The 114839-nt window shown below is 72.7% G+C and carries 99 protein-coding genes and 1 pseudogene (2 of these 100 only partly in view); 40 read left to right on the forward strand and 60 right to left on the reverse strand.

Going from position 1 to position 114839, the window contains the following annotated elements; genetic code table 11:
* The 8 genes from ACF06X_RS08335 to ACF06X_RS08370 all read right to left on the reverse strand — a co-directional run.
* Positions 1–838: the 5' portion of a Gfo/Idh/MocA family protein gene (locus ACF06X_RS08335; protein ID WP_392286890.1), read on the reverse strand. Its footprint begins 401 nt before the window's first position; 838 of the gene's 1239 nt are visible here — the first part of the coding sequence; it begins with the start codon at positions 836–838; its stop codon lies beyond the left edge, outside the window.
* 149 nt (positions 839–987) lie between these two features.
* Positions 988–2025 (reverse strand): substrate-binding domain-containing protein, encoded by a 1038-nt coding sequence (locus tag ACF06X_RS08340; RefSeq protein ID WP_392286422.1) that lies wholly within the window; start codon positions 2023–2025, stop codon positions 988–990.
* 82 nt (positions 2026–2107) lie between these two features.
* A complete protein-coding gene (locus tag ACF06X_RS08345) occupies positions 2108–3115 on the reverse strand; it encodes an ABC transporter permease (protein ID WP_392286423.1) in 1008 nt (335 codons plus the stop codon).
* The gene (locus ACF06X_RS08350; protein WP_392286891.1) at positions 3112–4602 is read right to left on the reverse strand and encodes a sugar ABC transporter ATP-binding protein; all 1491 of its coding nucleotides are present in this window, start codon (positions 4600–4602) and stop codon (positions 3112–3114) included. Before ACF06X_RS08350 ends, ACF06X_RS08345 begins: the two co-directional genes overlap by 4 nt.
* Positions 4603–4911: 309 nt before the next feature.
* Entirely contained in the window at positions 4912–6093 is a 1182-nt protein-coding gene (locus ACF06X_RS08355; protein ID WP_392286424.1) for an ROK family protein, read from the reverse strand.
* Positions 6094–6203: 110 nt separating this feature from the next.
* On the reverse strand, positions 6204–6944 hold the full coding sequence (locus ACF06X_RS08360) for a class F sortase (RefSeq protein WP_392286425.1): 741 nt from the start codon (positions 6942–6944) through the stop codon (positions 6204–6206).
* 108 nt (positions 6945–7052) lie between these two features.
* Positions 7053–7706 (reverse strand): hypothetical protein, encoded by a 654-nt coding sequence (locus ACF06X_RS08365; RefSeq protein ID WP_392286426.1) that lies wholly within the window; start codon positions 7704–7706, stop codon positions 7053–7055.
* Positions 7707–8039: 333 nt separating this feature from the next.
* Positions 8040–8987 carry a beta-ketoacyl-ACP synthase III gene (locus ACF06X_RS08370; RefSeq protein ID WP_392286427.1) on the reverse strand — a complete coding sequence of 316 codons (948 nt, stop codon included), beginning with the start codon at positions 8985–8987 and terminating at the stop codon, positions 8040–8042.
* Positions 8988–9152: 165 nt separating this feature from the next.
* Between ACF06X_RS08370 and ACF06X_RS08375 the strand changes: the two are divergent.
* Together ACF06X_RS08375 and fdhD are read left to right on the forward strand one after the other, a co-directional pair.
* A pseudogene (locus ACF06X_RS08375) lies at positions 9153–9290 on the forward strand (Fe-S-binding domain-containing protein); the annotation flags it as partial.
* Positions 9291–9295: 5 nt separating this feature from the next.
* A complete protein-coding gene (fdhD, locus tag ACF06X_RS08380) occupies positions 9296–10144 on the forward strand; it encodes a formate dehydrogenase accessory sulfurtransferase FdhD (RefSeq protein WP_392286428.1) in 849 nt (282 codons plus the stop codon).
* Between the two features lie 126 nt (positions 10145–10270).
* Here fdhD and ACF06X_RS08385 read toward each other — a convergent pair whose 3' ends face one another.
* The 3 genes from ACF06X_RS08385 to ACF06X_RS08395 all read right to left on the reverse strand — a co-directional run bounded on the left by ACF06X_RS08385 (position 10271) and on the right by ACF06X_RS08395 (position 12618).
* Positions 10271–10678 carry a (2Fe-2S) ferredoxin domain-containing protein gene (locus ACF06X_RS08385; RefSeq protein WP_392286429.1) on the reverse strand — a complete coding sequence of 136 codons (408 nt, stop codon included), beginning with the start codon at positions 10676–10678 and terminating at the stop codon, positions 10271–10273.
* On the reverse strand, positions 10675–11196 hold the full coding sequence (locus ACF06X_RS08390) for an isochorismatase family protein (protein WP_392286430.1): 522 nt from the start codon (positions 11194–11196) through the stop codon (positions 10675–10677). The genes ACF06X_RS08385 and ACF06X_RS08390 overlap by 4 nt, the downstream gene beginning before the upstream one ends.
* 258 nt (positions 11197–11454) lie before the next feature.
* The gene (locus ACF06X_RS08395) at positions 11455–12618 is read right to left on the reverse strand and encodes a bile acid:sodium symporter (protein ID WP_392286431.1); all 1164 of its coding nucleotides are present in this window, start codon (positions 12616–12618) and stop codon (positions 11455–11457) included.
* Between the two features lie 138 nt (positions 12619–12756).
* On the opposite strand from ACF06X_RS08395, the gene ACF06X_RS08400 reads away from it, so the two are divergent.
* The 6 genes from ACF06X_RS08400 (at position 12757) to ACF06X_RS08425 (ending at position 21640) form a co-directional block, all read left to right on the forward strand.
* Entirely contained in the window at positions 12757–13623 is an 867-nt protein-coding gene (locus tag ACF06X_RS08400) for a LysR substrate-binding domain-containing protein (protein WP_392286432.1), read from the forward strand.
* A 367-nt stretch (positions 13624–13990) separates the two neighbouring features.
* Positions 13991–15820: an AMP-dependent synthetase/ligase gene (locus tag ACF06X_RS08405; RefSeq protein ID WP_392286433.1), complete on the forward strand. Its 1830-nt coding sequence runs from the start codon at positions 13991–13993 to the stop codon at positions 15818–15820.
* Positions 15821–15943: 123 nt separating this feature from the next.
* Complete coding sequence (locus tag ACF06X_RS08410) at positions 15944–17215, forward strand: ABC transporter substrate-binding protein (RefSeq protein WP_392286434.1); 1272 nt, start codon at positions 15944–15946, stop codon at positions 17213–17215.
* A 12-nt stretch (positions 17216–17227) separates the two neighbouring features.
* Positions 17228–19963, forward strand: a complete 2736-nt coding sequence (locus ACF06X_RS08415) for an ATP-binding cassette domain-containing protein (RefSeq protein ID WP_392286435.1) — start codon at positions 17228–17230, stop codon at positions 19961–19963.
* Positions 19960–20760 carry an ABC transporter ATP-binding protein gene (locus ACF06X_RS08420; protein ID WP_392286436.1) on the forward strand — a complete coding sequence of 267 codons (801 nt, stop codon included), beginning with the start codon at positions 19960–19962 and terminating at the stop codon, positions 20758–20760. The genes ACF06X_RS08415 and ACF06X_RS08420 overlap by 4 nt, the downstream gene beginning before the upstream one ends.
* 91 nt (positions 20761–20851) lie before the next feature.
* Positions 20852–21640: an aldo/keto reductase gene (locus ACF06X_RS08425; RefSeq protein ID WP_392286892.1), complete on the forward strand. Its 789-nt coding sequence runs from the start codon at positions 20852–20854 to the stop codon at positions 21638–21640.
* Positions 21641–21737: 97 nt separating this feature from the next.
* Here ACF06X_RS08425 and ACF06X_RS08430 read toward each other — a convergent pair whose 3' ends face one another.
* A complete protein-coding gene (locus tag ACF06X_RS08430; protein ID WP_392286437.1) occupies positions 21738–22703 on the reverse strand; it encodes an NADP-dependent oxidoreductase in 966 nt (321 codons plus the stop codon).
* 168 nt (positions 22704–22871) lie between these two features.
* Between ACF06X_RS08430 and ACF06X_RS08435 the strand changes: the two genes are divergently transcribed.
* Positions 22872–23918 (forward strand): GlxA family transcriptional regulator, encoded by a 1047-nt coding sequence (locus tag ACF06X_RS08435; protein WP_392286438.1) that lies wholly within the window; start codon positions 22872–22874, stop codon positions 23916–23918.
* 29 nt (positions 23919–23947) lie between these two features.
* Here the strand turns inward: ACF06X_RS08435 and ACF06X_RS08440 are convergent, their stop codons facing one another.
* A complete protein-coding gene (locus tag ACF06X_RS08440; RefSeq protein ID WP_392286439.1) occupies positions 23948–24835 on the reverse strand; it encodes a class I SAM-dependent methyltransferase in 888 nt (295 codons plus the stop codon).
* Positions 24836–24929: 94 nt separating this feature from the next.
* Entirely contained in the window at positions 24930–25862 is a 933-nt protein-coding gene (locus ACF06X_RS08445; protein WP_392286440.1) for an AraC family transcriptional regulator, read from the reverse strand.
* A gap of 82 nt (positions 25863–25944) precedes the next feature.
* Between ACF06X_RS08445 and ACF06X_RS08450 the strand changes: the two genes are divergently transcribed.
* Both ACF06X_RS08450 and ACF06X_RS08455 read left to right on the forward strand, forming a co-directional pair.
* Complete coding sequence (locus ACF06X_RS08450) at positions 25945–26817, forward strand: NmrA family transcriptional regulator (protein ID WP_392286441.1); 873 nt, start codon at positions 25945–25947, stop codon at positions 26815–26817.
* Between the two features lie 28 nt (positions 26818–26845).
* A complete protein-coding gene (locus tag ACF06X_RS08455; RefSeq protein WP_392286442.1) occupies positions 26846–27373 on the forward strand; it encodes a hypothetical protein in 528 nt (175 codons plus the stop codon).
* Here the strand turns inward: ACF06X_RS08455 and ACF06X_RS08460 are convergent.
* Entirely contained in the window at positions 27360–28094 is a 735-nt protein-coding gene (locus tag ACF06X_RS08460; RefSeq protein WP_392286893.1) for a class I SAM-dependent methyltransferase, read from the reverse strand. The genes ACF06X_RS08455 and ACF06X_RS08460 overlap by 14 nt on opposite strands.
* Before the next feature lie 40 nt (positions 28095–28134).
* A complete protein-coding gene (locus ACF06X_RS08465; protein WP_392286443.1) occupies positions 28135–28440 on the reverse strand; it encodes a 4a-hydroxytetrahydrobiopterin dehydratase in 306 nt (101 codons plus the stop codon).
* A gap of 92 nt (positions 28441–28532) precedes the next feature.
* On the opposite strand from ACF06X_RS08465, the gene ACF06X_RS08470 reads away from it, so the two are divergent.
* A complete protein-coding gene (locus ACF06X_RS08470) occupies positions 28533–29342 on the forward strand; it encodes a helix-turn-helix domain-containing protein (RefSeq protein ID WP_392286444.1) in 810 nt (269 codons plus the stop codon).
* On the opposite strand, the gene ACF06X_RS08475 is transcribed toward ACF06X_RS08470, so the two are convergent.
* From ACF06X_RS08475 to ACF06X_RS08505, 7 genes are all read right to left on the reverse strand, one after another.
* Complete coding sequence (locus ACF06X_RS08475) at positions 29332–29748, reverse strand: hypothetical protein (protein WP_392286445.1); 417 nt, start codon at positions 29746–29748, stop codon at positions 29332–29334. The genes ACF06X_RS08470 and ACF06X_RS08475 overlap by 11 nt on opposite strands.
* 178 nt (positions 29749–29926) lie before the next feature.
* The gene (locus ACF06X_RS08480; RefSeq protein WP_392286446.1) at positions 29927–31204 is read right to left on the reverse strand and encodes a hypothetical protein; all 1278 of its coding nucleotides are present in this window, start codon (positions 31202–31204) and stop codon (positions 29927–29929) included.
* A gap of 97 nt (positions 31205–31301) precedes the next feature.
* Positions 31302–31463 (reverse strand): hypothetical protein, encoded by a 162-nt coding sequence (locus ACF06X_RS08485; protein WP_392286447.1) that lies wholly within the window; start codon positions 31461–31463, stop codon positions 31302–31304.
* A 54-nt stretch (positions 31464–31517) separates the two neighbouring features.
* Entirely contained in the window at positions 31518–31931 is a 414-nt protein-coding gene (locus tag ACF06X_RS08490; protein ID WP_392286448.1) for a hypothetical protein, read from the reverse strand.
* Between the two features lie 66 nt (positions 31932–31997).
* Positions 31998–33455, reverse strand: coding sequence for an amino acid permease (locus ACF06X_RS08495; RefSeq protein ID WP_392286449.1), 1458 nt, complete (start codon positions 33453–33455; stop codon positions 31998–32000).
* A gap of 66 nt (positions 33456–33521) precedes the next feature.
* Positions 33522–35681: a phage holin family protein gene (locus ACF06X_RS08500; RefSeq protein ID WP_392286450.1), complete on the reverse strand. Its 2160-nt coding sequence runs from the start codon at positions 35679–35681 to the stop codon at positions 33522–33524.
* Positions 35682–35777: 96 nt separating this feature from the next.
* Positions 35778–36182: a hypothetical protein gene (locus tag ACF06X_RS08505; protein ID WP_392286451.1), complete on the reverse strand. Its 405-nt coding sequence runs from the start codon at positions 36180–36182 to the stop codon at positions 35778–35780.
* A gap of 357 nt (positions 36183–36539) precedes the next feature.
* Between ACF06X_RS08505 and ACF06X_RS08510 the strand changes: the two genes are divergently transcribed.
* Both ACF06X_RS08510 and ACF06X_RS08515 read left to right on the forward strand, forming a co-directional pair.
* On the forward strand, positions 36540–37313 hold the full coding sequence (locus ACF06X_RS08510) for an MBL fold metallo-hydrolase (protein WP_392286452.1): 774 nt from the start codon (positions 36540–36542) through the stop codon (positions 37311–37313).
* Complete coding sequence (locus ACF06X_RS08515) at positions 37310–38029, forward strand: DedA family protein (protein ID WP_392286453.1); 720 nt, start codon at positions 37310–37312, stop codon at positions 38027–38029. Before ACF06X_RS08510 ends, ACF06X_RS08515 begins: the two co-directional genes overlap by 4 nt.
* On the opposite strand, the gene ACF06X_RS08520 is transcribed toward ACF06X_RS08515, so the two are convergent.
* The 5 genes from ACF06X_RS08520 to ACF06X_RS08540 form a co-directional block, all read right to left on the reverse strand.
* Complete coding sequence (locus ACF06X_RS08520) at positions 38009–39106, reverse strand: MBL fold metallo-hydrolase (RefSeq protein WP_392286454.1); 1098 nt, start codon at positions 39104–39106, stop codon at positions 38009–38011. The genes ACF06X_RS08515 and ACF06X_RS08520 overlap by 21 nt on opposite strands.
* Before the next feature lie 58 nt (positions 39107–39164).
* Positions 39165–40433: an aminotransferase class I/II-fold pyridoxal phosphate-dependent enzyme gene (locus ACF06X_RS08525; RefSeq protein ID WP_392286455.1), complete on the reverse strand. Its 1269-nt coding sequence runs from the start codon at positions 40431–40433 to the stop codon at positions 39165–39167.
* Between the two features lie 270 nt (positions 40434–40703).
* Positions 40704–41027: a hypothetical protein gene (locus ACF06X_RS08530; protein WP_392286456.1), complete on the reverse strand. Its 324-nt coding sequence runs from the start codon at positions 41025–41027 to the stop codon at positions 40704–40706.
* A 117-nt stretch (positions 41028–41144) separates the two neighbouring features.
* The gene (locus tag ACF06X_RS08535; RefSeq protein ID WP_392286457.1) at positions 41145–47264 is read right to left on the reverse strand and encodes a DNRLRE domain-containing protein; all 6120 of its coding nucleotides are present in this window, start codon (positions 47262–47264) and stop codon (positions 41145–41147) included.
* A gap of 292 nt (positions 47265–47556) precedes the next feature.
* Entirely contained in the window at positions 47557–49407 is a 1851-nt protein-coding gene (locus tag ACF06X_RS08540) for a transketolase (RefSeq protein ID WP_392286458.1), read from the reverse strand.
* A gap of 271 nt (positions 49408–49678) precedes the next feature.
* On the opposite strand from ACF06X_RS08540, the gene ACF06X_RS08545 reads away from it, so the two are divergent.
* Positions 49679–50515, forward strand: coding sequence for a methyltransferase domain-containing protein (locus tag ACF06X_RS08545; protein WP_392286459.1), 837 nt, complete (start codon positions 49679–49681; stop codon positions 50513–50515).
* Positions 50516–50557: 42 nt separating this feature from the next.
* A complete protein-coding gene (locus ACF06X_RS08550; protein WP_392286460.1) occupies positions 50558–50905 on the forward strand; it encodes a VOC family protein in 348 nt (115 codons plus the stop codon).
* A 17-nt stretch (positions 50906–50922) separates the two neighbouring features.
* On the opposite strand, the gene ACF06X_RS08555 is transcribed toward ACF06X_RS08550, so the two are convergent.
* Positions 50923–51828 (reverse strand): arginase family protein, encoded by a 906-nt coding sequence (locus ACF06X_RS08555; RefSeq protein WP_392286461.1) that lies wholly within the window; start codon positions 51826–51828, stop codon positions 50923–50925.
* A gap of 181 nt (positions 51829–52009) precedes the next feature.
* Entirely contained in the window at positions 52010–53452 is a 1443-nt protein-coding gene (locus ACF06X_RS08560; protein ID WP_392286462.1) for an MFS transporter, read from the reverse strand.
* 181 nt (positions 53453–53633) lie between these two features.
* Between ACF06X_RS08560 and ACF06X_RS08565 the strand changes: the two genes are divergently transcribed.
* Both ACF06X_RS08565 and ACF06X_RS08570 read left to right on the forward strand, forming a co-directional pair.
* Positions 53634–54383 (forward strand): GntR family transcriptional regulator, encoded by a 750-nt coding sequence (locus tag ACF06X_RS08565; protein ID WP_392286463.1) that lies wholly within the window; start codon positions 53634–53636, stop codon positions 54381–54383.
* Between the two features lie 102 nt (positions 54384–54485).
* Entirely contained in the window at positions 54486–55592 is a 1107-nt protein-coding gene (locus ACF06X_RS08570) for an adenosine deaminase (protein WP_392286464.1), read from the forward strand.
* A gap of 103 nt (positions 55593–55695) precedes the next feature.
* Here the strand turns inward: ACF06X_RS08570 and ACF06X_RS08575 are convergent, their stop codons facing one another.
* The 8 genes from ACF06X_RS08575 to ACF06X_RS08610 all read right to left on the reverse strand — a co-directional run bounded on the left by ACF06X_RS08575 (position 55696) and on the right by ACF06X_RS08610 (position 67129).
* Positions 55696–56424 (reverse strand): GNAT family N-acetyltransferase, encoded by a 729-nt coding sequence (locus tag ACF06X_RS08575; RefSeq protein ID WP_392286465.1) that lies wholly within the window; start codon positions 56422–56424, stop codon positions 55696–55698.
* 234 nt (positions 56425–56658) lie between these two features.
* Complete coding sequence (locus ACF06X_RS08580; RefSeq protein WP_392286894.1) at positions 56659–58437, reverse strand: CocE/NonD family hydrolase; 1779 nt, start codon at positions 58435–58437, stop codon at positions 56659–56661.
* Positions 58438–58649: 212 nt separating this feature from the next.
* A complete protein-coding gene (locus ACF06X_RS08585) occupies positions 58650–59648 on the reverse strand; it encodes an LD-carboxypeptidase (RefSeq protein ID WP_392286466.1) in 999 nt (332 codons plus the stop codon).
* A complete protein-coding gene (locus tag ACF06X_RS08590; RefSeq protein WP_392286467.1) occupies positions 59645–61693 on the reverse strand; it encodes a prolyl oligopeptidase family serine peptidase in 2049 nt (682 codons plus the stop codon). The genes ACF06X_RS08585 and ACF06X_RS08590 overlap by 4 nt, the downstream gene beginning before the upstream one ends.
* Before the next feature lie 10 nt (positions 61694–61703).
* The gene (locus tag ACF06X_RS08595) at positions 61704–63038 is read right to left on the reverse strand and encodes a M20/M25/M40 family metallo-hydrolase (RefSeq protein WP_392286468.1); all 1335 of its coding nucleotides are present in this window, start codon (positions 63036–63038) and stop codon (positions 61704–61706) included.
* The gene (locus ACF06X_RS08600) at positions 63031–63864 is read right to left on the reverse strand and encodes a M55 family metallopeptidase (protein ID WP_392286469.1); all 834 of its coding nucleotides are present in this window, start codon (positions 63862–63864) and stop codon (positions 63031–63033) included. Before ACF06X_RS08600 ends, ACF06X_RS08595 begins: the two co-directional genes overlap by 8 nt.
* 155 nt (positions 63865–64019) lie before the next feature.
* The gene (locus ACF06X_RS08605) at positions 64020–66440 is read right to left on the reverse strand and encodes an MFS transporter (RefSeq protein WP_392286470.1); all 2421 of its coding nucleotides are present in this window, start codon (positions 66438–66440) and stop codon (positions 64020–64022) included.
* Between the two features lie 245 nt (positions 66441–66685).
* On the reverse strand, positions 66686–67129 hold the full coding sequence (locus ACF06X_RS08610) for an SRPBCC family protein (RefSeq protein WP_392286471.1): 444 nt from the start codon (positions 67127–67129) through the stop codon (positions 66686–66688).
* A gap of 152 nt (positions 67130–67281) precedes the next feature.
* On the opposite strand from ACF06X_RS08610, the gene ACF06X_RS08615 reads away from it, so the two are divergent.
* The 3 genes from ACF06X_RS08615 to ACF06X_RS08625 all read left to right on the forward strand — a co-directional run bounded on the left by ACF06X_RS08615 (position 67282) and on the right by ACF06X_RS08625 (position 70476).
* Complete coding sequence (locus ACF06X_RS08615) at positions 67282–68310, forward strand: Rv2578c family radical SAM protein (RefSeq protein ID WP_392286895.1); 1029 nt, start codon at positions 67282–67284, stop codon at positions 68308–68310.
* A 59-nt stretch (positions 68311–68369) separates the two neighbouring features.
* Positions 68370–69953: an alpha/beta hydrolase gene (locus ACF06X_RS08620; protein ID WP_392286472.1), complete on the forward strand. Its 1584-nt coding sequence runs from the start codon at positions 68370–68372 to the stop codon at positions 69951–69953.
* Positions 69954–70044: 91 nt separating this feature from the next.
* Positions 70045–70476: a RidA family protein gene (locus ACF06X_RS08625; RefSeq protein ID WP_392286473.1), complete on the forward strand. Its 432-nt coding sequence runs from the start codon at positions 70045–70047 to the stop codon at positions 70474–70476.
* On the opposite strand, the gene ACF06X_RS08630 is transcribed toward ACF06X_RS08625, so the two are convergent.
* Positions 70473–71126, reverse strand: a complete 654-nt coding sequence (locus ACF06X_RS08630; RefSeq protein ID WP_392286474.1) for a HEAT repeat domain-containing protein — start codon at positions 71124–71126, stop codon at positions 70473–70475. The two genes, ACF06X_RS08625 and ACF06X_RS08630, sit on opposite strands and share 4 nt — an antisense overlap.
* Before the next feature lie 289 nt (positions 71127–71415).
* On the opposite strand from ACF06X_RS08630, the gene ACF06X_RS08635 reads away from it, so the two are divergent.
* The 9 genes from ACF06X_RS08635 (at position 71416) to pssA (ending at position 82395) form a co-directional block, all read left to right on the forward strand.
* A complete protein-coding gene (locus ACF06X_RS08635; RefSeq protein WP_392286475.1) occupies positions 71416–73197 on the forward strand; it encodes a 3-hydroxyacyl-CoA dehydrogenase family protein in 1782 nt (593 codons plus the stop codon).
* Positions 73198–73318: 121 nt separating this feature from the next.
* Complete coding sequence (locus ACF06X_RS08640; RefSeq protein WP_392286476.1) at positions 73319–74185, forward strand: TetR family transcriptional regulator; 867 nt, start codon at positions 73319–73321, stop codon at positions 74183–74185.
* Between the two features lie 418 nt (positions 74186–74603).
* Positions 74604–75941, forward strand: coding sequence for a crotonyl-CoA carboxylase/reductase (gene ccrA / locus ACF06X_RS08645; protein ID WP_392286477.1), 1338 nt, complete (start codon positions 74604–74606; stop codon positions 75939–75941).
* Positions 75942–75950: 9 nt separating this feature from the next.
* Entirely contained in the window at positions 75951–77966 is a 2016-nt protein-coding gene (locus ACF06X_RS08650) for a protein meaA (protein WP_392286478.1), read from the forward strand.
* On the forward strand, positions 77963–78976 hold the full coding sequence (locus ACF06X_RS08655) for an HpcH/HpaI aldolase/citrate lyase family protein (protein WP_392286479.1): 1014 nt from the start codon (positions 77963–77965) through the stop codon (positions 78974–78976). Before ACF06X_RS08650 ends, ACF06X_RS08655 begins: the two co-directional genes overlap by 4 nt.
* Before the next feature lie 4 nt (positions 78977–78980).
* A complete protein-coding gene (locus tag ACF06X_RS08660; protein WP_355115695.1) occupies positions 78981–79505 on the forward strand; it encodes a MaoC family dehydratase in 525 nt (174 codons plus the stop codon).
* A gap of 2 nt (positions 79506–79507) precedes the next feature.
* Complete coding sequence (locus ACF06X_RS08665; protein WP_392286480.1) at positions 79508–80713, forward strand: acyl-CoA dehydrogenase family protein; 1206 nt, start codon at positions 79508–79510, stop codon at positions 80711–80713.
* 166 nt (positions 80714–80879) lie between these two features.
* A complete protein-coding gene (locus ACF06X_RS08670; RefSeq protein WP_158992049.1) occupies positions 80880–81536 on the forward strand; it encodes a phosphatidylserine decarboxylase in 657 nt (218 codons plus the stop codon).
* On the forward strand, positions 81529–82395 hold the full coding sequence (pssA, locus tag ACF06X_RS08675; RefSeq protein ID WP_392286896.1) for a CDP-diacylglycerol--serine O-phosphatidyltransferase: 867 nt from the start codon (positions 81529–81531) through the stop codon (positions 82393–82395). The genes ACF06X_RS08670 and pssA overlap by 8 nt, the downstream gene beginning before the upstream one ends.
* Before the next feature lie 186 nt (positions 82396–82581).
* On the opposite strand, the gene ACF06X_RS08680 is transcribed toward pssA, so the two are convergent.
* Entirely contained in the window at positions 82582–83139 is a 558-nt protein-coding gene (locus ACF06X_RS08680; protein ID WP_392286481.1) for a GNAT family N-acetyltransferase, read from the reverse strand.
* Between the two features lie 64 nt (positions 83140–83203).
* On the opposite strand from ACF06X_RS08680, the gene ACF06X_RS08685 reads away from it, so the two are divergent.
* Complete coding sequence (locus tag ACF06X_RS08685) at positions 83204–84076, forward strand: NAD-dependent epimerase/dehydratase family protein (RefSeq protein ID WP_392286482.1); 873 nt, start codon at positions 83204–83206, stop codon at positions 84074–84076.
* A gap of 79 nt (positions 84077–84155) precedes the next feature.
* Here ACF06X_RS08685 and ACF06X_RS08690 read toward each other — a convergent pair whose 3' ends face one another.
* The 5 genes from ACF06X_RS08690 to ACF06X_RS08710 are packed head-to-tail and all read right to left on the reverse strand — an operon-like array spanning position 84156 to position 89010.
* Positions 84156–85430 carry an ABC transporter substrate-binding protein gene (locus ACF06X_RS08690; protein WP_392286483.1) on the reverse strand — a complete coding sequence of 425 codons (1275 nt, stop codon included), beginning with the start codon at positions 85428–85430 and terminating at the stop codon, positions 84156–84158.
* The gene (locus tag ACF06X_RS08695; protein WP_392286484.1) at positions 85427–86530 is read right to left on the reverse strand and encodes a branched-chain amino acid ABC transporter permease; all 1104 of its coding nucleotides are present in this window, start codon (positions 86528–86530) and stop codon (positions 85427–85429) included. Before ACF06X_RS08695 ends, ACF06X_RS08690 begins: the two co-directional genes overlap by 4 nt.
* Positions 86523–87413, reverse strand: a complete 891-nt coding sequence (locus ACF06X_RS08700; protein ID WP_392286485.1) for a branched-chain amino acid ABC transporter permease — start codon at positions 87411–87413, stop codon at positions 86523–86525. Before ACF06X_RS08700 ends, ACF06X_RS08695 begins: the two co-directional genes overlap by 8 nt.
* Positions 87410–88195, reverse strand: coding sequence for an ABC transporter ATP-binding protein (locus ACF06X_RS08705; protein ID WP_392286486.1), 786 nt, complete (start codon positions 88193–88195; stop codon positions 87410–87412). Before ACF06X_RS08705 ends, ACF06X_RS08700 begins: the two co-directional genes overlap by 4 nt.
* Entirely contained in the window at positions 88192–89010 is an 819-nt protein-coding gene (locus tag ACF06X_RS08710; protein ID WP_392286487.1) for an ABC transporter ATP-binding protein, read from the reverse strand. The genes ACF06X_RS08705 and ACF06X_RS08710 overlap by 4 nt, the downstream gene beginning before the upstream one ends.
* 184 nt (positions 89011–89194) lie before the next feature.
* Between ACF06X_RS08710 and ACF06X_RS08715 the strand changes: the two genes are divergently transcribed.
* Entirely contained in the window at positions 89195–90397 is a 1203-nt protein-coding gene (locus ACF06X_RS08715) for a PucR family transcriptional regulator (RefSeq protein ID WP_392286488.1), read from the forward strand.
* A gap of 69 nt (positions 90398–90466) precedes the next feature.
* Here ACF06X_RS08715 and ACF06X_RS08720 read toward each other — a convergent pair whose 3' ends face one another.
* The gene (locus ACF06X_RS08720) at positions 90467–91633 is read right to left on the reverse strand and encodes a glycerate kinase (RefSeq protein WP_392286489.1); all 1167 of its coding nucleotides are present in this window, start codon (positions 91631–91633) and stop codon (positions 90467–90469) included.
* Between the two features lie 233 nt (positions 91634–91866).
* Between ACF06X_RS08720 and ACF06X_RS08725 the strand changes: the two genes are divergently transcribed.
* The gene (locus ACF06X_RS08725; RefSeq protein WP_392286490.1) at positions 91867–92940 is read left to right on the forward strand and encodes an ADP-ribosylglycohydrolase family protein; all 1074 of its coding nucleotides are present in this window, start codon (positions 91867–91869) and stop codon (positions 92938–92940) included.
* Positions 92937–93431, forward strand: a complete 495-nt coding sequence (locus ACF06X_RS08730) for an NUDIX domain-containing protein (RefSeq protein WP_392286491.1) — start codon at positions 92937–92939, stop codon at positions 93429–93431. Before ACF06X_RS08725 ends, ACF06X_RS08730 begins: the two co-directional genes overlap by 4 nt.
* Before the next feature lie 89 nt (positions 93432–93520).
* Here ACF06X_RS08730 and ACF06X_RS08735 read toward each other — a convergent pair whose 3' ends face one another.
* Entirely contained in the window at positions 93521–93727 is a 207-nt protein-coding gene (locus ACF06X_RS08735; RefSeq protein WP_392286492.1) for a type II toxin-antitoxin system VapB family antitoxin, read from the reverse strand.
* A gap of 65 nt (positions 93728–93792) precedes the next feature.
* Between ACF06X_RS08735 and ACF06X_RS08740 the strand changes: the two genes are divergently transcribed.
* Positions 93793–94533, forward strand: a complete 741-nt coding sequence (locus tag ACF06X_RS08740; RefSeq protein ID WP_392286493.1) for an NAD-dependent deacetylase — start codon at positions 93793–93795, stop codon at positions 94531–94533.
* Here ACF06X_RS08740 and ACF06X_RS08745 read toward each other — a convergent pair.
* Both ACF06X_RS08745 and ACF06X_RS08750 read right to left on the reverse strand, forming a co-directional pair.
* Entirely contained in the window at positions 94530–95039 is a 510-nt protein-coding gene (locus ACF06X_RS08745) for a methylated-DNA--[protein]-cysteine S-methyltransferase (protein ID WP_392286494.1), read from the reverse strand. The genes ACF06X_RS08740 and ACF06X_RS08745 overlap by 4 nt on opposite strands.
* Entirely contained in the window at positions 95036–96646 is a 1611-nt protein-coding gene (locus ACF06X_RS08750) for an AlkA N-terminal domain-containing protein (RefSeq protein WP_392286495.1), read from the reverse strand. Before ACF06X_RS08750 ends, ACF06X_RS08745 begins: the two co-directional genes overlap by 4 nt.
* Positions 96647–96892: 246 nt before the next feature.
* Between ACF06X_RS08750 and ACF06X_RS08755 the strand changes: the two genes are divergently transcribed.
* Complete coding sequence (locus ACF06X_RS08755; protein ID WP_392286496.1) at positions 96893–99688, forward strand: SpoIIE family protein phosphatase; 2796 nt, start codon at positions 96893–96895, stop codon at positions 99686–99688.
* Between the two features lie 22 nt (positions 99689–99710).
* On the opposite strand, the gene ACF06X_RS08760 is transcribed toward ACF06X_RS08755, so the two are convergent.
* The 4 genes from ACF06X_RS08760 to ACF06X_RS08775 all read right to left on the reverse strand — a co-directional run bounded on the left by ACF06X_RS08760 (position 99711) and on the right by ACF06X_RS08775 (position 106162).
* Positions 99711–101771, reverse strand: a complete 2061-nt coding sequence (locus ACF06X_RS08760) for a SpoIIE family protein phosphatase (protein ID WP_392286497.1) — start codon at positions 101769–101771, stop codon at positions 99711–99713.
* Between the two features lie 175 nt (positions 101772–101946).
* Positions 101947–102489 carry a hypothetical protein gene (locus tag ACF06X_RS08765; protein WP_392286498.1) on the reverse strand — a complete coding sequence of 181 codons (543 nt, stop codon included), beginning with the start codon at positions 102487–102489 and terminating at the stop codon, positions 101947–101949.
* A 34-nt stretch (positions 102490–102523) separates the two neighbouring features.
* On the reverse strand, positions 102524–105391 hold the full coding sequence (locus ACF06X_RS08770; protein WP_392286499.1) for a DNRLRE domain-containing protein: 2868 nt from the start codon (positions 105389–105391) through the stop codon (positions 102524–102526).
* Between the two features lie 210 nt (positions 105392–105601).
* Complete coding sequence (locus tag ACF06X_RS08775; protein ID WP_392286500.1) at positions 105602–106162, reverse strand: DM13 domain-containing protein; 561 nt, start codon at positions 106160–106162, stop codon at positions 105602–105604.
* Between the two features lie 200 nt (positions 106163–106362).
* Between ACF06X_RS08775 and ACF06X_RS08780 the strand changes: the two genes are divergently transcribed.
* Positions 106363–106962, forward strand: a complete 600-nt coding sequence (locus tag ACF06X_RS08780) for an isochorismatase family protein (protein ID WP_392286501.1) — start codon at positions 106363–106365, stop codon at positions 106960–106962.
* A gap of 10 nt (positions 106963–106972) precedes the next feature.
* On the forward strand, positions 106973–107881 hold the full coding sequence (locus tag ACF06X_RS08785; protein WP_392286502.1) for a GlxA family transcriptional regulator: 909 nt from the start codon (positions 106973–106975) through the stop codon (positions 107879–107881).
* A gap of 91 nt (positions 107882–107972) precedes the next feature.
* On the opposite strand, the gene ACF06X_RS08790 is transcribed toward ACF06X_RS08785, so the two are convergent.
* From ACF06X_RS08790 to ACF06X_RS08800, 3 genes are all read right to left on the reverse strand, one after another.
* The gene (locus ACF06X_RS08790) at positions 107973–108209 is read right to left on the reverse strand and encodes a hypothetical protein (RefSeq protein ID WP_392286503.1); all 237 of its coding nucleotides are present in this window, start codon (positions 108207–108209) and stop codon (positions 107973–107975) included.
* A gap of 91 nt (positions 108210–108300) precedes the next feature.
* The gene (locus ACF06X_RS08795; RefSeq protein WP_392286504.1) at positions 108301–108510 is read right to left on the reverse strand and encodes a hypothetical protein; all 210 of its coding nucleotides are present in this window, start codon (positions 108508–108510) and stop codon (positions 108301–108303) included.
* A gap of 573 nt (positions 108511–109083) precedes the next feature.
* A complete protein-coding gene (locus ACF06X_RS08800; protein WP_392286505.1) occupies positions 109084–109974 on the reverse strand; it encodes a LysR family transcriptional regulator in 891 nt (296 codons plus the stop codon).
* Positions 109975–110050: 76 nt separating this feature from the next.
* Here ACF06X_RS08800 and ACF06X_RS08805 point away from each other — a divergent pair, with 76 nt between their 5' ends.
* Positions 110051–110794: a hypothetical protein gene (locus ACF06X_RS08805; protein WP_392286506.1), complete on the forward strand. Its 744-nt coding sequence runs from the start codon at positions 110051–110053 to the stop codon at positions 110792–110794.
* Positions 110795–110882: 88 nt separating this feature from the next.
* Here ACF06X_RS08805 and ACF06X_RS08810 read toward each other — a convergent pair whose 3' ends face one another.
* The 4 genes from ACF06X_RS08810 to ACF06X_RS08825 all read right to left on the reverse strand — a co-directional run bounded on the left by ACF06X_RS08810 (position 110883) and on the right by ACF06X_RS08825 (position 114341).
* Positions 110883–111296 carry a hypothetical protein gene (locus ACF06X_RS08810; RefSeq protein WP_392286507.1) on the reverse strand — a complete coding sequence of 138 codons (414 nt, stop codon included), beginning with the start codon at positions 111294–111296 and terminating at the stop codon, positions 110883–110885.
* A 142-nt stretch (positions 111297–111438) separates the two neighbouring features.
* The gene (locus ACF06X_RS08815; protein ID WP_392286508.1) at positions 111439–111957 is read right to left on the reverse strand and encodes an O-acetyl-ADP-ribose deacetylase; all 519 of its coding nucleotides are present in this window, start codon (positions 111955–111957) and stop codon (positions 111439–111441) included.
* A 63-nt stretch (positions 111958–112020) separates the two neighbouring features.
* Entirely contained in the window at positions 112021–113442 is a 1422-nt protein-coding gene (locus tag ACF06X_RS08820; RefSeq protein ID WP_392286509.1) for a phytoene desaturase family protein, read from the reverse strand.
* Between the two features lie 62 nt (positions 113443–113504).
* Entirely contained in the window at positions 113505–114341 is an 837-nt protein-coding gene (locus ACF06X_RS08825; RefSeq protein ID WP_392286510.1) for an inositol monophosphatase family protein, read from the reverse strand.
* Positions 114342–114453: 112 nt separating this feature from the next.
* Between ACF06X_RS08825 and ACF06X_RS08830 the strand changes: the two genes are divergently transcribed.
* Positions 114454–114839, forward strand: partial view of a biotin/lipoate A/B protein ligase family protein gene (locus ACF06X_RS08830; RefSeq protein WP_392286511.1) — the 5' end (the start) only. It continues 688 nt past the right edge of the window; 386 of the gene's 1074 nt are visible here — the first part of the coding sequence; it begins with the start codon at positions 114454–114456; its stop codon lies off the right edge, out of view.

The following is a 114839-nucleotide window of genomic DNA, read 5'->3' on the forward strand; positions in this document are numbered from 1 at the left end:
CTCCGGAGGCGAGCCGTCCGGTGAACAGGGCCGCGTCGTCCACCGTCACCTCCCCGTACGTCCGCCCCGCCCCGCCCGTGGCTGCCGCGCCACCCGGCCCGCTCGGCCCGCCCACGCCGCCCACGCCGCCCACGCCGCCCGCGCCGTCCGCGGCGGTTCCGGACAGGCCCGACGAGACGCCGGCGAGCAGGGGCCGTTCCCGTACGAACGTCTCGGTGAGCGCCGAGACGCCGACCAGCGGCTCCCCCGCGAGGTACTGCGCGAGGTCGACGGCGTGCGCCCCGAGGTCTCCCAGCGCGCCCGAGCCGGCGTGCTCGCGTTCCAGGCGCCAGGTCAGCGGGAAGCCGGGGTCGACGAGCCAGTCCTGCAGATAGGTGACCCGCACGTGCCGCAGGGCGCCGAGCCGGCCGTCGGCGACGAGCCGGCGTGCGTACGCGAGGGCCGGCACGCGCCGGTAGTTGAAGCCGACCATGGCGATCTGGCCGCGGGCGGCGGCCGCTTCGGCGGCGGTGACCATGGCCTCCGCCTCGGCGACCGAGTTGGCGAGCGGCTTCTCGCACAGGACGTGCTTGCCCGCCTCCAGGGCGGCGACGGCGATCTCCGCATGGCTGTCACCCGGGGTGCAGACGTCCACGAGGTGGACGTCGTCGCGGGCGACGAGGGCGCGCCAGTCGGTCTCGGCGGCCGCCCAGCCGTGCCGGTCGGCGGCCGCGCGGACGGCGGCTGCCGACCGGCCCGCGACGGCGGCCAGGACCGGTCGCATCGGCAGGTCGAAGACGCGTCCGGCCGTGCGCCACCCCTGGGAGTGGGCGGCGCCCATGAACGCGTACCCGACCATGCCGACGCCGAGTGCTGGCCGGCTCGGCGGCCGGCTCGGCGAGTGGCTCGGCCGGCGGCTCGGCGGCGTGGCCTCGTCGGCCTCGCTGTCCCTCAGTTCCATACGGATTCCTCCTCGTCGGTTGCGCGGTGGGGGCGGCCGGAGGCCGGTCAGCTGAAGCCGGTGGGCAGGTACTGGTCGACGTTGTCCTTGGTCACGACGGCCGAGTAGAGGGTGATGGAGGCCGGGATCTCCAGCTCGGACATCCCTCCGACACCCTTCTTCTGGCCGAGCGCGCGGGCCAGGTCGATGGCGGAGGCGGCCATGGTCGGCGGATAGAGGACGGTCGCCTTGAGGACGCTGTCGTCGGCCTTGATGGCGTCCATGGCGGACTTGGCGCCGGCGCCGCCGACCATCAGGAAGTCCTTGCGGCCGGCCTGGGCGATGGCGCGCAGGGCGCCCACGCCCTGGTCGTCGTCGTGGTTCCACAGGGCGTCGAACTGGCCCTGCGCCTGGAGGAGTTGGGCCATCTTGGCCTGCCCGGACTCGACGGTGAAGTCGGCGGCCTGGCGGGCGACCTTGGTGATGTTGGGGTAGTTCTTGAGGGCGTCGTCGAAGCCCTGGGTGCGCTGCTTGGTGAGTTCCAGGCTGTCCATGCCCGCCAGCTCGATCACCTTGGCGTTCGGCTTGTCCTTGAGCTGTTCGCCGATGTAGCGGCCGGCGTTGAGGCCCATGCCGTAGTTGTCGCCGCCGATCCAGCAGCGGTAGGCCTGCGGGGAGGCGAAGATCCGGTCGAGGTTGATGACGGGGATGCCGGCCTTCATGGCCTGGAGGCCGACCTGGGTGAGGGCCTTGCCGTCGGCGGGGAGGATGACCAGGACGTCGACCTTCTTGTTGATGAGGGTCTGGATCTGGCCGATCTGGGCGGCGGTGTCGTTGGATCCCTCGGTGATCTCCAGGGTCACCTCGGAGTACTTCTTCGCCCGGTCCTTGGCGTTCTGGTTGATGGCGTTGAGCCAGCCGTGGTCGGCCTGGGGGCCGGCGAAGCCGATGGTGACGGGGGTGCCGGGCTTGTCGTCGGCGGCCGGGACGTTGTTCGCGGCCGGTGCCTGGTTCTTGGGTTCGTTGCTGGTGCAGGCGGTGAGAACCGCGCCGGCGGAGACGGCGGCGGTGCCGAACAGCAGTCCTCTGCGGCTGGTTTGCGGCATGGCGGTGGGTCCCTTCGACAAGAGGGGGCGGGGGTGAGGGGTGAGCGGCGGGGCGGGGGGTTGGGGGGTGGGGTGGGTGGGGTCAGGCTTCGCCGTTGCGCAGGGTGCGGCGCTGGATCAGGACGGCGGCGACGATGATCGCGCCCTTGGCGATCTGCTGGACGTCGCTCTGCAGGTTGTTGAGCGCGAAGATGTTGGTGATCGTGGTGAAGACCAGGACACCGAGGACGGAGCCGACGATGGTTCCTCGGCCGCCGGTGAGCAGGGTGCCGCCGATGATGGCGGCGGCGATGGCGTCGAGTTCGTACAGGTTGCCGTTGGTGTTCTGGCCGGACCCGGAGAGGATGATCAGCAGGAAGGCGGCGATGCCGCAGCACATTCCGGACAGCAGGTAGAGGTAGAGGCGCTGGCGGCGGACGTCGATGCCGGCGAGGCGGGCGGCTTCCGCGTTGCCACCGACGGCGACCGTGCGGCGGCCGAAGGTGGTCCGGTTGAGGATGAGCCAGCCCGCGACGGTGACGGCGGCGAAGACGAGGACCAGCGGCGGGACGCCGAGCAGGTAGGCGTCGGGGACGCCGAGGTCGAGGACGGAGTCGACGGTGACGATCTGGGTGCGGCCGTCGGTGATCTGCAGGGCGAGGCCGCGGGCCGAGGCGAGCATGGCCAGGGTCGCGATGAACGGCACCATCCCGCCGTACGCGATGAGCAGACCGTTCACGAGTCCGCAGGCGACGCCGACCACGACGGCGGTGAAGAGGATGCCGGCGAATCCGTACTCCTGAGTGGCCAGCGTGGTCGCCCAGACGGAGGCGAGGGCGACGATCGCGCCGACGGAGAGGTCGATGCCGCCGCTGGTGATGACGAAGGTCATGCCGACGGTGACGACACCGATCACCGAGGCCTGGGTGAGGACCAGTTGGAGGTTGGAGGTGGCCAGGAACTCGTCCGGCCTGGTGAAGCCGCCGACGGCGATCAGGATCGTCAGCACACCCAGCAGGGAGAGGTTGCGGACGTCGGCCTTGAGACCGAGCGCGCGTCGGCCGCTCCGCTGCGCGGGCGCCTCGGTGCTCTTCGCGGTGGACAGCGTCATGACGTCGGGCTCCCTTCCATCACGAGGTCGAGTACGCGGTGTTCGTCGAGGTCACGGGCGGGCGCCGTGTGGACGACCCGGCCCTCCCTGAGCACCACGACGCGGTCGGCGAGGCCGAGCACCTCGGGCACTTCGCTCGACACGAGGAGGACGGCGAGCCCGTCGTCGGCGAGGCGGCGGATGACGGCGTAGAGCTCGGCGCGGGCGCCGACGTCGACGCCGCGGGTCGGCTCGTCGAGCAGCAGGACGCGGCAGCCGCGCAGCAGCCAGCGGGCGAGGACGGCCTTCTGCTGGTTTCCGCCGGAGAGGGTACGGATCGGGGCGTCGGGGTTGTCGGGCCGCAGCGAGAGTTCCCGGGTGGCCGCGCGGGAGGACGCCCGTTCGGCGGTACGGTCGATCCAGCCGGCGCGGGAGAAGCGGGCGAGCGTGGACACCGAGACGTTCCGGGTCACGGACTCCAGCATCAGCAGGCCCTGGGCCTTGCGCTCCTCGGGGGCGAGGCCGAGACCGGCACGGACCGCGTCCCGGACACTGCCGGGGCGCAGGGCGCGGCCGTCGACGAGGACACGTCCGGCGGTGGGCTTCCGGGCGCCGAAGACCGTCTCCAGGATCTCGGAGCGGCCCGAACCGACGAGTCCGGCGAGGCCGACGATCTCGCCGGGCCGCAGGTCGAGGTCGACCGGCTCGAACTCCCCCTCCCGGGCCAGGCCTTGGATCCGCAGCACGGGTGGGGCGGCCGGAGGAGCGGCCGGACGTTCGGGGAAGACGTAGGCGACGTCGCGGCCGGTCATCAGGGCGACGATGTCCCGGGTGGGCGTGGAGGCCGCGGGCAGTCCCCCGGCGACGGCCCGGCCGTCCTTGAGGACGGTGACCCGGTCGCCGATGCGGCGGATCTCCTCGAGGCGGTGGGAGATGTGGACGACGGCGACGCCGTTCGCGGTGAGGTCGGCGACGATACGGAAGAGGTTGTCGACCTCGTCAGGGTCGAGGGCCGCGGACGGTTCGTCCATCACGATGAGGCGGACGTCGTGGGAGAGCGCGCGGGCCATCGAGACGATCTGCCGGTGTGCGGCGGAGAGTTCGCCGACGCGCCGGGCCGGGTCGATCTCGGGGTGGCCGAGCCGTTCGAGGAGCGCCGCGGTCGCGGCGCGGGCGGCGCGGCCGCGGACGACGAATCCGGCGGTGGTGGGTTCGTGGCCGAGGTGGACGTTCTCGGCGACGGACAGCCCCTCCACCAGGTCGAGTTCCTGGTAGATGGTGGCGATCCCGAGGCGCATGGCGGCGATCGGCGAGCGCAGCTGGACGGGGCTGCCGCGCCAGCTGATGCGACCGCCGTCGGGCTGGTGGGCGCCGGCGAGGATCTTGATGAGGGTGGACTTGCCGGCGCCGTTCTGTCCGAGGAGGCAGTGGACCTCGCCGGGCGCGACCTCCAGGTCGACGCCGTCGAGGGCGCGGACGCCGGGAAAGGACTTGGTGATGCCGGACATGGTGAGCAGCGGCGGTACGGAGGCGGGCGTGGCGCTGCTGACGGGCGGGGGCGGGGCTGGGAAGGGGGGTGGGGGCGGCGGCGGTTCCGGTGCCATGACGAAGCTCCCCTCGGCGGGTGCGGCCGTGAGTGGGCAGGGTGGGACCAGGAGGGTGACCAGAAGGTGGTGAACCAGAGGGTGGTGACCAGGGTGGTGAGGGTGGTGACCAGAGGGTGGTGAAGGGGGCGGGGCAGGGTGTGGCGGTGCGGCCGGGCGAGGTGAGGACGGTGCCGCCCGGTGGGGTCGTCGGTCGGGAGCTCCCCCGACGCGTCAGGCCGGGGAGAAGAGGTGATCGCTGATGAGACGGGCCGCGCCGATGACCCCGGCCGCCGGGCCCAACTCGCCGAGCACGATGGGGAGATTGCCGGTGGCCAGCGGCAGGGACTGCCGGTAGACCTGGGTGCGGACACTGGCGAGGAGGTTGTGACCGAGGCCGGTGACCCCGCCGCCGATCACCACCAGACCGGGATTGAAGAAGCTCACGAGTCCGGCGATGACCTGCCCGACCCGGTTGCCGCCCTCACGGATGAGTCCGAGGGCGGTGGCGTCCCCGGCGGCGGCCGCCGCGGCGACGTCGACCGCCGTGAGCCGGCCGGCCGCCGCCAGGCGCCCGGCGAGCTCGTCCGACCTGCCGCCGCGCGCCGCGTCCTCGGCGTCGCGGGCCAGAGCGGCGCCGCTGAAGTGGGCTTCCAGGCAGCCCTTGTTCCCACACGCGCAGGCGCGGCCGTCCGGTTCGACCTGGATGTGCCCGATGTCGCCGGCGCTGCCCGTCGTACCGCGGTAGACCTCGCCGCCCACGACGATGCCGCACCCGATGCCCGTACCGATCTTGACGCAGAGGAAGTCCCCGACCGAGCGGGCGACGCCGGCGTGCTGCTCCCCCATGGCCATGAGGTTCACGTCGTTGTCGACCATGACCGGGCAGCCGAGTTCCTGGCTGAGCGCCTCCCGTACGGGGAAGCCGTCCCAGCCGGGCATGATCGGTGGTGCGACCGGGATGCCCTCGGGGAAGCGGACCGGTCCGGGGACGCCGATGCCGGCGCCGTCGAAGCCTTCGGCGAGGCCCGAGGCGCGCAGTTTGGCCGCCATGGACAGGGCCTGCTCGAAGACGGCGACGGGGCCCTCGCGGACGTCCATCGGGTGGTTGATGTGCCCGAGCACCTCCAACTCGGCGTTGGTGACGGCCACATCGATGGAGGTGGCGCCGATGTCGATGCCGAGGAAGCGGAGTTCGGGGGCGAGCCGGATGTTGTGCGATCGGCGTCCGCCGCGCGAGGCGGCGAAGCCGTCCGCGACGACGAGGCCGGTGTCGAGCAGCCGGTCGACCTCGACGGCGAGCTTGGAGCGGGAGAGATCGATGTGATCACCCAGCTGGGCGCGGGAGTTGGGTCCTCCGTCGCGCAGCAGCCGGAGCAGTCGCGCCTGGTGCGCGTTGGCAGGTCGTGCCGTCATGCGTCTCACGCGCCCCTCCCCTTGGTGACGTGTCGCGGGCTCTCCGTCGGGCTTTGGAGGGGAACGTAGCAGTGGTGTCCCGGAGTGGGAAGAAGTCGTGCGTGAATCCGCTAGGACTTTTTCCCTAGTGAGGACAAAGCCGGGGCCGGGGTGGTGGCCGGCGGGCGGACCTCGGCCAGGCGGGCGGAGACGACGACGTTCCCGTCGTACCCCTTCTCCTTCGTGAAGCCTCCGCCGCAGGTCAGCAGGCGCAGCTCGGGCAGTGCGCCGTATTTGTAGATCCGCTCGGCCGGGAAGCGGTCCTTTGGGACGACCTCGACGCCGTACACGGTGAAGACGGCCGTCGTGCCGTCGCGGCGGGCGATCTCGACACGATGGCCCTTGCGCAGGGCGCCGAGGTCGAAGAAGACGGCGCGCCCCTCGGGTGTGTCGACATGGCCGACGACGACGGCGGTCCCCTGCTCCCCCGGGGTGACGGCGCCGGTGAACCAGCCGGCGAGGTTCTTCTCGTACGGGGGTGGGGCGTCGATCCACCCTTCGGGGTCGAGGCCGACGTCCATGACGGGTGCGTCGACGCGGAGGGCCGGGACGCGGACTCGTTCGGGGCGCGAGGCGGGCAGCGGAGCGGGGACGGCCTCGGGGGAGACCGCGTCAGGGGTGGTGGCGGCGCCGGCCCGGCCGGGGGCGGCGGCGGCGAGCGGCTGCGGTGGTCCCGCGGCCCGCCATTCCTCCGTACCGCCTCGCACCAGGTGGATGCCCACGAGGAGGACGACGGCGAGGACACCCCAGGCGCCGCGCCCGCCCGAAACATTCGACCCCTGCACGATCCGATCCGCTCTCTCCGTCGACACATGTGCGCGTGTACACCGGGTGCACCGGGTGCGCGTGGTGACCCTTCCGCCCCGGGCCTCGTCACCCCGGGGCGGAAGGGCGGTCTCTGGGCCCTCGCGTCCCGGCCGTCAGGCGCGGCCGTGGGCGCCGCGGCGGCGGATCAGGACGACGGCGCCGCCGAGCGCGCCCGCGATCAGCACCGAACCGGTGACCGTGGCGGCGGTGCCGAACTCACCGAAGCCGCCGCCGAAACCGGCCCGGACACCCTTGTGGGCTCCGGTGTCGGTGCCGCCTGCGGTATGACCGCCGGTGGAATCACCGCCGGTGGAGTGGCCGCCGGTGGAGTGGCCGCCGGTGGAGTGGCCGGATCCGCCGGCGATGGTGAGCATGGTGGTGCCCTTCTCGCCCTTGCAGTCGAAGGTCACCACGTACTCGGCGCCGACCTTGGCGTCGAGGTCGACGGTGGCGCTGCCCGCGTGACCCTCATTCAGCGTGACGGTGTCGAAGACGCCGGAGGAGACGGTGACGGACGGCACCTCGCACCCGTCGGACTTCAGCGTGACCGTGCCGCCGGGGGCGACCGTCTCGGGCGAGACGGAGAAGCCGAAGGAGGTGATGTCACTTCCGGTACCGGCCCCGGTCCCGATCCCGGTCCCCGATTCGGCCCCGAGTTCGGCGCCGATCCCGGTGCCGTCGTCGGCCGCGGCGGTCGGTGCGGAGAAGGTGACTGCGGCGGTGGCGGTGGCGAGCAGGGCGGCGGAAGCGACACCTATCGCGCGCATGGCGACCTCCAGATCACGGGAGGGGCGTGGCGGACGTCTTCCACTTCTCGGCGTACGGCGGGAAACGCCCCTCGACGCGATCGAAGCTAGGCCGCGCCCGGACACCTCGCCACCGGGCTCCGCCGAACGGCCGAAGCGGGGGAAACGCCCCGCCCGGGAGGACTGCGCGCTTCTCAGCCCTGGGTGTGATCGCGGTAGGTCGTGCGGGTGTGTTCCGTGTGGGCGCGCATGATCGCCGTCGCCCGTGCCTCGTCACGCGCCGGGCTTCGTAGACCCGGTCGCGAAGCGGTCGTGCCGCATGTTCTACGGGACCCGGCTCCACGGGACCCGGTTCTACGGGACCCTGATCACCTGGCCCGCGTACGAGAGGTTCCCGCCGAAGCCGAAGAGCAGCGTGGGCGCTCCGGACGGGAGCTCGCCGCGCTCGACGAGCTTGGCGAGGGCCAGGGGGATCGAGGCCGCCGAGGTGTTCCCGGACTCGATCACGTCCCGGGCGACGATCGCGTTGACGGCGCCGATCTTCGCGGCGAGGGGCTCGATGATCCGCAGGTTGGCCTGGTGGAGGACCACCCCTGCCAGTTCCTCGGGCCTGACGCCCGAGCGCTCGCAGACCTGGCGGGCGAGGGCCGGGAGCTGCTGGGTGGCCCAGCGGTAGACGGACTGGCCCTCCTGCGCGAAGCGCGGCGGGGTGCCCTCGATGCGGACGGCGTGGCCCATCTCGGGGACCGAGCCCCACAGGACGGGGCCGATGCCGGGCTCCTGGCCGTCCTCCACCGCCTCGACGATCGCCGCGCCGGCGCCGTCGCCGACGAGGACGCAGGTGGTGCGGTCGGACCAGTCGGTGACCTCGGTCATCTTGTCGGCGCCGACGACGAGGGCCCGGCGGGCCGCTCCGGCGCGCACCGCGTGGTCGGCGGTGGCCAGGGCGTGCGTGAAGCCGGCGCACACCACGTTGAGGTCCATGGTGGCAGGCGAGGTCATGCCGAGGCGGGCGGCGACGCGGGCGGCGGTGTTCGGCGAACGGTCGATCGCGGTGGAGGTGGCCACGAGGACGAGGTCGATGTCGTCGGGGCCGAGTCCGGCGGCGGCGAGCGCCTTTCCGGCGGCGTGGGCGGCGAGCTCGTCGACGGGCTCGTCGGGGCCCGCCATGTGCCGGGTCCTGATTCCCACCCTGCTGCTGATCCATTCGTCGCTGGTGTCGACGAGTGCGGCCAGGTCGTCGTTGGTCAGGACCTTCGCGGGCTGGTAGTGCCCGAGCGCGGCGATACGAGTGCCCGTCATGCCCGGGACCCCCTTGGGTTCATGTGGCGCGTGGTGCGTGGTTGACGCGTGGTGCGTGTTTGACGCAGGAACTCCCCAGTCTCGCCAGCAACTGATGAGTAACAGGACACCTAAACCACCAACATTCACCGGGACCTGTTGGGAGACCGCGACAAGCGGACGGCAGTGGGCTGCAACCTGACCCTGCACGTGCAGGACAATGAGATCGTCAAGGTCACCTCTCCGCACGACAACCCGGTGACCCACGGCAACCTCCGCATCAAGGGCCGTTTCGGCTTCCAACACGTACAGAATCGGGTGTAGCCACGATGGGACGGGTCACCGAGCGACGGCGCGTCATCCGGATCCGTGCCGGTGCCGTGAACGAGCGGCCCGACACCCTGGTGGCGGAGGAGCCGCTGGAGATCCGGCTGAACGGCAGGCCGCTCGCGATCACCATGCGCACGCCGGGCGACGACTTCGCGCTCGCGGCCGGGTTCCTGGTGAGCGAGGGGGTGCTGGCCGCCGCCTCGGACGTACGGAACATCGTGTACTGCGCGGGTGCCAAGGACGACGGCACGAACACGTACAACGTGGTGGACGTGCGGTTGGCGGCGGGCGTTCCGGTCCCGGACATCACGCTGGAGCGGAACGTGTACACGACGTCGTCGTGCGGGCTGTGCGGCAAGGCCAGTCTGGACGCCGTCCGCACCACCGCGCGGTTCCCGATCGCCGACACTCCCCCGCTCCGGATCACGCCCGGGCTGCTCGCCGGCCTCCCCGACCGGCTGCGGGCGGCCCAGCGGGTCTTCGACCGGACCGGGGGCCTGCACGCGGCGGCGCTGTTCTCGGAGGACGGGGAGCTGCTCGACGTACGGGAGGACGTGGGCCGGCACAACGCGGTGGACAAGCTGGTGGGCCGCGCGCTGCGCGAGGACCGGCTGCCGCTGGACCGGGCGATCCTCCTCGTCTCGGGGCGGGCCTCGTTCGAGCTGGCGCAGAAGGCGGTGATGGCGGGCATCCCGGTCCTCGCGGCCGTCTCGGCGCCCTCGTCGCTCGCCGTCGACCTGGCCGCCGAGACGGGGCTGACGCTGGTCGGCTTCCTGCGCGGCCCGGACATGAACGTGTACGCGGGCGAGCACCGGATCGCTCTCGGGGCCGCGGCCTCCCGGGACTGACCGGCCGCTCCCCGCTGCACGGGGCGGGCCACCGGCCGGCGGGGAGCGCCCCCTGCGCCGACCAGCCCCGTACCCCGTACCCCGTCGCCGAGACCCTGTCCGTCACCTGGCCGGTAAGGGCGCCCCTTATCGGCGGGCGCGGCCGGCGCCGGGCTCCTTCGGGGGGTCGATCATCTGGAGGGTGAGGGTGGCCGGGGGGTCGGCGAGGCCGGGGCCTCCCGCCGCCGTCCAGGCGAGGATGTCGTCGAGGCAGTCGTCGTCCGCGGTCCAGCCGATCCACGCGGCCCGGCCGCCTCGGCGGCGGCCCTCGGTGGAGGGCTGGACCACGACGACGTTGGCCTGGGCGCACGGGCCGAGGCAGTCGCTGGTACGGACGGACAGCCGGCCGGCCGAGGCCGCGGCGGCGCGGCGGAGCCGGTCGAGCTGGCCGGCGTGGTCGATGCCGGGGTTCTTGCGGGCGTCGCCGCAGCAGCAGCCTCGGCAGACGACGAGGGAGCAGGGGCGAGCGCCGTAGCGTATCGGCGCGCGGGTCACCGGGGGCCGTCCAGGGTGATCTCGCAGACGGTGGCGACCGTGCCGAGGCGGGGGAAGTCGAGGCTCACCGAGGCGTGGTGCTCGTCGGCGGTGAAGGCGGTCATGGCGTCCTCGGCGAAGACCGGTGCGTAGCCGAGGTCGCAGGCGGCGCGGGCGGTGGACTCGACACCGAGGTTGGTGGCGATGCCGCCGAGGACCACGGTGGAGACGGAGCGTTCGGCGAGCAGTTCGTGGAGTCCGGTGGCGTGGAATCCGCCGATCGTGCGCTTGACGACGATCAGGTCGCCGTCGTGGACGAGGGAGGGGACGAGTGCGCTGCCGGGCGGCTGGGCGTCGACGTTCGGCCGCTCGACCCTGATGTGGACGACGGGCGCGCCGGCGGCCCGGAAGGTCTCGGCGAGCCGGGTCGCGGCGGCGACGACGTCCGTTCCGGAGCGGGGGGCGAGGGGCAGCGCGACGATGCGTTCCATCAGGTCGACGAGGACGAGCGCGGTGCGGCCGGGATCGAGTGCGGGCATGGGAGCACGGTATCGGCACGGTTGATCTTCGCGGCGGCGGTGGGTGGTGATCCCGCCAAGGAGGGGCCGGGCGGCACGGTCGCCCCTCGGGGGCGGGGCCCGCCTCTCGGGCCCCACCCGCCCCGGGGGGGTCGCGTCCACCCCGGGGCCCCCGCCCGCGCCGGGGCCCCCGCCCGCGCGGGGGGCCACGTCCGCCCCGGGGGGGCCGGGTCCGCGTCTCGGGCCGCGCGACCCCGGGGGAGCCGGGGCCCCCGCGTCTCAGGGGTGAGTACTCGTCGTCCCGACGGACGGCTGCCGGTCCGGCGCGGGCGGCGAGCCGACAGGGGCGGCCGGGGCCTCGGCCCGGGTCCCGGCCCGGGCCTCGGCCCGGGTCCCGGCCGGGGGCTCGGTCGAGGTCTCGGCCCGGGGCTCGGCCCGGGTCTCGGCCCGGGTCTCGGGCGGCGTCGGCTCCGGGTCCCGTGCCCGGCGCTTGGCGATCACGGCGCAGACGATCAGCTGCATCTGGTGGAAGAGCATCAGCGGCAGGACCGCGAGCGAGGCCTGCGCCCCGAAGAGCACGCCGGCCATCGGGAGCCCCGCCGCCAGGCTCTTCTTCGAGCCCGCGAACTGGATCGCGATGCGGTCCGCCCGGCCGAAGCCGAGCCTTTTCGCCCCGTACCAGCTCAGCGTCAGCATCAGCGCGAGCAGCACGGCCTCGACGACGAGCAGCAGTCCGAGCCGCGCCGGAGTCACCTGGTGCCAGATGCCGGCGACCATGCCCTGGCTGAAGGCGGCGTACACGACGAGCAGGATCGAGCCCCGGTCGACGTACCCGAGCACCTTCTTCCTCCGTACCAGGAACGCCCCCACCCATGGGCGCAGCAGCTGTCCGGCCACGAAGGGCAGGAGCAGCTGAAGCACGATCTTGAGCAGCGAGTCGGCGGAGAATCCGCCCGCGCCGCCCCCGAGCAGGGCCGCGGCGAGCAGCGGGGTGAGGAGGATTCCGGCGAGGGAGGAGAAGGAGCCGGCGCAGATCGCCGCGGGCACGTTGCCGCGGGCGATCGAGGTGAAGGCGATGGAGGACTGGACGGTGGAGGGGACCAGGCACAGGAAGAGGAGGCCGCTGTAGAGCGGTGGGGTGAGAACGGCCGGTACGAGACCCTTCGCCGCGAGTCCGAGGAGCGGGAAGACGAGGAAGGTGCAGGAGAGGACGGTGAGGTGGAGCCGCCAGTGCTGGAGTCCGTCGAGCGCCTCGCGGGTGGAGAGCCGGGCGCCGTAGAGGAAGAACAGCAGGGCGATGGCCGCGGTCGAGGCTCCGCCGGCGACCGTGGCGGCGGTGCCGGAGGCGGGCAGGAGCGCCGCGAGGCCGACGGTGCCGAGCAGCGCCAGGATGTACGGGTCGATCGGAAGCCGGGACGGCAGAAGGGTCGTACGGCGGCTCATGTGCTCCACTGCTCTGCTGGATGGCGGTCGGGTCCCGGGGGCGGAATCGTGCCCTCCCCATCCTGCTCCCTCAGCCGGCGATCGGGAATCCCGCACAGCGCTCTTACTGTCATCACGATCCGCGATAAGCTCGATCACGTGTACGACACCTCCCAGCTGCGTACCTTTCTCGCGGTCGCCCAGACGCTGAGTTTCACGCAGGCCGCGCGCCGGCTCGGGCTGCGCCAGTCGACCGTGAGCCAGCACGTGCGGCGTCTGGAGGCCGCCACCGGGCGGCCGCTGTTCACCCGGGACACCCACAGCGTGGAGTTGACGGAGGACGGTGAGGCGATGCTCGGCTTCGCCCGGACGATCCTGCGGGCGCACGAGCGGGCCGCGGCGTTCTTCACGGGGACGCGGCTGCGCGGGCGGCTGCGGTTCGGCGCGTCGGAGGACTTCGTGGTGACGCGGCTCCCCGAGATCCTGGAGTCGTTCCGGCGCGAGCACCCCGAGGTGGATCTGGAGCTGACGGTCGAGCTGTCCGGGACGCTGAACGCCCGACTGGAGGCGGGCCGGCTGGATCTGATCCTCGCCAAGCGGCGCGCCGAGGAGAGCGGGGGCGAGCTGGTGTGGCAGGACTCGCTGATCTGGATCGGCTCCCCGCGGCTGCGCCTCGACGCGGACCGGCCCGTTCCGCTGATCGTCTTCCCGCCGCCGGGGATCACGCGCGCCCGGGCGCTCGAAGCGCTGGAGGCGCAGGGGCGCGCCTGGCGGATCGCCTGTACGAGCAGCAGTCTGAGCGGGAACATCGCGGCGGCCCGGGCCGGGCTCGGTGTCATGGCGCACACGCGGGGTCTGGTCCCGCCGGGTCTCGTCCAGGTGCCGGCCAGGGCCGGGCTGCCTGACCTCGGCGATGTGGACTTCGTCCTGCGCAAGGGGCGGCGGCGGGGGGCGGCGCAGGTGGTGGCGGACGCTCTGGCCTCGGCGATCCTGGCGGGCGGCGACCGGCTGCAGCGCCCACGCTGACGGGGTCGCGAGGGACGTGGCGGGAGCTTCGGCGCGCCACCGAACACCCGCGCCGACGCGCGGCGGAGGGCGGGCCGATGGGCGTGTCGACCCGCCTGTCGACGGGCCCGTCGACACGCCCACCGACAGGCCAGTCGGCCCGGATATGACGGGTGCGTACAGATTCAGTGGAGATTCCGGCCGAGCCTACTTACCCGCGAGTCAGCAACGCGCCGCGGCCCGCCGCCACTTGCCCGCTCCCCGCCCCCTGACCTGTGCGAACGCCGAATGTCCCGGCTTGGTGAAGGCCCTGCAACCCGCTGGTCGGGTGGGGTACCGTCACCCGCGCCGTACGGAGCGCGACAACGAGCGGTCGAGGAGCAGGTCATTGCGCGAGTTCACCGTGCCGCCCGTCGAGGCGGCGCCTCAGGTCGGCGGTCTGGCGGACGCCGTGTTCGATCATGCGGAGAACACGCCCGACCGGGTCGTGTTCGCTCGTAAGGACGCCGGGGGCCGGTGGCGGGACGTGACATCGGCCCAGTTCCGCGACGAGGTGCTGGCGCTGGCGAAAGGCCTGATAGCGCACGGCGTACGGTTCGGCGACCGGGTCGCCATCATGGCGAGGACCCGCTACGAATGGACGCTGTTCGACTTCGCGCTGTGGACGCTGGGCGCGCAGCCCGTGCCGGTCTACGCCACCTCCTCCGCCGAGCAGGTCTACTGGATGCTGCACGACGCCGAGGTGACGGCGTGCGTGGTGGAGCACGAGGACCACGCCATGACGATCGGCTCGGTGATCGACCGGCTGCCGTTGCTGCGGCGCCTGTGGCAGCTGGACGCGGGTGAGGGCGCGGTCGCGGAGCTGACGGCGGCGGGCGCGGAGATCGACGAGGACGTGGTGCACCGGCACCGGCGGGCGGTGACGCCGGAGTCCGTGGCCACGATCATCTACACCTCGGGCACCACGGGCCGCCCCAAGGGCTGCGTCATCACGCACTCCAACTTCATGTTCGAGTCGGACATGCTGGTGGGCCGCTGGGAGCCGGTCTTCCACTCCAGGCCGGGCGACGAGGCCTCCACGCTGCTCTTCCTTCCGCTCGCGCACGTCTTCGGACGGATGGTGGAGGTGGCGGCGGTCCGCTCGGGGGTGAAGCTCGCCCACCAGCCAGCCCTCGCGGCGTCCGCGCTGCTGCCCGACCTCGCGACCTTCCGTCCGACGTTCGTCCTCGCCGTCCCCTACGTCTTCGAGAAGGTCTTCCACGCGGCCCGCCGCAAGGCGGAGAGCGAGGGGAGACTCGGGCCGTTCGACAAGGCGGTCGAGGTGGCGGTCCGGTACGCCGAGGCGATGGAGCAGAAGGCCTTCGGGCTCGGCCCCGGGCCGTCGGCGGCGCTGCGGGTGCAGCACCAGTTCTTCGAGAAGGTCGTGTACGGCAAGGTCCGCGAGGCCATGGGCGGGCGGCTCCGGCACGCGATGTCGGGCGGCTCGGGGATGGACCGGCGGCTGGGGCTGTTCTTCGAGGGCGCCGGGGTGACGATCTTCGAGGGGTACGGCCTGACCGAGTCCTCGGCCGCCGCCACGGCGAACCCGCCCGAGCGCACCAGGTACGGCACGGTCGGGCAGCCGATCCCCGGCACGACGGTGCACATCGCGGAGGACGGGGAGGTGTGGCTGCACGGCCGACACATCTTCTCCGGGTACCTGAACAATCCGGGGGCCACCGGCGCCGTGCTGAACGACGGCTGGCTCGCCACGGGCGATCTGGGGATGCTCGACGAGGACGGCTATCTGACGATCACCGGGCGGAAGAAGGAGATCCTGGTGACCTCGAGCGGCAAGAGCGTGTCGCCGGCCGCCCTCGAGGAGCGGGTGCGGTCGCATCCCCTGATCGCGCAGTGCATCGTGGTGGGCAACGACCGGCCGTACATCGCCGCGCTGGTGACGGTGGACCAGGAGGCGGTGGAGCACTGGCTGGCGATGCAGGGCCGGGCGCCGCTGCCGCCGGCCGAACTGGTCCGCGACCCGAGCCTGGAGACGGAGATCCGCCGGGCGGTGGTGGCGGCCAACACGATGGTGTCGCAGGCGGAGTCGATCCGTACGTTCCGGATACTGGCACACCCGTTCAGCGAGGAGCACGGGCTGCTCACTCCCTCGCTGAAGCTGAAGCGGAAGGCGATCGAGAGGGCCTACGCGGTGGAGGTCGAGGCGCTTTACCGCTGATCGCGGCACGGTACGCCCCGTACGCGCAATGCACCTGACGCTTCATCAATTGACGGCGCATCAGTTATTGACGGTTCATCAGCTCGGTCACAGAATGCGGGTCACCCGACGGAGGGATCGCCCGTGCCTCGACCGTTGCGCACCATCGCCGCCGCCATCACCCTGCTCCTCGTCACCGCCTGCAACTCCGCCTCGAGCGGGGGGAGCGGCAAAGGCGGCGGGAGCGGCGGGAGCACCTCCTCCGCACGCGGAGTCACCGCCGACGCGATCAAGGTGGGCGGCATCGTCTCCATGACCACCGCCAGCGGGTACTCCAAGAAGGACACCGATCTCGGCGCCCGGGCACGCTACGACCGGGCCAACGCGGAGGGCGGCGTCAACGGGCGCAGGATCGACTATCTGGGCGCCGAGGACGACGGCCAGGACCCGGCGAGGAACCTGGCCGCGGCTCGTAAACTCGTCCAGCGGGAGCGGGTGTTCGCGGTCTCCCCCATGAGCTCGGTCACCTTCTCCGGCGCCGACTTCCTCAACGGGCAGCAGGTGCCGACCGTCGGCTGGGGGACACTGCCCTCCTTCTGCGGGCCCGAGTACCTCTACGGCTTCAACGGCTGCCTCGTCCCCACTCCCGGCGGCACGCTCAACCAGACCTGGCCCGAGGGGCTCGCCACCGTCCTCGGTGGCGCCCGGGGCAGGTCGGTCGCGCTGATCGCCGGCGACAACGACGCCGGGAAGTTCGGCATCCGCACCTTCACCCAGGGCTTCAAGGCGGCCGGTTTCCAGGTCTCGTACGCCAAGGCGGTCGTGCCGGCGACCTCCGTCCCCAGCGACTGGTCCGCCTACACCAAGGAGATCCTCCGCTCCGGCGCCGGCGGCCGGGCGCCCGACGCCGTGGTGTCGGTGATGCAGACGCCGTACAACATCGGCCTGTTCACCGCCCTCAAGCGCGCGGGCTACCGGGGGGTGATCTCGGATCCCACGGACTACGACCCAGGGCTGCTCGCCAAGGACGCGACACGCCAGGCGCTCGACGGGGTGCACGTGCTGCTGCAGTTCCAGCCCTTCGAGTCGGACAGTCCGGCGATGCGGCAGTTCAAGGCGGACATCAGGAAGGCGGCGGGCGGCAAGAACCCCCCGCTGAACATGCACATGCTGACCGGCTACATGTCGGCCGACCTCTTCCTGGCCATCGCCACGAAGGCGGGCAGGGACCTGACCGCCGAGTCCTTCCAGAAGGCGGCGAAGGGCTTCTCCGACACCGGGACGCTCGTCGGCGACCGGGCGGAGCCCAAGGGGCAGAAGGAGAGCTTCGGCTGCGGTGCGCTCGTCCGGCTGAAGAACGGCCGGTACGAGGTGGCCGTCCCGTTCAAGTGCTATCCGCCGATCCCCTTCGGCTAGGAACGGGGTGTCGTGGGTGGTGACCTGCTGGGGTTCGTCCTGAGCGGTCTGGTGTCGGGCGCGCTGTACGCGCTGCTCGCGACCGGGCTCGTCCTGTCGTACTCCGCCTCCGGGCTCTTCAACTTCGCGCACGGGGCCACCGCCTATCTGTGCGCCCTCGCCTTCTACGAGCTGCACTCCGGCTTCGGCTGGCCGGCCGTGCCCACGGCGCTGCTGCTCGTCCTCGTCGTCGCGCCCGGCCTCGGCTGGGGCCTGGACCGGCTGATGTTCCGGAAGCTGGCCCGGGTCGGCGAGACGGCGCAGATCGTGGCGACGATCGGTCTCCTCGTCGCCCTGCCCGCGGCCGGGCTGTGGGTGGTCGAGCTCCTGGAGCGGGCCGGAGCTCCGGTCCAGCCGGCCGAGAACCAGTTCGGGCTGCCGGGTGTCGGGCCGAGCCCGGCGGTGTCCTGGCAGCCGGTGGACGGGGTGGGCGTCGACTCCGACCAGTTGATCACCTGGGTCGTGACGGCGCTGGTGGCGGCCGGGCTGTGGGTCCTGATGCGGCACACGCGGCTCGGGCTGCTCCTGCGGGCGGCCGTCGACAACCGCTCGCTCGTGGAGCTGCGGGGCATCAGCGCGGACCGGTTGTCCTCGATCGCGTGGATGCTGTCCTCGGGTCTCGCGGGGCTCGCCGGCGTCCTCGCGACCCCGCTCCTCGGCCTGTCCGCCCACGACTACACCCTCTTCCTCTTCGTCTCCGCGACGGCCGCGGTGCTCGGGCGCTTCGCCTCGGTGCCGCTGGCGTTCGCGGGCGGCCTCGGGCTCGGGGTGCTGCAGAACCTGGTGGCGGGGTACGCCTCGTTCGCTGAGGGCGTCACCGGCTTCCGTACGGCGGTGCCGTTCCTCATCCTCTTCGCCGGTCTCGTCGTCCTGGCGCGGCGCCGCCGGGCGGCGGGGACGGCGGCGGCGGACCCGCCGCCGGCCGACTACCTGGCCGGGAAGGGGTGGGGGCGCCGGTGGGGCGCGTGGGCGGCGGCCGGCGTGCTGCTCGGTACGGCGTTCTACACCGTCACCACGCCGTTCTGGAGCGGGATCCTGGCCCAGGGGCTCGCGCTCGGGCTCGTGCTCATGTCGTTCACGGTGGTCACGGGAATCGGTGCGATGGTGTCGCTCGCCCAGGCGACGTTCGTGACCTGCGCGGCCCTCGTGGCCGGCCTGCTGATGAGCCGCGGCTGGCCGTTCGCCGCCGCGGCGGTGGCCGGCACGGCCGCGGCGGCGCTGCTCGGGGCGGTGGTGGCACTGCCCGCGCTGCGGCTGGGGGGCAGGTCGCTGGCCCTGGCCACGCTCGCCCTCGCCTTCCTCGCCGACCAGGTGCTCTTCCAGATGGGGTGGCTGCGCAACGGGGACACCGGATGGGAGATCCCGCGCCCGGTCCTCGGTCCGCTGGACCTGGGCGACGACCGGGCGTTGGGGGTGGCGCTGGTAGTGCTCTGCGGGGCGGTGGTGTGGCTCCTCACCTGGCTGCGCGGCTCCCGGTGGGGCCGGGCGGTGCTGGCGGTCCGCTCGGCGCCGGAGGCCGCGGCCGCGTCGGGGGTGTCGGTGGTACGGACGAAGCTGCTGGTCTTCACGGTCTCGGCGGGGCTCGCGGGGTTCGGGGGCGTGCTCCTCGCCTCGTACAACACCCGGATCACGGCGACGGACTTCACGGCGATGACGGGTCTCGTGTGGCTGGCGGTCGTGGTGGCGGCGGGGGTGCGCAGGCCCCAGTTCGCGGTGGTGGCGGGGCTGGTCTTCGCGGTGGTCCCGCATCTGATGGCGCAGTACGTCACGGATTCCGCGCACCTGCCGGTGATCCTCTTCGGCCTGGCCGGTCTGGCGCTCGCGAACGACCCGGACGGGTACTGCGCGGCGTGGCCGTCCCGCCGGGCGGCACGCCGGGCGGCGGCGGGCGGGGGCGGGACGGGCGGGGCTTCGGCCGCGGGGCCTTCGGCGCCCGGGGGCGCGACGGACGCCGCCGTCGTCCCGGCCCCGGCGGCCGCGCCACCGCCCCCGTCCTTGGAGGCACGTCCGACCGCCGCGCTGGAGTTGCAGGGCGTCCGGGCCGGGTACGGCGGCGCGCCGGTGCTGAACGGCGTGGATCTCGTCCTGCGGGCCGGGGAGGTGCTGGTGCTGCTCGGGCCCAACGGGGCCGGGAAGTCGACGCTGTGCCAGGTGGCCGCCGGGCTGCTGCGGCCCACGGCCGGCGGAGTGCGCGTCCTCGGGCGGGAGGCCGGCCGGGACACGGCCGTGGCGCGGGCGCGCCGGGGCGTGCGGCTGGCTCCCGAGGGCCGGGGTGTCTTCGCGGGGCTCACCATCGAGGAGAACCTGTCCCTCCAGCTGCCGGCGGCCGCCGACCGGGACGCCGTCTACACCCGCTTCCCCGCGCTCGCCGCCCGCCGTACCGTCCCCGCCGGCTCCCTCTCCGGCGGCGAGCAGCAGCTGCTCGCCCTCGCCCCGCTCCTCCAGCGGCCGCCCACCGTCCTCGTCGCCGACGAGCCGTCCCTGGGGCTCGCGCCGCGCGTGGCGGAGGACGTCTTCCGCCTCCTCGCCGAGCTGCGGGCGCGCGGGGCCGCGCTGCTCCTGGTCGAGGAGAAGGCGGCCGAGGTGCTCGGCACCGCCGACACCGTCGCGTACCTCTCGCAGGGCCGGATCACATGGTGCGGCCCGCGCTCCGAGGTGGACACGGACCGGCTGACCGAGGCCTATCTGGGAAGGGGGGCCGGACGATGACGAGTGGGGTGCTCCGCGCGGCCGGGATCGGCGTCCGCTTCGGCGGCGTCCAGGCACTGCGGGACGTGACGATCGAGGTCAGGCCCGGTGAGATCTGCGGGCTCATCGGCCCGAACGGCGCCGGCAAGACCACCCTCTTCGACGTCCTGTCCGGGATCCGCCGGCCGGACGCGGGCGTCGTCACACTCGCCGGTACGGACATCACACGCCGCTCCCCCGTATGGCGGGCCCGCCACGGCATCCGCCGCACCTTCCAACGCCAGCAGCCCTTCGGGCAGTTGACGGTGACCGACAATCTGGTCGTCGCCCAGGACTGGCGGCCGGGCGCGCCCCGCCACCGGGAGCGGGCCGCCGCCGTGCTCCGCGAGTGCGGGCTCGACGGGCTCGCGCGCTCCTACGCCGGCGCGCTCCCCGTCGGGCAGGCCCGCATGGTCGAGCTGGCCCGCGCCCTCGCCGATCCGCCGCGCGTGCTCCTCCTCGACGAGCCGGCCTCCGGCATGACCGCCGAGGAGCGTCGCCAACTCGCCGCCGTGGTACGGCACACGGCCGACGAGGAGGAGTGCGCGGTGCTGCTCGTCGAGCACAATGTGGCGTTCGTCATGGAGCTGTGCTCGCGCGTCGTGGTCCTGGACCTCGGCCGGGTCCTGGCCGAGGGGACGGCCGCCGAGGTCCGCGCCGACCCCGCCGTGCGCGCGGCGTATCTCGGCACGGCGCATCTCGGCACGGCGGAATCACACGGCGTATCTCGGCACGGCGGAACCGGCACGGCGGAATGCGATCCCCCCTCCGATCGTTGACCCTGGGAGTACCACCCGACGACGTTAGGATCGACCGCACGTGAGCACGGACAACAAGGTCCCTTCCCTCACCCTGAACAACGGCGTGGCGATGCCGCAGCTCGGCTTCGGTGTCTGGCAGGTGCCGGACGACGAGGCGACGGAGGCGGTGACCACGGCTCTGGAGGCGGGCTACCGCTCCATCGACACCGCCGCGATCTACGAGAACGAGACGGGCACCGGCCGGGCGGTCACCGCCTCCGGCATCCCCCGCGACGAGCTCTTCGTCACCACCAAGCTCTGGAACAGCGAGCAGGGTTACGACTCGACCCTGCGCGCCTTCGACGCCTCCCTCGCCAAGCTGGGCCTGGACTACGTCGATCTGTACCTGATCCACTGGCCGGTGCCGGCCAAGGACGCCTACGTCGACACCTACCGGGCGTTCGAGAAGATCTACGCCGACGGCCGCGCCAAGGCCATCGGTGTCTCCAACTTCCTTCCGGAGCACCTGGACCGGCTGATCGAGGAGACCTCGATCGTGCCCGCCGTCAACCAGATCGAGCTCCACCCCCACCTCCAGCAGCAGGCCTCGCGCGAGGCCCACGCCCGGCACGGCATCGCGACGGAGGCCTGGTCGCCGCTGGGGCAGGGCAAGGGGCTCCTGGAGGTCCCGGCGGTCGTCGCCATCGCCCAGAAGCACGGACGGACCCCGGCCCAGGTGGTGCTGCGCTGGCACCTGCAGATCGGGAACGTGGTCATCCCGAAGTCGGTGACTCCCTCCCGTATCCGGGAGAACATCGACGTCTTCGGCTTCGAGCTCGACGACGAGGACATGGCGGGCATCGCCGCCCTCGACGAGAACCGGCGCCTCGGCCCGAACCCGGCCGAGTTCGGCGCCTGAGCGCGAGCCGGAGCCCGGCCCACACAGAAGCGCCCCGGCGGAAAGGGCGCCGGCCCCCGCTCGGAGCGGGGGCCGGCGCCCTTCTTCGCGCGCTCGGTCAGGCGTCCCCGACCGTCAGGACGATCTTTCCGCGCGTCCGGCCCGACTCGCCGAGCCGGTGCGCCTTCGCCGCCTCCGCCAGCGGCAGGACGGTCTCCACCTCCGGCCGCAGCCGTCCCGTCTCCACCAACTCCGCCAGGGCGAGCAGCCCTGCGTAGTCCGGCTCGACGAGGGTGAAGCCGGTACGGATCCCGCGCTCCGTCGCCGGCACGGCGTCCGGCGACGGCAGGGTCACCAGCGTGCCGCCCTCGCGCAGCACCGCCAGCGAGCGCGTCCCGTAGTCGTCGCCGCCGTAGCAGTCCAGGACGACGTCCACGTCCCGTACGGTCTCGGCGAAGTCCACCGCCGTGTAGTCGATCGGCTCGTCGACGCCGAGCGTGCGCAGGAAGTCGTGCTTGGCGGCGCTCGCGGTGCCCAGCACGTAGGCCCCCCTGGCCTTGGCGATCTGGACGGCGAGGTGCCCGACGCCGCCGGCCGCCGCGTGGACCAGGACCCGTTGGCCGGGGCGCAGGCCCGCGGTGCCGACGAGGGACTGCCAGGCGGTGAGGCCGGCCAGCGGGAGGGCCGCGGCCCGGACGTGGTCGAGGGCGGCGGGCTTGCGGGCGAAGTGACGGGCCGGTCCTGTGACGTACTCGGCGTATCCGCCCGCCGGGGCGGGGAACCTCGGCATGCCGAAGACCTCGTCGCCGGGCGCGTAGAGCGTGACGCCGAGTCCGACTGCCTCGACGACTCCGGAGACGTCCCAGCCGAGGACCGGCTGCCCGGCCCAGCCGCCGAAGCCGCCGGTGGCGCGGGACTTCCAGTCGACCGGGTTCAGGCCGGCCGCGTGGACCCGGACGAGGATCTCGGTCGGGCCGGGTTCGGGGCGCGCCACCCGGGTCTCGGTGAGGACCTCGGGTCCGCCCCACTCGGCGGCGGTGATCGCGCGCATGGTGGCGGGGGCGGCGGTGGGCGTGTCGTTCATGAGGGTGCGCTCCTGTGCGAGGGGTGCTGTGGCGGTTGCCGGTGGGTCCTGCCGAATGGGTGCCGGGGAGTGCCGGTGAGTGCCGGTGGTTCCGGGTCCCACCCACCCTCCGGGAGAGGCAGGACCGCCGGTACTGGCCAGATGGCCATGGTGTGACAGAATCCGGCCATGTCCTCTTCCGCGCCTCCCGTCCACCGGGTCGCCGTCCTCGCGCTGGACGGTGTGATCCCCTTCGAGCTGGGCATTCCGTCGCGGATCTTCGGCTCCGCGCTCACCGAGGACGGCTCGCCCCTCTACGAGGTGCGCGTCTGCACCCTCGACGGCGGGCCGGTCCGCACCTCCGACGGGTTCTCCCTGGTGGCCGCGCACGGCCCGGAGATCCTCGGCGAGGCCGACACCGTCGTCGTACCCCCGACGCATGAGCTGCGGGCGCTCGCGGAGGACGGCTCGCTGGCCACCGGGCCGACGGCGGCGGCGCTGAGGCTCGTCCGGCCCGGCACGCGGACGGTCTCCATCTGCACCGGCGCGTACGCCCTCGCGGCGGCCGGTCTGCTGGACGGGCGCCGCGCCACCACCCACTGGTGGGAGGCCGCGCACTTCCGGTCGCTCTTCCCGCGCGTCCGGCTCGACGAGGACGTGCTCTTCGTGGACGACGGCGACGTGCTGACCTCGGCGGGGGCGGCCGCCGGAGTCGATCTCTGTCTGCACCTGGTACGGAAGGACCACGGCAGCGCCACGGCCAACCAGGTCGCCCGGCGCTGTGTCGTGCCGCCGTGGCGGGACGGCGGCCAGGCGCAGTACATCGAGCGTCCGGTCCCGGCGCCGTCCTCGGCCACGACGGCGCCGACCCGCGCGTGGGCGCTGGGGCGGCTGGAGCGGCCCCTGACCCTGGCCGAGCTCGCGGGACACGCCGGGATGAGCGTACGGACCTTCACGCGCCGTTTCCGCGACGAGGCCGGTACGACTCCGGGACAGTGGCTGACCGCCCAACGGGTGGAGCTGGCGAAGCAGTTGCTGGAGACCAGTGACCTGACGGTAGATCACATCGCGGACCGTACCGGTTTCGGCAGCGGCAATTCGCTGCGCCAGCACATGCGGGCGCTGGTCGGCGTCTCCCCGGCCGCCTATCGCCGCACCTTCCACCGGACGACGGACGGCCCCGCGAAGGCCGGCCGGACGACGGCCGCCACAACGGCCGCCACGGCGGCGCGCTGACGGAGGGGCCGACCGGCCGGCGTCGGGTGCTATCCCTTGCGCGCGGTGTGGACCGTGCGGGCGACGAGCCGGAAGAGGTCGTCCCGCCGGTGCACCGAGAGCGGCTCGGCCGGGTCGAGGAGCCGGTCAAGGGCAGCGCGGTCGTCGTCCGCGAGCTGGTCGTCGCAGACGGCGCGGTGCCGCTCGAAGTGGGCGACGACCTGCTCCCGCACGACCGGCGACACGGGCGCGGGGGCGTCGGCCAGGAAGGTGCGGGTGCCGGCCGGGGTGAGTCCGGCGGCCCGGAGCAGCGCGCGCCAGTCGTCGACCTCCTCCTTGGCGTCGGGCAGACCCGCCCGCATCCGCCCGAACCGCTCCGAGTTGAGCACGTCGAGCCGGGCCTCCAGGCCGGGGCGGCCGATGCCCTGGTTCCACGGCAGGTGGCGGCCGGGCAGTCCGCCCTCGATCAGGACCATCAGTCCGCCGGGCCGCAGCCGCTCGGCGAAGGCGGCGAGCGCGGCCCGCTGGTCGCCGATGTGGTGCAGGGAGTTGCCGGCCCAGATGAGGTCCGCCTCGCCCAGATCGCCGATGGCGTCGGGGAGTTCGGCGTGCAGGGTGGAGACGCGGTCGCCGAGCCCGCGGGCCTCGGCCCGGGCGCGGGCGCGTTCCAGGAGCGGCGCGGTGCCGTCGACGGCGACGGCCTCGGCGGCCGGGAAGGCCTCCGCGAGGAGGGAGGTCAGGACGCCGGGCCCGCTGCCGACGTCCAGGATCCGGCGGACGCCGACGGCCGGGACGAGGGTGGCCAGCCAGTCGGCCGCCTCGGCGTAGAGGGGGCTCTCGACCTCGGCCTGGCTCTCCAGGAGTGTGGCCATCTGGGCCCAGTCCATGTGGGCGCCGTCGTCGTCGTGGTCGTGGTGGTGACGGTGGTGTTGGCTCATGGGGACAGCGTGCGGCAGAACGGGCCGGAACGGCGAACACTCTTGCCGTTCCGGCAAATTTTCGGCCGGTCGGATCCGGGGTGGCCTTCCGCGTTCAGAGGCGGGTGCGGTGCTCCTGCGGGCTGATGCCCCGTACCCGCTTGAAGGAGGCGCTGAGCGCGAAGGCGCTGCTGTAGCCGACCCGGCGGGCCACGGACTCGACGGTGGCGTCGGTCTCCCGCAGCAGGTCCGCGGCGAGCGCCAGCCGCCGGCCGGTGAGATACGTCATCGGGGGCTCCCCCACGAGTTCGGTGAACCGCCGGGCGAGCCCGGCCCGCGACGCGCCCGCGGCCGCGGCGAGCGAGGCGACCGTCCAGGGGTGGGCGGGGTCGTTCTGGAGGAGGCGCAGGGCGCGGCCGACGACGGGGTCGGCCAGGGCGCGGTACCAGGCGGGGGCCCGCGCGCCCGGCCGGGAGAACCAGGCGCGGACCGCGGCGATCAGGAGCAGGTCGAGGACCCGGTCGAGGACGACGCTCTGCCCGGGTTCGTCGCGGGATATCTCCTCGCCGAGGAAGGGCATGAGGGGGCAGTTCCACACCTCGGCGGGCAGGTGCAGCAGGGGCGGCAGGGCGTCGAGCAGACGCCGGCCGACCTCGCCGTCCATCGGGTAGGTGCCGACGAGCACGGTGGTGGATCCGTCGACGGCGTTGCCCCAGGTCCGCACGCCCAGGTGCATGGACTCGGCGAGCGGTTCGCCGCTGAGGGTGGTGCAGACGCCGCCGGGGCCGATCACGGCGTGCGGCGGGGCGTCGGCACGGTGGGCGACGGTGTACGGCTCCGGGCCGCGGGATATCGCGATGTCGCCGGGGCGCAGCGGGACGGCGGCGCCCCGGTCGGGGACGATCCAGGCCTCGCCCTCGGTGACGCACATCAGGCAGAGGGGCGCCCGGTCCTCGATCCGGACGGACCACGGCGGCTCCATGACCATCCGGAGGAGGAAGGCCCCTTTGGCCCGCGGTCCGTCGAGGAGTCCGGCGAGAGCGTCCATGGGTGGGAAGCGTAGACGCAGGCGTATGGGAGTGAGCCTGTGGAGCATGGGAAGCGGGCCCGCCGCCCGCGAGTCTGAGGGCATGACGACGAACACGAACACGAAGACCGGCACGCTCACGCACACGAAGGCCGACACGCTCACGGTCCTGGTGACGGGCGCCACCGGCAAGACCGGGCGGCGCGTGGCCGGGCGGCTCGCAGAGCGCGGCGCGACGGTCCGGGCCGGGTCCCGTACCGGCACGACCCGGTTCGACTGGGAGGACGGCGGGACCTGGGCGCCCGCGCTGCGGGGTGCGGACGCCGCATATGTGAATTACTACCCGGACCTCGCCGCGCCGGGCGCGGCCGAGACCATGCGGACCTTCGGTGAGCTGGCGGCCGCGAACGGCGTGCGGCGGCTGACGCTGCTGTCCGGGCGCGGCGAGCCGGAGGCGGTCCGGGCGGAGGAGGCGCTGCGTGGATCGGGCGCCGAACTGGCCGTCGTACGGGCCGCGTTCTTCACGCAGAACTTCACGGAGGGCGCGATGGCGGAGGGCGTCGCGGCGGGCACGATCGCGTTTCCGGCGGGCGGGACGGCCGAGCCGTTCGTCGACGCCGACGACCTGGCGGACGTGATCGTCGAGACGCTGACGGCGGACGGGCACGCGGGCCTGGTGCACGAGCTGACCGGACCGCGACTGCTGACCTTCGCGGAGGTGGCGGCGGAGATCTCCCGCGCGTCCGGCCGCGAGGTGGCGTACGTGCCGATGAGCGAGAGCGAATACGCCGCCCTGCTGGGGCGGTTCGGGCTTCCGGATCCTGAGGCCCGCTGGCTCTCGGCGCTGTTCGCCATGTTGCTCGACGGCCACAACGCGTCGGTGACGGACGGGGTGAGGCGCGTACTGGGCCGCGAGCCGCGGGACTTCACGGCCTTCGCCGCCGAGGCATGGGGCCGGGTGGTGACGGACGCGTGATGTCAGTGGGCGCTCCTACAATCCGGCCATGACTCACGCAGAGAAGTCCCCCACGGCCGACGACTCCGACTCCGACTCCGGCTACAGCTCCGGCTCCGGTTCGGACTTCGGTTTCGGCTTCCTCGACGGACAGTGGACCGTCCGCAACCGCAGACTCACCGACCACCTCGACCCGGACAGCGGCTGGGAGGAGTTCGACGGGCACACCACGGGCCGGCTCTTCTGGGACGGCCGTGCCCATGTCGACGAGATCGTCTTCCCGTCGAAGGGGTTCCGGGGGCTGACCCTGCGGCTGTACGAGCCGGAGACCGGCGAGTGGACGCTCAACTGGTCCAACAGCCGTACGGGACGGCTCGACCCGCCGGTCCGCGGTCGGTTCGCCGAGGACGGTACGGGCGAGTTCCAGGGGGTCGACACCTACGAGGGGAAGGATGTCCGGGTCCGCTTCCGCTGGTCGGACATCTCGTCCACCACGGCCCGCTGGGAGCAGGCGTTCGCGCCCGCCGCCGGTGGCGACTGGGTGACGAACTGGGTGATGGAGTTCAGCCGCGCCTGACGTAGGACACCAGCCGGTACCGGGGGTCGTCACGGCGGCGATCCTGGTCCGGCAGGGCGGCGAGCTCAGCGGCGAGCGTGTCGATCGTGTCCGGTCCGCCGTGGAACCAGGAGGCGAAGTAGCCGCTGCGCAGCTTCTGGGCCGTGCGGCGCGGTGTGCCGCCCTGGCCGTGGCCGGTGAAGTGGGCGCCGGCGGCGGGCTCCAGGCCGTGGGCGGCCGCGTACGCCGCCACCCGGTCGGCCCGGTCGGAGGCGCGTGCGTGCGAGCGGTGGGGGGCGAGGACACGGTCGATGTCGCTGCCGACGTCGTGGGCCGCGTCCTTGTCGACGGTCACGACGAGGGTGCCTCCGGGGCGCAGGACGCGGGCCGCCTCGGCGACGATCTCGTCCACGAACGGGACGAGATGGAGCAGCCAGACCGCGCTCACCGCGTCGACGGCGGCGTCCGGCAGGGGCAGCCGGCGGGCGTCGGCAAGGGCGACCCGGCCGGGGATCCGCTCCCCGGCCCTGCGGGCCATGCCGTACGACGCGTCGGCGCCGTACACCCGCAGTCCGTCGCGGGTGAGCCGCTCGGTGACCAGGCCCGTGCCGCAGGCCAGGTCGAGGAGGGTGCGGGCGCCGGGCGGGACCAGGCGCAGCACGGCCTCGGCCGCGGCGGCCGCCCGGGGCACGCCGCCACGGGTCTCGTCGTAGCGGTCCGCCTCGGCGTCGTAGTCCAGCAGGGTCTCCGTCACCCGGCAGATGGTACGGGCCCCACGGGGATCAACTGGCGCCGTGGGCCGGGGCGATGGCCTCCACGCGTTCGGCGAGCTCGAAGTCCTTCTCGGTGACCGCGTCTCCGGCGGAGTGGGTGTTCACGGCGAGCGAGACGGTGTTGTAACCGAGCGTCAGGTCCGAGTGGTGGTCCAGCTCCTGCTGGATCCCGGCCACGTGGACGACGAGCGCGGTGGCGGCGAAGTGGTCGCCGAGCCGGTAGGTGCGGGCGATCCGGTCGCCCGTGAGGGACCAGCCGGGGAGCTCCCTCAGCCGGTCCTCGATCTCCTTCTGCGACAGCGGCTCCGTGGGCACGTCCGTACTCCCTCCGGTCGGGGTTGCTGACGGTGACGATACGGCGCTCCACAGCTCGATACCCGGCTCGACACCTGGGATACCGTCTGACCATGACAACTGTGGCGACCGGTACGGGGGTGGGGCCGCTGCTGCGCGGCTGGCGCGAGCGGCGGCGGCTGAGCCAGTTGGAGCTGGCGCTGCGCGCCGATTCCTCCGCCCGGCACATCTCGTTCGTGGAGACGGGCCGCTCACGGCCCAGCGAGGACATGGTCCTGCGCCTCGCCGAGCAGCTGGACGTACCGGTACGGGAGCGGAACGCGCTGCTGCTGGCGGCCGGATACGCCCCTCGGTTCACGGAGTCGACGCTCGACGACCCCCGCCTCGACACCCTGCGGGAGGGGATCGAGCAGCTGCTCGCCGGATACGACCCGTATCCGGCGCTCGTCGTGGACGGTTCGTACACGGTGGTGGCGGCCAACGAGAGCATCGGCATGCTGCTCACGGGGGTTCCGGACCATCTGCTCACCCCTCCGATGAACGCGATGCGGATCACGCTGCACCCGGAGGGTCTGGCGCCGAGGATCCGGAACCTGCGCGAGTGGCGCGGGCACCTGCTGGCCCAGATGGAGCGTCAGATCGCGCTGGCCCGCTCGGAGGCGCTGCGCGAGCTGTACGAGGAGGTCGCCGCGTACCCGCTGCCGGAGGCGACCGGGGAGCCGGGCGACCGGGAGGACCCGGAGCCGTATCCGTACTTCGCGCTGCCGATGCGGATCGAGCACGACGGGCGGGTGCTGTCGTTCGTGTCGTCGATCTCGACGTTCAACACGCCGATGGACGTGACGGTCGCCGAGCTGGCCATCGAGACGTTCCTCCCGGCCGACCCGGCGACGGTCGCGTATCTGCGGTCCCTCAAGGGGTAGCGGCCCGCAGCGCCGCCCACTGCAGTCCGGCGAAGCCGGCGACGGTGGCGGCCTGCATCGGGGTCCACAGCAGTCCGGCGGTGGTGGGCTCCAGCCAGGCGACGAGGGCGACGACGCTGAGCACGGCCCAGAGGATGTTGGCGTCGACGACGAGCTTCACCCCGAGGGCGGAGGGGCGCGGGCGGCTCGCGAGCCGGCCGACTCCGGCGGCGAACGCGGTGAGGAAGAGGCCGAGTCCGAACAGCAGCCCGGAGTCGACGCCGAGCAGCTCGCCGAGGGGGCCGGAGGCGGCGACGTAGGCAAGCCCGTTGCCGCCGGTCACGACGGCGTCGAGGGCGAGGAACCGGCGCACCATCGACTGCGGCTGGGTGGTGCGGGAGAGACCGGCGAGCAGGGCCTGGGACATGACGGATCACCCTCCATGGGGGACGTTCGCGCTGGTGGTGGGGCCGGAGCTCGGCCGGAGTGCGCCGGCCGAGTTCCGGTGGACACCACGATGCCGCCGCGCGTGCGGCGGGTCGATTACGTCCGAGGTCATGCGGGTGAGCGGTCGTGCGGGACAGCGGGCGCCGCCGGGGTGGCGGTCAGCGCCAGACGCTGCTGAAACTGTCCAGCTGGGCCCAGGTGATGACGTTGGTGTCACGTCCGCCGAAGAGCCGCAGCTGCCGGTCGGTGCCGGCCTCCAGGCGGGCGACGCACTGGCCGCCGGTGTTGTTCCGGGGCACGTTCGCGCGGGCGGGCATGCTCGGGGTCAGGGAGTCCGGCAGGGTGGCGATGGCGGCGTCGGCGGCGAAGGTGCCCTTGACGCCGCCGCTGAGCTGGAGCGTCGTGGTGCCGGCGATGCTGACGAGCCGTCCCCTGGGGGCGTTCTGGTCGGCGGTGACACCGGCCGCGAGGGTGAGGGGCTGCCAGTCGGTGAGGACCTTCACGCCGTCGATCTCCGGCGCCGCCGACAGCATCAGGATGGTGCAGGTGCGCGGGCCGGGTTCCTCGCAGGCGAAGCCGAAGTAGAGGTGCGGGACGCCGTCGCGCAGCGCGACGGTCATGCCCTCGGGCTCGCGGTACTCGAGGCCGGGGGCGGCCACGCACAGCCGCTGGTCCAGGATGGCGCCGGTGGTCCAGTCGACGGCCGTCAGATAGGTGTTGCCCGGCGGCGGGTTCTCGGGGTAGTCGGGGTGGATGGGCATGCCGGAGAGCATGTACAGGACACCGCTGTGGGAGGTGTACCCCTGGAACCAGCCCTTCTGGTCGGGGTGGGGAATGCGCTGGATCGGCTCCCACACGCCGGCCGACGCCTTGGCCAGGTCGTACCGCTCGAAGTACATCTTCCCGTCGAGTTGGAAGCGGAGCACCAGCTCGCTCGCGCTGCGGTCGATGGTGCAGGTGACGAAGAGGGCGCCCGCCCCGGGCCGGTACGGCGGGGTGTGCAGCGGGGAGCCGTGGTCGAGGACGGTGCCGGAACGGAACTCGAAGCTGGTGACCGCCGTTCCGAAGCCCTTCTTCGAACCGTTGGGCACGGACGCCGTCTCGGTCCACAGGCGGATGACGCCGGCCCGGTTCTCCAGGCCCATGCCGACTCCGTGGCCGAAGCCGCGCAGGTACATGTAGCCGGTGATGGCGCCCGCCGGGTTCAGGCGGGTGACGCACAGGTCCCCGTGCTCGATGCGCGTGGGGTAGTCGACGGCCGCCGGCTCACCGGTGAGCTGGATGCCGCCCGACATGGGCTGGAGGACGAAGATGTCGCCCGAGACCGGGTCGATGCCGAACGACTGCATGACGGTGGTGTTCTTCAGCGGGCGCCGGTGGAGCAGCTTGCCCACCGGTCCCGCGAGGTCTATCTGTCCTTCGATGGTGACGCTCAACGCTGCCGCTCCTCGGTCCAGTTCCGGCGTTCACCGCCGGGCACGGGAAGTCTGCCAAAGATCCGGACGAAGGCACGACGGCGGGCACCAGGAACTTTCAGCGGCCGGCGGCGTCCTCCCGGGTGGGCGCGGCCTCGGACGGGCTCTCCTTGGCCCGGGTGCGTTCGGGCTCGGCCTCCGTGGCGTGGGCGGTCCGGTCGTGGCGGGCGGCCTCGGCGCGCAGCATGGCGTTGAGTACGGCGAAGGGGTCGACGGGCATGGCGAAGCTCCTCGGGTGCGTGGGGGTGGGGGGGCTGGGAGAGGCTTCGGCCTCTCAGCAGCGCATCACCACGCACCGGTGGGCGTCGTTCCGCGGGCGCGGTACGGAGGCGGGGGCTCCGGCCGGCGGCCGGGCGGGGGCCGGTGCGCGGCGCGCGGCCCGGGGGCGGACGCCCCGGTAGCGGGGCCGGGCCCGGCCGGGCGGCGTGGCCTCGGTCTCGGCGACCTCCTGGCTCTCGCCGACGGGTTCGGGCGCCGTGCTCGCGGCGGGTGGCCTGGCCTCGGCGCCGGCCGGGCCGGCGCCTCCCGCGCAGACCCCGAACAGCGCGGCGAGCACCAGTCCGAGGACGACGACACCGCGCCGCGCCCGACCGACGATCCCGGTCGCGGCCGTGGACGGCCCGCGCACCGGCCCGTCCACGGGGACGGGGAGTTCGGCGCGGTGCGCGGGGACGGGCGCGGGGCTCATGAGAATGCGTACTGCCCCGTGACGGGCACGCCTTGCCGCAGGCGGCCCCGGATCCGCCCGGGCGGCCTACGCGGGCAGGCCCGAATTCACCGGCTCGGGTGCGTCCTCGGTCGCCGCCTCCACCGCCACCGCCGTGGCCGTCGCCGTCGCCACCGCCGTGGCCGTCGCCGCCGCCGCCGTCGCCGTGGCCGTCGCCCGTACCTTGCGGGCCGCCATCCACGCGTACACGAGCACACCGGCGAAGAGGAACAGCACACCCTGGTAGACGGCCGCGTAGCCGGATCCCGCCACCAGCCACATCGAGAAGGCGAAGGCGGCGAAGGCCAGGACCGCGTCGCGGATCAGGCGGGCGCGGTGGACGCGCTCGGTCCGGCCGGAGAGCAGGAAGTAGATCTGCGCGGCGGTCGACAGGAGGTAGGGCACGGTGGCGGTGAAGGTGGTGACGAGGACCAGGATCTCGAAGACGCCCTGGGTGCCGGCCGTGTAGTTGTAGACGGTCAGCAGCGAGGCGAGGACGACGGTCACGACGACGCCGACCGTCGGGACCCCGCGCCGCTTGTGCGCGAAGGCCTTCGGGAAGAGGCCGTCCCGCGCAGCCGCGTAGGGGGTCTGGGCGCTGAGCAGCGTCCAGCCGTTGAGCGCGCCGACCATGGAGACGAGGGCCATGCAGGCGACGGCGGTCCCACCCCAGGAGCCGCCGAACATGACGTTCACGGCGTCCGAGAAGGGCGCGCCGGAGTCGATGAGCCGGTCGTGGGCGACGGTGCCGAAGACGGCGAGGGTGCCGAGGAGGTAGAGGGTGGCGGCGCCGAGGGTGCCGAGGACGGTGGCCCGGCCGACGTTGCGCCGTGGGTCGCTGACCTCTCCGGCGCTGACGGCCGCCGACTCGACCCCGAGGTAGCTGAAGAGCAGGATCGCGGCGGAGGCGGATATCGCGCCGAGGGGGCTGCCGCCGTCGGCCTGGAAGGGTCCGAGGTTGGCGCTGTCGAAGAAGAACAGTCCGCCCACGGCGACCAGCAGGAGGGGGACGAACTTCAGGACGGTCGCGACGAGCTGCACGGCGCCGACGTACCGGGTACCGGCGAGGTTGGCGAGGGCCGGCAGCCACTGGAGGGCCAGCGCGGCGGCGATGGTGGCGGTCGTCGACCCGTGGACGGGGACGAGGACGTCGAGGTAGCCGACGGCGGCGACGGCCAGGGCCGCGTTGGAGACCCAGGTGGTGATCCAGTACGACCACGCGGCGAGGAATCCGGCGAAGTCGCCGAAGGCCTCGCGGGCGTAGACGTAGGGACCGCCGGTCAGCGGGTGGCGTCGGGCGAGGCGGCCGAAGACGAGGGCCAGGGCGATCGCCCCGAGGGTGAGGACGCCGAAGGCGACGAGGCTGATGGTGCCGTAGGGGGCGACGGAGGCGGGCAGCAGGAAGATTCCGCCGCCGATGATGTTGCCCATGACCAGGGCGGTGGCGACCGGCAGGCCGAACCGCCGGGCGGGCTTCATGTCGTCTGGAGTTGCGGCCTTGCTCATGGGGGGTGGTGCGCCTTCCGTCGTACAAACCCGAACATGGTCCGGGATACGAGACGCGCCACCAAATCAGCCGCTTTTGTCCGGCACGACGGGGCCATCAACCGGAAGAAGTGCTTCCGGATCGGCTGTCGGCGGGGAAATCTCCACCGGGATCTGCGGGCCCGCGCACTCCCTCAGCCACCGCCGCAGCACGCGGTGCACCTGCTCGGCACCCACCAGACCGGCGGGAGGGACGGACAGGTCCACCGGCCACAGCAGGAAGGGGTACGACTGCTCCCCGCCGAGGCCGCCGTGCGAGCCGATCTGCTCCTCGAAGGCGTGCACCGTGCCGGTCGCCGGGTCGTACATCGAGTTGACCATGATGTCGGCGACGTGCGGGAATCCGTCCGTGCGCCGCACCGCGTCCGCCGCGCCCGGCCCGAAGACCGCGAGCGGCCCGAGCGGCCCCGTCTCGGCGAGTTCGGCGACCGGCACCTCGGCCCCGTCCCGCCCCAGCACCACCGACCCGTGCTCGGCGCTCGCCACGAGCAGGAAGCCGATGCCCGGATGGTTGGCGAGGGTGCGCAGGAGAGCGGGGTGGCGGCGGTCGATCTCCTCGCGGGTCACCCGGTGGGGCACATCGGGGAAGGAGATCAGGCCCAGGTTCCCGGAGGCCAGCACCACCGGCTCGGAGGGCCGGACGGCCGGCCCCCCGCCCGGCGCGCCCTCCGCCGCCCACTCGTCCTCGGCGTCCACCGGACGGTGCAGGGCGCTGCGCAGCGCGTCGCGGGCCGCGTCCCTGGCCTCCGAACCGCTGGGAGTGCGCCGCACCCGGCGCGGCACGGGCAGGCCGCAGCCGGCCCGGACCAGGTCCTTGAGGGTCAGGCCGTACGCCGACTCGAAGGTCTCGCCGGGGCTCTGGCCGTGGTCGGAGAGGAGCACGATCCGGTACGGGCGGGGCGCGTGCTCGGCGACCTTCGCGATCAGCGCGATCGAGCGGTCCAGGCGCGCGAGGACCTGGTCGGTGTCCCGGCCGTGCGGGCCGGAGTGGTGCGCCACCTCGTCGTAGGCGACGAGGTCGGCGTAGACGGCGGTCCGCCCCGCCAGCATGTCCCCGATCACCGCGGCGACGACGACATCGCGCTCCACGACCGTGGCGAAGGCCCGGATGAAGGGGTAGGCGCCGCCGCGCGAGACCCTCGGGGTGTCCCCGCGCAGCCGGGACCGGGTCGACTGGACCATCTCCCGGGCCGCCTCGGCGACGAACGACCCGGCGGTGCGGACGGCGTTGGCGGGATCGGAGAAGTAGGCGAAGTAGCCGGCGCGCGAGCGGTTGCGCCGACCGCGCCGGGCGGCCATCGACAGGACCAGGGCGAGCTGGTCGGCGCCGCCGCTGAACAGGTTGCCGCGGGAGGCGCCGTCGAAGGTCAGCAGCCCGCCGTCACCCGTGCGTTCGATGGCCCGCCGCTGGAGTTCGACGGCGCTCGCGGGCCGGTTGCTGACCATCAGCCGGCCGGTGTCCTTCTCGTACCAGCGGAAGGCCGGCACGTCCTCGTTGGAGCCGTGCAGGATGCCGAGCTGGCTGGCGCCGGTCTGGCTGGACCAGTCGGTACGCCAGGGGGTGAGCCGGTGGGTGGTGCCGAGCCAGTCGGCGACGGTCGGCATCAGCCCGTCGGCGACGGCGTCGCGCAGCACCTGGTGTCCGACGCCGTCCAGTTGCAGGAAGACGGTGCCGTGGACGGGCTCCGCGCCGCCGGTGACGCGCCGGGGCCGCTTGCGGTCGGCGAGCCGGTAGAGGCGGCGGCGGTAGGCCTCGTCGTCGCGCACGGCGAGCGCGGTGGAGGTGGCGGAGGCGACGGCGGACATCACGGCGGCGACCACGACGGCGGTCTCGGGGTCGGCGGCGCCGCGCCCGTCGGGGATGAGCCAGAGCGCGAGAAGCAGCAGCGAGCCGTTGAGGAAGAAGACCAACAGGCCGAGCACCAGGGCCGGTACGAGCAGCAGCGCCCGCACGATCACGGGCCACACCAGCGCGCCGAGCAGACCGAACGCGCCGGCGCCCCAGGCCGCCGTGAGGGCGGTACGGGTGATGCTGTCGCCGTCGGTGGACTGGAGCTGGAAGTCGGGCAGCAACCCGGCCAGGGCCAGCATGGTGAGGGTCGACACGGCCCAGACCACGATCACCCGCGCCAGGGCGCTGCCCGCGGTCCGCCAACGGCCGGCGGTACGCCATCGCCCGTCACCCACGCCTGGTTCACCTTTCGCCCGTCACCTGCCTCAAGCGTGGCACAACGCCCGCCGGGGCCGGGGGCCCTCGACAGGGCGTTGCCCTCCCCCGGGCGGCTAACAGCCGTCGTAGCCGGCGGTGGGCATGGAGAGCCGGCGATGGACGTCGGCCTTCGCCGCCGCGTCGTACGACGGTTCGTCGAGGCCCGCGGTCTCCAGCCGTACGCCTCGGCGTTCGCACTCGGCGAAGAAACCCGGCACATCGGTCAAGGCCCGTGCCAGGACCCGCTCGTTGGGGGCGACGAAGAGGTCGACGTGCCCGGCGTCCACGTCCGCCCAGAGCGCGTCGTGGTCGGGCCGGATCCCGTAGAAGAGCAGCTGCCTGGTCACGACGTACCCCTTGTCGTGGGCCCAGCGGGCGCACATCGCGTGCTGGCTGCGCGTGTCGACCAGGAAGGGGTCGCTGTCGAGTTCCTCGAGCGGGGTGAGGCTGGCGATCGCCGCCACCCGAACGTCGTCCATGGCCCGACCCTACTCCGAACGGCGGCGGTCGAGGAGGGCGCGCCCCGGGGTCACGGCGGCGAGGAGTATCCGCAGGTGTGGCAGATCCTCCAGCCGTCCTGGGTGACGGCCAGGACACCCCCGCACCGCGGACACTGCGCCGCGTTCCAGACCGTGCCCCACGCGCCCCGTATGCCCCACGAGCCCCTCGCGCCCCTCGCGCCCGTTCCCCTCATTCCCCTCGTGCTCACCGCGGCTCCCATCCCCTTGCTGACGGATGGCTACCCCCGCGACCCGCCGCGGACGCCCCGCGTCACCCGCCGTGGACATCTACCCTCGGTACCAGTCCCCTCGGTTCGATGGAAGGACGGCGGTGCGGTGGAGGTCACCTGGTGGGGTCATGCCACCTGCACGGTCGAGGACTCCGGGGTCCGGTTCCTGACCGATCCGCTCTTCGCGCGCCGGCTCGCGCATCTGAGGCGGCGGCGCGGCGCACCGCCGCCGGCGGAGGCCGCGGTCGCCGAGGCGGTGCTCGTCTCCCATCTGCACGCGGACCATCTCCATCTGCCCTCGCTCGCCCGGCTCGCCCCCGGCACCCGGCTCCTCGTGCCGCGCGGCGCGCCCCGCTCCGTACCGGGGCTGCGGCGGCTCGGCGGGCAGGGGCTGCGGGTGACCGAGATGGGTCCGGGGGACGAGGTGAGCGTGGAGGGCGTGACGGTACGGGCCGTGCCGGCGCTCCACGACGGCCGCCGGCTGCCGGTGGGGCCGCACCGCTCCCCCGCGCTCGGGTACGTCGTGGAGGGCGAGGCGCGGACGTACTTCGCCGGGGACACCGGTCTCTTCGACGGAATGGCGGAGGCGGTCGGGCCGGTGGACGTGACGCTGCTCCCGGTGGGCGGCTGGGGGCCGTATCTGGGACACGGTCATCTGGACGCGGGGCGGGCGGCGCGGGCGCTCGCGGCGCTCTCCCCCGCGGCGGCCGTGCCGGTGCACTACGGCACGTACTGGCCGATCGGGATGGACGGGGTGCGCCCGCACGAATTCCACTCCCCCGGCGACGAGTTCGTGCGGCACGCGGCGCGGCTCGCGCCGAAGGTGGTGGTGCACCTGCTCGGCCACGGCGAGCGGGTGCGGCCCGAGGTCTCCCGGTGATCGACGGGCTGGTGAGGGCGGTGGGGGACCTGCCGCCCGAGTCGACGCAGCAGGCCGTCGGCTACCCCTCGCTGTTCCTCCTGGTGGCACTGGGCGCGCTGGTGCCGGTGGTGCCGACCGGGGCGATCGTCAGCTCGGCGGCCGTCGTCGCGTTCCATCAGACGGCCCCCTGGGCGCTGTTGTTCGTGTTCCTGGTGGCGGCCTTCGCCGCGCTCCTGGGCGACGCGGCGCTGTACTGGCTGGGGCAGCGCGGGATCCGTTCGAAGAACGGCTCCCGGTGGCTGGCGGCGCTGCGCCGCCGGGTCACGCCCGACCGGCTCGCGCAGGCGCGGGCGAAGCTGGAGGCCCGTCAGGTGTCGGTGCTCGTCCTGTCCCGGCTGGTGCCGGCGGGGCGGATCCCGGTGATGCTGGCGTGCCTGCTGTCGGGCATGCCGCTGCGCCGGTTCCTGCGCGGGGACGTACCGGCGTGCCTGGCGTGGGCGGCGACGTACCAGCTGATCGGGATCGTGGGCGGCTCGCTGTTCCCCGAGCCGTGGCAGGGCGTGGTGGCGGCGGTGGTCCTGACGGTGCTGATCAGTGGGGGGCCGGGGGTGTGGCGTCGGCTGCGGGAGGCCGGGGGCGCCCGGAGGGCACGGCGGAAACCCCGGCGGAAAGCGAGGCGGAAAGCGCGGCGGAGTGCCCGTCAGGGCGCGGCCTCACGGGGCCAGCACCCTTGAGGCGCCCACCGGGAGGTCCCAGAGGTCCTCGCGGGGCAGGCCGGCGCGGCTCCAGGCGGCCCTGACCCGGGTCAGGGGTTCGAGGACCGGCTCCGAGGACAGCACGAAGGTCGCCCAGTGCATCGGTGCCATCCGTCGCGCCCCCAGGTCCTGGAAGGCGCGGACGGCCTCCTCGGGATCGGTGTGCACGTCGCTGAGCCACCAGCGCGGCTCGTACGCGCCGATCGGCAGCAGGGCCAGGTCGATACGGGGGTGGCGGCGGCCGATCTCGGCGAACCAGTGGCCGTAGCCGGTGTCCCCGGCGAAGTACACCTTCCGGTCGGCCGGGTCGGTCAGGACCCAGCCTCCCCACAGCGAACGGCAGGTGTCCCGGAGAGTCCGCTTGGACCAGTGGTGGGCGGGGACGAACTCGAAGCGTACGCCGTCGAGTTCGGCCGCCTCCCACCAGTCGAGCTCGGTCACCCGGGCGAACCGGCGGCGGGTGAACCAGCGGCCGAGTCCGGCGGGGACGAAGACCGGGGTGTCCTGCGGCAGCCGCTTGAGGGTGGGGGCGTCGAGGTGGTCGAAGTGGTTGTGGCTGATGACGACCGCGTCGACGGGCGGGAGGTCCTCCCAGCGCACGCCGACCGGGGTGATCCGGGCGGGGGTGCCGAGGATCCGGCGGGACCAGACGGGGTCGGTGAGGACGGTGAGGCCGCCGACGCGGAGGACCCAGCTGGCGTGGCCCGCCCAGGTGACGGCGAGGGTCCCGGGCCCGGCCGGGGGCAGCGGGCCGGGCGCGAACGGCAGCAGCGGGATGTCGCGCAGGCCCTCGGGGCCGGGGCGTACGGCGCCCTCCCGGGCGAGCCGGGCCATGGCGCGCAGGCCGGGGAGCGGTGCGGTGAGCCGGTCGGCGAAGGAGCGCGGCCAGTCGTTCCGGATCCTGCCGACGGGCTGGAGCCCTCCCCCGTCCGACGGCGGGGGCCCGAACGGCACGGTGGGCGGCACGGTGGGCGGCACGGCGGACGGCACGGCGGACGGCGCGGGGGACGGCGCGGCGGGGGTGTCGCGGGAGGCGCGTTCCGTCTGTTCCGTCATCTGCGGGCTCCGTCCTGACGTGGTGGACGCGGGTCGGGTCGTCGGGTGCTCGGGTTCCTCAGCCGCGCCCCGTGGTGCCGGACTCCTCCGGATCCCGGCGGAGTTCCTCCAGGGCGGCTCCGAAGGCACTCAACGCGCGTGCCACGTGCGGCAATTCCAGGGGGTCGGGGGACGTGAGGGACTCGCTCCGCTCCTCCTCGGTCGTTCCCAGGAGCGTGCCGGTGTCGAACCGGACCCGCAGCGCGCCGAGTTCGTCCCCGAAGCGGTGTCCGCCGGGGACCGGTGTGCCGAGCCGCCGGGTGAGGTGGTTCTCCAGCTCCAGGGAGTCGGTGACGTCCCGTGCGGCGAGCCCCGGCCGCAGCGGTCCCAGGTCGGCGTAGAGGTGGCGCCCGGCCTGCGGGGGCAGGGCGAGGGCGCCGGCGGTGAGGACGGCGTGGTGGGCGGCCGCGGCGACCCGCGCGTGGAGGGAGGCGGCGCGGCCGGCCCGTACGGTGACGTCCTCCGGTTCGTCGAGTGCGTACGCCGCGGCGGCGGCGACCGGGCCCGCGACGACGGCGCCGAGTGCGGTGAGGATGTCGAGGGTGCGGGCGCGGGGGTCGGTCCAGCGGTCCGCGCGGGAGGGGTCGGTGGGCGGGAAGCGGGCCACCGCGCACGGCCAGGCGGCCGGCGCGAGGGCGCCGGCGAGGTCGGTCAGGACGGTGACGTCGTCGGGGCACATCTCGGCGGGGCTGACGAGCACGGTGTCGTGAGGCCGGTGCAGGGCGTCGCGCCAGGTCTCGTCGCTGACGATGTGCAGCCCTTCGGCGACGGCGGCCTCGCAGGCCTCGCTGAGCAGTTCGGGCGGGGCGAGGGTGGCGGTGGGGTCGTCGGGGACCGAGAGCAGCAGCAGCCGGGGGTGGCCGCCCTCGGCGCGGACCCGCCGCACGGTTTCGAGCAGGGCGTACGGGTCGGGGACGCCGCCGCACTCGGCGGGCGTGGGCACGTGGTAGGCGGGGCGGCCGAGGAGGCGGGCCTGCGGGGTCCACCAGGCGGGGCAGGGCCGGGGCATGAGGACGTCGCCGCCGTGGGCGGCGATCAGGGCGAGCAGGAGCGGCTGGGCGCCGGGCGCGGCGACCACGTCCTCGGCGTGGGTGCGCAGGCCGCGGCGCCACCAGTAGCCGCTGGCGGCCTCGCGCAGCAGGGGGCCGCCGCCCGAGGGCTCGGCGGCGGTGCGGGCGGCCGCGGCGGCGAGGACGGCGGCGAGTCCCGGCAGCACGGGCAGCCCCGGCTCGGGAGCGGGCGGCCCGTAGCGCACCGGGCCGCGGCCTTCCGGACCCGTCTGCCCCATCTCCCGCACCTCCTGAACACCGGCGGGCGTCGCACGGCGCCACAGTGCCTTTATACGAAGGTTCGGGCGCGCTCGCCGCTTCGGGACACGGCGACCCCGCCTCCCGGCCCGTCGTGGACGGTGGTCCGGTCCGCGCGGGGCCCCGTCGACCGGACGCCCCACCACGGTGGCGAGGAGACGCCCCCGGGTGGGCCGGACCGCCCGCTCGACCGGCGTTTCCGGCGCACACGACGGGGGCCGTCCGGGTGAGCGAGGGGACAGCCCCCAGACCTAGAGCGGAACGCGCGCGACCAGGGCGGCCAGCAGCGCACACGCCGCCGCCCCCGCCCAGAAACGCGGCGAGCGCGGGTCGTCGAGGGCCTTGCGCGGGGTGCCGGCCTTGCGGAGGGCCTTTTCGACGAGGGGGGCGACGCCCACCGCCACGTACACCCTGACCGCCGTCTCCATCAGGTTCCAACCGCCGTCGGGCGGCAGCAGGAGGAAAGCCAGGGCGAATCCGGCGGTGACGGCCGACTCCAGCCTCCAGCCGCGGCCGTGCCGCAGCACGAGTACGGCCTGGGCGGCCAGGAGCAGCAGGAAAGCGACTTGGAACACGATCACTGAGACGCCTCGCTTCGTGAGGGGGTCCGGTACAGCGGAAACGGAAAAAGGCACGGGGAGGGGGCCGGTGGTGCCGACCCCCTCCCCACAACCCGTTACTTCTTCAGCCCGTTACTTCTTCCAGCGGTTCACCTTGATCCTCGGGTACATCACCCAGGACCAGAACCCGCTCTTCTGCCATATCCCGACCGTGATCTTGACGCCCTTGCTCTTGGGCATCGCGTTCTTGAGCTGGATCTCGGTGGCGAACCACCGCATCGCGCCACCGATGGCTTCCAGCGCCAACCCCGCGATCTTGGCCCAGAAGGCCGGCATGGTCAGGCCGATCCGGCCGAAGGCCGACGCGAGGCGCGCGCCCGCCTTGATGGCGCGGGCCAGCTTCTTGGCCTTCTTCTTCTTGACGTGCCAGACCTTCTTCTTCTTCCAGCGCTGGCCGTCCAGGTCCTGCGAGTTGACCGGGTCGCCCGGGTAGGCGTACGTGCTCAGCGAACCGCCCGGGACCGGGTCGGTCTGCAGGAAGCGGCCGGTGGCCGGCGAGTAGAGACGGACGCCCATCAGCGTGGAGCCGCTCAGCGTCTCCGAGGAGCGCTGGTGGCCGCCGACCCAGCCGTACCGCGCGGCGGTCGTGCCCTCGGTCCGGTTGCCGTACTCGTCGGTGCGCAGCACGACGGGCGCCTGGGTGGTGTCCGCCGGGAGCTGCACCGAGACGTCGCCGTGCAGGTTGAGCAGCTGCAGGACGAGCCCGCCGGTCTTGTCGGTCGTCGCGGTCAGCCGGCCGCTGAGCCCGTTGACATAGCGGGTGAGGGTGCCCTGGGCGTCCTCCACGGTCCAGGTCGGGTTGTCCCCGGTGCCGTAGTGGTGCGTCTTGGCCTCGGTCCTCGTCCAGGTGCCGTCCGTCCCCTTGGCCTCCACGGTCCACGCGGCCAGGCGGCCGGTGGCGTCGAGGTTCCAGGTCTGGCGGCGGTCGCCGACGGTCTCGCTGTGGACGAGGTCGTTGACGTAGTACGTCAGCTGGGCACCGGCCGGCGTGGCGGTGGTGCGGCCGAAGGCGTCGTAGGCGTAGCCGCTGTCGACGATCCGGTCGGCGCTGTCGTAGGTGTGCGAGGTGCTGGTGGAGGCGGTTCCTCCCTCGGAGCAGTCGGCCGTGGTCAGGCCGGTGCGGTTGCTGTTGGCGTCGAACGCGTAGGACCTGCGGGTGCACAGGGCGTCCGCGGTGTCCTTGGCGGTGACCAGCCGTCCCGCCGCGTCGTAGGTGTACGCGGTGGAGGTGGAGGTGCCGTCGGACTGGTGGTGCCCGGCCTGCTGCGCGTGCGCGGTGTGCCCGGTGGTGTCGGACAGCAGGGCCGTGCCGTCGGCGGCCGTGTAGGTGCGGGCGGTGGTGTTGCCCGCCGGGTCCCGGTCCACGGTCAGGGTGACCGCGCCGGGCAGGGACTCGGTGGCGAGCTCGCCGTCCGCGTCGTAGGTGCCGGCGAAGGTGCCGGCGACCGAGTCGGTCACCTTGGTGGCCAGACCACGCGGCTCGACGGCCGCGTCGTAGGCGTACGTGGTGGTCGACGGGGCCGAGTCGGTGACCTGGACCGGCCGGTCCAGGGCGTCGTACGCCGTGGTGACGGTGTTGCCGCTGCCGTCGGTGGTGCTGATCCGGCGGCCGAGCGCGTCATAGCCGTACGCCACGGTGGCACCGGCGGCGGTCTGCGAGGCGACCTCGCCGGTCTGCTGGTGGTAGACCGTCGTGGCCTCGGGCACCGCGGTGCCGACGCCGCCGGTGACGGTGGACTTGATCTGGCGGCCCGCCGCGTCGGTGGTGACCGTGGTGGTGCGGGTGGCGCCGTTGGCGGTCTCGGTGGACGTGGAGACGTTGCCCCAGCGGTCGTAGCCGTAGGTCTTGGTGACCAGTTCGGCCGGGTGGGAGCCGCCGCCGGTGACCGTCGCGGCCGGACGGGTGCGGCACACCAGGCCGGCCCAGGCGGGCTTGCCCGCGCAGGCGCCGGTGCCGGTCGCCGACCAGTACTCGGTCAGGGTGGTCAGCGCGTCGGTGCCGTTGGAACGTCCGGAGGTCTCCCGGATCTTGCGGCCCGCGGCGTCGTACGCCGTGGTGGTGGTGATGGCGAGGCCGCCCGGGTCGACGACGCTGCGCGTCGGCCGGCCGGAGGTCCAGTCGTAGCCGGTCGCCGTGGTGCGGCGGTCGGCGTCGGTGGCGTAGCCCTGCACGGCGGCACCGGTGACCGAGGTGGTCACCAGGTCCTGGACCGCCGCGTCGGCGGGGCGGCCCTCGTCGTAGGTGTTGACGGTGTGGGTACGGGCCGGGACCTCGGTGCCGGCGGGCAGCGTGCCCTCGGCGGTGCCCCCGGACAGGGCGCGCTCCAGGGTCACCAGGTGCAGCGGGCCGAACTCCTCGGTCTCGCGCTTGCCGTCCGCGCTGTAGACGGTGCGGGTGGAGAGCTGCTCGGCGCGCTCGGCGACGGTCGCGTCGATGATGCCGAGCCGGGTGAGCTCCGCCTTGGCGGCGTCGGTGGCGCCGAGCGCGAGTGCCCGGTTGCCCGGGGTCAGGGAGCGCTCCTCGGAGCCGAACTGGTTGTAGTCGACGGAGTCGATGTGGCCGCCCGGCTGCGCCGTGTTGACCTCACGGCCCGACGCGTCGGCGTACACGATCGTCGCCCGCTTGTACGCGTCCGCGGTCAGCGAGGTGCCGACGTTGGAGGCGGGGACCTGGTCCGCCGGGAAGACGGCGGTGGCCTCGACCGGGGCGTCGCTCTGGCCCCAGACGGCGACCGCGGCCGCGTTCATCTGGTACGGGGCGTTGGAGCCGGAGACCGGCACCTGGTAGACGATCGTGGTGACCGCCTTGCCGCCGTCGGTCTCGGTGGCGCTGCCCTGCTTCAGGGTGGGCCGCGACGCGGAGAGGAGCATGCCCTCGCCGGCCGTGACCGCGGTGCCCGCCTTGCCGTACGTCAGGGTCCAGGGCAGCTCGCCCGGCTCGGTGAGCGTGGTGAGCCGGCCGGCGCTGTCGTAGGCGTACGCGGTCTTCAGCGCCGGGCTGATCCGCGGGTCCCACACCTCGCGCAGCCGCCCGGAGGCGTCGTACGCGTACTGCGCGACCGTCTCGGCCGTGGCCGCGCTCGCGCCCGGGCTGGTGGCCCAGAGCTTGAGCTGCGCGACCTGTCCGGCGTAGGCGCCGAACGCGGTCGCCGTCGCCGTGGTGGACGACGCGTACACGTACTCCAGGACGCGGCAGCCGTTGGTGGCCGGGGTGGCCTGGCAGGTGGCCGCGTCGACCGCCGGGGAGGCGCCGATCAGGTACTTCGGCCGGGACTGCACGGCGCCGCCGACGGTCACCTTCTCGGAGACGACGGTGGTCGTGGAGTCGTCGACCGACAGGGCCGTGGTGGCCAGCGTCCAGGACGTCGCCGCCGCGTCGACCTTGCGGAAGACGCTCACCGTGCCGCTGGTGTCCTTCAGGGTGAACGAGGTGGTCAGCGAGCCGGTCAGGGTCAGGTCCTCGGAGCCCGACTCGGCCTTCCAGCCGCCGCCGCTGGTGGCGGTGAAGGCGGTGGCGACACCGGTGGAGTCGAGGATCTCGACCGAGGTGGCCGAGGTCTTGCGCAGCACCGTCCAGTCGGTGCCCGCGTCCTCCGCGCCCACGCCGGAGGACCAGTTGGGGCCGAAGATGGCGGCCTGGCCCTCCTGGACCTCCTGGGCCACCGGACGGCGGGAGGAGTGCGAACGCTCGGCGGAGAGGCCGAAGACCTCCGCGTCGGTGTCGCTGTAGGTGAAGTCGCCGGTCTGGGCGTTGACCGTGCCGGGGCCCACCTCGAGGCTCGGCGCGTTGCCCGCCTGGCGGTCCAGGGTGACCTCGACGACCTGGGAGTTGTACTTCGCGGTCGAGCCGGCGTCGAAGACGGCCCGCAGTTCGAGCACGCCGTCCTCGGCCAGCGAGGTGGCCGCGTCCCACACGAGCGGAGGGGCGGTGCCGGAGGTGACCGGGGCGGGCCAGCTGACGGCCCCGCCGGTGGCCGTGGTGACCTGGGCGGTCGGCACGATCTTCCAGGCGTCGGTCTCGCCGCGGCGGTACTCGTAGGTCACGCCGGTGTACTCGGCCTTGCCCTTGGCCTGCAGGGAGACGCGGCGGGCCGTGTCGTCACCGTCGGAGGGGGAGATGACGGCCGCGCCGTCGGCGCCCACCCCGAAGGCGTAGCTGGTGACGGTGGTGGAGAGGTTGCCGCCGGAGTCGATCGTCTTGGCGCGCAGGGTGTGCCAGCCGTCCTCCGGGTTGACGGAGATGGTCAGCGCGTCACCGCCGGTGCCGTTGACGGTGTCGTCCACGCGGTTGGGCAGGTTGGCGTCGTCCAGGCCCCACAGGAAGCCCTGGCCGTCCGTGGACGAGGTGTCCAGGGTGCAGGTCACCGCGCCGCTCGCACGGGCGGTCCAGGTGTCCTTGGCGTACGTCTCACAGCTGATCGTGGGCGCGGCCGGCTTGGCGGTGTTCACGCCGAACGGCATGTACGCGCTCCACGGGCCGTAGAACGTTCCGTCGTAACCGCGCACGCGGTAGCGCAGCTTCGGCCCCGACGGCAGCGCGTTGGCCGAGGGGACGGTCAGCGTCGCGGTCGACCCGGAGGCCACGGCGGCGCTGGTGCCCGTGTAGGTGTACGTGGTCTCGTTGTACGCCGGGTCGGGGGTGATCTCGAACTGGGCCCGGACGGTGGCACCGTCGGGGTCGGTGACCTTCGCGGACATCGTCGGGGTCACCGAGGTCACGTACCGGATGCCGTTGTACGCGTTGACGGTGGACGGCGAGATCGCGGAGGCGGTCGGCGAACCGGGGTAGGAGTCGTAGGTGACCGTCAGGTGCGGTTCCTGGGCGTGGTCGCCGCTGACGTAGTTCGCCGAGCGGTAGCGCCGCCAGGTCGTCGAGTCGGTCTCGGTGACGCCCCGTACCTGCAGACCGTAGTTGGGCTGGCCGTCGGCCCACGCCTGCACGATGGCGTCGATGTCGAAGTCGACGGTGCCGGCCGGGCAGGTGGAGTTGTAGCCCTTGGCGGCGGTGTTGGTGATCGCACCGGTGTCGGTGGTCGCGGGCTGCGCGCCCCAGGTGATCGTGGAGGAGTTCCAGTCACCGGTGATGCGCCGCACCTGGGTGCCGGAGCCGGTGGTCGAGCAGGTCGACGAGTAGTACGAGTAGAGGCCCAGGTTGGTGTCGTTGATCCGCTTGCCCTTGAAGGCCGACACGTCGAACTTCAGGTACGCGCGGGCCTTGGTGGTGCCGCCGTCGTACGTGCCGGACTTCAGCTCGGCCGAGGAGACCTGCGAGTCGGGGTAGTTGGTGGCCACCCAGGTGTCGGTGGAGGCCGCCAGGGTCGAGGTCGGGTCGACCGTGACCGGGTAGGTCAGGTCCTTGGTGAAGTATTTCGGGTCCGGCGTGAGGACGAGGGTCTGCTTCCCGTCCTTCGCCGTCTCGATCTTCACCGGGACCTTGGCCAGGTGCTTGGACTCGCCCGAGCGCGGGTCCTTGGAGGAGTCCCACATCATCGGCGCGGGCGCTTCGGCGACCAGCTTGCCCGCGGAGTCCTTGAGCAGCAGCCGCCCGCTGGGCGCCTGGGACAGCTTCAGGCCCTTGACCTCGACGGGTATGCGGTAACTGACCGGCTCCGTGGGCGCCTTGGCCAGGTGGACGTTCTGCGAGAAGCCCTGGGGCAGCGCGGTGACGGTCAGCGTCTCGCCGCCGCCGAGGTCGTACGCCGCGGTGTCCCCCTTCAGCTTCGGCGCGGGCAGGTTCTTCTCCCAGCCCATGGCGAAGGCGCGCCCGCTGCGCGCGACGGAGGCGAGCTTCGTGTCGCCGCCGTCCGAGACGGTGATGTCCGCCGTCGCGGTCACGGGCCGCAGGTCGGCGCCCGCGTCGGCGAGCGTGGTGTTGATGTCCTGCCAGGCGCCGTCCTTCTTGACCCGGACCGGCGCCGCGTAGACGGAGGTCTGCATCTGTCCGTCGGGCAGGACATAGGTGGCCGAGGTCTCGGTGCGCGCCGACAGGACCTCGATCCTGCGCTTCTGCAGCCGCGCCATGAGCCGGGCGGACGCCTCGTCCTCGGCGACGGCGGGTCCCTTGGGCGCGGCTTCCACGGCGGCGGTCCGCGCATCGGTCCGCTCCGAGCCGAGGGCGACGGCCTGGCCGGTGGTGGCGACGACCACGGCCGTCTCGGCGGCCAGCACGGCGGCTACCGCACCGGCGATCATGCGCAGTCGTCGACGGGTCGATCTGCGCGTACTGGACCACTGGGGCCTCTTGGGCACAATCCCTCCCAAACCTTGTCTGTGGCATGTCACACCTGGGGTGCGGCAGACACAATTCCGGGTCGGGGACGGACTGTTGAGCCCTGCTGGGAAACCTCCATAGGAATCAGAGGTTCTCTTGAGCTACCGGGATCCGCGGTCGGGAAGGACACGCGCTTTGTCCGGGAAGTGCCCGATCGGCATCCACGCGCGGGCGCCCCGCGGCGGTGTTACGGCGGATCAGGGTTACGGAGGATCAGCGGACCAGGACGCGCTCGACCAGGAGCTCGACGGCCGAGACGATCGCGTCCGCGTCGATGCCCGCCTCGTGGAGCTGCTCCTCCGGTGTCGCCGAGGCCGGCATCGAGCGCACGGCGAGGCGGGCCAGGCGGGGCGTGTTGCCGTGGCCGTCGGCGTACGCCTCGGCGACCGCGTCGCCGAGGCCGCCCTCGGAGCGGTGGTCCTCGACCGTCAGGACGCAGCCGGTCGTCCCGGCGGCCTGGTCGAGGGTGGCGCGGTCCACCGGCTTGACCGAGTAGAGGTCGATCACCCGGACCGGGATGCCCGCCTCGGCCAGCCGGTCGGCGGCGCGGAGCGCCTCGTGGACGGTCACCCCGGCCGCGACGACGGTCGCCCGGTCGTCCTCGCCGTGGCTGCGGAGCACCTTGCTGCCGCCGACCGGGAACTCCTCCTCGGGCCCGTACACGACCGGGGTCTTGCCGCGGGTCGTGCGCAGGTAGCGGACGCCGTCCAGATCGGCCATGGCCGCCACCAGCTTCGCCGTCTGGTTGGCGTCGCAGGGGTAGAGAACGGTCGATCCGTGCACGGCCCGCATCATCGCCAGATCCTCCAGACCCATCTGACTGGGTCCGTCCTGCCCGATGGAGACGCCGGCGTGCGAACCGACCAGGTTGATCCCCGCCCGGCTGACGGCCGCCATCCGGACGAAGTCGTAGGCGCGGGTCAGGAAGGCCGCGAACGTCGCGGCGTACGGGACGTAGCCGCGCGCCTGGAGTCCGACGGCCGCGCCGACGAGCTGCTGTTCGGCGATCCAGCACTCGAAGTAGCGCTCGGGGCGAGCCTTCGCGAAGTACTCGGTACGGGTGGAGTCGCCGACCTCGCCGTCGAGCCCGACGACGTCCCCGCGCACGTCCCCGAGGGCGGCCAGCGCGTGCCCGTACGCGTCCCGGGTGGCGACCTCGTCGCCCTTGTCGTAGCGCGGGAGCGTCGGCGCGCCGCCCCTGTCGAGCCGCGGGGGCAGGGCCGCGGGCGGGTCGGTGACCTGGACCCGCAGGTCGCTGTAGCCGCCCAGCTCGGCGATGGCGGCCGCGGCGTCCGGCAGGGGCTTTCCGTGCATGCCCTCGCGGTTCTCGACGGCCGCCACGCCCCGGCCCTTACGTGTGGCGGCGAGGACGGCGGTGGGCCGCCGGACGGTCGCGCGGGCCTCCCGCAGCGCCGCGTCGACGGCCTCGACGTCGTGGCCGTCGATCTGGACGGTGTGCCAGCCGAAGGCCTCCAGGCGGGCCGCGTAGGCGCCCAGGTCGTGCTGGTGGCGGGTGGGGCCGCGCTGGCCGAGCCGGTTGACGTCGACGATCAGGGTGAGATTGTCAAGGCGGCAGTACGCGGCGTGCTCGACGGCCTCCCAGACGGACCCCTCGGCCATCTCGCTGTCCCCGCACAGGACCCACACCTGGTACGGGACGTGGTCGAGGAACTTCCCCGCCAGCGCCATGCCGACACCGACGGGCAGGCCCTGGCCGAGCGAGCCGGTGGCGACGTCGACCCAGGGCAGCCGGGGGGTCGGATGGCCTTCCAGGAGGCTGCCCTTGCGGCGGAAGGTGAGCAGCTCGTCGTCGCCGACGACCCCCGCCGCCCGGTACATGGCGTACAGCAGGGGCGAGGCGTGGCCCTTGGAGAGCACGAAGTGGTCGTTGCCCGGATGGTCGGGGCGGTCGAAGTCGTAGCGCAGATGCCGGGCGAGGAGCACGGCCCCGATCTCGGCGGCGGACATGGAGGAGGTCGGGTGGCCGGAGCCGGCCGCGTCCGCGGCGCGTACGGCGTCGACGCGGAGCTGCTGGGCGAGCGAGGACATCGTTTCGTAGCGCATCAGGGTCTTCCTCCACGGGCCGTCGCGAGGGCCGGGCGGTACATGACGACCGGGCGAGACATCCGGTGTCGGCCGTTCCGATGACATCCGATGACGTCCGGTGACACCCGGTGCGGGTCTTCCGGCGGGTACCCGGGCCTCCGGGCCGTATGCCCGGCAATCGCGGCGGCTGTCGAGTCGTCCACAGTGGTCCACATGACGAGATTCGGGTCTCACGATGCGGCCCAGGCGCGTACCGTGACCGTACCCACCCACACGAGGGAGTCCGGTCATGACCCATGCCTCCGAGCCGTCCACGACCCGGGAGACCGCCGTCTACACCCACGGGCACCACGAGTCCGTGCTGCGCTCGCACAGCTGGCGCACCGCCGCCAACTCGGCGGCCTATCTGGTCCCGGAGCTGCGTCCGGGCCTGGACGTCCTGGACGTGGGGTGCGGGCCGGGCACCATCACCGCCGATCTGGCCGCACTGGTCGCGCCCGGCCGGGTGACCGCGGTGGACGCGGCGGAGGACGTCCTGGCCAAGGCGCGCGCGGTGGCCGCCGAACGGGGCGTGGAGAACGTGGAGTTCGCGGTCGCCGACGTCCACGCCCTGGACTTCCCGGACGACTCCTTCGACGTCGTCCACGCGCACCAGGTGCTGCAGCACGTGGGCGATCCGGTGCGGGCGCTGAGCGAGATGAGGCGGGTATGCCGTCCCGGCGGCGTGGTCGCCGCCCGCGACAGCGACTACGGCGCCTTCACCTGGTACCCGGAGTCGCAGGCCCTGACCGCCTGGCAGGAGCTGTACCAGCGGGTCGCGCGGGCAAACGGCGGCGAGCCGGACGCCGGACGGCGGCTGTTCTCCTGGGCCCGGCGGGCGGGCTTCACGGACATCACGACGACCGCCGCCACCTGGTGCTTCGCCACGGCGGAGGAGCGGGCGTGGTGGAGCGGACTGTGGGCGGACCGTACGACGGAGTCCGTGTACGCGCGGCTGGCCGTGGACGGCGGGCACGCCGGGCCGGAGAAGCTGGCGGCGGTCGCCGCGGCGTGGCGGGAGTGGGGCCGGCACGAGGACGCCTGGTTCATGGTCCCGCACGGCGAGATCCTGTGCCGGGTCTCCTGACGCCCAGGACCCGCGGGCACCGCTTCAACTAGGCTCGTCCGTATGGAGATTCTCGGGACCACACTGCGTGTCTGCGTCGACGATCTCGATGCGGCGGTGGACTTCTACGAGCGGCTCACCGGCGTCCGCGCCCAGCGTTTCGAGCGCGGCGGGGTGGCGGTCGCGGCCGTCGGCTGCTTTCTGCTGATGAGCGGCCCGGAGGCGGAGCTGGAGGTCCTGCGCAAGGTCGCCGCGACCATCTCCGTCCAGGATGTGGACGCGGCCTTCACGGCGCTGACCGAGGCGGGCGCGAAGATCCTGGCCGGCCCGGTGCCGACTCCGGCGGGCCGCAACCTGATCGCGGTCCACCCGGACGGTTCCGTCTTCGAATACGTCGACCTCCGCTCCTGACCGCGGCCCACTCGCCGTCACAGTGGGGCGAAGGCCGCCACGACGAGGTCCGTGAGCAGGGCGCCCGCGGTGCCCGCCGGGTCGAGATCGGGGTCGTAGATGGTGATGTTGAGTCCGACGCAGCGCTCGGAGGTCACCAACGGCCTCAGCAGGGCGGTCAGTTCGTCGGGCAGCAGTCCGTCGGGGTCGGGGCTGTCGACGGCGGGCATGACGGTGGGGTCGAGGACGTCGGCGTCGAGGTGGACCCAGAAGCCGTCGAGAGCGGGGCTTTCGAGGCCGGCGAGGGTGGCGGCGGCGGTCTCGGCCGGTCCGCCCGCGCGGAGTTCGGAGACGGTGACGGTGGGGACCTTCAGGGCGCGCAGCTCGACGACTTCGGGGTCGTCGTGGAAGGCGTCGCGGATCCCGAAGAGGCGGATGTCCTCCTCCCGGAGGTAGGGGCGCCGTCCCTCCAGGTCGGTGAGGTCCTCCTGGCCGCGGCCGGTGGCCAGGGCGAGTTCCTCGCCTCCGGCGGCGCCGACGCGGTCGGAGTTGCCGGGGTGGCGGAAGTCCGGGGAGGCGTCGACGGCGGCGAGGCCGTAGCGGCCGATGCGGCGCAGGGCGAGGGAGGCGCCGAGCTGGATGGAGCAGTCGCCGCCGAGGACGAGGGGGAAGTCCCCGGCCCGTACGTGCCGCTCGATCCGGTCGGCGAGGGTGCGGGTGTAGGTGGCGAGGGCCGCCGCGTTGAAGACGCCGTCGCCCTCTCGCCAGTCGCCCAGGTCGTAACGGGGCGGGACGACGACACCGCCCTCCCGCGCGCCGAGCCGCCGCACGATCCGGTTCTCGCGCAGGGCGCCGGCGAGCTTGTAGCAGCCGGGGACGGTGCCGGGGGCGGGCGGGCGCAGCCCGAGGTTGGAGGGGGCGTCGACGACCACGATGTTCCGCATGCGGATCATCGTCGCCCCGGTGGTGTGGATCTTCAATGGGCGGACGCGGATCGCCCCCGTGGGACCGGGATGGAGGGATCCGGTCCCACGGGGGCGGTGGAAGGGCCGTACGGGTGAGGGTGCGGGCGTCACCCGACGGGCCCGGTCGGCGGCCGGCCGCAGGGTTTCCTGGGCGGTCCGGTCAGTGGTGGGCGACGACCAGCCGCGGCTCGTCCTCCGAGGCCTCGGCGGCCTCGGGGTCGGCCGGGTCGGGGCGCTGGATCAGCAGGGCGGTCACGACGCCGATGCCGAGCAGGGCGAGCGCCGCGTACATCGCGTGCTGGTAACCGGCCTCGGTCACCCCGCCCGCGTCGCTGCCCGCCGTGATCATCGCGGAGGCCAGGGCGATGCCGAGCGAGGCACCGATGCCGAAGCAGGCGCCGTTGAGCCCGGAGAGCGAGCCCGGCTTGTCCTTCGGGGCGGTGGTGACGGCGAGGCCGTTGAGGCCGGTGAGCATGAAGCCGCCGTACGTGACGCCGAGCGCGGCCAGCGCCGCGACCAGGATCCACTCCTGGTGCAGGAAGAAGGTGGCGAAGAGGAAGATCGCGAAGTTGGCGACCGCGCCGGTGACGACGACCGTGCGCCAGCCGACCTTCGGGCCGAGCCGTCCGGTCAGCGGCGCGGAGACCACGCCGATGAGCTGGATCGGGGTGAGGAAGAGGACGGCCGCGGTGACGGCGGAGAGGCCGAGGCCGACGCGGGTGTCCTGCGAGAAGAGCGGGATCGTCAGCGCGATGGCGCCGAAGGCGCCGCCCAGGGTGCAGATCGTCGTCAGGAGCAGGGGCCAGGCGCGGCGCGAGGCCAGGACGTCGATGTCGATGACCGGGTTGGCGGCGCTCTTCTGCGAGACGACGAAGAAGACGAGCGAGGCCAGGCCGCCGAGGAGGAAGCCGAGGGTGAGGACGGAGGTCCAGCCCCAGGCGCCGCCCTGGGCGAGGCCGACGAGGATACCGGTGAGGCCGAGCGCGAGGGCCGCGATGCCGCGGGAGTCGAAGCGGCCGTCGGTGGCGGTGGCCGGGACGTCGGGGACGTACTTCCGCACGCCGAGCAGACCCGCGACGGCGATCAGGGTGGAGCAGACGAAGATGCCGCGGAAGCCGATCGTGTCGGCGATCTGGCCGCCGGCGATGGCGTCGACACCCGCGAGGCCGCCGTTGACGGCGGTGATGATGCCCGCGGCCTTGCCGAAGGCGGCCGGCGTCAGCAGCTGGTTGAGGGTGAGGAAGGCGAGCGTGAACATCGCGGCCGAGATGCCCTGGAGAACACGGCCGGCGATGAAGACCTCGATGTTCGGCGCGAAGACGCAGAGCAGGTTTCCGACGATCAGCACCAGAGCACAGACGATCATCATCGGCTTGCGGCCGCGCTGGTCGCTCAGACGGGCGAGCGTCACCTGACCGATGGCCGCCATCAGGAAGAACAGCGTCTGGGAGAGACCGGCGGCGGCCGTGGTGGTGCCCAGGCGTTCGATGACATCCGGCAGTGCGGGGCTGAGCATCGTGGCGTTGATCTGGTAGCCGAGGACGGCGAGGACCATCGCCATGAGCATGGGCCCGCGGCCCGTGAGGTCGGATTTGGCTGACATATCGGCCCCTTTGCCTTGGATGTCACGTTCGTTGGGCACGCCACCCGCCACACCCGTCGAAACTTGTCTGACAAGTAGCGCCCCGACAGGCTGGACTCTACGCGCGTAAAACGTCAAGACCCTTGGCCCTGTGAATCCGGATACGCTTTGACCTGCCGACAAGTGAGGCGGAGGAGGGGTAGTGGCAGTCAGCGGACAGCAGCGGCGACCGGTCGTGGTGCTCTACGAGCGGATCGCGGACGCCATCCACGACGGCACCTATCCCCCCGGCTCGACCCTCCCCTCCGAGCCGAAGCTCGCCGGCGAGCTGGGCGTGAGCCGCCCCGCCCTGCGCGAGGCCCTGCTGCTCCTCCAGGAGGACGGGCTGCTCTCGGTACGGCGCGGGGTCGGCCGGACCGTCAACGACCACCCGCCACGGCGCGGTTTCGAGCACATCCAGCCGCTGGAGGAGCTGATCGGGACCGGCACGCCGCTGCGCGTACGGGCCCTCCTGCGGGCGGTCGAGGAGCCCACCGACTTCACCACCCAGCACCTGCTCGCACCGGCCAGGGCGGAGCTGCGCTTCTGGGAGTCGTTGCTGGCCGGAGAGGGTACGGCGGCGGCGCTGAGCCAGGAGTGGGCGGCCGCCGACGACGTACTGGAGCGGGCGCACCCCGACTTCGCCCGGGCGCTGCGCACGGTGGAGGCGGCCGAGCGCACCTCCATGCTGGCGGTGCTCGCCGGCGCCTCGCGCGGGGTGCCGCTGGGGGCGCACAGCAGTGTGACGGCGACCCTGGTCGGCCAGCGCCGCGGCGAGCAGCTCGGCCGCCCGGCCGACACCCCGGCGGTCCTGATCACCCAGGTCGTACGGGTCGGCGAGACCCCGGTGATGGCGGCCAAGCACATGCTGCCGACGGGCGCGCCGGCGCTCCCCGTGCTTCAGTCCAACTGATCCAACAGATCCAACTGATCCGACCGATCCAACGCATCCGCCCAGCACCCTGTCGCCACCGTCACAGCGGCCGCGGCCCGCCTTGGCGTACACTTCCGCGCCATGCACTTGTCTGACAACCCCGCCGCCTCTGCCGCTCCCACCGTCTCCGACTGGATCCGTCGGGCCCCGAAGGCCGTTCTCCACGACCACCTCGACGGCGGGCTGCGCCCCGCGACGATCGTCGAGCTGGCGCGCGCCTGCGGCTACACCGCCCTGCCGACCGAGGACCCCGCCGAGCTCGCGGCCTGGTTCCGGGACGCCGCCGACTCCGGTTCGCTGGAGCGGTACCTGGAGACCTTCGCCCACACGTGCGCGGTGATGCAGACCCGCGAGGCGCTGCACCGGATCGCGGCCGAGTGCGCCGAGGACCTGGCGGCGGACGGGGTCGTCTACGCCGAGATCCGCTACGCCCCCGAGCAGCACCTGGAGGGCGGGCTGACCCTCGACGAGGTGGTCGAGGCGGTGAACGACGGCTTCCGCGAGGGCGAGCGCCGCACCGGCGGCCGGATCACCGTCCGCGCGCTGCTCACCGGCATGCGCCACACCGACCGTTCCCTGGAGATCGCGCGGCTCACCGTCGCGCACCGGGACCGGGGCGTGGCGGGCTTCGACATCGCCGGCGGCGAGATCGGCAACCCGCCGGCCCGCCACCTCCCCGCCTTCCAGCACCTCAAGCAGCACAACTGCCACTTCACCATCCACGCCGGCGAGGCCGTCGGCGCGGAGTCGATCCACGAGGCCGTCCAGGTCTGCGGCGCCGAGCGGATCGGCCACGGGGTGCGGATCACGGACGACATCGCCGAGGACGGCACGCTGGGCCGGCTCGCCTCGTACGTCCGCGACAACCGGATCGCGCTGGAGGTCTGCCCGACCTCGAACCTGCAGACGGGCGCGGCCAAGGACTACGCCTCGCACCCGATCGACGAGCTGCGCCGGCTCGGCTTCCGCATCACCCTCAACACGGACAACCGGCTGGTCTCCGGCACCACCATGAGCGAGGAGTTCCAGCACATGGTGGACGCCTTCGGTTACGGCCCGGAGGTCTTCGAGGAGTTCACGGTCGCCGCGCTCGACGCGGCCTTCCTGCCGCTCCCGGAGCGGCAGCGGCTGATCGACGAGGTCGTCCGCCCGGGCTACGCGGCCCTCGCGGCGCTCGCGGTCCGCTAGGACCCGATCCGCCGGACAAGCCGGGACGACCGCAGGCCCCCGCCCGGGCGGGGCGGGGGCCTACGGTCGTCGGGTTCTCCGCTACACCGGTACCGCTACGCCGCTACGCCGGTACGAGCGGGCCGCGCGGCGCCGCCCCGTCGAGCCTGGACGCGCCGTCGAGCCTGGACGCCCCGTCGAGCCGAGCCGGCCGGTCGAGTCTGGCCTCGATGACGGCCCGCACGGCCGGCCACTCCTCGTCGAGGATCGAGTAGAAGGCGGTGCTCCGCACGGCCCCGTCGAGACCTCGCGAATGGGCCCGGTGCACGCCGTCGCAGGTGGCGCCGAGACGCTCGATCGCGGCCCGCGAGCGCAGGTTCCGGGCGTCGGCCCGCATCGAGACCCGCCGCACCCCCCACACCTCGAAGGCGTGCCTGAGCATCAGCAGCTTCGCCTCGGTGTTGACGCCGGTGCCCTGGGCGCCGGGCGCGAGCCAGGTGTTGCCGATCTCCGCCGCGTCCGGCACCGCCGTGGCCGGATCGCCGTGGGGCACACCCGGCACGGCGGGCCAGACCAGCGGCCCCTGCCAGTAGTCCAGCTGCAGGAACCGGGTCGCGCCGACGACCCGCCCGTCGGATGTGCTCACCACGGCGAAGGGGAGCGCCCGGCCCGCGCTCTGTTCGTCGAGGGCGCGTTCGATGTACTCCTGTGCCGTCTCCGGGCTGTGCGGGACGGGCGTGAACACGTACGTCGTACGGTCCTGGGCACCTGCGGCGGCGATCGCGGCGGCATGGTGCGGAGCGAGAGGCTCGAGCCGCACGGTGCGGCCGGTGAGCACAACGGGAAGCGGCACGGGGCCTTCGGTCTTTCTAGGAGGGGGGATGTGCCACGCACCGGCGATTCACACGGTGCGAGAGGCGGAGGCACAGTCTCCGTCCCACCGGCCGCGAAATGGGAAAAGGAAAGGTAAAGAACGGCGGACGGTCGCGTGAATCCACACCCCTGGCCTAACCCGCCCGCCGACCGCCCGCCCGCCCTCCTGCCTGACCCCGCCCGACCTCCCCGCCTAACCCGCCCGACCCCCTGCCTAGCCCACCCGGCCCCGGACGACCGGCAGCTCCAGCGTCCCCGTGTCCTCGGGGGCGCTGACGACGGTCACCGGCTTGACGCCCCGGTTGCCGACGTACGCCGTGTCGCTCGCCGCGATCACGAACTCCAGCCGGTGGCCCGTCTCGTAGCGGTGCACGATGCCCGGGAGCTCCACCGTGAAGGGCCGGGTCGCGTCCGGCACGCGCACCGGGGCGACGAGCCGGTTGACCAGGGTCTTCCGGCCGTCCGGCGCGATGTCGTACACCTTGGCGAAGAGCACCAGCTTGTCGGCGGCGTCGCCGGAGTCCTGGACGCGTTCGGTCGCCGGGGAGACGACCTTCAGCGTGGCCTTCGGGGCGCCGACGACGTCGACGGGCGCGGTGAGCGGGGCGCTGGTCCAGCCGAGGTAGGTGCCGTGGGTGTCGTAGGGCTGCGGGTCGGGCAGTCCGATCAGCCCGGCGAGGGAGGACTCCGAATGGCTGGTGGGCACCAGCCAGTTGCTGTACGAGCGCGAGCCCCGGGCGACCTTGGCACGGTTGTCGACGAGCTTGCCGTCGCCGGAGAGGTGGAGCTTCTGGCTGAGGGCGGGCAGGTGGCCGGCCGTGCCGTAGCCGCTCTGCCAGTCGCGGTAGTAGGCGAACTCGGCCCCGGTGCCGGCGGACCGGTCGTCCCGGAGGTACCGGTCGAACCAGGCGAGGACGCGCTGCCCGACGTAACTCGTCTCCAGGTTCCACTCCCCCATGTTCAGCTCACCGGCCACCGGGTCGCTGATACCCCCGCTGTGCCCCCAGGACTGCCAGATCATCTTCGTGTCGACGCCCCGCGCCTGGAGCTTCTCGTAGGTGTCCCGCGCCTCGTTGAGGTTGAAAAGACTGTCGGACTGGCCCTGGACGATCAGCGTCGGCGCCTTGACGCGGTCGAGGTACGAGACCGGCGAGACGCTCCGGGCGAAGTCGAGCATCTTCTTCGTGTCGGCCTCCGGATAGCGGCCGGAGTTGAGCAGCCGGACGGTGTCGCAGGCGTCGGTGACGAAGTGCAGGCAGCTCAGCGAGTTGATACGGGAGGGGTCGAGGGAGGGCGCGAGCAGCGGCTGGCCCTCGCCGATCAGGTAGAAGCCGTTGGCCCACTGCCACTTGAAGACGCCGGGGGTGGCGCGGTCGGCGCTGTTGGGGGCGAGGGAGTAGGCGAGGTCGTTCCAGGTGATGAGCGGGACGAGGGCGTCGAGCCGGGGATCGACGGAGGCGGTGGCGAGCTGGACGGCTCCGCCGTAGGAGCCGCCGATCATGCCGACACGGGGGTCGGACGCGCCGTCCTTGAGCACGAAGTCGGCGCGGGTGCCGTCGTCGGCGGCGCGGGTGCCGGCCAGGAAGTCGACGAGCCGCGTGGCGGCCTGTCCGTCGATGCGCGGATCGTCGAGGGAGATCAGGCAGCCGGACGCGCCGAAGCCGAGGCCGGAGTAGACGAGTCCGACGTACCCCCGGGCGGCGAAGGCCTTGCCGATGGCGTCGGTGGAGCCGTCCTTCTTGCTGCCGCCGAAGCCGTTGGTGGCGAGGACGGCGGGCGCCGGGTGGGCGGCGTCCACGCCGGCGGGCCGGTAGAGGTCGGCGTCGACGGTGCAGGTCCGGTCGCCCGCCTGGACGGTGAAGCTGAGCGGGGTGACGGTGTACGAGCCGGCCTCGGCGCCGGTCGCCGGTGCGGCGAACGCGAGCGGCAGGGCGACCGCCGTGCCGGCGACCAGGGCGAGGGCCTTGCGGGATCGGGGCAGGGCGCGGGACACGGACACGGGGGCCTCCACACTGAGGATTACCGACTGGTAAGTACCGAGCCGCGCCCATGGTGTGACACGTGTCATAGCCACGTCAACACACCGGATAGCGCTTGTTGACGGAGATTCAGTGAAGGCGAGAGGTCGAAGGCGAGAGGGTGAGGGCCGTGAGGGCGTGCGGCGGTGACCGCCGGTCGGACGCCCGGCGGTGACGGCCAGTCAGCTCACCGGAGAGCCGGGGCGTCGAGCGTCAGCGTCCCCGACTCTGCGTCCAGCGTCCCGGGCAGTCCCAGCGGCACGGTCAGCGCCGTAGCGCTGTGACCGAACCCCATCTCCTCCACGACCGGGACACCGAGCCCGCCCAGCCGGTCGGCGAGTACCGCCCGCACCTCCTCGTAGGGGCCGCACTCCTCCCACGACCCGAGGCCGATGCCCGCGACCCCGTCCAGCCAACCGGAGCGCAGCAGTTGGGTGAGGATCCGGTCCAGGCGGTACGGCTCCTCCCCCACGTCCTCCAGGAGCAGCAGGCCGCCGCGGGCCGAGGGGCGGCCGTACGGGGTGGCGAGGTCGGCGGCGAGGAGGCTGACGCAGCCGCCGAGGGTGACGCCGTGGGCCCGCCCTGGGACCAGGGTCCGTGTGGTGTCGAGGCCGAGGGTCCGCACCGACTCGGGCTCGAAGAGGGTCGCCCGCAGCGACTCCTGGGTGCGGGGGTCCTTGAGGAAGGTCCCGGCCGCGACCATCGGTCCGTGCAGGGTGGCGAGGCCCGTGCGGACGGCGAACGCCTCGTGCAGCGCGGTCACGTCGCTGTAGCCGACGAACACCTTGGGGCCGGCCGCCCGCATCGCCGCCCAGTCGACGAGGTCCACCATCCGCTGGGCTCCGTAACCGCCCCGCGCGCAGATCACCGCGGCGACGGACGGATCGCACCAGGCGTCCTGGAGGTCCCGCGCGCGGGCCCGGTCGGCGCCGGCCAGGTATCCCAACTCGGGGTGGGCGTCCAGGACATGGGGAGCGACCACCGGCTCCAGGTGCCAGCCGCGCAGGATGTCGAGGCCGGCCGCGAGGCGTTCCTCGGGAACGGGGCCGCAGGGCGCGACGACGGCGACCCGGGCGCCGGGGCGCAGCCGGGCCGGCCGCACGAGCGGAGCCACGGGGGCCACGGGGGCCGCGACCGAGGCCGTCTTGGCCGTCGAGGCCGCCGGGGGCGCCGGGAACTCCGTCATCTCCTCAGCTCCAGGACGGGGACGTCGGTCCGCTCGATGCCGAAGACCTGTGCGTACAGCGACAGTTCGGCCTCCAGTGCGCGGATCATCGTCGCGGCGCGCCGGAAGCCGTGGCTCTCGCCCTCGAAGGCGAGGTAGGCGTGCGGGACTCCCCGGCCCGCCATCCGCGCGAGGAAGCGCTCGGCCTGCGCCGGCGGGCAGATCACGTCGTCGAGCCCCTGGAGGAGCAGGAACGGAGCGGAGATCCGCTCGACGTGGTGCAGCGGCGAGCGTTCCCGGTAGCGGGCGGGCACGTCGGCGAGCGGCCCGACGAGCGACTCCAGGTAGTGGGACTCGAAGTCGTGGGTCTCGTCGGTGGCCCAGCCCAGCAGGTCGAGGATGGGGTAGATGATCGTGCCGCAGGCGTAGACGTCGGTGGTGACGAGGGAGGCGGCGGCCGTCCAGCCGCCCGCGCTGCCGCCCCGGATCGCGAGGCGGGCCGGGTCGGCGGTGCCCTCGGCGGCGAGCGCCTCGGCGACGGCCGCGCAGTCCTCCACGTCGACCACGCCCCACTGCTCGCGGAGCCGCTCGCGGTACTCCCGTCCGTAGCCGGTGGAGCCGCCGTAGTTGACCTCGGCCACCCCGATGCCCCGGGAGGTGAAGTAGGCGATCTCCAGGTCGAGGACGAGCGGGGCGTGCCCGGTCGGACCGCCGTGCGCCCACACCACGTAGGGCGGCAGCTCCGCGGCGGGCGCGATCCGGTCGGGGCTGTGCGGCGGGTAGACGTGGGCGTGGATCTCGCGGTCGTCGGGTCCGGTGAAGGTACGGATCTGGGGTTCGGGGTAGTACGACGGGTCGACCGGGTCGTCGTGGGCCGAGCCGATGACCCTGGCCCGGCCGGTGCGGGTGTCCAGCTCCACGACCTCGTAGGCGCTGCGCGGGCTCGCGGCCACTCCGACGACCCGGGTGCCGTGGGCGGCGAGGGTGGAGGCCCACTCGGTCCAGGGGCCCGCGGTGTCCACGAGTTCGCCGCTCTCGGGGTCGAGTATCCCGAGCGCGGTGGCTCCCCTGCCGTGGATGACGGCGATCAGGCCGTTCTCCAGGGGGTGGAACCAGCTGAGGCCGATCTTCCACAGCGGTCCGCCGAACTCCTCAGCGCGGGGGCAGAGCGCGACCGGTGCCCGGTCGCCACCGTCGCCTCCACCGGTACCGGCACCGGCACCGGCACCGGCATCGGCGTCGAGGTCCGACCGGTAGAGGTTCCACCAGCCGCTGCGGTCGCTGACGTACAGCAGTTGGCCCTCGGCGGTCCAGCCGACCTGCGGCACCGACTCCTGCGGGCCGCCCGCGACGGGGCGGGCGCCGTGGAGGACGCCGCCGGGCGTGACGTCGGCGACCAGCACCTCCGTACCGTCCCAGGGCATGCGCGGGTGGTCCCAGCCGATCCAGGCGGCCCGGCGGCCGTCCGGGGAGAGCCGTGGGCCGGTGACGAACCGGTGCCGCCCGTCGGAGAGTTGCCGTACGGCGGAGCGGTCCTCGGCGGCCGATCCGTCCAGGGGTACGGCGGCGAGCACCCGGCGTACGTCCGTGGCGGCGGGCCCGGTGAACTCCTCCAGGACGCACCAGACCTCGCCCCGGTCGGGGTGGATCACCGGGTCGGCCCAGCGCAGTCCGCCGCCGACGGCCGAGAGAGGGGTGAGCGGCCGGGGCGCGGACGCGGGCCCGTCCGGGCCGGCGTCGGGTTCGTAGGCGTACAGCCGCTGGTCGGGGAAGTGGCTGAAGACGATCAGGGGGCCGCCGGTCTCCCGCGCATGACCGGCCCAAGGCTGTCCGCCGTACTCGACGACCCGGCTGCGGACGTTCCAGGGGGCGGGGAGCGGCGACTCCTCGGTGCCGTCGGCGCGCCGGCGCACCAGCGCGCGCCGGCCGCCCTCGGTGGGGCGCGGGGCGGTCCACCACACCTCGTCGCCGACGACGCCGACGTACTCGGGGCGCCCGTCGCGCGCGGCGGCGAGCGCGGCGTCGATGGGTGAGGGCCAGGTGCCGTAGGCGGCCGTGGGGACCATCTCGACTCCTTTACGCGGACCGCAGATAGTGGTCGAGCACGCGGACGCCGAAGTGCAGGGCGTCGACGGGGACGCGCTCGTCGACGCCGTGGAACAGCGCTCCGTAGTCCAGGTCCGGGGGCAGCTTCAGCGGGGAGAAGCCGTAGCCGGTGATGCCGAGCCGGGAGAACTGCTTGGCGTCGGTGCCGCCCGACATGGTGAAGGGCACGACGTGTCCTTCGGGGTCGAAGTGCTCGACGGCGGCGCGCAGTCGGGCGAAGGTCGGCGAGTCGACGGGGGCCTCCAGCGGGACCTCGCGGTGGTGGAACTCCCACTCCACGTCCGGTCCGGTGAGCCGGTCCATCGTCTCGGCGAACTCCTCCTCGCCGCCCGGCAGCATGCGGCCGTCGACGTACGCGACGGCCTGGCCCGGGATGACGTTGACCTTGTAACCGGCGTCCAGCATGGTCGGGTTGGAGCTGTTGCGTACGGTCGGTTCGACCAGGGCGGCGGCCGGGCCGAGCTTCTCCAGGAGGACGTCGACGTCGAAGCCGTCCGCCGTCACATCGGTCTCGATGCCGTACAGCGCGGCGAGTTCGGTGAGCGCGGCCCGTACGGTCGGGGTGAGGCGGACCGGCCAGGGGTGGGCGCCGATGCGGGCGACCGCGGCGGCGAGCCGGGTGACGGCGTTGGCCGTGTTCACCTTGGAGCCGTGGCCCGCCCTGCCGTGGGCGGTGAGCTTGACCCAGGCGGTGCCGCGCTCGCCGGCGGCGATCGGGTAGAGGGTCATGCCCGGGTGCGGGTGGAAGCTGAACGCGCCCGATTCGCTGATGCCTTCGGTGCAGCCCTCGAAGAGGGCCGGGTGCTGGTCGGCGAGGAAGCCGGAACCGTCCTCGGCGCTGGCCTCCTCGTCGGCGGTGTAGGCGAGGACGATGTCCCGGCGCGGCCGGACGCCCTGGCGGGCCCAGGAGCGGACGACGGCGAGCACCATCGCGTCCATGTTCTTCATGTCGACGGCGCCGCGTCCCCAGACGACTCCGTCGCGGACCTCGCCGGAGAAGGGGTGGACGGCCCAGTCGGCGGGCTCGGCCGGGACGACGTCCAGATGGCCGTGGACGAGGAGGGCGTCGGCGGTGGGGTCGGTGCCCGCGATGCGGGCCACCACGTTGGTGCGGCCGCGGGTCCGCTCCAGCAGGGTCGGTTCGAGCCCGGCGGCGGCGAGGCGTTCGGCGACGTACTCGGCCGCGGGGCGTTCGAAGCAGTCCCCGCCGCCCTTGTTGGTGGTGTCGATCCGGATCAGCTCGGAGGTGAAGGCCACCACCTCGTCGAGCGCCGTGGCGTCCGGGCCGTGGACCGGCTCAGCCATACTGTTCCTCCACCGCTGCGGAGACGATCGTGGTGACCGCCTTGAACGTGCGAATACCCTCGTACATCGTCTCGCTGGTGTACGCGACCCGGCGTTCACCGCTACGCGCCACGCCGGGAACCACCGTCGCGGCGGCCGCCAGGTGCTCGGCGTCGAACTCCAGCTCCACGGTGAACGGTCCGCCCCGCACCGGCTCGTGCCGTACGGCGAGGGCCGCCGCCGCCTTGGCCGCGGCCCGGATCTCGGATGCCGTACGACGCGGGGTGCGGCAGACCGCCGCGTACCGCGAGACGTGGTCCTTCACGGCGACCTTGGGCGCCTCGGGGGCGTACCCGAGGGCGTCCTCGCAGGTGAGGTCGTCCCCGGTGACCAGCACCACCGGCACGCCGTACTCCGCGACCACATGGGCGTTGAGCAGCCCCTCGCTCGCCCGCTCGCCGTTGAGCCAGACGCCGGTGATGGAGTTGGCGAGGTAGGTGTGCGCGAGCACCCCCTCGGCCCCGGCGCCGGTGTGGTAGCCGACGAAGGCGATGCCGTCGACGTCACCGTGCTGGACGCCCTCGACCATGGAGAGCGACTTGTGGCGCCCGGTCAGCATCTCGGCCCGCTCGTCGAGCTGTTCGAGCAGCAGGTTCCGCATGGTCCAGTGCGCCTCGTTGATCAGCACCTCGTCGGCGCCGCCGTCGAAGAACCCGAGGACGGCCGCGTTCACGTCCGAGGTGAACAGGGCCCGGCACCGCTCCCACTGCGGAGTCCCGGGCAACACGTCGGCGGGCCAGGTGACGCCGGTGGCGCCTTCCATGTCGGCGCTGATCAGGATCTTCACGGCTCTCCCAGTTCCCCGAGGTCTGCCGGTCCTTCTCGGCGGAGCCACTCGAAGACACCGGCGAGAGCATCCTTGCTCATGGGCCGCCCCTTGTCACCGGTGGACACGTCTCGCCGGGACGCGGCGAGGATGTGTCCACCGATCGCCCGCGCGCCTCAGTCCTCGTGGCCGAGCTGCAGGTCGCGTTCGGTGCGGCCGCCGCCCGCGAGGTGGAGGACGGTGGCGACCGGGGGGTAGCCGGCCGCGATGACCGTGTACTCGCCCGAGGACAGGTCCACGAAGCGGAAGGTGCCGTCGGGTCCTGTCGTGAGGGTGTCGACGACGTTGCCCGCCGCGTCGAGGAGGGTGACCCGGGCGTCCTCGACCGGGCGGCCGCCGCCTGCGCGGACCGTTCCGCGCAGGACGGCGCCGCCCGCGAGTTCGATGTCCTGGCGGGTCTCGCGGGAGGACTGCACGCTCACCGGGAGGGCGGCGGGCCGGAAGGCGGGGGCGCTGGCGGCCAGGGTGTACTCGCCGGCCACCAGCTCCGTGATGACGTAGCCGCCTTCGCGGCCGCTGCGGGTGGAGGCGACGACGTCGCCGCGGACGTCGGTGAGGGTGACCGCCGCGTCCCGTACGGGTGTGCCGTCGGCGGTGAGGACCGTTCCGGCGAGCCGGCCGGCGCCGCCGAGCACCACGTCGAGCTCGACCGGCCGTTCGCCGACGGTGACGGAGACCGCCTGGGGCTGGTGTCCGCCGGCCGCCGCGATCAGGACGTACGAGCCGGGGCCCGGGACGCTGAGCGCGTAGCGGCCGTCCTCGCCGCTGCCGCCGCGGCCGATCTGCCGCCCCTGGACGTCGATGAGGGTGAGGGCCGCGCGCGGGACGCGGGTGCCGTCGTGGTGCTGGACGGTCCCGCAGACCGGGAGGCCCGCGGTGTGGCCGGCCGGTGCGGGGGCGGCGGCGCGGGCGCGCGGGACGGCGGTGGGGGCCTCGGTGGTGGGGGTGTGGTGGGACACCAGCGGTTTCTCCTTGAGGAAGAAGGCGAGGACGAGGCCGAGCACGAGGACCGGCACGAGGTAGAGGAAGATGCGCGGCATCGCGTCCGCGTACGCCTGGATGTAGGCGTCGCGCAGGGCCGGCGGAAGGGCGTGGACCGCCTGGGGGGTGATCGATTCGGCGGCGGGCAGCGCCGTTCCCGCCGTACGCGGGAGCAGGTCGGCGAGCGCGTCGTCGAGGCGCGCGGCGAAGAGGGTGCCGAAGACGGCGGCGCCGACGCTGCCGCCGATCTGCCGGAAGTAGTTGTGGGCGCTGGTGGCGGTGCCGAGGTCGCTGGGGCGTACGGAGTTCTGCACGGTGAGGACGAGGACGGGCATGACGAGGCCGATGCCGACGCCGAGGACGGCCTGCCAGACGCTGTGGTGCAGGCGGGGGGTGTCGGTCTCCATCCGCGAGAGCAGCCACATGCCGACGACGGAGATCGCGCCGCCGAGCACCGGATAGAGGCGGTAGTGGCCGGTACGGGTGATGAGGTGGCCGGAGACGACCGAGGCGCCGACGATCCCGCCCATGAGCGGGAGCATGAGGAGGCCGGACTCGGTGGCGGTGGCGCCCTCCACCATCTGCAGGAAGGTCGGCAGATAGCTGGCGGCGCCGAAGAGGGCGATGCCGACGACCGCGCCGACGAGGCTCGTGACGGTGAACACGGAGTCGCGGAACAGCCGCAGCGGGATGAGGGGTTCGGGGGCGAAGTGCTCGACGACGAGGAAGAGGACGGTCGTCGCGGCGGCTCCGCAGCCGAGCGCGATGACGACCCGTGAGTCCCAGGCGTACTGGGTGCCGCCCCAACTGGTGAGCAGGACCAGGCAGGTGGAGGCGGCGGCGAGCAGGAGGGCGCCGAGGACGTCGAGCCGGGCGCGGGTCCGTGGCTTGGGGAGCTTGAGCACGACGGCGACGACGGCGAGGGTGACGAGTCCGAAGGGGACGTTGAAGTAGAAGCACCAGCGCCAGGAGAGGTGGTCGGTGAAGAAGCCGCCCAGCAGGGGGCCTGCGACGGAGGCGAGGCCGAAGGCGGCGCCGATGAGGCCCATGTAGCGGGCGCGCTCCCTGGCCCGGACGATGTCGGCGATGATCGCCTGGACGCCGATCATCAGGCCACCGGCGCCGACGCCCTGGACGGCGCGGAAGGCGATGAGTTCGTCCATGGTGCGGGACCAGCCGGCCAGGCCCGAGCCGATGACGAAGACGACGATGGCGAAGAGGAAGACGCCCTTGCGGCCGAAGAGGTCGCCGAGCTTTCCGTAGATCGGCAGGCCGATGGTGGCCGTGAGGAGATAGGCGGTGATCGCCCAGGACATCCGGTCCAGGCCCTGGAGTTCACCGACGATCTTCGGCAGGGCGGTGGCGACGATCATCTGCTCGAGCGCGGCGAGCAGCAGCGCCAGCATGAGACCGCAGAAGACGAGCCGGACCCGGCGGGGGTCCAGAGCCGGTTCGTGGCCGGGCGGCGGTTCGTGGCCGGAGGGCGGTTCGTGGCCGGAGGGCCGGTCGCCCGCGGCGAGCGGCACGTCCTCCTTGGCCGGCGTGATCGCACCCACGTGCTGCTCCCCTCGTCACGGCGTCGGCGCCGCGCCATTCTTCGCATCGGGCGCGAAGCGGGAGCAAGTCGGGCGGTGCGGACCGCCGGTGGCGCGCCGGGGCGCGAACGCCCCTGCACCAGGTGGCACTTGGGGCGCTCATCAGCGCGTTTACGAGAGCTCCCGCGCCCCCTCGGCGCGCGGGGCGCTCTCGCGGGGGACGCGGGGAAACCACTCGAATCGGTGAGCGGTGTCGACCGGGGAGGTTACTTCTCGACCTCGGCGGCCAGGTTGGCGAGGAGGGCGTCGTAGATGCGGCCGAGCCCCTTGGGCGCGAAGGTCTTCTCGAAGAAGCCGCCGATGCCGCCGGCGCCGTTCCAGACGGTGCTGACGACCGCCTTGGACTTCCCCTCGCCGGCGGGCGTGACGGTCCACGTGGTGACCATGGAGGAGTTGCGGTCCTTCTCGACGAGCCGGCCGTCGGTGGGCTCGGTGACCTCCAGGAGGCAGTCGCGGACGCGCTTGCTGGTGGCCTGGAGCTTCCAGTGGACGAGGGTGCCCTCGCCGTCGCCGCCCTCGCGCACCTCGTACTCGCTGAAGTGCTCCGGCAGCACCTTCGCGCGGGTGCCGCTGTAGTCGGCCAGAGCGTCGAACACCGTCTCCGCGTCCGCCGCGATGATCCGCTCCGTCGTGGCCTCGACCTGCGCCATGGCACTTCCTCCAGCTTGGTTCCTCGGGGGTGTGGGACCAGCCAACCACCTGGGCCCGGCCCTCCCAAATCCGGGGTCGGGGCGATCAAGGGAACATGTGTTCTATTCTGTGGAACAGGGCTCAGGCCACCGCGACCACCGAGGAGGCGTCCATGCGCTGGGACAATCTGGGCGACGACCCCGCCGCCCCCGCCGACATCGCCCTCTTCGGTACGGACGCGGTCACCACCCGCACCTTCGACACCCCGGAGTTCCGCGGGATCACCTTCCACGAGGTGCGGGCGCGCTCGATCGTGAACCGGGTGCCGGGCGCCTCCCGCATGCCGTTCGAGTGGACGGTCAATCCGTACCGCGGCTGCACGCACGCGTGCGTCTACTGCTTCGCCCGCAAGACCCACAGCTATCTGGACCTCGACACCGGCCTCGGCTTCGACTCCCAGATCGTCGTGAAGATCAACGCCCCGGAGCTGCTGCGCCGGCACCTCGCCTCCCGCCGCTGGCAGGGCGCGCACATCGCCATGGGGACCAACGTCGACTGCTACCAGCGCGCCGAGGGCCGCTACCGCCTGATGCCGGGGATCATCTCCGCGCTGAGCGACCACGCCAACCCCTTCTCCATCCTCACCAAGGGCACCCTGATCCTCCGGGACCTGGACCCGCTGGTGCGGGCGGCCGAGGTCACCGAGGTCGGCATCTCCGTCTCCGTCGGTTTCACCGACCAGGAGCTGTGGCGCACGGTCGAGCCGGGCACACCCTCCCCGCAGCGCCGTCTGGACGTCGTCAGGACGTTCGGCGAGCACGGCATCGGGTGCGGGGTGCTCATGGCCCCGGTCGTCCCCTTCCTCGGCGACCGGCCCGAGCAGCTGCGCGAGACGGTCCGCGCCATCGCCGAGGCGGGAGCGACCTCCGTGACCCCGCTCGTCCTGCATCTGCGGCCCGGCGCGCGGGAGTGGTTCATGGCGTGGCTGGGGCGGCACCACCCGCGTCTGGTGGGGCGGTACGAGCGGATGTACGGGGACGGGGCGTACGCGCCGACCTGGTACCAGCGCCGGATCACCCGTCAGGTGCACGAGCTGGCGGCCGAGTTCGGGATCGGGCCCGGACGGCGGGAGACGGCGCGCCGGACACCCGTGGCGGAAGAGCCCACGCGGCCCGAGCCGACCCAGCTCACCCTCCTCTGATCGGGTGAGCTCTCGGCGGAACGCGTCCCTCCGCAGGGTGTTCCGGGCACGGAGGCCCTATGAACCCACGCGCCGGAATGCTGATCGCCACTGGGGCCCTGATCGCCGGGACGGTCACCGTCCTGCCCGCGTCCGCCGAGCCCCGCCCCGAACCGACCGCCCGCCCGATCACCCCGCTGACCTGGACGGGCTGCGCCACACCTGCGTATCCGAAGCTCCAGTGCGCCACGCTCAAGGTGCCGCTGAACCACGACGATCCGGCCGGCCGGTCGATCACGCTCGCGCTGACCCGGGTCGCCCACACGGCGAAGGAGTCCCAGGGGCCGCTGCTGGTCAACCCGGGTGGGCCGGGCGGCAGCGGGCGGACGATGGCCGGGTTCGTGGCCGCCGCGCTGCCCGCGAAGGTGGCGGCTCGGTACGACGTGATCGGCTTCGACCCGCGCGGCGTCGGCAGGAGCGAGCCCGCCCTCGACTGCAGGCCCGGCCACTTCGACCCGGTGCGGCCCGACTCGGTGCCGAGCGGCGCGGAGGGCGAGCGCCGGGGGGTCGAGCGGGCGCGGGCCTTCGCGGAGGCGTGCGGGAAGAAGCACGGCGACGTGCTGCCGTACATCGACACGGTCAGCGCGGCCCGCGACATGGACGCGATCCGCGCGGCGCTCGGCGCGCCCCGGCTGAACTACCTGGGGTACTCCTACGGCACCTATCTCGGCGCCGTGTACGCCCGGCTGTACCCGCAGCGGGTGGGCCGGTTCGCCCTCGACTCCGTGGTCAATCCGCAGGGCGTCTGGTACGAGGACAACATCGCGCAGGACTACGCCTTCGACACCCGCCACAAGGACTTCATGGCGTGGGTGGCCCGCCAGGACGCCACGTACCGGCTGGGCACGGACCCGGCCGCGGTCGAGGCCGCCTGGTACCGGATGCGGGACGCGGTGCGCGAGAGCCCGGCCGGCGGGAAGGTGGGCCCCGGCGAGCTGGAGGACACCTTCCTGCCGGGCGGGTACTACGACGGGTACTGGCCGAAGCTGGCCGCGGCGTTCGCGGCGTACGTCAACGACAAGGACCCGAAGCCGCTGACGAAGGCGTACGAGCAGCACGCGGCGGTCGACGCGGTCGCGGACAACAGCTACTCGGTCTACACGAGCGTGCAGTGCCGGGACGCGAAGTGGCCCCGGGACTGGAACGTCTGGCGCAAGGACAACTGGGACGTGCACGCCAAGGCGCCCTTCTCCACCTGGAACAACGCCTGGTACAACGCTCCGTGCGCGTTCTGGCCGGTGGACTCGCTCACCCCGCCCGACGTCACCAACGACGACGTGCCACCGGTCCTCATCGTCCAGGCGACGGACGACGCCGCGACCCCGTACGAAGGAGGCGTGGCGCTGCACCGGATGGTGCGCGGCTCCAGCCTCGTGGTGGAGGAGGGCGGCGGCAACCACGGCGTGACGCTGAGCGGCAACGACTGCCTGGACGAGCACCTGACGGCGTACCTCGACACGGGGGTCGTGCCGCGCGGTGACGGCACCTCGGAGGCGGACGCGGTCTGCGCGGCGCGCCCGGAGCCGGAGCCGGAGCCGGTGAGGCCCGTGAAGGCCCGCACCGGCGCGGCGGTGCTGCACGGCCTGCTCGGCCACGGCGGCTGAGGAAGGCGGAACCGGGCCGAGGGGGGCGGCCGGCGGCCGAGGGGGGCGGGCGCCGGCCGCGTTGTCAGTGGCGTACGGGAGGATGTCGGGCATGAGTACGCATCTCACCCACCTGTCCGCACCCGACGGGGTCGCCCCGAGCCCCCAGTACAGCCATGTCGTCTGGGGCACGGGCCGGTTCGTCGCGATATCCGGTCAGTGCTCCCTCGACGCCTCGGGCGCGGTCGTGGGTGAGGGCGACCCGGGGAGGCAGGCCCGGCAGATCTTCTGGAACCTGCGCCGCTGCCTCGCCGCGGCGGGCGCCGGTTTCGGGGACGTGGTGAAGCTGACGTACTTCGTCACCGATGTGGCGCACCTCCCGGCGGTGCGGGAGGCGCGGGACGAGGCCTTCGGCGCGGCTCCGCTCCCGGCGAGCTCGGCCGTCCAGGTCTCCGCCCTCGTCCGCCCGGAGCTGCTGATCGAGATCGAGGCGTACGCCCTCGTCCCGGACGGCTCCCAGACCGCGTCCCCGGACGGCTCCTAGACCGCGTCCGCGTTCGGCTCCACGTCCACGTCCGCATTCGCGTCCGAAGCCCGGAGCCGGGCGAGGGCCTGGGCCGCCGCCTCGCCGAGGCGGGGGTGGGGCAGGGCGGCCTCCAGCGCCGGGCGGGCCCGCGGGTCGCCGAGTGCGCCGAGGCCCTCCACGCAGGCCAGGCCGACCCGCCAGTGCGGGTCGGTGGCCGCGAGGCGCCGTTCGAGGACGGTGATCAGCGCGGGCACGGACTCGGGCGCGCGCAGGTCGGCGAGGAGCCGGACGGGCAACAGGGCGTATCCGACGCGCAGTTCGTTGGTGGCGAGCGCGGCGGCGGCCCGCGCGGTCCGGGGGTCGCCGAGCCGCAGGAGCGCGTAGGCGGCGGTGACGCAGCGCTCCGGGTCGCGGTGGTTGAGGAGCAGGACCAGGGCCTCGAAGGCGCGGGGGTCGCCGGCGAGACCGAGCCGGAAGGCGGCGATCTCGCGCGCCCAGAGAGGCTGCCCGGGGGCGGTCAGAACGCGGACGAACTCGTCGTGGGCGTCGGCGGCGAGGAGTTCTTCGAGTTCCCCGATGGATTTCCGATCGGCTTCCGGGCCGTTTTGGATCTCGTCCCGCAATCGATCGATCATCGAGCAGAATTCCGGGTTCTGAGCGATATCCATGGCGGTCAGCGTATCCGCGATCCAGATCACATTTTCCGAACTCCCCGGGACTGGCGCGCTCGTTACCCGCCGGTTAATCTCAGGTGAGCGGGTCACCCCCCGCATCCTCTCGACAACCAGGTGACGCAGTTGTCGGGAGACCGAGTTTGTCGGTTCGGCAGTTTTCGACGTGGCTCCGGGACAGAGCCCGTCGCACCTTTTCCCGCGCGTTTCTCGCGCCCGCGGGCGATCCCTCATCGCGCCCGTATCGCCGCCTTCAGTCGTCACTCTTCCTCCCTGGAGTCCCCTGATGGACACCCCTCTCTCCACCATCGCCGTCGTCGGTCTCGGCACCATGGGCGCGGGCATCGCCGACGTCCTCGCCCGGTCCGGCCGTGAGGTCATCGGCATCGACATCAGCGAGGCCGCCGCCACCCGCGCGGTCGCCGCGCTGGAGGCCTCCACCGCCCGTGCGGTGGCCCGTGAGCGGATCACCGAGGAGGAGCGGCAGGACGTTCTCGCCCGCTTCCGCACCTTCTCCGACCTTCAGGCGGCCGCGGACGCCGACCTCGTGATCGAGGTCGTGCCCGAGTCGTACGAGGCCAAGCAGGAGGTCTTCCGGGCCCTGGACGCCGTCGTCCGGCCCGAGGCGATCATCGCCACCGGCACCAACGCGCTCTCCGTCACCCGGCTGGCCGCCGACTCGGCCCACCCCGAGCGCGTCCTCGGCCTGCACTTCTTCACCCCGGTCCAGGCGATGAAGCTGGTGGAGATCGTCTCCTCGGTCCTGACCGCGCCGCAGGCCGTCGCGGCCGTCACCGACCTCGTGCACGACCTCGGCAAGGAGCCCGTCGCGGTCGGCGACCGCCCCGGCTTCGTCGCCGACGGCCTGCTCTTCGGCTACCTCAACCAGGCCGCCGCCATGTACGAGGCCAAGTACGCCTCCCGCGAGGACATCGACGCCGCCATGAAGCTGGGCTGCGGTCTGCCGATGGGCCCGCTGGCGCTGCTCGACCTGATCGGCATCGACACCGCCCGTACCGTCCTGGAGGCGATGTACAGCGAGTCGCGCGACCGGCTGCACGCCCCCGCGCCCATCCTCAAGCAGCTCAGCGAGGCCGGTCTCACCGGGCGCAAGTCGGGCCGCGGTTTCTACTCCTACGAGGCGCCGGGCTCCGCGACCGTGGTCCGCGACGCGCTCACCCCGCTGGAGAGCGCCGGCACCGCCCCGGGCCGCGAGGTCCGCTCGGTCGGTGTCGCCGGCTCGGGCACCATGGCCTCGGGCATCGCGGAGGTCTTCGCCAAGGCCGGTTACGACGTCGTGCTCGCGGCCCGTTCGCAGGAGAAGGCCGACACCGCCAAGGCCCGGATCGCGAAGTCGCTCACCCGTTCGGTCGACAAGGGCCGGATGACCGCCGAGGCCCGTGAGGAGACGCTGGCCCGGATCACCCCGGCCGGTGCGCTCGACGCGTTCGCCGAGGTCGACCTCGCCCTGGAGGCCGTGGCCGAGGACCTGGAGATCAAGCGGCAGCTCTTCGCCACGCTCGACAAGGTCTGCAAGCCGGGCGCGGTGCTCGCCACCACGACCTCCTCGCTGCCGGTCGTCGCCGTCGCGCGCGCCACCTCGCGCCCGCAGGACGTGATCGGCATGCACTTCTTCAACCCGGCCCCGGCGATGAAGCTGGTCGAGATCGTCCGTACGGTCCTGACCGCCGACGACGTCCACGCCACCGTCCGCGAGGTCACCGCGAAGATCAGGAAGCACCCGGTGGACTGCGGCGACCGGGCCGGCTTCATCGTGAACGCGCTGCTCTTCCCGTACCTGAACAACGCGATCAAGATGGTCCAGGAGCACTACGCCACGCTGGACGACATCGACGCCGCCATGAAGCTGGGCGGCGGTTACCCGATGGGCCCGTTCGAGCTCCTCGACGTCGTCGGCCTCGACGTCTCGCTCGCCATCGAGAAGGTTCTGCACAGCGAGTTCCGCGACCCGGGCCTGGCCCCGGCGCCGCTCCTGGAGCACCTGGTGGCGGCCGGCTGCCTGGGCCGCAAGACGGGGCGCGGCTTCCGCGAATATGCCCGACGCTGAGCCCGCCGCGGGCTGGGGAGGGTTGCTGAGCCCCGGGAGCGCCTCCGGCATCCCGGGTCAGGCACCGGGCGACCCTCCCCCACCTGGGCACACTCCCGCACCGATGCAGTACGTTCAGGACATGTCCAAGGCCGCTAAGTCACCCCGTGCCACGTCCACGTCCGCCTCCGACACCCCGGAGAGCGCGGCCGGCACCCGCGCGGCCGCCCAGCGTCTGAAGATGCGCCGCGAGCTGGCCGCCGCGGCCATGGAGCTCTTCGCGACCAAGGGGTACGAAGCCACCACCGTCGACGAGATCGCCGCGGCGGCGGGGGTCGCCCGGCGGACCTTCTTCCGCCACTTCCGCTCCAAGGAAGAGGCGATCTTCCCGGACCACGACGACACCCTGGTACGGGCGGAGGCGGTACTGAATGCCGCGCCGCCGCACGAGCACCCGCTGGACACGGTGTGCCGGGGCATCAAGGAAGTCATGAAGATGTACGCCGGTTCGCCGGCGGTCTCCGTGGAGCGCTACCGGCTGACCCGCGAGGTGCCGACCCTGCGGGAGCGTGAGATCGCCTCGGTGGCCCGCTACGAGCGGCTGTTCACTCGCTATCTCCTCGGCCACTTCGACGAGCGCGACCACCACGACGGCAACGACGACCCGCTCCTCGCCGAGGTGGCCGCCTCGGCGGTCGTCACAGCCCACAACCACGTGCTGCGGCGCTGGCTGCGGGCGGGCGGCCAGGGCGATGTGGAGGCGCAGCTGGACCACGCCTTCGCGATCGTGCGGGAGACGTTCGGCTCGGGGATAGGCGCCCGCCCGGCCTCGCAGGCGCCGCAGGCCGCCCAGCAGACGTCCTCCTCGTCGGCCACGCGGCCGGAGGCCGCCGAGGGCCCGGCGGCCACCGCCTCCGCCGAGGGAGGCGTGCTCGTCGCCGTGGCGCGTACGGACGCGCCGCTGGACGAGGTCATGCGGACCATCCAGCAGGCACTCGCACGCGACTGACCAGCAGACTTCCATGAGGAGAGCCGCCCCGACGGGGCGGCTTTCGTCGTTTTCACCCCGCCTTCGACCCTTACGCGCACCGGGCTTCGATCGATCATCGCTCATGTGTGACCGGTGGATTGCATCTGAGTGAAATTGTTGGCACGCAGTGCCTTGTCAGGTGACACGCGGTGCCATACGTTGATGTTGTCCGGGCGGCCGGCGCGCAGAGGTCTCCTCGTGCGCCGGCTGTCCCCACAAGCGATCGTGATTGTGCGCCCGGACGCCTGCGTCACAGGCAAACTTCAGCGCCCACCCGGCGCGGCCGACCGCACCACCCGCCGAACCGACGGCACACCTCCACAGCACCACACCACCCCGTCCCCGCGGGGGGCTCCCTCATCGCCCCCCTCAGACACGCACCGCCGGAGGCAATCCCGTGAAGGAAATCCTGGACGCGATCCAGTCGTCGGAGTCCACCTCCGCAGACTTCGCCAACATCAAGCTCCCCGAGTCGTACCGCGCGGTGACCGTCCACAAGGACGAGACCGAGATGTTCGACGGTCTCCCCAGCCGCGAGAAGGACCCGCGCAAGTCGCTCCACCTCGACGACGTGCCGCTCCCCGAGCTCGGCCCGGGCGAGGCCCTGGTCGCCGTCATGGCCAGCTCCGTGAACTACAACTCGGTCTGGACCTCGATCTTCGAGCCGGTGTCGACCTTCGGCTTCCTGGAGCGCTACGGCCGCCTCAGCGACCTCAGCAAGCGCCACGACCTGCCGTACCACATCATCGGCTCCGACCTCGCGGGCGTCGTCCTGCGCACCGGCCCCGGCGTGAACTCGTGGAAGCCCGGCGACGAGGTCGTCGCGCACTGCCTCTCGGTCGAGCTGGAGTCCTCGGACGGCCACAACGACACGATGCTCGACCCCGAGCAGCGCATCTGGGGCTTCGAGACCAACTTCGGCGGCCTGGCCGAGATCGCGCTCGTGAAGTCCAACCAGCTGATGCCGAAGCCGGACCACCTCAGCTGGGAGGAGGCGGCCTCGCCCGGCCTGGTCAACTCCACCGCGTACCGCCAGCTCGTCTCCCGCAACGGCGCCGGCATGAAGCAGGGCGACAACGTCCTGATCTGGGGCGCGAGCGGCGGACTCGGTTCGTACGCCACCCAGTTCGCGCTGGCCGGCGGCGCCAACCCGATCTGTGTCGTCTCCAGCGACCAGAAGGCCGACATCTGCCGCTCGATGGGCGCCGAGGCGATCATCGACCGCAACGCCGAGGGCTACAAGTTCTGGAAGGACGAGCACACCCAGGACCCGAAGGAGTGGAAGCGCTTCGGCAAGCGCATCCGCGAGCTCACCGGCGGCGAGGACATCGACATCGTCTTCGAGCACCCGGGCCGCGAGACCTTCGGCGCCTCCGTGTACGTCACCCGCAAGGGCGGCACGATCACCACCTGCGCCTCGACCTCGGGCTACATGCACGAGTACGACAACCGCTACCTGTGGATGTCGCTGAAGCGGATCATCGGCTCGCACTTCGCGAACTACCGCGAGGCGTGGGAGGCCAACCGCCTGATCGCCAAGGGAAAGATCCACCCGACGCTCTCCAGGGTGTACTCCCTGGAGGACACCGGGCAGGCCGCCTACGACGTCCACCGCAACCTCCACCAGGGCAAGGTGGGTGTCCTCGCGCTCGCGCCCCAGGAGGGTCTGGGCGTGCGCGACGAGGAAATGCGCGCGAAGCACATCGACGCCATCAACCGCTTCCGGAACATCTGAGGCCCAGACATGACCGAGCGCCAGAAGAAGGACCGTCCGTGGCTCATGCGGACGTACGCCGGTCACTCGACCGCCGAGGCGTCCAACGAGCTGTACCGGCGCAACCTCGCCAAGGGGCAGACCGGCCTCTCGGTCGCGTTCGACCTGCCGACGCAGACCGGCTACGACCCCGACCACATCCTCGCCCGCGGCGAGGTCGGCCGGGTCGGGGTCCCGGTCTCGCACCTCGGTGACATGCGCCGGCTGTTCCAGGACATCCCCCTGGAGCAGATGAACACCTCGATGACCATCAACGCCACGGCGATGTGGCTCCTGGCGCTCTACCAGGTGGTGGCCGAGGAGCAGGGTGCGGACGTCACCAAGCTCCAGGGCACCACGCAGAACGACATCGTGAAGGAGTACCTGTCGCGCGGGACGCACGTCTTCCCGCCCGGCCCGTCGCTGCGGCTGACGACGGACATGATCACCTACACGGTGAACCACATCCCGAAGTGGAACCCGATCAACATCTGCAGCTACCACCTGCAGGAGGCGGGGGCCACTCCGGTCCAGGAGATCTCGTACGCGATGTCCACCGCGATCGCCGTGCTGGACGCGGTCCGCGACTCCGGGCAGGTCCCGGCGGACCGGTTCGGCGAGGTCGTCGCCCGGATCTCCTTCTTCGTGAACGCGGGCGTCCGCTTCATCGAGGAGATGTGCAAGATGCGCGCCTTCGGCCGCATCTGGGACAAGGTCACCCGCGAGCGGTACGGCATCGAGGACGCCAAGCAGCGCCGGTTCCGCTACGGCGTCCAGGTCAACTCGCTCGGTCTGACCGAGGCCCAGCCGGAGAACAACGTCCAGCGGATCGTGCTCGAGATGCTGGCCGTGACGCTCTCCAAGGACGCACGCGCGCGTGCCGTCCAGCTGCCCGCGTGGAACGAGGCGCTCGGTCTGCCCCGCCCGTGGGACCAGCAGTGGTCGCTCCGTATCCAGCAGGTCCTGGCGCACGAGTCGGACCTGCTGGAGTACGAGGACATCTTCGCCGGCTCGCACGTCATCGAGGCCAAGGTCGACTCGCTCGTCGAGGAGTGCCTGGCCGAGATCGACCGGATCCAGGAGATGGGCGGCGCCATGGCCGCCGTCGAGTCCGGCTACCTCAAGTCGCAGCTCGTCTCCTCGCACGCCGAACGGCGCGCCCGGATCGAGGCCGGCGACGAGAAGATCGTCGGCGTCAACATCTACGAGACGACCGAGGAGAACCCGCTCACCGCGGACCTCGACACGGCGATCATGACGGTCGACCCGGCCAACGAGGCCAAGGTCGTCGCCAAGCTTCACGAGTGGCGCGACAACCGCGACGAGAACCGCGCCCAGGAGGCGCTGGCCGCGCTGAAGGCGACGGCGGCCGGAGAGGGCAACCTCTTCGCCGCCACCCTGGAGTGCGCGCGGGCCGGTGTCACCACCGGCGAGTGGTCCTGGGCGCTGCGGGACGTCTTCGGCGAGTTCCGCGCCCCGACCGGCGTCTCCTCGGCGCCGGTGGCCGTGACCGCCGAGGAGGGCACGCCGCTGGCTCTCGTACGGCAGAAGGTGACGCGGACCGCCGACGAGCTCGGCTCCGGCCGGCTGCGGCTCCTGGTCGGCAAGCCGGGCCTGGACGGGCACTCCAACGGGGCCGAGCAGATCGCGGTACGCGCGCGTGACGCCGGTTTCGAGGTGGTCTACCAGGGGATCCGGCTGACGCCCGAGCAGATCGTCAACGCGGCCCTCGCGGAGGACGTGCACTGCGTGGGTCTGTCGATCCTCTCCGGCTCGCACGCCGAGCTGGTCCCGGACGTCCTCGACCGGCTCCGCGAGGCGGGCGCCGAGGACATCCCGGTCATCGTCGGCGGGATCATCCCGAACGCCGACGCCGCAGATCTGAAGCGGGCGGGTGTCGCCGCCGTCTTCACACCGAAGGACTTCGGTATCACCGAGATCATCGGCCGTATCGTCGACGAGATCCGGAAAGCGAACAAGCTCGACCCTCTGGAGGTCCCCGCATGACCGCCCACCCGTCGCCCACCACCGCCCTTGCCGGAAGCGGCTCCGCCGCAGCCCCTTTCGACCGTCTCCGCCCGCGTCGCTCGTGCCTGGCGGTCCCCGGCTCGAACCCGCGCTTCCTGGAGAAGGCCCAGGGGCTCGCCGCCGACCAAGTCTTCCTGGACCTGGAGGACGCCTGCGCGCCGCTCGCGAAGCCCGAGGCGCGCCACACCATCGTGAAGTTCCTCAACGAGGGCGACTGGACCGGCAAGACGCGGGTCGTGCGGGTCAACGACTGGACGACCCACTGGACGTACCGTGACGTCGTCACCGTCGTCGAGGGCGCCGGCCAGAACCTCGACTGCATCATGCTGCCGAAGGTCCAGGACGCCCAGCAGATCGTGGCGCTCGACCTCCTGCTGACGCAGATCGAGAAGACGATGGGCTTCGAGGTCGGCAAGATCGGCATCGAGGCGCAGATCGAGAACGCGCAGGGCCTCAACAACGTCAACGCGATCGCCACGGCCTCCCCGCGGGTCGAGACGATCATCTTCGGCCCGGCCGACTTCATGGCCTCCATCAACATGAAGTCCCTGGTCGTCGGTGAGCAGCCGCCCGGCTACGACGCCGACGCCTACCACTACATCCTGATGAAGATCCTGATGGCCGCCCGCGCCAACAACCTCCAGGCGATCGACGGCCCCTACCTCCAGATCCGCAACCCCGAGGGCTACAAGGCGGTCGCCCAGCGCGCCGCCGCCCTCGGTTTCGACGGCAAGTGGGTGCTCCACCCGGACCAGGTCGCCGCCGCGAACGAGATCTTCTCGCCCTCGCAGGAGGACTTCGACCACGCCGAGCTGATCCTGGACGCGTACGACTACTACACGTCCGAGGCCGGCGGCAAGAAGGGCTCGGCGATGCTGGGCGACGAGATGATCGACGAGGCCAGCCGCAAGATGGCCCTGGTCATCTCCGGCAAGGGCCGCGCCGCCGGTATGCAGCGCACCAGCAAGTTCGAGATCCCGGAGGCGTAGGACCATGCAGTTCGGCCGTACCTACGAAGAGTTCGAAGTCGGCGCCGTCTACAAGCACTGGCCCGGAAAGACGGTCACCGAGTACGACGACCACCTCTTCTGTCTGCTGACGATGAACCACCATCCGCTGCACATGGACGTGAACTACGCGGAGAACACGACCGACTTCGGGAAGAACGTCGTCGTCGGCAACTACATCTACTCGCTGCTGCTCGGCATGTCCGTCCCGGACGTCTCGGGCAAGGCGATCGCCAACCTGGAGATCGAGTCGCTGCGCCACGTCGCGCCGACCTTCCACGGCGACACCATCTACGGCGAGACCACGGTCCTCGACAAGACCCCGTCCAAGTCGAAGAACGACCGCGGCATCGTCTACGTCGAGACCAAGGGCTACAAGCAGGACGGCACCCTCGTGTGCGTCTTCCGCCGCAAGGTGATGGTCCCCACCGAGACGTACATCAAGGAGCGCGGCGGCGAGCAGCCCGGCCGCCCCGAGCTGATCGAGCCCTCCAAGAAGCCGGAGAAGTAGTCATGGCGCGACTCGCCCAGACCCACGGTCTGACCGATGTGCAGCAGGAGATCCTCTCCACCGTCCGGGACTTCGTCGACAAGGAGATCATCCCGGTCGCGACGGAGCTGGAGCACCGCGACGAGTACCCCCAGGAGATCGTCGACGGGCTCAAGGAGCTCGGCGTCTTCGGTCTGATGATCCCCGAGGAGTACGGGGGCCTGGGTGAGTCGCTGCTCACCTACGCGCTCTGTGTGGAGGAGATCGCCCGCGGCTGGATGTCGGTCTCCGGCATCATCAACACGCACTTCATCGTCGCGTACATGCTCAAGCAGCACGGCACGCAGGAGCAGAAGGATTACTTCCTTCCGCGGATGGCGGCGGGCGAGACGCGCGGCGCCTTCTCGATGTCGGAGCCGGCCCTCGGCTCGGACGTGTCGGCCATCACGTCCAAGGCGGTCAAGGACGGCGACGAGTACGTCCTCAACGGCCAGAAGATGTGGCTGACGAACGGCGGTACGTCCAATCTGGTCGCCGTTCTCGTCCGAAGTGACGAAGGACACCCCGAGGGCACCGCGCCCCACAAGTCGATGACGACCTTCCTCGTCGAGAAGGAGCCCGGCTTCGGAGAGGTCCGGCCCGGCCTCACCATCCCCGGGAAGATCGACAAGATGGGTTACAAGGGCGTCGACACCACCGAGCTCATCATGGACGGACTGCGCATTCCGGCCAATCGGGTGCTCGGCGGGGTCACCGGCCGAGGGTTTTACCAAATGATGGACGGTGTCGAGGTCGGGCGGGTCAATGTGGCGGCCCGTGGTTGCGGCGTCGCTCAGCGTGCGTTCGAACTGGGTGTCTCGTATGCCCAGCAGCGTCACACTTTCGGCAAGCCGATCGCCCAGCACCAGGCGATCCAGTTCAAGCTGGCCGAAATGGCTACCAAGGTCGAGGCCGCTCATGCGATGATGGTCAACGCAGCGCGCAAAAAGGACTCCGGGGAGCGAAACGACCTCGAAGCGGGGATGGCGAAGTACCTCGCCTCCGAATACTGCAAGGAAGTCGTCGAGGACGCCTTCCGTATCCATGGCGGATACGGGTTCTCGAAGGAGTACGAGATCGAGCGCCTCTACCGCGAGGCTCCGATGCTGCTCATCGGCGAAGGTACCGCCGAGATCCAGAAAATGATCATTGGTCGTCGGCTGCTCGAGGAGTACCGATTCCAGGGTTGATTGTCGCTTTTGAGCCGGTTCGGCCGCGAAGAAGATCACACCCTGTCATCTTCTTCCGGCCGCCGACTCGGCTTCTGGCTTGCCCAGTTGCGCCCCGCAACCGATAGCATCGCCGGAAAGCCGCCGTCCCCCGCCAGCGCGGCATCATCCGCTACGAAGGTCATCCATGCCCCACAGCCAAACCTCTGCACACCGCGACAGCCTCGCCGGCGTACGCCTCGCGCGCGGAGCATCGCCGTGGCTTCTGCCGACCGTCGCCACCGCGGCGCTCAGCCTGGCGCGTTCGCGCAGGTCGAGGCGCGCCGCGGCCATCGCCGTGCCCACCACCGCGCTCGCGGCCGGCATGCTGTGGTTCTTCCGCGACCCCGAGCGTGAGATCGCTCAGGGCCGGGTCATCTCCCCCGCCGACGGTGTGGTGCAGAGCATCATGCCGTGGAAGGACGGACGGACCCGGGTCGCCATCTTCATGAGCCCGCTGAACGTCCACGTCAACCGCGCGCCGCTGGCCGGCACGGTGACGTCCGTGGAACACATCCCCGGCGGGTTCGTCCCGGCGTTCAACAAGGAGAGCGAGAACAACGAGCGCGTTGTCTGGCACTTCGACACCGAGCTCGGCGACATCGAGATGGTGCAGATCGCGGGGGCCGTGGCCCGCCGCATCGTGCCCTACATCCCGCAGGGGACGAAGGTCGAGCAGGGCGAGCGCATCGGTCTGATCCGTTTCGGGTCGCGCGTTGACATCTACCTTCCGGAAGGTGTCGACGTCGCTGTCGAGGTCGGTCAGACCACGACCGCGGGGGTGACTCGCATTGACCGTGATTGATCCCGACACCCGGGCCGCGGAGTGGGTCGCCGACGCGACCGAGGACGCCGCCGACGATGCCGAGGAGATGCCGCTGTCGTTGAGGCTGTCCATAGCGGACGCCCTCACGCTCGGTAACGCCACGTGCGGATTCATGGCGGTGTACTTCACCACCACCGGCATCCTCATCCCGCACCTCACGGGCAGCAACGAGACCGGCATGGCCCGCAACAGCGCCGCCACCGCCGTGATACTGATGCTGTGCGCGGCGATCTTCGACCTGTTCGACGGGCTCGTGGCACGCAAGCTGCGCAGCTCGCCGATGGGTGCGGAGCTGGACAACCTCTCGGACCTGATCAGCTTCGGTCTGGCTCCGGCCTACTTCGTCCTCGTGTACGGCATGGTCACGCCCGGCGCGCAGCAGAAGGTCTCGGCGGTGGCCGCGATCGTGGTGCTGCTCGCGGTGGTGCTGCGGCTGGCGAGATTCTCCTGCGTGACCCTGAAGGACGGCATGTTCCAGGGCATGCCGAGCCCCTTCGGCGCGCTCACGGTGGTCTCGATCGTGCTCCTGGAGCTGCCGTTCATCCCGACGCTGCTCGCGATCATCGGTGTCGCCTGGCTGATGGTGAGCCGGGTCGAGTACCCCAAGCCGCGGGGCATCCTCGCGGTGGCGATGCTCGCCTGGATCGTCGGGGCCATGGGCATGCTGGCGGCCTGGGCGTTCGACGCGCCGGGCGGACAGTTCCTGCTCCAGACCGGTTGCGCGCTGCAGGTGGTGATGGGCGCCGTGATCCCCCTCTTCGCGACCGCCCGTCGGGTGAACACCTTCCGCGGCAGCCGCCGCGAGAGCCGCGAGGCCCGTGCGGCACAGGTGCCGTGACGCTGCCGCTCGGCGAGTGAGCCGAAGGGGCGCGACGACGCCGAAAGGGAGAGCGCGCGGAGGCTGCGAGGAACGAGCGGCCGAGCACGGTCGACCGTCGGCGTCGGCTTGAGCGCCCCGGAGGCGAACCGAGCCTCGAAGAGAAGGGAAGGGCCCGGAGATTTTTCTCCGGGCCCTTCTCGTGTTTCAGGGCAGCTGCTTGTAGTAGAGCGTGGTGGGGCGCAGGGTGCCGGTGGGGTCGGCGGCGAAGTCGGGGATGACTCCGGCCGGGGTCCAGCCCGCCTTGCGGTAGAGGGCCTCGGCGGGGCTGTCGGTCTGGGTGTCCAGGATCAGCAGGGTGAGGCCCTCGGCCGCCGCGTGCGCCTCCGCCGTGGCGAGGAGACGGGCGCCGAGGCCCTGGCCGCGGGCGGCGCGGTGGACGATCAGCCGGGCGATCTCGCCGCGGTGGCGGCCGTTCGGCCTGTCGGTACGGACGAGGGTGACCGCGCCGAGGACCTCGCCTCCGGTGCCGTACGCCGCCCACACCTCCCGTATCCCCCGCTCGGCCTCGTCGGCGACCTCGCGCCACCAGGAGGCCGCCTCGGCGGGGTCCAGGGGTGCCAGGAAGCCCAGGGAGGCTCCGCCGTCGACGGCGTCCACGAGGAGGGCGGCGAGGCCGTCCGCGGCGTGGGCGCGGATCCGCCCGGGATCGAGCCGCTCGACGTCCGGGGCGGGAATACGGCGGACGGGGAGGAAGTCGTTCATGGCCTGAGCCTTACACTCCGTTGTTTCCCGCGGGTGACGACATGCTCATGCCTACGATGATCACATGCATGTGTTCCTCGCGGGCGCCACGGGCGCGATCGGCCGGCTGCTCCTTCCCCTGCTCCTCGACGCCGGGCACCGCGTGACCGGCGTCTCCCGGTCGGCCGAGGGCGTCGAACGGATCCGCGCGAGCGGCGCCGAGGGGGTACGGGCCGACGCCCTGGATCCGGAGGGCCTGCGCCGAGCCGTCGCCGAGGCCGCGCCCGACGTCGTGGTCCACCAGCTGACCGACCTCGGTTCGGCCGACGGGGCGGCCAACAACCGGCTGCGCCACGACGGCACGCGCAACCTCGTGGACGCGGCGCGGGCCGCGGGCGTGAGCCGGATCGTCGCCCAGTCGATCGGCTGGGCGTACGCCCCCGGGGACGGCCCGGCCGACGAGTCCGTACCGCTCGACCCCACGGACGAGCAGCCGCGGGCCCGGATCGTGGCAGGGGTGCGGGCGCTGGAGACCCGGGCCGCCGAGCTGCCGGAGGCGGTGGTGCTGCGGTACGGCGTGCTCTACGGCCCCGGCACCTGGTACGCACCCGGCGGACCGGTCGCGGCGGCGCTGCGCGGCGAGGACCGGGCCCGGTTCCTGGGGAGCGTGGCGGCGGACGACTCGGTGAGTTCCTTCGTCCATGTCGAGGACGCGGCGCGCGCGGCCGCCCTGGCCCTTGACTGGCCGGCGGGCGTGTACAACGTGGTCGACGACGAGCCCGCCCCCGGACACGCCTGGGTGCCCGTGCTCGCCGGGGCGCTCGGCGCACCGGCCCCCGCGCGGACGGCGGGCCGCGCGCCCTGGGCCCGGGGGGCCGTGAACGCCCGGGCGCGCGAGCGCGGCTGGACACCGTCGTACCCGTCCTGGCGCGAGGGCTTCGCCCACCAGAAAGCCTGAAGACGGCCGGGCCGCCCCGCCGCGCGGACACGCGGCGGGGCGGCCCGTTTCGTTCCTCGGCCAGGGTCGGGGCGTCGGCTCAGCCCGCCTTCGGGGTGAAGCTCTTCGCCGCCTCCGAGACGAAGGGCTCGCGGACCGTCCGCATCCCGCCGGTGACCGACTTGTCCGGCTGGAGGATGACGGACTCGCGGGACGACGGGGCCTTCGGGTCGCTGAAGTCGTGCTTCATGCCGAAGCCCGCGTCATAGCTGTTGAGCGTCAGCAGCGCCTTGTCGACACCCTCACGGGTGAGGTCCTTGGAGGCGCAGGCCTTCTTCAGGGCCTCGCCGAAGACACTGGCGGCGGTCCAGCCGGCGACGATGCCGTTGTCGAGGCTGTCGCCCGGGTAGGCGGCCTTGTAGTCGGCGACGAGCTTCTGGGCGGCCGGGGTGTCCGCGCCGATCGGAAGACTCGGCGAGGCGAACCAGTACATCTTCTCCAGGGCGGGACCCGCCTGGGTGCCGAGCAGCTGCGGGGCGAACGCCGAGTTGTTGCCGATGATCGGCACCTGGAGCTTGGTCGCCGCCGCCACGCCGACCAGCGAGGCGGCCTGGCGCGGTCCGGCGCTGATGACGATGGCCTTGACGCCCGCCTGCTTGAGGGCCGCGACCTGCGCCGACATGTCGTTGTCGGTCGGCTTGATCTTCTGCTCCACGACCGTGAGCCCCGCCTTGCCCGCGGCGTGCTTGGAGCCGGCGAGCGCGTTCTCGCCGTAGTCGCCCTCGAAGTAGACGTGGCCGAGCTTGTCGCCCGCCTTCAGGCCCTTCTCGGTGACCAGGAAGTCGACGGCGTTGATGGTCTCGACGTCGTAGGTCGCGCCGAGGACGCGGATGTACGGGGAGCCGAGCAGCGAGGCCGACCAGGCCTGGGGCAGCACCACGCCCTTGTCCTGGCCGTCGACGCGCTGCTTGACGGCGGCGACGAACGGGGAGCCGATGAACTGGGCGTAGCCGACGACCTTCGGCTCCAGCTCGGTGTAGGCGGACAGCGCCTTCTGCGGGTCGTAGCCGTGGTCACGGACCGTCAGTTCCAGCTGCCGGCCGCAGATCCCGCCGGCCGCGTTGACCTGCTTCACGTACAGCTGCTGCGCCTGCGTGACGCTCTTGCCGAGCGTGGCGTACACGCCGGTCATGTCCGTGAGCGCGCCGACGGCGATCGTCTTGTCGGTGACGCCCTTGCCGGACTTCACGCCGCCGGCGCCGGTGCCGGAGTCGTCCGTGCTCTTGGCCTTGGAGCTGCAGCCGGCGGCGGTCAGGACGACCAGGGTGGCGAGCGCGGCGGCCAGGCCTCTGGAAGCCTGTCGTCGGTGGATCATCGTTCCTCCCCAGAGGAGTGCGAGGGTTGGGCGGTTCGCTTGGGTTTCCGGGCGGCCGGCCGGACCAGGCCTCCGGGCAGGAAGAGCACCACCGCGACGACGGCGGCGCCGTAGAGATAGCGCGCGGCCTCCCCCGGTGCGATCCCGCCCGTCCCGGGGGCGGAGACCAGGGGAAGCACGTCGCTGTACCGGTTGAGGAGCTGCGGCAGCAGGGAGACGAAGACGCCTCCGACCACCGCGCCGGCGACCGAGCCGAGACCGCCGATGACGATCATGGCCAGGTATTCGAGGGAGAGCATCATGCCGAAGTACTCCGGCACGGTGCGCTGGAAGACCAGCGCGAGCAGGACGCCGGCCAGTCCCGCGTACATCGATGAGAGGACGAAGACGGCGGCGCGGTAGCGGGCCACGGGGATCCCCATGACACCGGCGGCGATCCGGTGGTCCCGGATGGCGTTCATGGCGCGGCCGGGGCGGCCGCGGAGCACTCCGCGGGCGAAGAGGGCGCCCGCGAGGAGGAGGACGAGCCCGAGGTACCAGAGCTTCTCGGCGGAGCCGAACGGGATCTGGGCGACGACGAGTTCGCTGTCGTCGAAGGTGATCCCGAAGAGGCTGAGCGGGGGTACCGCCCGGCCGTTGAAGCCGCCGGTGAGGTCGTGCGCGTTGAAGAGGACGTGCTGGCCGATGAAGATCAGCGCGAGGGTCGCGATGCCGAGGTACGCGCCTCGCAGCCGGCCCGCGATCGGGGAGAACACCCCGCCGGCCAGGCCCGCGAGGGCGACCGCGGCGACGGCCGCGAGCCAGCCGGGCAGGCCGAGCCCGGCGAGCCCGTCCTTCCCGTCGCCGGCGAAGAGGCAGTAGCCGTAGGCGCCGACGGTGAGGAAGAAGGCGTGTCCCATGGAGAGTTGGCCGGTGGCGCCGGTCAGCAGGTTGATCCCGATCGCGCCGATGGCGGCGGCCATCGCGAACAGGCCCGCCTGGAGCCAGAAGCGGTCCAGATAGAAGGGGAAGGCGGCGAGGACGAGGCCGGCGACGGCCCACCCGTACACCCGGGGTCGGGCGACGGCGGCGAACCCGCGGCGGGGCAGGGCGTCAGACACGGGCCAGCTCCTTCGTGCCGAAGAGTCCGGCCGGGCGGATCAGCAGGACCGCGACCATCACCAGGTACGGCGCGAGGTCGCCGATGCCCCGGCCGAGGAAGGTCAGATCTCCCTGGTAGCCGGTGGCGAGGGACTCGGTGACCCCGACCAGGAGTCCGCCGACGAGGGCGCCGGTGGTGGAGTCGAGGCCGCCGAGGATCGCCGCCGGGAAGGCCTTCATCGCGGCGAGCGAGGTGGAGCGCTCCAGGCCGGGCGTCGGGAAGACGGTGAGGAAGAGGGCGGCGACGGCGGCGAGGCCGCCGGCCACGGCCCAGGCGCCGATCGAGACCCGGCCGAGGCGGATGCCCATGAGGGCCGCGGTCTCCTGGTTCTCGGCGGCGGCGCGCATGGCGACCCCCCACGAGGTGTGGCGGAAGGCCAGCAGGAACGCGGTGATGAGCAGGGCGGCGGCGAGGAAGGCCGCGATCCGGGTCTCGGCGATGGAGACCGGGCCGAGGGTGACGACGGCGTCGCCCCAGGGGTCGCCGAGCGAGAGGATGTCGGTGCCGATCCGGCGGGTCAGTTCGGTGGCGAGCAGGATGTCGACGCCGATGGTGACGATGGCGAGGACGCTGTGGTCCGAGCCCCGGTAGCGGCGCATGACGAGGAACTCGACGGCCGCGCCGACCAGGGCGGCGCCGGCGATGCCGGCGAGCAGCGCCGGCCAGAAGCCGATGGAGTCGTGGAGGACGGCGGTGAAGTACCCGCCGGCCAGGAGCAGGGAGGCGTGGGCGAAGTTGACGACCTCGGTGGCGCGGAAGATCACCACGAAGCCGAGGGCGATGAGGGCGTAGATGGAGCCCAACGAGACACCGTTGAGCAGGAGTTCGACGAACGTGGTCACTCGGCGGTCTCCTCTCCGAGATAGGCGCGGACGACCGCCGGGTCGTTCTGTACGTCTGCGGGGGCGCCGTCGGCGATGCGACGGCCGAAGTCGAGGACGGTGACGGAGTCGGCGAGCCGCATCACCACCCCCATGTCGTGCTCGACGAGGACGATGGAGATGCCGAGGCTGTCGCGCACGCCGGCGATGACGGCGGCCGTACGGCGCCGCTCGTCGGCGGTCATGCCGGCGACGGGTTCGTCGAGGAGGAGCAGCCGGGGCTCCATGCAGAGGGCGCGGGCGAGTTCCGCGAGCTTCTGCTGCCCGTACGGGAGGGAGCCCGCGGGCTGTCCCAGCTGCTTCTCGAGGCCGACGAACGCGGCGATCTCGCGGACCCGGGCGCGGTGGCGCGCGTCCTCGCGGGAGGCGGAGGGCAGCCGGAGCCCGGCGGCGACGAAGCCCGTCCTGGTGAGCCGGTGGCGGCCGAGCATCAGGCTGTCCTCGACGGTGGCGCGGGGCGGCAGCGCGAGGTTCTGGAAGATGCGGGCGACGCCGAGATCGGCGATCTTGTGCGGGGGCAGTCCGGTGAGCTCGTGGTCGCCGAAGCGGACGGAGCCGGAGGTGGCCTTGTAGACCCCGGAGAGCACGTTGAAGCAGGTGGACTTGCCGGCGCCGTTGGGGCCGATGACGGCGTGGACGGTGCCGGGGCGGACGGTGAAGCCCACGGAGTCGAGGGCGGTGAGCCCGGCGAAGCGGACGGTGACGTCCCGGACTTCGAGGGCGGGCACGGTGGTCGGGGTCATCGGGCCTCCTCCCAGCGGGACAGGACCGGGTGCGTGGTCGCGGCGCTCGCCGCGTCGGCGGCGGCGTCCTCGTCCACGACGCCCAGGTAGCGGCGGCGTACCTCGTCGGAGGCGGCGAGTTCGGCGGCGGGGCCGGAGAGGGTGACCTCGCCGACCTCCAGGACGTACGCCCGGGAGGCGAGCCGCAGCGCGAGCGCCGCGTTCTGCTCGACGAGCAGCACCGCCGTGCCCTGGGCGTTGATCTCGCGGATCGTGTCGGCGATCCGGGCGGCCATCAGTGGCGCGAGGCCGAGCGACGGCTCGTCGAGGAGCAGCAGCTTCGGTGAGGCCATCAGGGCGCGGCCCACGGCGAGCATCTGCTGTTCGCCGCCGGACAGGAGCCCGGCGCGCTGGTGGGCGCGGTCGGCGAGGACCGGGAAGAGCTCGTGGACCCGTTTCATGGCGGCGGCCTTGGTGGCGCGGTCGCCGCGGGCGCCGAGCGCTCCGGCGCGGAGGTTGTCCTCGACCGTCATCCGGGCGAAGACCTGGCGGCCCTCGGGCACCTGGGAGACCCCGGCGGCGACGACCCGGTCGGGAGCGAGCCCGCCGAGCGCCCGGCCGCCGAAGCTGACGGTGCCGGAGACGACGGCGCCGCCGTGGAACGTCAGTGTGCGCGAGATGGCCCGCAGCAGCGTGGACTTGCCGGCGCCGTTGCCCCCGAGGACGGTGACGACCGCGCCCTCGGGTACCTCCAGCGACACCCGCCGCAGTGCGCGCACCGGGCCGTACCCCGCCGACAGGTCCGCCACCTCGAGGGCGAGTGCGGTACCTCCCATGGTTCCCCTTCCACCGATTGCCCCGTTCAGTGGCGCTCACCCCAGCACCGCGCGGGCCGCCCGTCCACGTTCGGCGGCCGAAACGCTGCCGGTGACCAGCGGGCACGGCGGCGGCTTGTGCACGGGCACAACACTGCGTGTCAGGGGCCTGTCGGCAGGGGCGGAGGGGTGGCATCCTCCGGGCATGGGACGGCGCAGACCGCGGACCGGCGACGACTGGAAACTGTTGGCAGAGGCGTGCACGGCGCTTCTGGAGCGGCTGCCGGAGCTGGTGGACGAGCATCTGAGGGAGTTGCACGAGTACGAACCGGCGTACGCCCGGATCGTGCCGTACGACACGCACTGGCAGGAGGCCCATGAGGCGATGCGGATCGGGATCGAGATGATCTCGGCGCCCCGGGACTCGCCGCGGCGGGACCTGGAGCACGCGGACGAGATGGGGCGGCGGCGGGCCGAGCAGGGCATGCCGCTGGAGCTGGTGGTGCACGCGTACCGGCACGCCGGGCATCTGGTGTGGGACGCGCTGATCGAGGACGCGTCGGCGTTCCCGCCGCGGATGGCCGCGCTGACGCAGGCGGCGACGATGGTGTGGTCGGCGGTGGACGCGCAGGCGGACACGGCGTCGGAGGCGTACCGGGCGACGGAGCTGGAGCTGCGGCGCCGCACGGACGAGCAGCTGCAGGCGCTGCTCGACGCGCTGCTGCAGGGGCAGCGCTCACCGGAGGTGACCTCGCGGGCGGCGGCGGGCCTGGACCTGCCGGAGCACGGGCGGTACGCGGTGGTGGTGCTGCGCTACGACCGGCGGGAGGTCCCGGAGCCGTTCCACCGGCGGGTGCAGGGGGCCGGGGTGCGGTTCCTGTGGCGGATGCGGGCGGACTGCGAGCTCGGGGTGGTGTCCCTGACGGAGGGGACGGGTCTGGACGCGCTGTCGGAGCTCCTTGAGGGCCGCTGCCCGGGGCCCGGTGGGATCAGCCCGGTGGTCACCGGCCTGTCCGAGCTGGGCCGCGCGCGGCGCCTCGCGGAACTGGCGCTGCGCACGTGCCCGCCGGAGTCCCAGCAGATCGTCCGCCTGGACCGGCGGATGGCGGGCGCGCTGGTGGTGGGCCAGCCGGAGCTGGCCGGTCTGCTCGTGGCGGACGTCCTGGGCGGCCTGCTGGAACTGGACCCGGCGGACCGGGCGATCCTGCTGGAGACGCTGGACGTGTGGCTGGACTGCGAGGGCTCGGCGGGGCGGGCGGCGGGCCGCCTCTACTGCCACCGCAACACGGTCTTCAACCGCCTGCGCCGCCTGGAACAGCTCACGTCGAGATCCCTGTCCCGCCCACGCGACCTCACGGAGATGACCCTGGCCCTGGACGCCTTCCGCCTCACGGCCCCGCCGGCTTGAGCGGCCTTGCGCCGGGGCGCGGGGTCGCGGGCGGTACCCCCGCCCGTACCCCCGTACCCCGGCCCACGCCTAGACCAGGAAATCCCTCGCGATGTTCGCCGCCACCTGTTCCAGCAGCGGGCCCGCGTTCGCGATGCACTTGGACGTGTCCGGTTCGAGGTCCGTGAGGGGGTAGGCGCGGCGGATGCCCGCCCCGGTCAGGCTCTCCGGGGCGAGGGCGAGGCGGCCGCAGACCGCGACGACCTCCTTGCCGGCCGCGCGGGCCGCCGAGGCGACGCCCGCGGGCGCCTTGCCGTGGAGGGTCTGCTCGTCCAGCGAGCCCTCGCCGGTGATGACGAGCGTGGCCCGCTCCAGCGCGGGCGCGAAGCCGAGGACGTCCAGCATCAGCTCGATGCCGGGCCGGAAACTCGCGTCCAGACCGACCAGCGCTCCGTACCCGATGCCCCCCGCACCGCCCGCGCCCGGAGCGACCGCGCACTCCGCGGCCTTGGGCCCGATGGCCTTCTCCAGGACGGTGACGAACTGCGAGAGCGCCGCGTCCAGCGTCTCGACGTCCTCGGGCGAGGCGCCCTTCTGCGGACCGTAGACCGCCGGGGCGCCCTTCGGGCCGGTGAGCGGGTTGTCGACGTCGCTCGCGAGGATCAGGTCCACCGAGGCGAACCTCGGGTCGATCCCGGAGAGGTCGGCGCTCGCGAGCGAGGCCAGCGGCGCGCCGCCCGGTGCGACCGGCTCGCCCGCCGCGTCGAGGAAGACCGCGCCGAGCGCGGCCAGCATGCCGGCCCCGCCGTCCGTGGTCGCGCTGCCGCCGACGCCGAAGACGATCGTCGTCGCGCCCGCGTCCAGCGCGGCCCGCAGCAGTTCGCCCGAGCCGTACGTCGTCGAGGTGAGCGGCGCGAAGACGCCCGGGGGCAGCAGCTGAAGGCCCGACGCCTCCGCCATCTCCACGACGGCCGTCGTCCCGCGCAGCGCGAACGCCGCCGTCACCGGCTCGCCGAGCGGCCCGGTGACCCGCACCTCACGGCGCTCGAAACCGGCCGCCACCGCCGCCGCGACCGTACCGTCGCCGCCGTCCGCGACGGGCAGCGTCTCGACCTCCAGCTCCGGGACGACCCGTCGCAGTCCTGCTGTGACCCGCTCCGCGACCTGTACGGCCGTGAGCGAACCCTTGAACTTGTCGGCCGCGACGAGCACCCGTGCTCGTCCGTGTGCGACCTCAGTTGCTGCTCCGTCCGTCACCTTGCATCCCTTGCTTTCGAACAGGCAGTCGCGCCGAGCCGACCCTATCCGCCCCACAGAGGGCGTGCCACCCCCTGATAAGGCGATATTCCGCACCATAGTGGGGCAGTACGGCGCGGAACCGATCGATCAAACCGAGGCCGCCCTGGGACGGGGACCGCCCGGACCGAGCTCCCGCGCCGGTCGGGCCCCTTCGGCGCGCGGCGCGCCGCCCGATTCGGTACACCGGACGTATGGCGCTCAAGAACGGCGAACTCGCCGACCGCATCCTCGGCGGCTGGACGGGCCGGATCGCCGGGAACATGCTCGGCAAGCCCGTCGAGCGCGGCGACCACTGGACCCCCGAGCGCATCGACCGTTATCTGCGCCTGACCGACGCGCTCCCGCTCACCGACTACCTCCCGCCGCCGCCCGCCGACGCGCCGGCCGAGGGGTTCGAGCTGCGGCCCGAGTGGCCGCAGTGCGTACGCGGCCGGATCCGCGGGAGCTGCCGGGACGACGACGTCGACTACTCGATCCTGGGCCTGCATCTGCTCGAGACGCGCGGCTTCGCCTTCACCACCGAGCAGGTCGGCGAGCACTGGCTGCTCCGCCTCCCCTATCTCCAGACCTTCACCGCCGAGCGGACCGCGTACCGCAATCTCGCCAACGGTCTCAAGCCCCCGCTCACCGCCACCTACGACAACCCCCACCAGGAGTGGATCGGCGCCCTCATCCGGGCCGACGTCTACGGCTGGACCTCCCCCGGCGACCCGCGCCGGGCCGCCTCGCTCGCCCGCCGGGACGCGGTGCTGTCCCACACCGGCAACGGCGTGTACGGCGCGATGTGGGCGGCCGCCCTGATCGCGGCCGCGTTCACGGCGCCGACCCCGAGGGCGGCCCTGGAGGCGGCCCTCGAGCGGATCCCCGCGAGCAGCCGGCTCGCCCGCACCGTGCGGCACACGATCGCCCTGTACGAGTCGGGCGTGGAGTGGTCCGACGCCCTCGCGGAGCTCGCGGAACGCAACGACGGCCTCGGCTGGATCCACACCGTCCCCAACGCGGCCGTCCTCACGGCCGGTCTCCTCTACGGCGAGGGCGACTTCACCGCGACGATCGCCCTGACCGTGCGCGGCGGCCTGGACACGGACTCCAACGGTGCGACGGCCGGCTCGGTGGCCGGGGTGCTGTGCGGGGCGGCGGCGATCCCGCCGCAGTGGTCGGAGCCGCTCCAGGACCGGGTGCGCAGCGCGGTCTTCGGTTTCGACGGGGTACGGATCACGGAGCTGGCCGAGCGGACGCTGCGGCTGGCTACCCTGGCGGGATGACGACGACGACCGACTACGCCACGTACATCGCGGGCCTTCCGCGCGTCCTCGCGGCCGCCGCGGCGCTCTTCCGGGACGATTCGGGCCGCGTCCTGATCGTCGAGCCGAACTATCGCGAGGGCTGGGCGCTGCCCGGGGGCACGATCGAGTCCGAGACGGGCGAGACCCCCCGCACGGCGGCCCGCCGCGAGACGGCCGAGGAGATCGGCCTGGACGTGGAGCTGGGGCCGCTGCTCGCGATCGACTGGTCGCACGGGGCGGGCCGGCCGCCGATCGTGGCGTACCTGTACGACGGCGGGGTGCTGGACGAGGAGCGGTTCGCAGCGATCCGGCTCCAGGAGGAGGAGCTGATCTCCTGGAAGCTGATCGCTCCCGAGGAAGTCACCACCTACCTGCTCGGCAGCCTGGGCCCGCGCGTCCTCGCCGCCCTGGACGCGCTGGAGACCGGCCGGGGCCCGGTGGAACTGGAGAACGGCCACCCGGTCCGCTGAGCGACCCCACGGCCGCCCCATGCGCCCGGGGCGCGGGCGCCGTCCGCGTGCGGCGTCCGCGGGCGCCGTTCCGCGGACGCCGGGCGGGCTCAGCCCTGCGGGGGCTCCGGCGGGGTGAGACCCTCGCCCGTGCGGTGGGTCTCCTCGCGGGAGGCCACGCGGGCCTCGGTGCGGTGGCCGCGGGCGATGTAGTCGCGGACGACCGCCTCGACCGCGTCCTGCGGGTTGCCGACGCCCGCGAGGACCATGACTTCCACGACGAGTTCGGCGTCGAGCGCGATGTTCACCTTGGCCATGACGGGAACCTAGCACCGGGAATTCCGTTCGCGGGGGCCGCCCGCGAAGTCCTACCCTCGGCCTCATGACCATGGTCGCGATTCTCACCGGCGCCGGGATCTCCACGGACTCCGGCATTCCCGACTACCGGGGCCCGAACGGGGTGTGGACGCGCGATCCGGAGGCCGAGAAGCTCGCTACGTACGCCCACTACATGTCCGATCCGGAGATCCGGCGCCGCGCCTGGCGGATGCGGCTCGACGGGCCGGTGCTGCGCGCCGAACCGAACGACGCGCACCGGGCCATCGCGGCGTTCGAGCGGGACGGCAACCCGGTCCGGGTCATCACGCAGAACGTCGACGGTCTGCACCAGATCGCCGGGGTGTCCGAGCGGAAGGTGCTCGAACTCCACGGCTCGGCGCGGTCGGTGGTGTGCACCGGCTGCCACGCCCGGTCGGCGATGGCGGACGCCCTGGAGCGGGTGAGGGCCGGCGAGGACGATCCGAAGTGCCTGGTCTGCGGGGGCATCCTCAAGTCGGCCACCGTCATGTTCGGTCAGCGGCTGGACCCCGTCGTCCTCGGCGAGGCGATGGGGATCGCCAAGGCGGCCGAGGTGTTCCTCGCGGTCGGTACGAGTCTCCAGGTGCGGCCGGCCGCCTCGCTCGCGGGGATCGCCGCCGAGCACGGGGCCCGGCTGATCATCGTCAACGCCGAGCCCACACCGTACGATCCGATCGCCGACGAGATCGTGCGCGAGCCGATCGGGACCTCGCTGCCCGCGCTCCTGGAGCGCCTGCGCCGGCAGGGGCTGGAAGCAGGGGGCTAGAAGAGGGTGTCCGAGCCCGAACGGCCCGATTCGAAGGCGAGCAGGCGCCGCTTGCGACCGAGACCGCCGCCGTAGCCGGTGAGGGAGCCGCTCGCGCCGATGACCCGGTGGCAGGGGACGACGATGCTGACCGGGTTCTTGCCGTTGGCGAGGCCCACCGCGCGGGAGGCGGCGGGGTTGCCGAGGGCTTCGGCCAGTTCGCCGTACGTCCGTGTCTCGCCGTACGGGATGCGGCGCAGCTGCTCCCACACCCGTAGCTGGAAGGGCGTGCCGATCAGCTTCAACGGCAGGTCGAACGTGGTGAGTTCACCGGCGAAGTACGCGTCGAGCTGGCGGACCGCCTCGCCGAAGGGGCGGGGGTCGGGCTCGCCGAAGCTCTCCTCGGGCGGGCGGTGGCGCTGGTCGGTCATGTGGACGCGGCTGAGGACGCCGTCGACGGCTACCAGCGTCAGCGCGTCGTACGGACTGTCCACGACCAGGTGCCGGACGTCGGGCACGGCGGTCACTTTCCTTCGGTGGGCAGGTGGTTGATGGGATGGCTTTCGGTGGCCCAGAGGTACTGGACGGCGTAGGCGCGCCACGGCCGCCAGTGTGCGGCGCGGGCGGTCAGCGCGGCGGGGGTGGAGGGCAGTCCGAGGCCCTGGGCGGCGCGGCGGATGCCGAGGTCGCCGGGGAGGAACGCGTCGGGGTCGCCGAGCGCCCGCATCGCGATGACCTCGGTGGTCCAGGGGCCGAAGCCGGGGAGGGCCAGGAGCCGCGCGCGGGCCTCGGCCCAGTCGCTGCCCGGTCCGAGGGAGAGAGTGCCGCCGGCGAGCGCCTCGACGAGGGTGAGGAGCGTGGTGCGGCGGCTGCGGGGCAGGGCGAGTGCTTCGGGGTCGAGGCCGGCCAGCGCCTCGGGGGTCGGGAAGAGGTGGGTGAGGCCTCCCTCGGGGTCCTCGATCGGGACGCCGTGGGCGGCGACGAGGCGGGCCGCGTGGGTCCGGGCGGCGGCCGTGGAGACCTGCTGGCCGAGCACGGCCCGTACCGCGAACTCGGCGGCGTCGACGGTCCTCGGGACGCGCCGCCCCGGTGCGCGGTCGACGAGCGGGGCGAGCAGGGGATCCGTACGGAGCTGTTCGTCGACGGCGACGGGGTCGGCGTCGAGGTCGAGCATCCAGCGACAGCGGCTGATGGCGAGGGTGAGATCGCGCGGGTCGGTGAGGGAGAGCCGGCAGGCGATGTGGTCGGGCCGGGGAGTGAGGGCGACGATCCCGTACCCGTGCGGCAGCGTCAACGTCCGCCGGTACGCCCCGTCCCGCCACTCCTCGACACCGGGTACGCCGGTCGCGGCGAGGTGACCGAAGAGGTTGGAGGGATTGAGGGGGGCACGGAAGGGCAGCCGCAGCGAAATGACCCCGGGGGTCACCGGCCCGGCGGGGCCCGCCGCCGCCACCCGGCCGCCCGTGACGGCCGGGACGCCGGGTCCCGCCGGGGCCGCCGGGACGCCGGGGCCTGTCTGGGCACCCGTGCCCGCCCGTGCCTCCGGACTCCCGCCGGTGGTCGCGGAGTGGCGGGCGGCCCGGGCGCGGAGTTCGCCCGGGGCCAAGGCGAAGACTTCGCGGACGGTGTCGTTGAAGGCGCGGACCGAGGAGAAGCCGGCCGCGAAGGCGATCTCGGCCATGGGCATCGTGGTCGTCTCGATGAGCAGCCGGGCCGTCTGGGCGCGCTGGGCGCGGGCCAGCGCGAGCGGGCCCGCGCCCAGTTCGGCGAGGAGCTGGCGCTCGATCTGCCGGGTGGACCAGCCGAGCCGGGCGGCGAGCCCGGGAACACCCTCGCGGTCGACGACGCCGTCCTGGATGAGCCGCATGGCCCGGGCCACGGCGTCGGCCCGTACGTTCCACTCGGGCGAGCCGGGGCTGGTGTCGGGACGGCAGCGCTTGCACGCGCGGAACCCGGCGCGCTGGCAGGACGCCGCGCTGGGATGGAACACCATGTTCTCCGCCTTGGGCGGCACGACCGGGCAGCTCGGACGGCAGTAGATCCCGGTCGTCAGGACAGCGGTGAAGAACATCCCGTCGAAGCGGGCGTCCTTCGACCGGACGGCCCGCACGCAGCGCTCGGTGTCGGTGTGCATGGACCCATCGTCGCGGACCGGCCCGGTCCCGGCTGGCGAGAAAACGACATCGACGTCCGGTCGGCGCAGTGGACCGGCAGTGGTCCGGTGGTGGCTTCCGTGCCCCGTGTCGCCCCCCTCGCCTCGATATCCCGCCGCAGCAGGAGCAGCATGGAAGGAGCGGATCCCCTACCCGTCGGCGAAGCGAGGATGTGAACGGGTGACAGCCGAATCCGTGACGACAGCCGAATCGCAGAGAAGCACGCCATGACCGGACGCCTCGGCCGGCCCAAGGGCCTGGGTCTTGGACTGCGCAGCGTCGCCGGTCAGGTCTTCGCGCTGCAGGCGGTCATCGTGGTGCTGCTCGTCACCGTGGGCGCGCTCGCCCTCATCCTGCAGACCCGTTACGACAGCGAGCGCGAGGCGCGCAACCGTTCGCTCGCGGCGGCGGAGGCCTTCGCCCACGCTCCGGGACTCGTCGACGCCCTCAAGACCCCCGATCCGACCGCCGTGCTCCAGCAGCGGGCCGAGTCGGCCCGGCAGGCCGCCGGGCTCGACTTCCTCGCGGTGATGACCCCCGACGGGATCCGCTACACCGACTCGCGGCCGGAACTGATCGGCGAGCGCGCCACCGGCGACATCGCCCGGGCCCGGGCGGGCGAGTCCTTCACCGAGATCTTCACCGGGGAGCCGACGGACGCGGTCCGGGCCATCGTCCCGGTACGGACGGAGGACGGCGACATCGTCGGCCTGGTCGGTACCGGCATCGAGATCGAGAACGTCGGCAATGTGGTCGAGGGTCAGCTGCCGCTGCTGCTCGGCACCGCGGCCGCCGCCCTGCTGCTCGCCGTGGGCGGCGCCGCGCTGGTGAGCCGGCGGCTGCGGCGGCAGACCCACGGCCTGGGCCCGCTGGAGATGACCCGGATCAACGAGCACCACGAGGCGGTCCTGCACGCGGTCCGCGAGGGCGTGCTCATCATCGACGCGGACCGCCGGCTGCTGCTCGCCAACGACGAGGCGCGGCGCCTGCTCGACCTCCCCGCCGACGCGGAGCAGCGCCACGTCACCGAGCTCGGCCTCGACCCCGGTACCGCCGCGCTGCTCGCCTCCGGGCGGACCGCGACGGACGAGGTGCACCGGGCGGGCGACCGGCTGCTCGCCGTCAACGTACGCCCCACCGAGCCGTACCGGGGCCGCCCCACCGGGACCGTGATGACGCTGCGGGACACGACCGAGCTCGCCACGCTGACCGGCAGGGCGGCGATCACCAGGGGCCGGCTGCAACTGCTGTACGAGGCGGGGGTACGGATCGGGACCACCCTGGACGTCGTCCGCACCGCCGAGGAGCTGACCGAGGTCGCCGTCCCGCGGTTCGCCGACTTCGTGACGGTGGAGCTGCTCACACCGGTGCTGCGGGGCGAGGAGCCGTCGGGCGCGTACACCGAGATGCGCCGCACGGCGCTGAGCGGCACCCGCGACGACCATCCGCTCCAGCCGGTCGGGGACGCCATCCGGTGCGTGGTGCCGACCACCCCGATGGCCAGGGCGCTCGACGGTGGTCACGCCGTACGGGTGACGGACCTGCACACCGCCGAGGGGTGGCGGGCCCAGGACCCCGAGGGCGCCGCGGCGGCCCTGGCGTACGGATTCCACTCCCTGCTCGCGGTGCCGTTGCTGGCCCGGGGGGTCGTCCTGGGCATGGCCAACTTCTGGCGGGCCGACACCCCGGAGCCGTTCGGGGAGGACGATCTCTCCTTCGCGGAGGAGCTGACGGCGCGGGCGGCGGTCTCCATCGACAACGCCCGCCGGTTCACCCGCGAGCACACGATGGCGGTGACGCTCCAGCGCAGCCTGCTGCCCCGGGTCCTGCCGGAGCTGTCCGCCGTCGACGTCGCCTTCCGCTATCTGCCCGCGAAGGCGGGGGTGGGCGGGGACTGGTTCGACGTCATCCCGCTGCCGGGGGCCCGGGTGGCGCTGGTGGTCGGCGATGTCGTCGGGCACGGGCTGCACGCCGCCGCGACGATGGGCCGGCTGCGCACGGCGGTGCACAACTTCTCCACCCTCGACCTGCCGCCGGACGAACTGCTGGGCCATCTCGACGAGCTGATCGACCGGATCGACCGGCCCGAGGCGGGTGACGGAGACAGGGACTGGGACGGGGACGGGGACGGCGGGAGCGAGGCGGACGTGGTCGAGGGCGAGGGGTTCCAGCCCCGTGACCGCATGACCGGGGCGACCTGCCTGTACGTCATCTACGACCCGGCGGACGGCCGCTGCACCCTCGCCCGCGCCGGGCACCCCGGCCCGGCGCTCGTGCACCCCGACGGCCGGGTCGAGTTCCCCGAGGTGCCCGCCGGACTGCCCCTCGGGGTGGGCGGCATGCCCTTCGAGTCCACGGAGCTGCGTCTGGCGGAGGGCACCCGCCTCGTCCTGTTCACCGACGGTCTCGTCGAGGACCGCGACCGGGACTTCGACACGGGGCTGGGGCTGCTGGGCGAGGCGCTGGCCCGGCCCGGGCGCAGCCCGGAGCAGGCCTGCGCCGACGTCCTGACCGCGCTGCTCGTGCCGGCGCCGGACGACGACATCGCCCTGCTGGTCGCCGACACGCGGCGCCTGGAGTCCGACCGGATCGCGCAGTGGGACGTGCCCGCCGATCCGTCCGCCGTGGCCCGGGTGCGCAACGCGGGCGCGGCGCAGCTCGCGGCCTGGAAGCTGGACGACATCGCGTTCACGGCCGAACTGATCCTCAGTGAGCTGATCACCAACGCCATCCGGTACGGCGCCGAGCCGATCCGGGTCCGGCTGCTGCGCGACCGCCGGCTCATCTGCGAGATCTCCGACGGCAGCAGCACGGCTCCGCACCTGCGGTACGCCGCGACCACGGACGAGGGCGGCCGTGGGCTGTTCCTCGTCGCGCAGTTCGCCGAGCGCTGGGGCACCCGCTACACGGAGCGCGGCAAGGTCATCTGGGCGGAGCTTCCGCTGACCACGGGGGCCGGCTCGGAGGCGGCCGTGAACGGCCTCGCACCGGACCTGGACGCGCTGGAGAACCTCGCCTGGTGACCCCGCCGGGGCCGGAGGCCGGTCAGGTGAGTGACGTACGGGCCAGGAGGACGGCCACGTCGTCCCCCGGCGCACGGGGCAGCAGCTGTTCGAGGATGTCGTCGCAGAGCTGGCTCAGCGGCCGTTCGATGTGGAGCAGCGCCTGGGCGAGCTGGTCCATGCCCTCGTCGAGGTCGCGGTCCCGCGCCTCGATGAGACCGTCGGTGTAGAGCACGAGCAGGCTGCCCGGCGGCAGCCGCAGCTCCTCGGTGCGGAAGTCCTGCCCGCCGGTGCCGAGCGGGGTGCCGGGCGGGCCCTCGAGGAAGGTGATGGTGCCGTCGGCGGTGGCCACGGCCGGTGGCGGGTGGCCGGCCCGGGCGATGAGCACGCGGTCGGTGGCCGGGTCGTGGACCGCGTAGACGCAGGTCGCCATCTCGTCCTCGCCGAGGTCGGCGACGACGGCGTCGAGGGAGCGGAGCAGCTCCGCGGGCGGTACCCCGTGCCGGGCGAGGGTCCGTACCGCCGTACGCAGCTGACCCATGACGGCCGCCGCGTGGATGCCGTGGCCCATGACGTCGCCGATGACGAGCCCGGTGCGGCCCTCGGGCAGGGCGATGACGTCGAACCAGTCGCCGCCGACGTCGTGGTCGCTCGCGGGGAGGTAGCGGCCGGTGAGTTCGAGGCCGTGGACCTTGGGCAGGGCGCTGTTGGTCAGGCTCCGCTGCAGGGTGAGGGCGGCCTCGCGCTGGGTGGTGTAGAGGCGGGCGTTGTCGATGTTGAGGGCCGCGCGGGCCACCAGTTCGTCGACGAGGACGGTGTCCTGCTCGTCGAAGGGTTCGCGGTCGCGGGAGCGGGTGACGGCGACCGCGCCGAGCACCTTGCCCCGGGCGACGAGCGGGACCATGCGCGCCGAGCCGATGCTGGAGGCGAGGTACGCCCGCAGCGCGTCGGCGCGCGGATCGGGGAAGAGGGCCGGGATGTCGGCCTGGTAGAGGTTCATCGGCCGGCCCTCGGTGATGACCTGTTCGTACACCGTGCCGAGCGGGATCTGGAAGGTCTGGCCCGCGGCGAGCAGCGCGGTGGGCGCGGACGGGTCGGGGAACGCGGCGGCGAGCCGGCGGAGCAGGCCGTGGGTGGAGGCGCCGGCCTCGTCGGGTTCGAGGACCGCTTCGAGCATCTGCACGTCGGCCGAGTCGGCGAGTTGCGGTACGAGGACCTGGACGACCTCCTCGGCGGTCTGCCGCAGGTCCAGGGTGGTCCCGATGCGGGTGCCCGCCTCGGCGAGCAGGGCGAAGCGGCGGCGGGCCCGTTCGGCCTCGACCAGCGCCCGCTGTCCCTCGGTGATGTCGATGAGGGAGGCGATCAGGCCGAGCCGGCGGCCCGATCCGTCGAGCAGAGGGGCGTAGGAGCAGGACCAGGTGCGGTCGTGGTCGGGGTCGGCCGGGGTCCGGCCGGTGCGGCGCACGTCGACGACGGCCTCGCCGCGCTCCAGGACCTGCCGCATGGTGGCTTCGAGGGCCACGGCGTTGACACCGGGGACGACCTCGGTGAGCCGCTTGCCGAGGTGCTCGTCGGCCGAGACGCCGTTCATCCGGGCCAGTGCGTCGTTGACGCGGAGGAACCGCAGGTCGGGGCCGAGGGTGGCGAGGCCGATGGGCGACTGGGTGAAGAGGCTCTGGAGGGCGGCGAGCGAGTCCCGCATGCGCAGGACCTCGGAGGTCTCGACGGCGATGAGCATGGCGCCGGGCCGGCCGCGCGGGTCGACGTCGGGGACGATCCACATCTCCATCGTCACGTCGTGGCCGTCGCGGTGGCGTACGGGCAGGGTGCCGACGACGGTCTCGCCCGACTGGACGCGTCGCGTCAGCTGGTCGGCGAGTTCCCGGTTGCCCTCGGGGGCGAGTACGGGTGTGGCGAGGCGGCCGAGCAGCTCCTCGGGGCGGTAGCCGAGCAGGTCCTGTGCGGCGAGCGACCACTCGACGACTCGTCCTTCGGTGTCCTCCCGCCACAGGGCGATCGGCAGCAGTTCGCGCAGCACACCCGCGTAGCCGACGGCGGCCGGCGGTCGCTCCGGCGTTTCGCTCGGCGACTGAAAAGTGTCCAACGCATCGACCTAACACCGGAGGGTGTCTTTCCTACCCAATCACCCTAGCCGAGCGGCCGATGCCGGGCGCAGCGTGCGCGGCCGTTCGATTCGGGGCGCCGACGTGCGCGGAGGTGCGCGGAGGTGGCCCGCCCTCTCGGACGGGCCACCTCCGCACCGGCGTAACGGGTCTTGCTCAGCCGCGCTGGACCTTGAAGGCGCACCACGCGGTCCAGGCCGAGACCGTGTTGCCGTCCTTGACGCGCATGCGCCAGCGGTAGTCGCCGTCGGTCAGCTTTCCTTCGGGCAGCTGGTAGGCGGCGTCGTGGCTCGTGTCGCTGGTGAGCTGCTTGCGCAGGACCTCGGCGCCCGCGAGGGTGTCGACTTCGAAGACGACCTTGCGTCGCGGACCGGGCTCGGTGGTCTCGACCGTTCCGGGCGGGGCGACCGACTCCAGAGTGGCGGCGAGGGTCGGCGAGCCGCTGGTGACGAGCGGATCGCCCTGGGGGCTGCCGCAGATCTGGAAGCCCGCGTAGGCGCTGTTGGAGATGCGGGGCACTTCCGGGGTGGGGAGCAGCAGGTCGTCGGGGTCGCCGTCGGCGGCGGTGGCCGCGGGGTCCGCCGAGGCGGCGGCGATGGCGAGGGGTGCGGCGACGGCGCCGGCGGCGAGGGCCGCGACCAGTGCCACCACCGCGCGCCCGGTGCCCTTGCGGGTCCTGGCCGTGGTCCTGTTACGCACACGCATGACTGTGTCTCTCTTCCTCATGGCCCGGCTACTTCACGTAGAGCGTGTGGTCGGGGTTCGGGGCCTGGATCTGGGTGCACTGGTAGGAGGTCCAGCGGTGTTCGGCGACGAGGCGCTTGCCGACCTCCTGGCAGCCGGCGAGGTTGTGCAGGTCCTCGTACTTGGTCCAACTGGCGGCGGCGTTGGGCTTCAGACGGTTCGCCGAGGTGTACGCGGCGGCGTTGGCGCCCGCGCTGACACCGTCGGTGCCGTCGAAGCGGTAGTGCACGCCGAGCCAGACACGCCCCACGGCGTTCTCCGTGGCCGCGGCCGAGATCGTGGAGTAGGTGCGGGTCACGCCGAGGGCGTTGGGGTCCTCGGTGGTGGCCGTCCAGGTGATCTGGTCGGTGCCGAACCAGTCCTGCGTGACCTTGGCCCAGGCTCCGCCGAAGGTGGCGTGGCCGGATATGTAGGCGGGGAACGCGGGGCTGAAGTGGTTGCCGTTGCGGTCCTGGGACAGCGGCTGCCAGTTCGGGTCCCCCGTGGTGTTCGCGTTGCCGTCACCGTCGAGGCGGATGGCGCTCTCGGGACGCCACAGGTCGATGTCGGTCTGGTACTTCATGTCCCAGGCGACGACGGCGGCGTCCGCCATGGCGAAGGCGGTGAGGGCGAAGAGCTTCGCGTTGCCGGCGACGGTCAGCCCGTGCTGGCGGGAGAGGATCTGGGTGTGGTCGAAGAGCTGGCCCGGCGGCTTGTAGGTGCCGTCCAGGTCGTTGGCCCAGAACAGGGCGGCCTTCGTCTGGTCCGCCGTGCGGGTGGTGGAGTCCGCGCGCCCCAGGCTCTTCACGTCGTTGACCTGGTCGGCGTACACCTGGCTGGGCAGCAGGCTGCTCATCTGCGTGTGGCCGCCGGGTCCTGCGGGCCGGAACTGCGTGCTGGAGGTCATGCCGAAGGGCTTGACCTTGCCCCACTCGGGCGTGGCACCGTCGCCGGTCCCGGTCGGACGCCAGTACCCGGGGGTGGTGCTGCCGGTGTACGGGGCGGCGGTCGCCGAACCGTCGTTCTGCCGCGCGGCGATCATCGCGGCCGCGGCCTTCTGACCGACCTCCGTGCCCGCGGCGCGCTGGGCGGAGGTGACGGCGGCGGGGATGGTCGAGCGGGCGGTCGCGATCTCGTCGTCGAAGTTGTGTCCGGGGAAGACGGACCTGAGGACGTCGAACGCCGCGTGATCGATGGCGCTGTTCACGTCGGGTACGGACCCGTTGGTCGCCGTGGCCTTCACCAGATAGGCGGCGCCGAGGCACTTGGTGGCCCCTTCGGCGCAGCGGGCGGAGTTGGCGGCGTCGTAGATGGCGCCGTGCATCATGGCGCCGGCGCGGGCGAGCGGTCCGGGGGCTCCGCCGGCCTGGCGGTAGGTCTCCAGCAGGACGTCGTTCCAGTAGACGACGTGGTCCTTGACGGGGTCCGCGGGCGTCTCGTAGGTGACGAGGATCGACGGCGCCTGCGGCGCGTCGGAGGAGGCGAAGATCTTGAACGCCTTGTAGTCGGTCTCGTCGGTGGCGCGCAGGCCGACGGTGTCGACCGTGCGGCTGGTCCGGGACCACTGCTTGACCAGCGGGGTGATGTCCTCCGAGATCCAGCGCGTGCCGCAGTTGGTGTGCCCGTGCGTCTGCGTCGAGGTGGTGACCTTCGAACGCCAGGCGGGCTGGCTGCCCCAGGTGGTGGCGGTGGAGGCGGTGCCGGTGTCCCAGATCTCCCAGGAGCGTGCCTCGCAGGAGTCGGACCAGGTGGCGTACAGGTTGAGCTCGGCGTTGAGGACGTCCTGCCCGGTCACGGAGGCGTGGCGCGGGAAGTTGATGAAGGAGCGCGCCTCGCCCTTCTGCCACTCGCGGCCCACGCGCAGGTCGACGCCGCCGGAGAAGTCGGCGGTGTCGCCGTTGCGGACGAAGGTGTCGAAGTTCGTGCCGAAGTAGACCGCCGGGTCGATCGTGACGGGGTACTTCGTGTCCTTGTCGGCGAGGAAGTCCTTGTCCGCCTTGACGGTGAGGTCGAAGCCCTCGGTGCGCTGGACGACGTCGAGGTCGACGCGGGCGCGGTGAGCGCCTTCCACGCCGGCCCGGCCGGCGGAGGCGTCCCACATGAACGGCGTCGGGGAGTGCCCCACCGTCCTGCCGGTCTTCGCGTCGGTGAGGGTGAGGGTCTCGTCGGCCTTCTGGGTGACCTTCAGCCCCTTGGCGTGCACCGGCAGGGTGAAGGTCGCGGCGCGTTCGGCCGCTGCCCGGTCCTTGACCACGAGGTACTGCTCGAAGCCGGTACGGGTCGCCTCGACGACCAGGTCCGTGGCGGGCATGACATTGGCGTACGTGGCCTTCGAACCGTCCAGGACGGGCTCGGGGAGGCTGCCCTTCCAGCCGAGGGACACCGCCTGCGCGCCACGCCCCAGGGTGACGAGGTCGCTGCCCGCCGCCGCCGTACGGCCGGCGAGCTTGAGGCCACGGGGGTGGGCCTTGGAGCGGATCGAACCGTCGGGGTTCTTGACGAGGGAGGTGTCGACCGCGACCCAGGCGCCGTTCTCGCGGTACCGCACGGGGCCCGCGAACGACTCGACCGACATGGTGCCGTCGGGGTTCGCCCACAGCGTGGTGTTCTCGGTGCGGGCGCCGAGGACCTCGATGCGCCGGCCCTGCGCCTGGGCGGTGAGGCGAGCGTTCGTCTCCTCGCGGTCCAGGGCGGTACCGAAGGTGCCCGTTCGGGCGGAGGAGGCAGGGGAAGGAGGGGCGTCTGCCGCCGTGGCGAGGGGGGCCATCGTCAAGGCGGCGCCGGTCTCGGCGAGGAGTATCAGGGCGAGGGGCAGCGCGAGGCGCCGCACCTTGCGGGGCCGCGCCGGCCCGTGGGACCGGTCGGTGGATCTATGCACGCTTTCGACTCCTTGTGATCAAGAGTGGGGAACGCGCGCATGCTTCCAATGATCCACTTCCGCTGTCCATGGCGTTTCTCGCGGGCGGAGAGTGATCATCATGACTCCGGAACGGGGAACTCCGGTCGTGGGCGGCGAAGGGCGTCAACCGTCGGCGTACCCGAGTGGGAGGCGACGGTCGACGCCCTGTTCGAAGAGGGAAGGGCCTCTTCAGACTCGGGTCAACTCCGCAGCGCCGAAGGAGACGTTGAAACGGTCGCACCAGATGCTGACGCTCGTGTAGGCGCTCCAGTCGACTCCGGCGGGCAGCGCGTAGTTCTGGTCGCCCTTGTTGCCCTTGAGCTTGCCGAGGCTGACGTACTTGCCGTCGTCGAAGACGTGCCAGCCGGCCTGACCCTCCTTCACCGGCGCGTCGGTGAGCCAGACGTGCAGATCAGGACCATTGCTGGTGTCGAGGCCCTCCAGGCGCAGCGTGTGCGATCCGTCCTCGAGCCGTACGAGCTTCACGGACCCGCTGGTGGTGTGCTCGTGGCTGATCAGCGTGCCCGTGGCCAGTGCCCGCGGTCCGGCGGGAGGGGCCGAGGCGGTGGCGGTCCCCTCAGGCGCGGTGGGATGCGTCGTCGGCGTCGCCACTGCCGACGGCAGCTCCTCGTGCACCGTCTCGTCGGACCAGAGGGTCCAGGGCTTGAACCACACGAGCCCGAAGGCGATCACGGCCAGTACGACGACCGAGACTCCGGCCACGAGCTTCTTGTTCCATGCGCGTCCCATCGGGCGTGCCCCCTTCATGTATGAACTGCTCTCGGCCCATTCAACGGGGTACCACAGGCCCCTCGGCGCCCGGGGCCGGTTACGGAATCCTGACCGCCGTCGACCGTTCCGACTGCCCGATCTCCCGCTGACCGGATCGGTCCGCTGCCGGACCCGATGCGGACTGGCGCCGCCCCGCCCGGCGGCTCAGGCTTGGGGACATGACCCGAGCACTGATCGTCATCGATGTCCAGGAGTCCTTCCGCGCCCGTCCGCTCTGGACGACCACCTCCGACCTGAAGATCGCCGACAAGGTGAACCGACTGGTCCGGCTCTCCCGCCAGGCCGGGGAACTGGTGGTGTGGGTCCTCCACTCCGAGCCTGGCACCGGCGACGTCTTCGACCCGGCCCTCGGCCACGTCCGGCTGATGGAGGAGCTGGAACGAGCGGACGGCGAGCCGCTGATCCACAAGACCTCGCACAACGCCTTCACCACCACCAACCTGCAACAGCTCCTCACCGAGCGCGGCATCCGCGAACTCACCGTCTGCGGCATCCGCACCGAGCAGTGCGTGGAGACCACCACCCGCGTCGCCGCCGACCTCGGCTACCAGGTCACCTTCGTCGTCGACGCGACCGCGACCAATCCCATTCCGCACCGCGACGCTCCCGCCGACCAGAGCGTCGCCGAGCTGCTGGCCGACCCGCGCACGCTGCCCGCCGAAGAGGTCATCAGGCGCACCGAGTACGCCCTCGCCGGACGCTTCGCCACCATCGCGACGGTCGACGAGCTGGAGGCCGCGGCAGGACGTCAGGCATGATGACCGAATCGTGAGTCACATCGTCTTCTTCCTGGTGCCCGGAGTCCACTTGCTGGACCTGGCCGGCCCCGCGCAGGTCTTCTCCACGGCCGCCGACTTCGGGCACCCCTACACCCTCTCGTACGTCGCCGAGCAGCCGCAGGTCTCCACCGCCCAGGGGCTGCCGCTGGTGGCCGGACTCGACTGGCCCGAGCTCGGGCCCGAGGATCTGATCGTGGTGCCCGGCTGGCGGACAGACACCCTGGCCGACGCCCCGGCCATCGGCGACGCCTCCCTGCGGGTCCTCCGGGACCACCACGCCAGGGGCGGGACCGTGGCCAGCGTCTGCGCCGGAGCCGAGGCGCTCGGCCGGGCCGGCCTGCTTGACGGCCGCCGCTGCACCACCCACCACGACGTGCAGGACGAGCTGGCCCTGCGCCACCCGAGGGCGGTGGTCGTCCGCGACGTCCTGTTCACCGCCGACGACCGGGTGATCACCTCGGCCGGCATCGCCAGCGGCATCGACCTGGCCCTGCACCTGGTCGCGACCCGGCACGGCCCGGCCGTCGCCGCCCAGGTGGCCCGGGACATGGTCGTCTACGCTCGCCGCAACGGCCATGAGCCGCAGTCCAGCGCGATGCTCCGGCACCGCTCCCACCTCGACGACACCGTGCACCGCGCCCAGGACCTCATCGACGCCCGCTTCGACCAGTCGCTCCCGCTGCCCACCCTGGCCTCGGCCGTCGGCGTGAGCGAACGCACCCTGACCCGCCTCTTCAGCCGCGCCACCGGGCTCACCCCCCTGCGCTACCAGCAGACCCTCCGCCTCGAACGCGCCCAACACTTGATCAGCCACGGCGCGACGATCGACGCCGCCGCCCGCTCAGTCGGTTTCGAGGACCCCCGCATGCTGCGCCGCCTCCGCGCCCGCACATCCTGACCGCGTCGTGCGGACGCGGCCCCATACAGACGCCGCCGGCAGGTGTTCGCCCAGGTCACCAGCGGAAGGCGGTGCACCGCCCGGCCTGCCGCTAGGACTCCCCGAACTGCTCCAGCGCCGTACTGACGACGTATTCCGCCTCGCGGCCGGCGTGCGACATGCCGGGCACGAGGAAATCAGTGCCCTCTTCCCCCGGCTCGGCATCGTTTTGCAGACGCTTCCTCCACTCCGCGGCCAGTTGCTCCTGCCGGTGGACGGGCTCCCGCTCCACACGGGCCCGGCTTTCCGGTGAAAGTGCCTCAAGGAAGTCTTGACGAGGGTGTTCCATGACACCGATCTTCCGTGATTCTCAGCCGCTCCGCCCGGTGCCCCACCGTCATGTGCGGAGCGGCGCTCTTGTCGTAGCGCTGTTCAGGGCGTCAGGGCTTGTTGGCGAGGGCTCCCAGGTACTGGTTCACCTGTTCCAGCCGCGCGTCCATACTTCCCGTCCTCTCAGCCACTGCCGCCAGCTCCTCCCGCACCGCGAGCAACGCCAGGGCCACCGCCCTGGTGGCAGGATCAGAAACCTCCTCCAGGGCCGACCGAGCTGCTTCCGCCGCCGACACGGGGTGGGATGCCTCGTCCGCCATTGCCACGCCTCCTGCCTGGCCGACCGTCGGCCCCTACCTGTACATGTGCCCCCTGCCCGGCCTCTGACCCCCGCCGGCGGCCGCCCTCTTGACCTTCCCCTGCCGCGGGAAGCTGTACACAGTGTGCCTACGGGCCCGGCGGCTTCTGCGACTTCCTCCACCTCTACCACCCCACGCACCCACCCAGTGGACCGACCTCACCGGCCCCATGCCGTCCACCATCCGCGCACAGCTTGAGGAGGAACGGGAGAAGGGCACCTATCCCGTGCCCATCGACCCCGAGCAGCTCTTCCCTATGGCGGTCACCGCCAACGGCGAGTACCTCTTCTGGAACATGCGCCCGCCCCACGAGCCCGACCGCTGGACCCTCGCCGCGAACGAAGCCCGCGGCCCCGAGTGGTACACCTACGACGGCGGCCTCGCCGACTTCCTCACCGCCCTCCTGTCGGGTCGCGAATCCGTCCCCCTCTTCCCCGACGACCAGCGACATCCGCACCTTCGGGGTCGGCGCCGAGTACCGCGACGCGGAACAGCTCCATGCCCTGTTCGTACTCTTGGGCGAGGAGGGCTCAGTCAGTCGGTGGGTGACGTGAGGGCTGTTGCGAGGAGCGCGGGTGGGCCGTCCAGTGCGTTGCTGTGGAGGATCTCCGTGCGGTGCACCAGTCGTGGTTCGGAGACGGGGACCGCGTTGACGCCCGGCATGCCGTCGATCGTGGACCGGGGCAGCACGGCGAGTCCGTGTCCCGCGGCGGTGAGGGCGAGGAGTCCGCGCACGTCGGTTCCCTCGTAGTGCAAGGAGGCGCGATAGCCGTCGGTTCCGCTCGCGGTACGCACGTGGGCGAGGGGGATGGCGGTGTCCGGTGCGTCGATCCATCGGGCGTCGGCGAGGTCGACCAGACGCAGGCCGGCCCGGCCGGCCAGCGGGTGCCGGGCGGGCAGCGCGACGGACAGCGGTTGCTCGGTGATGTTCGTCGCCGTGAGTGGGCCGACGTCGGGGAGGTCGAGTGGGTCGTTGGGAGCGGCCATGCCGTCGATCAGGCCCACGTCCACGGCTGTGGTCGCGACGTCGCGGATGACGGCCTCGCGGCCGAGGACACGCACCGTCACCTCCCAACGCGGCTGCCTCTGGCGCATGTCGGCGAGCGTGCTGGTGAGTTGTGGCGTCATGGCCAGTGGTGACGCGCCGATGACGATGCGGGCGGCAGGCGCCGCGGTCAGGCGGGCGATGTCCGCGCGGGCAGCGTCCAGCCGCAGCAGCAGGGGCCCGGCGTGCTCCAGCAGCCGGACGCCGACCCCGGTCGGAGAGACCGGACGCCGCTGCAACAGGACTGCTCCGAGGTCGCTTTCGAGCGCGGCGATGTGCTGGGACACCGCCGACTGGGTGTAGCCCAGTGTGCGGGCCGCCTCGGAGAAGGAGCCGCAGCGTGCCACGGCCACGAACGTGCGGAGAAGGTGCGGATCCATGTCCATCAGTATCGCTAATGGAAAGGTCACAGATCATCGTTGGTGCTCAACTCGTCTGCCCGGGCAGCATGTCCGTATGCCCGAGCCTTTGAGTACGTTCACTGCCCGTGTCGCGCTGGTGGGCGACCGCTCGCCCAGCGTGCGGGCCCACGCCCGTATCCCCGGTCTTCTCGACGCACTGGCCCATCGCGACCAGCTGATTCTGGACGCGTACTGGATCCCGACCCAGGACGCGGAAACCCCCGACGCGCTCCACGGATTCGACGCCATCTGGTTGGTGCCCGGCAGCCCGTATCGCAGCGAAGCCGGGGCGATCCGGGCGGTCGGCACCGCCCGCGAGCAAGGGATCCCGTTTCTGGGCACCTGTGCCGGCTTCCAGCACGCGCTCCTGGAGTTCGCGCGCGAGGTGTGCGGGCTCCGCGACGTCGACCACGGGGAGAACCGACCGGAGGCGGACGACTTGCTGATCGTCCCACTGGCATGCTCCCTGGTCGGCCACCAAGGCGTGGTCAAGGTAGAAGCAGGATCGTTGGTGGAGCGCGTCCTGGGAGCTGAGCGGACTGTCGAGCGGTACCACTGCTCGTATGGCCTCAGCCCGGCCTATCTGGATGTGCTGCGTGCGTACGGCCTTCGCTTCAGCGGCGTCGACGAGGCGGGCGACGTGCGCATCGCCGAGCTGCCGGACCATCCGTTCTTCCTCGCCACCTTGTTCCAGCCCGAACTCGCGGGAGACGGCGCCCGGCCCCACCCGATCATCCGGGCGATGGCCGCAGCAGCGGTCGACCATGCCGCCAAGCGCTCTTCGCCGACGCTCACCTGAGGCTGAGGCTGAGGCCGAGGCCGAGTCTGAGGCCGAGGGCCCCCACCGCCGGACGCCCAAGCGCACACCGCGCCGCGAGGCCCCCGTTTCAGCGGGGGTCGCCGTACGAGGCCTCTTCCATGGCCGCCAGGAGCAGCTGGAACTCACCGTCGTCCACCGCCTGAGTCACCTTGCCGAGCTGTACGGGGCACCGGCTCACGAGGGACGCGGCGAACTCCAGGACGGCTGCCTGGCTCCTGGAGGCCTGCCGGGACCAGCCCGGGGTCTGCAGGAGGTGGCCGACGCCGTCCCAGTCGAGCGTCGGATACCGGCCGGAGAGGTCGATCAGCGGATGGTCGACCGCGGCCGCGAGTTCCTGGTCGTCGGTCAGGCGCCGTAGCCAGTAGCCGTCGCTGTGAGCCCCCAGCAACTTCGTCGCCGCCCGCATCGGCTCATTCACCACCCCTTCCAGCAGGCTGTCGGCGAGCTCCTGTCCCTTCGTGCCGCCACTGACCACCGTCACCGGCATCTCCATTCATCGGGAAGCGAGGCCGCCATGAGGCGGCGGCGAACGACCCCACTGTGCGCGGCAGCCCCGCCGGCCTGTGACAAACACGCCGGACCATCCACCGCCAGACCGAATGAATGCTCCACCAGGCCGGTGGTCAGCTGATCTGCTGGGCGAACGCCTCGTAGGCCGACTCGTCGAAGAGGACGAACCTCACCTCTTCCACCGCCGTCTCGGCGCCACGCACCGCTTCGACCGCGATACGGGCGGCATCGCCGATCGGCCACCCGTACGCCCCGGTCGAGATGGCCGGGAAGGCGACGGTCCGGGCGCCGAGCTCGTCTGCGACCCGGAGCGATTCGTGGTAGCAGGAGGCCAGCAGCTCGGAGCGGTCCTCGTCGCGGGACCAGACGGGGCCGACGGTGTGGACGACCCAGCGGGCGGGCAGGCGGCCCGCCGTGGTGGCGACGGCGTGGCCGGTGGGCAGGCCGCCGCCGTAGTGGCCGGCGCGGAGGGCGCGGCACTCCGCGAGGATCTCCGGGCCGCCCCGGCGGTGGATCGCGCCGTCGACTCCGCCCCCGCCGAGCAGCGAGGAGTTCGCCGCGTTCACGATCGCGTCGACGTGCTGCTCCGTGATGTCTCCGAGGACGAGCGTGATCTTCGTGGAGTGCGCCATACGGCCATCATGTCCCGGTCGGGGCCTCGGCCGCGCCCCGTTTGTGCGGCGGGCAGCACATGGTCAGCCGCGTGTCGCGCGCAGCCGGCGCCACACCGCCTTGGCCGCGTTGTGGCCGGACATGCCGTGCACGCCCGGGCCCGGCGGGGTCGCGGAGGAGCAGAGGAAGACGGCTGGATGCGGGGTGTTGTACGGGAAGAGGGAGAGCCTGGGGCGCAGGAGGAGCTGCAGGCCGCGGGCGGCGCCGCAGGCGATGTCGCCGCCCACGTAGTTGGCGTTGCGGGCGGCGAGTTCGCGCGGCCCGGCGGTGGCGCGGGCCAGGACGCGGTCGCGGAAGCCAGGCGCGAACCGCTCGATCTGGCGCTCGATCGCCTCGGTGAGATCGCCGTCCCAGCCGTTCGGGACGTGGCCGTACGCCCAGAAGACGTGCTTGCCCTCGGGGGCGCGGCCCGGGTCGACGAGGCTGGGCTGGGCGGTGATGAGGAAGGGTGTCCGGGGCGCCGTCCCGGAGGACGCCTGGTTCAGGGCTGCGCCGATCTCGCCGCTGGTGGGACCGATCTGAACGGTGCCGGCGTGGCGCGGTGCCTCCGCCGTCCACGGCACCGGGCCGTCGAGCGCATAGTCGATCTTGAAGGCGCTCGCTCCGTAGCGGTAGTGGTCGTAGTACCCGCCGAAGCCCGCGATGCGGGCGAGGGCGGTGGGCGAGGTGTCGAAGACGTAGGCGCGGGCGGGCGGCAGGTCGTCGAGCCGCTTCACCTCGTAGTCGGTGTGGACCGCGCCGCCGAAGTCCTTCAGGTACGCGGCGAGGGCGTCGGAGATGGACTGGGAGCCGCCCCTGGGCAGCGGCCAGCCGCGTTCGTGCGCGGCCAGGGCGAAGACGAGGCCGACCGCCGAGGTGGCGAACCCGCCCAGCGGGGCGATGACATGGCCGACGAGCCCGGCGAACAAGGCGCGCGCCCTCTCGTCCCGGAAGCGGCGCGTCAGCCAGGTCGAGGGCGGCAGCCCGTCGATGCCGAACCGGGCGAGGGTAAAGGGGTCGCGGGGCAGCGCGGTGCTCGGCAGCGACATGAAGTCCCGTACCAGCGTGTCCCATCGGCCGAGGTACGGGGCGACGAGGCGCCGGTACGTGCCGGCGTCACGCGGTCCGAAGGAGGCGGCGGTCTCGGCGACGGAGCGGGAGAGCACGGCGGCGCTGCCGTCGTCGAAGGGGTGGGCCATGGGCAGGCGGGGGTGCAGCCACTCGAGGCCGTACCGGTCCAGCGGCATCGTCGCGAAGGCGGGCGAGCCGACGCCGAGCGGATGCACGGCGGAGCAGGGGTCGTGGCGGAAGCCGGGGAGGGTGAGCTCCTCGGTCCTGGCCCCGCCGCCGACTGTCTCCCGGGCCTCGAACACGGCGACGGAGAAGCCTCGCCGGGCGAGCTCCACCGCGGCGGTCAGGCCGTTGGGTCCCGCCCCCACGACGACGGCATCGAGCATCGACGGCACTTCGGACTCCTTCGTCAGCCGATGGCCAGGGTGGCCAGGATATTCCCGCCGTCCACCGGCGTTCACCGCCCCCGCAGCAGTGTCCTGATCCGGTCGGCGGTGGCCCGGTCGCGTGCCGCGGTGAACGGCAGCGCGTTGCCTCCGGTGATACGGAACGGTTCGCCGGCGATCGTCGTGTGGGCGCCGCCCGCCTCGGTCACCAGGAGCAGCCCGGCCGCGTGGTCCCAGGCGTACTCCCAGGAGAAGGCGGTGGCGTCGACGAGTCCCCGGGCCACGTCGAGATACTCCAGGCCGGCCGAGCCGCAGGGGCGGGCGTGGACGCCTTCGGTGTCGAGGCCGAGCAGGGCGCGCTTCTGGTCGGGGGTGGTGTAGTCGGGGTGGGAGGCGGCGACCTCCAGGACGGCCCGGGGCGAGGGTGAACCCGACCGTATCGGCTGTCCGTTGAGCGTCGCACCGCGGCCGCGGACCGCGACGGCCAGCTGGTCGAGGGCGGGTGCGTACGTCCAGGAGGCCAGCAGCTCGCCTCGCTGCGCGAGCGCGACGAGGGTGCAGAAGCCGGCCTCTCCGCGCACGAACTGGCGGGTGCCGTCGACCGGGTCCACGATCCAGACCGGCGCGTCGCCCTTGAGTGCTTCGTAGACCCCGGGGTCGGCGTGCACGGCCTCCTCGCCGACGACCACGGACCCGGGGAGCAGCGCAGTGAGGGACCGGGTGAGATGGGCCTCGGCGGCCTGGTCGGCGACCGTCACCAGGTCGTGCGGCCCGTTCTTCTCGACGATCTCGTGCGCGGCGAGCTGCCGGAACCTCGGCATGATCTCGGCGGCGGCGGCCTTGCGGATCGCCTCCTCCACCTCGGTCGTACCACCGGCGAGGACGTGGGCAAGGAAGTCATCGATCATGTGTCCAGCTAAGCACGGTGGACTGACAAGCGGAGTACCGCGTCCGTCACCGTCCGTTTCCCCGGGCAGTACGCTGTGGCCGGGTTCACCCCTTACGGGGAAGGGAGATGCCGTGCACGGCGAGTACAAGATCCCGGGCGGCAAGCTGGTGACCGTCGATCTCGACGCGGAGGACGGTGTCCTGCGGAACGTCCGGGTCGCGGGCGACTTCTTCCTCGAACCGGACGAGGCGATCCTCGCCGTCGACCGCGCCCTGGAGGGCGCGCCGGCCGACACCGACGCCTCGGGACTCGCGGCCCGGATCGACGCGGCGCTTCCGCCGGGCACGGAGATGTTCGGCCTCACCACGGAGGGCATCGGGGTCGCCGTTCGCCGTGCCCTGGCCCATGCCACCGACTGGACGGACTACGACTGGCAGCTGATCCACGAGCCGCCCCGGTCGCCCGCGCTCCACATGGCCCTGGACGAGGTCCTGACGGCCGAGGTGGCGGCGGGCCG

This window comes from Streptomyces sp. NPDC015346 (assembly GCF_043078785.1).
Classification (GTDB): Bacteria; Actinomycetota; Actinomycetes; order Streptomycetales; family Streptomycetaceae; genus Streptomyces.

Coding starts and splice junctions, on each gene's coding strand:
- ACF06X_RS08710 (WP_392286487.1), bottom strand. CDS start 89,010: ATGGGAGGTACCGCACTCGCCCTCGAGGTGGCGGACCTGTCGGCGGGG.
- ACF06X_RS08365 (WP_392286426.1), bottom strand. CDS start 7,706: ATGCGCGCGATAGGTGTCGCTTCCGCCGCCCTGCTCGCCACCGCCACC.
- ACF06X_RS08505 (WP_392286451.1), bottom strand. CDS start 36,182: ATGGACGACGTTCGGGTGGCGGCGATCGCCAGCCTCACCCCGCTCGAG.
- ACF06X_RS08735 (WP_392286492.1), bottom strand. CDS start 93,727: ATGGCCAAGGTGAACATCGCGCTCGACGCCGAACTCGTCGTGGAAGTC.
- ACF06X_RS08690 (WP_392286483.1), bottom strand. CDS start 85,430: ATGATCCACCGACGACAGGCTTCCAGAGGCCTGGCCGCCGCGCTCGCC.
- ACF06X_RS08640 (WP_392286476.1), top strand. CDS start 73,319: ATGTCCAAGGCCGCTAAGTCACCCCGTGCCACGTCCACGTCCGCCTCC.
- ACF06X_RS08780 (WP_392286501.1), top strand. CDS start 106,363: ATGACCCGAGCACTGATCGTCATCGATGTCCAGGAGTCCTTCCGCGCC.
- ACF06X_RS08630 (WP_392286474.1), bottom strand. CDS start 71,126: ATGGATATCGCTCAGAACCCGGAATTCTGCTCGATGATCGATCGATTG.
- ACF06X_RS08800 (WP_392286505.1), bottom strand. CDS start 109,974: ATGGATCCGCACCTTCTCCGCACGTTCGTGGCCGTGGCACGCTGCGGC.
- ACF06X_RS08525 (WP_392286455.1), bottom strand. CDS start 40,433: ATGGGGCAGACGGGTCCGGAAGGCCGCGGCCCGGTGCGCTACGGGCCG.
- ACF06X_RS08595 (WP_392286468.1), bottom strand. CDS start 63,038: ATGGCTGAGCCGGTCCACGGCCCGGACGCCACGGCGCTCGACGAGGTG.
- ACF06X_RS08705 (WP_392286486.1), bottom strand. CDS start 88,195: ATGACCCCGACCACCGTGCCCGCCCTCGAAGTCCGGGACGTCACCGTC.
- ACF06X_RS08560 (WP_392286462.1), bottom strand. CDS start 53,452: ATGTCAGCCAAATCCGACCTCACGGGCCGCGGGCCCATGCTCATGGCG.
- ACF06X_RS08435 (WP_392286438.1), top strand. CDS start 22,872: ATGTCCTCTTCCGCGCCTCCCGTCCACCGGGTCGCCGTCCTCGCGCTG.
- ACF06X_RS08475 (WP_392286445.1), bottom strand. CDS start 29,748: ATGTCCCAGGCCCTGCTCGCCGGTCTCTCCCGCACCACCCAGCCGCAG.
- ACF06X_RS08660 (WP_355115695.1), top strand. CDS start 78,981: ATGCAGTTCGGCCGTACCTACGAAGAGTTCGAAGTCGGCGCCGTCTAC.
- ACF06X_RS08775 (WP_392286500.1), bottom strand. CDS start 106,162: ATGGGACGCGCATGGAACAAGAAGCTCGTGGCCGGAGTCTCGGTCGTC.
- ACF06X_RS08740 (WP_392286493.1), top strand. CDS start 93,793: ATGACCATGGTCGCGATTCTCACCGGCGCCGGGATCTCCACGGACTCC.
- ACF06X_RS08535 (WP_392286457.1), bottom strand. CDS start 47,264: ATGATCGCCGGTGCGGTAGCCGCCGTGCTGGCCGCCGAGACGGCCGTG.
- ACF06X_RS08555 (WP_392286461.1), bottom strand. CDS start 51,828: ATGCGGAACATCGTGGTCGTCGACGCCCCCTCCAACCTCGGGCTGCGC.
- ACF06X_RS08755 (WP_392286496.1), top strand. CDS start 96,893: ATGACCGGACGCCTCGGCCGGCCCAAGGGCCTGGGTCTTGGACTGCGC.
- ACF06X_RS08805 (WP_392286506.1), top strand. CDS start 110,051: ATGCCCGAGCCTTTGAGTACGTTCACTGCCCGTGTCGCGCTGGTGGGC.
- ACF06X_RS08420 (WP_392286436.1), top strand. CDS start 19,960: ATGACGAGTGGGGTGCTCCGCGCGGCCGGGATCGGCGTCCGCTTCGGC.
- ACF06X_RS08680 (WP_392286481.1), bottom strand. CDS start 83,139: ATGAACGACTTCCTCCCCGTCCGCCGTATTCCCGCCCCGGACGTCGAG.
- ACF06X_RS08340 (WP_392286422.1), bottom strand. CDS start 2,025: ATGCCGCAAACCAGCCGCAGAGGACTGCTGTTCGGCACCGCCGCCGTC.
- ACF06X_RS08445 (WP_392286440.1), bottom strand. CDS start 25,862: ATGGACGCTCTCGCCGGACTCCTCGACGGACCGCGGGCCAAAGGGGCC.
- ACF06X_RS08715 (WP_392286488.1), top strand. CDS start 89,195: ATGGGACGGCGCAGACCGCGGACCGGCGACGACTGGAAACTGTTGGCA.
- ACF06X_RS08395 (WP_392286431.1), bottom strand. CDS start 12,618: ATGAGCCGCCGTACGACCCTTCTGCCGTCCCGGCTTCCGATCGACCCG.
- ACF06X_RS08345 (WP_392286423.1), bottom strand. CDS start 3,115: ATGACGCTGTCCACCGCGAAGAGCACCGAGGCGCCCGCGCAGCGGAGC.
- ACF06X_RS08470 (WP_392286444.1), top strand. CDS start 28,533: ATGACAACTGTGGCGACCGGTACGGGGGTGGGGCCGCTGCTGCGCGGC.
- ACF06X_RS08815 (WP_392286508.1), bottom strand. CDS start 111,957: ATGGCGCACTCCACGAAGATCACGCTCGTCCTCGGAGACATCACGGAG.
- ACF06X_RS08635 (WP_392286475.1), top strand. CDS start 71,416: ATGGACACCCCTCTCTCCACCATCGCCGTCGTCGGTCTCGGCACCATG.
- ACF06X_RS08440 (WP_392286439.1), bottom strand. CDS start 24,835: ATGAGCCAACACCACCGTCACCACCACGACCACGACGACGACGGCGCC.
- ACF06X_RS08390 (WP_392286430.1), bottom strand. CDS start 11,196: ATGCCCGCACTCGATCCCGGCCGCACCGCGCTCGTCCTCGTCGACCTG.
- ACF06X_RS08825 (WP_392286510.1), bottom strand. CDS start 114,341: ATGATCGATGACTTCCTTGCCCACGTCCTCGCCGGTGGTACGACCGAG.
- ACF06X_RS08685 (WP_392286482.1), top strand. CDS start 83,204: ATGCATGTGTTCCTCGCGGGCGCCACGGGCGCGATCGGCCGGCTGCTC.
- ACF06X_RS08625 (WP_392286473.1), top strand. CDS start 70,045: ATGAGTACGCATCTCACCCACCTGTCCGCACCCGACGGGGTCGCCCCG.
- ACF06X_RS08655 (WP_392286479.1), top strand. CDS start 77,963: ATGACCGCCCACCCGTCGCCCACCACCGCCCTTGCCGGAAGCGGCTCC.
- ACF06X_RS08495 (WP_392286449.1), bottom strand. CDS start 33,455: ATGAGCAAGGCCGCAACTCCAGACGACATGAAGCCCGCCCGGCGGTTC.
- fdhD (WP_392286428.1), top strand. CDS start 9,296: ATGGGACGGGTCACCGAGCGACGGCGCGTCATCCGGATCCGTGCCGGT.
- ACF06X_RS08450 (WP_392286441.1), top strand. CDS start 25,945: ATGACGACGAACACGAACACGAAGACCGGCACGCTCACGCACACGAAG.
- ACF06X_RS08670 (WP_158992049.1), top strand. CDS start 80,880: ATGCCCCACAGCCAAACCTCTGCACACCGCGACAGCCTCGCCGGCGTA.
- ACF06X_RS08350 (WP_392286891.1), bottom strand. CDS start 4,602: ATGTCCGGCATCACCAAGTCCTTTCCCGGCGTCCGCGCCCTCGACGGC.
- ACF06X_RS08795 (WP_392286504.1), bottom strand. CDS start 108,510: ATGGCGGACGAGGCATCCCACCCCGTGTCGGCGGCGGAAGCAGCTCGG.
- ACF06X_RS08610 (WP_392286471.1), bottom strand. CDS start 67,129: ATGGCGCAGGTCGAGGCCACGACGGAGCGGATCATCGCGGCGGACGCG.
- ACF06X_RS08545 (WP_392286459.1), top strand. CDS start 49,679: ATGACCCATGCCTCCGAGCCGTCCACGACCCGGGAGACCGCCGTCTAC.
- ACF06X_RS08370 (WP_392286427.1), bottom strand. CDS start 8,987: ATGACGGGCACTCGTATCGCCGCGCTCGGGCACTACCAGCCCGCGAAG.
- ACF06X_RS08585 (WP_392286466.1), bottom strand. CDS start 59,648: ATGACGGAGTTCCCGGCGCCCCCGGCGGCCTCGACGGCCAAGACGGCC.
- ACF06X_RS08730 (WP_392286491.1), top strand. CDS start 92,937: ATGACGACGACGACCGACTACGCCACGTACATCGCGGGCCTTCCGCGC.
- ACF06X_RS08615 (WP_392286895.1), top strand. CDS start 67,282: ATGCGCTGGGACAATCTGGGCGACGACCCCGCCGCCCCCGCCGACATC.
- ACF06X_RS08520 (WP_392286454.1), bottom strand. CDS start 39,106: ATGACGGAACAGACGGAACGCGCCTCCCGCGACACCCCCGCCGCGCCG.
- ACF06X_RS08430 (WP_392286437.1), bottom strand. CDS start 22,703: ATGAACGACACGCCCACCGCCGCCCCCGCCACCATGCGCGCGATCACC.
- ACF06X_RS08425 (WP_392286892.1), top strand. CDS start 20,852: ATGCCGCAGCTCGGCTTCGGTGTCTGGCAGGTGCCGGACGACGAGGCG.
- ACF06X_RS08550 (WP_392286460.1), top strand. CDS start 50,558: ATGGAGATTCTCGGGACCACACTGCGTGTCTGCGTCGACGATCTCGAT.
- ACF06X_RS08650 (WP_392286478.1), top strand. CDS start 75,951: ATGACCGAGCGCCAGAAGAAGGACCGTCCGTGGCTCATGCGGACGTAC.
- ACF06X_RS08725 (WP_392286490.1), top strand. CDS start 91,867: ATGGCGCTCAAGAACGGCGAACTCGCCGACCGCATCCTCGGCGGCTGG.
- ACF06X_RS08570 (WP_392286464.1), top strand. CDS start 54,486: ATGCACTTGTCTGACAACCCCGCCGCCTCTGCCGCTCCCACCGTCTCC.
- ACF06X_RS08590 (WP_392286467.1), bottom strand. CDS start 61,693: ATGGTCCCCACGGCCGCCTACGGCACCTGGCCCTCACCCATCGACGCC.
- ACF06X_RS08455 (WP_392286442.1), top strand. CDS start 26,846: ATGACTCACGCAGAGAAGTCCCCCACGGCCGACGACTCCGACTCCGAC.
- ACF06X_RS08620 (WP_392286472.1), top strand. CDS start 68,370: ATGAACCCACGCGCCGGAATGCTGATCGCCACTGGGGCCCTGATCGCC.
- ACF06X_RS08790 (WP_392286503.1), bottom strand. CDS start 108,209: ATGGAACACCCTCGTCAAGACTTCCTTGAGGCACTTTCACCGGAAAGC.
- ACF06X_RS08485 (WP_392286447.1), bottom strand. CDS start 31,463: ATGCCCGTCGACCCCTTCGCCGTACTCAACGCCATGCTGCGCGCCGAG.
- ACF06X_RS08355 (WP_392286424.1), bottom strand. CDS start 6,093: ATGACGGCACGACCTGCCAACGCGCACCAGGCGCGACTGCTCCGGCTG.
- ACF06X_RS08665 (WP_392286480.1), top strand. CDS start 79,508: ATGGCGCGACTCGCCCAGACCCACGGTCTGACCGATGTGCAGCAGGAG.
- ACF06X_RS08490 (WP_392286448.1), bottom strand. CDS start 31,931: ATGAGCCCCGCGCCCGTCCCCGCGCACCGCGCCGAACTCCCCGTCCCC.
- ACF06X_RS08540 (WP_392286458.1), bottom strand. CDS start 49,407: ATGCGCTACGAAACGATGTCCTCGCTCGCCCAGCAGCTCCGCGTCGAC.
- ACF06X_RS08750 (WP_392286495.1), bottom strand. CDS start 96,646: ATGCACACCGACACCGAGCGCTGCGTGCGGGCCGTCCGGTCGAAGGAC.